This is a genomic window from Xanthobacter sp. NM-59 (assembly GCF_021401125.1).
Classification (GTDB): domain Bacteria; phylum Pseudomonadota; class Alphaproteobacteria; order Rhizobiales; family Xanthobacteraceae; genus Xanthobacter.
The window spans coordinates 1-112,371 of sequence record NZ_JACBFQ010000002.1; the positions used below are offsets into that span (position 1 = coordinate 1).

The 112,371-nt window shown below is 67.5% G+C and carries 106 protein-coding genes, 1 pseudogene and 1 riboswitch (1 of these 108 only partly in view); of the genes and pseudogenes, 57 read left to right on the forward strand and 50 right to left on the reverse strand.

Going from position 1 to position 112,371, the window contains the following annotated elements; genetic code table 11:
* The 6 genes from L0966_RS05365 to L0966_RS05390 all read left to right on the forward strand — a co-directional run.
* Positions 1 to 1,101, forward strand: a 1,101-nt coding sequence (locus L0966_RS05365; RefSeq protein WP_234050843.1) for a type VI secretion IcmF C-terminal domain-containing protein, incomplete at its 5' end; no start/stop codon positions are given.
* Positions 1,098 to 1,844 carry a type VI secretion system-associated protein TagF gene (tagF, locus tag L0966_RS05370; protein WP_234050844.1) on the forward strand — a complete coding sequence of 249 codons (747 nt, stop codon included), beginning with the start codon at positions 1,098 to 1,100 and terminating at the stop codon, positions 1,842 to 1,844. The genes L0966_RS05365 and tagF, both read left to right, overlap by 4 nt.
* Complete coding sequence (locus L0966_RS05375) at positions 1,841 to 2,593, forward strand: PP2C family serine/threonine-protein phosphatase (RefSeq protein ID WP_234050845.1); 753 nt, start codon at positions 1,841 to 1,843, stop codon at positions 2,591 to 2,593. Before tagF ends, L0966_RS05375 begins: the two co-directional genes overlap by 4 nt.
* Positions 2,577 to 3,560 (forward strand): serine/threonine-protein kinase, encoded by a 984-nt coding sequence (locus tag L0966_RS05380; RefSeq protein WP_234050846.1) that lies wholly within the window; start codon positions 2,577 to 2,579, stop codon positions 3,558 to 3,560. The genes L0966_RS05375 and L0966_RS05380 overlap by 17 nt, the downstream gene beginning before the upstream one ends.
* Positions 3,557 to 4,027 (forward strand): hypothetical protein, encoded by a 471-nt coding sequence (locus L0966_RS05385; protein WP_234050847.1) that lies wholly within the window; start codon positions 3,557 to 3,559, stop codon positions 4,025 to 4,027. Before L0966_RS05380 ends, L0966_RS05385 begins: the two co-directional genes overlap by 4 nt.
* Positions 4,024 to 4,788, forward strand: a complete 765-nt coding sequence (locus tag L0966_RS05390) for a MinD/ParA family protein (RefSeq protein ID WP_234050848.1) — start codon at positions 4,024 to 4,026, stop codon at positions 4,786 to 4,788. Before L0966_RS05385 ends, L0966_RS05390 begins: the two co-directional genes overlap by 4 nt.
* A 17-nt stretch (positions 4,789 to 4,805) precedes the next feature.
* On the opposite strand, the gene L0966_RS05395 is transcribed toward L0966_RS05390, so the two are convergent.
* The 19 genes from L0966_RS05395 to soxY all read right to left on the reverse strand — a co-directional run bounded on the left by L0966_RS05395 (position 4,806) and on the right by soxY (position 29,036).
* Entirely contained in the window at positions 4,806 to 6,107 is a 1,302-nt protein-coding gene (locus L0966_RS05395; protein WP_234050849.1) for a serine/threonine-protein kinase, read from the reverse strand.
* 30 nt (positions 6,108 to 6,137) lie between these two features.
* Positions 6,138 to 7,727: a sigma 54-interacting transcriptional regulator gene (locus L0966_RS05400; RefSeq protein ID WP_234050850.1), complete on the reverse strand. Its 1,590-nt coding sequence runs from the start codon at positions 7,725 to 7,727 to the stop codon at positions 6,138 to 6,140.
* Positions 7,728 to 7,784: 57 nt separating this feature from the next.
* On the reverse strand, positions 7,785 to 10,532 hold the full coding sequence (gene tssH / locus L0966_RS05405) for a type VI secretion system ATPase TssH (RefSeq protein ID WP_234050851.1): 2,748 nt from the start codon (positions 10,530 to 10,532) through the stop codon (positions 7,785 to 7,787).
* Positions 10,533 to 10,718: 186 nt separating this feature from the next.
* Positions 10,719 to 11,234, reverse strand: coding sequence for an Hcp family type VI secretion system effector (locus L0966_RS05410; RefSeq protein WP_234050852.1), 516 nt, complete (start codon positions 11,232 to 11,234; stop codon positions 10,719 to 10,721).
* Between the two features lie 238 nt (positions 11,235 to 11,472).
* Positions 11,473 to 11,817, reverse strand: coding sequence for a hypothetical protein (locus L0966_RS05415; protein ID WP_234050853.1), 345 nt, complete (start codon positions 11,815 to 11,817; stop codon positions 11,473 to 11,475).
* Positions 11,814 to 13,625, reverse strand: coding sequence for a tetratricopeptide repeat protein (locus tag L0966_RS05420; RefSeq protein ID WP_234050854.1), 1,812 nt, complete (start codon positions 13,623 to 13,625; stop codon positions 11,814 to 11,816). The genes L0966_RS05415 and L0966_RS05420 overlap by 4 nt, the downstream gene beginning before the upstream one ends.
* A gap of 1 nt (position 13,626) precedes the next feature.
* Entirely contained in the window at positions 13,627 to 14,295 is a 669-nt protein-coding gene (locus L0966_RS05425; RefSeq protein WP_234050855.1) for a DUF3540 domain-containing protein, read from the reverse strand.
* A gap of 55 nt (positions 14,296 to 14,350) precedes the next feature.
* Entirely contained in the window at positions 14,351 to 16,960 is a 2,610-nt protein-coding gene (locus L0966_RS05430; protein ID WP_234050856.1) for a type VI secretion system Vgr family protein, read from the reverse strand.
* Between the two features lie 28 nt (positions 16,961 to 16,988).
* Positions 16,989 to 17,393, reverse strand: coding sequence for a DUF4150 domain-containing protein (locus L0966_RS05435; RefSeq protein WP_234050857.1), 405 nt, complete (start codon positions 17,391 to 17,393; stop codon positions 16,989 to 16,991).
* Complete coding sequence (locus L0966_RS05440; RefSeq protein ID WP_234050858.1) at positions 17,394 to 18,509, reverse strand: pentapeptide repeat-containing protein; 1,116 nt, start codon at positions 18,507 to 18,509, stop codon at positions 17,394 to 17,396.
* Positions 18,510 to 18,533: 24 nt separating this feature from the next.
* Entirely contained in the window at positions 18,534 to 21,662 is a 3,129-nt protein-coding gene (locus tag L0966_RS05445) for a DUF2169 domain-containing protein (RefSeq protein WP_234050859.1), read from the reverse strand.
* 141 nt (positions 21,663 to 21,803) lie between these two features.
* Positions 21,804 to 23,033: an NAD(P)/FAD-dependent oxidoreductase gene (locus tag L0966_RS05450; protein ID WP_234050860.1), complete on the reverse strand. Its 1,230-nt coding sequence runs from the start codon at positions 23,031 to 23,033 to the stop codon at positions 21,804 to 21,806.
* 73 nt (positions 23,034 to 23,106) lie between these two features.
* The gene (locus L0966_RS05455; RefSeq protein WP_234050861.1) at positions 23,107 to 23,616 is read right to left on the reverse strand and encodes a DsrE family protein; all 510 of its coding nucleotides are present in this window, start codon (positions 23,614 to 23,616) and stop codon (positions 23,107 to 23,109) included.
* Positions 23,617 to 23,691: 75 nt separating this feature from the next.
* Positions 23,692 to 24,090, reverse strand: a complete 399-nt coding sequence (locus L0966_RS05460) for a cytochrome c family protein (protein WP_370640669.1) — start codon at positions 24,088 to 24,090, stop codon at positions 23,692 to 23,694.
* Positions 24,091 to 24,235: 145 nt separating this feature from the next.
* A complete protein-coding gene (locus tag L0966_RS05465; protein ID WP_234050863.1) occupies positions 24,236 to 24,934 on the reverse strand; it encodes a c-type cytochrome in 699 nt (232 codons plus the stop codon).
* Positions 24,918 to 26,201 (reverse strand): sulfite dehydrogenase, encoded by a 1,284-nt coding sequence (soxC, locus tag L0966_RS05470; protein ID WP_234051284.1) that lies wholly within the window; start codon positions 26,199 to 26,201, stop codon positions 24,918 to 24,920. Before soxC ends, L0966_RS05465 begins: the two co-directional genes overlap by 17 nt.
* 115 nt (positions 26,202 to 26,316) lie before the next feature.
* Entirely contained in the window at positions 26,317 to 28,011 is a 1,695-nt protein-coding gene (gene soxB / locus L0966_RS05475; protein ID WP_234050864.1) for a thiosulfohydrolase SoxB, read from the reverse strand.
* A gap of 150 nt (positions 28,012 to 28,161) precedes the next feature.
* Positions 28,162 to 28,491, reverse strand: a complete 330-nt coding sequence (soxZ, locus tag L0966_RS05480) for a thiosulfate oxidation carrier complex protein SoxZ (protein WP_234050865.1) — start codon at positions 28,489 to 28,491, stop codon at positions 28,162 to 28,164.
* Positions 28,492 to 28,562: 71 nt separating this feature from the next.
* A complete protein-coding gene (gene soxY, locus L0966_RS05485) occupies positions 28,563 to 29,036 on the reverse strand; it encodes a thiosulfate oxidation carrier protein SoxY (protein ID WP_234050866.1) in 474 nt (157 codons plus the stop codon).
* 248 nt (positions 29,037 to 29,284) lie between these two features.
* Between soxY and soxA the strand changes: the two genes are divergently transcribed.
* Positions 29,285 to 30,115 (forward strand): sulfur oxidation c-type cytochrome SoxA, encoded by an 831-nt coding sequence (soxA, locus tag L0966_RS05490; RefSeq protein WP_234050867.1) that lies wholly within the window; start codon positions 29,285 to 29,287, stop codon positions 30,113 to 30,115.
* A gap of 13 nt (positions 30,116 to 30,128) precedes the next feature.
* A complete protein-coding gene (gene soxX, locus L0966_RS05495) occupies positions 30,129 to 30,743 on the forward strand; it encodes a sulfur oxidation c-type cytochrome SoxX (RefSeq protein ID WP_234050868.1) in 615 nt (204 codons plus the stop codon).
* Between the two features lie 69 nt (positions 30,744 to 30,812).
* Here soxX and L0966_RS05500 read toward each other — a convergent pair whose 3' ends face one another.
* Both L0966_RS05500 and L0966_RS05505 read right to left on the reverse strand, forming a co-directional pair.
* Positions 30,813 to 31,379 (reverse strand): thioredoxin family protein, encoded by a 567-nt coding sequence (locus L0966_RS05500; RefSeq protein ID WP_234050869.1) that lies wholly within the window; start codon positions 31,377 to 31,379, stop codon positions 30,813 to 30,815.
* A 36-nt stretch (positions 31,380 to 31,415) separates the two neighbouring features.
* Positions 31,416 to 32,147 (reverse strand): cytochrome c biogenesis CcdA family protein, encoded by a 732-nt coding sequence (locus L0966_RS05505; RefSeq protein WP_234050870.1) that lies wholly within the window; start codon positions 32,145 to 32,147, stop codon positions 31,416 to 31,418.
* Positions 32,148 to 32,366: 219 nt separating this feature from the next.
* Between L0966_RS05505 and L0966_RS05510 the strand changes: the two genes are divergently transcribed.
* From L0966_RS05510 to L0966_RS05520, 3 genes are all read left to right on the forward strand, one after another.
* Positions 32,367 to 32,744, forward strand: coding sequence for a thioredoxin family protein (locus L0966_RS05510; RefSeq protein ID WP_234050871.1), 378 nt, complete (start codon positions 32,367 to 32,369; stop codon positions 32,742 to 32,744).
* A gap of 88 nt (positions 32,745 to 32,832) precedes the next feature.
* Positions 32,833 to 33,207: a metalloregulator ArsR/SmtB family transcription factor gene (locus L0966_RS05515; protein WP_234050872.1), complete on the forward strand. Its 375-nt coding sequence runs from the start codon at positions 32,833 to 32,835 to the stop codon at positions 33,205 to 33,207.
* Positions 33,208 to 33,314: 107 nt separating this feature from the next.
* Positions 33,315 to 34,421, forward strand: a complete 1,107-nt coding sequence (locus tag L0966_RS05520) for a YeeE/YedE family protein (protein ID WP_234050873.1) — start codon at positions 33,315 to 33,317, stop codon at positions 34,419 to 34,421.
* A 352-nt stretch (positions 34,422 to 34,773) separates the two neighbouring features.
* Here the strand turns inward: L0966_RS05520 and L0966_RS05525 are convergent, their stop codons facing one another.
* The 5 genes from L0966_RS05525 to L0966_RS05545 all read right to left on the reverse strand — a co-directional run bounded on the left by L0966_RS05525 (position 34,774) and on the right by L0966_RS05545 (position 39,922).
* The gene (locus L0966_RS05525) at positions 34,774 to 35,247 is read right to left on the reverse strand and encodes a J domain-containing protein (RefSeq protein WP_234050874.1); all 474 of its coding nucleotides are present in this window, start codon (positions 35,245 to 35,247) and stop codon (positions 34,774 to 34,776) included.
* Positions 35,248 to 35,503: 256 nt separating this feature from the next.
* Positions 35,504 to 36,772: a phosphoglycerate dehydrogenase gene (gene serA, locus L0966_RS05530; protein WP_234054506.1), complete on the reverse strand. Its 1,269-nt coding sequence runs from the start codon at positions 36,770 to 36,772 to the stop codon at positions 35,504 to 35,506.
* A gap of 344 nt (positions 36,773 to 37,116) precedes the next feature.
* Positions 37,117 to 38,505 carry an ATP-binding protein gene (locus L0966_RS05535; protein WP_370640663.1) on the reverse strand — a complete coding sequence of 463 codons (1,389 nt, stop codon included), beginning with the start codon at positions 38,503 to 38,505 and terminating at the stop codon, positions 37,117 to 37,119.
* Positions 38,502 to 39,236, reverse strand: coding sequence for a response regulator (locus L0966_RS05540; RefSeq protein ID WP_234050875.1), 735 nt, complete (start codon positions 39,234 to 39,236; stop codon positions 38,502 to 38,504). The genes L0966_RS05535 and L0966_RS05540 overlap by 4 nt, the downstream gene beginning before the upstream one ends.
* 134 nt (positions 39,237 to 39,370) lie before the next feature.
* Positions 39,371 to 39,922 carry a MarR family winged helix-turn-helix transcriptional regulator gene (locus L0966_RS05545; RefSeq protein WP_234050876.1) on the reverse strand — a complete coding sequence of 184 codons (552 nt, stop codon included), beginning with the start codon at positions 39,920 to 39,922 and terminating at the stop codon, positions 39,371 to 39,373.
* 242 nt (positions 39,923 to 40,164) lie between these two features.
* Between L0966_RS05545 and L0966_RS05550 the strand changes: the two genes are divergently transcribed.
* A complete protein-coding gene (locus L0966_RS05550) occupies positions 40,165 to 41,058 on the forward strand; it encodes a branched-chain amino acid aminotransferase (RefSeq protein WP_234050877.1) in 894 nt (297 codons plus the stop codon).
* Between the two features lie 348 nt (positions 41,059 to 41,406).
* Here L0966_RS05550 and L0966_RS05555 read toward each other — a convergent pair whose 3' ends face one another.
* From L0966_RS05555 to L0966_RS05565, 3 genes are all read right to left on the reverse strand, one after another.
* Positions 41,407 to 42,123: an SDR family NAD(P)-dependent oxidoreductase gene (locus L0966_RS05555; RefSeq protein ID WP_234051287.1), complete on the reverse strand. Its 717-nt coding sequence runs from the start codon at positions 42,121 to 42,123 to the stop codon at positions 41,407 to 41,409.
* 388 nt (positions 42,124 to 42,511) lie between these two features.
* Positions 42,512 to 42,976 carry a hypothetical protein gene (locus L0966_RS05560; protein WP_234050878.1) on the reverse strand — a complete coding sequence of 155 codons (465 nt, stop codon included), beginning with the start codon at positions 42,974 to 42,976 and terminating at the stop codon, positions 42,512 to 42,514.
* A complete protein-coding gene (locus tag L0966_RS05565) occupies positions 42,973 to 43,224 on the reverse strand; it encodes a hypothetical protein (RefSeq protein WP_234050879.1) in 252 nt (83 codons plus the stop codon). Before L0966_RS05565 ends, L0966_RS05560 begins: the two co-directional genes overlap by 4 nt.
* Positions 43,225 to 43,387: 163 nt before the next feature.
* Here L0966_RS05565 and L0966_RS05570 point away from each other — a divergent pair, with 163 nt between their 5' ends.
* Together L0966_RS05570 and L0966_RS05575 are read left to right on the forward strand one after the other, a co-directional pair.
* A complete protein-coding gene (locus L0966_RS05570) occupies positions 43,388 to 44,014 on the forward strand; it encodes a 2-hydroxychromene-2-carboxylate isomerase (protein WP_234050880.1) in 627 nt (208 codons plus the stop codon).
* Positions 44,015 to 44,225: 211 nt separating this feature from the next.
* Positions 44,226 to 44,678 (forward strand): hypothetical protein, encoded by a 453-nt coding sequence (locus tag L0966_RS05575; RefSeq protein WP_234050881.1) that lies wholly within the window; start codon positions 44,226 to 44,228, stop codon positions 44,676 to 44,678.
* Positions 44,679 to 44,708: 30 nt separating this feature from the next.
* Here the strand turns inward: L0966_RS05575 and L0966_RS05580 are convergent, their stop codons facing one another.
* Positions 44,709 to 45,665 carry an alpha/beta hydrolase gene (locus tag L0966_RS05580; protein ID WP_234050882.1) on the reverse strand — a complete coding sequence of 319 codons (957 nt, stop codon included), beginning with the start codon at positions 45,663 to 45,665 and terminating at the stop codon, positions 44,709 to 44,711.
* Between the two features lie 131 nt (positions 45,666 to 45,796).
* Here L0966_RS05580 and L0966_RS05585 point away from each other — a divergent pair, with 131 nt between their 5' ends.
* From L0966_RS05585 to L0966_RS05630, 10 genes are all read left to right on the forward strand, one after another.
* Positions 45,797 to 46,270, forward strand: coding sequence for a secondary thiamine-phosphate synthase enzyme YjbQ (locus L0966_RS05585; RefSeq protein WP_234050883.1), 474 nt, complete (start codon positions 45,797 to 45,799; stop codon positions 46,268 to 46,270).
* 124 nt (positions 46,271 to 46,394) lie between these two features.
* On the forward strand, positions 46,395 to 47,069 hold the full coding sequence (locus tag L0966_RS05590; protein WP_234050884.1) for a response regulator transcription factor: 675 nt from the start codon (positions 46,395 to 46,397) through the stop codon (positions 47,067 to 47,069).
* Between the two features lie 355 nt (positions 47,070 to 47,424).
* Positions 47,425 to 48,771 carry an MFS transporter gene (locus L0966_RS05595; protein WP_234050885.1) on the forward strand — a complete coding sequence of 449 codons (1,347 nt, stop codon included), beginning with the start codon at positions 47,425 to 47,427 and terminating at the stop codon, positions 48,769 to 48,771.
* 217 nt (positions 48,772 to 48,988) lie between these two features.
* Positions 48,989 to 49,987, forward strand: coding sequence for a sulfate ABC transporter substrate-binding protein (locus L0966_RS05600; protein ID WP_234051288.1), 999 nt, complete (start codon positions 48,989 to 48,991; stop codon positions 49,985 to 49,987).
* 250 nt (positions 49,988 to 50,237) lie between these two features.
* On the forward strand, positions 50,238 to 50,594 hold the full coding sequence (locus tag L0966_RS05605) for a ferredoxin (RefSeq protein WP_234050886.1): 357 nt from the start codon (positions 50,238 to 50,240) through the stop codon (positions 50,592 to 50,594).
* A 386-nt stretch (positions 50,595 to 50,980) separates the two neighbouring features.
* Positions 50,981 to 52,222 (forward strand): bifunctional glutamate N-acetyltransferase/amino-acid acetyltransferase ArgJ, encoded by a 1,242-nt coding sequence (gene argJ / locus L0966_RS05610; RefSeq protein WP_234050887.1) that lies wholly within the window; start codon positions 50,981 to 50,983, stop codon positions 52,220 to 52,222.
* Positions 52,219 to 52,623, forward strand: a complete 405-nt coding sequence (gene mutT / locus L0966_RS05615; protein ID WP_234050888.1) for an 8-oxo-dGTP diphosphatase MutT — start codon at positions 52,219 to 52,221, stop codon at positions 52,621 to 52,623. Before argJ ends, mutT begins: the two co-directional genes overlap by 4 nt.
* 454 nt (positions 52,624 to 53,077) lie before the next feature.
* The gene (locus tag L0966_RS05620; RefSeq protein ID WP_234050889.1) at positions 53,078 to 53,947 is read left to right on the forward strand and encodes a DMT family transporter; all 870 of its coding nucleotides are present in this window, start codon (positions 53,078 to 53,080) and stop codon (positions 53,945 to 53,947) included.
* 177 nt (positions 53,948 to 54,124) lie between these two features.
* Positions 54,125 to 55,237 carry a 3-isopropylmalate dehydrogenase gene (leuB, locus tag L0966_RS05625; protein WP_234050890.1) on the forward strand — a complete coding sequence of 371 codons (1,113 nt, stop codon included), beginning with the start codon at positions 54,125 to 54,127 and terminating at the stop codon, positions 55,235 to 55,237.
* A 131-nt stretch (positions 55,238 to 55,368) separates the two neighbouring features.
* Positions 55,369 to 55,788 (forward strand): hypothetical protein, encoded by a 420-nt coding sequence (locus L0966_RS05630; RefSeq protein WP_234050891.1) that lies wholly within the window; start codon positions 55,369 to 55,371, stop codon positions 55,786 to 55,788.
* Positions 55,789 to 55,918: 130 nt separating this feature from the next.
* Here the strand turns inward: L0966_RS05630 and L0966_RS05635 are convergent, their stop codons facing one another.
* Positions 55,919 to 56,839, reverse strand: a complete 921-nt coding sequence (locus tag L0966_RS05635) for a peptidylprolyl isomerase (RefSeq protein WP_234050892.1) — start codon at positions 56,837 to 56,839, stop codon at positions 55,919 to 55,921.
* 264 nt (positions 56,840 to 57,103) lie between these two features.
* Between L0966_RS05635 and rpmF the strand changes: the two genes are divergently transcribed.
* Positions 57,104 to 57,289: a 50S ribosomal protein L32 gene (rpmF, locus tag L0966_RS05640; protein WP_234050893.1), complete on the forward strand. Its 186-nt coding sequence runs from the start codon at positions 57,104 to 57,106 to the stop codon at positions 57,287 to 57,289.
* A 673-nt stretch (positions 57,290 to 57,962) separates the two neighbouring features.
* Positions 57,963 to 58,367: a hypothetical protein gene (locus L0966_RS05645; RefSeq protein WP_234050894.1), complete on the forward strand. Its 405-nt coding sequence runs from the start codon at positions 57,963 to 57,965 to the stop codon at positions 58,365 to 58,367.
* A gap of 386 nt (positions 58,368 to 58,753) precedes the next feature.
* On the opposite strand, the pseudogene phaR reads toward L0966_RS05645, so the two are convergent.
* A pseudogene (gene phaR, locus L0966_RS05650) lies at positions 58,754 to 59,365 on the reverse strand (polyhydroxyalkanoate synthesis repressor PhaR); the annotation flags it as partial.
* Positions 59,366 to 59,678: 313 nt separating this feature from the next.
* Between phaR and L0966_RS05655 the strand changes: the two are divergent.
* Positions 59,679 to 60,857, forward strand: a complete 1,179-nt coding sequence (locus L0966_RS05655; RefSeq protein ID WP_234050895.1) for an acetyl-CoA C-acetyltransferase — start codon at positions 59,679 to 59,681, stop codon at positions 60,855 to 60,857.
* 160 nt (positions 60,858 to 61,017) lie between these two features.
* Positions 61,018 to 61,740, forward strand: a complete 723-nt coding sequence (gene phbB, locus L0966_RS05660; protein ID WP_234050896.1) for an acetoacetyl-CoA reductase — start codon at positions 61,018 to 61,020, stop codon at positions 61,738 to 61,740.
* 80 nt (positions 61,741 to 61,820) lie between these two features.
* Here phbB and L0966_RS05665 read toward each other — a convergent pair whose 3' ends face one another.
* From L0966_RS05665 to L0966_RS05675, 3 genes are all read right to left on the reverse strand, one after another.
* Complete coding sequence (locus L0966_RS05665) at positions 61,821 to 62,282, reverse strand: thioesterase family protein (RefSeq protein WP_234050897.1); 462 nt, start codon at positions 62,280 to 62,282, stop codon at positions 61,821 to 61,823.
* Positions 62,283 to 62,407: 125 nt separating this feature from the next.
* Entirely contained in the window at positions 62,408 to 63,568 is a 1,161-nt protein-coding gene (locus L0966_RS05670) for an iron-containing alcohol dehydrogenase (RefSeq protein ID WP_234050898.1), read from the reverse strand.
* Between the two features lie 107 nt (positions 63,569 to 63,675).
* Complete coding sequence (locus tag L0966_RS05675) at positions 63,676 to 64,584, reverse strand: methyltransferase domain-containing protein (protein ID WP_234050899.1); 909 nt, start codon at positions 64,582 to 64,584, stop codon at positions 63,676 to 63,678.
* Positions 64,585 to 64,680: 96 nt separating this feature from the next.
* Here L0966_RS05675 and L0966_RS05680 point away from each other — a divergent pair, with 96 nt between their 5' ends.
* Positions 64,681 to 65,160 carry a MarR family winged helix-turn-helix transcriptional regulator gene (locus tag L0966_RS05680; protein ID WP_234050900.1) on the forward strand — a complete coding sequence of 160 codons (480 nt, stop codon included), beginning with the start codon at positions 64,681 to 64,683 and terminating at the stop codon, positions 65,158 to 65,160.
* Positions 65,157 to 65,600 (forward strand): hypothetical protein, encoded by a 444-nt coding sequence (locus L0966_RS05685; RefSeq protein WP_234050901.1) that lies wholly within the window; start codon positions 65,157 to 65,159, stop codon positions 65,598 to 65,600. Before L0966_RS05680 ends, L0966_RS05685 begins: the two co-directional genes overlap by 4 nt.
* A 464-nt stretch (positions 65,601 to 66,064) precedes the next feature.
* Here L0966_RS05685 and L0966_RS05690 read toward each other — a convergent pair whose 3' ends face one another.
* From L0966_RS05690 to L0966_RS05700, 3 genes are all read right to left on the reverse strand, one after another.
* Positions 66,065 to 67,819: an ABC transporter ATP-binding protein/permease gene (locus L0966_RS05690; protein ID WP_234050902.1), complete on the reverse strand. Its 1,755-nt coding sequence runs from the start codon at positions 67,817 to 67,819 to the stop codon at positions 66,065 to 66,067.
* A 273-nt stretch (positions 67,820 to 68,092) separates the two neighbouring features.
* Positions 68,093 to 68,305, reverse strand: coding sequence for an alkylphosphonate utilization protein (locus tag L0966_RS05695; protein ID WP_234050903.1), 213 nt, complete (start codon positions 68,303 to 68,305; stop codon positions 68,093 to 68,095).
* A 1-nt stretch (position 68,306) separates the two neighbouring features.
* Positions 68,307 to 69,935, reverse strand: coding sequence for an acyl-CoA synthetase (locus L0966_RS05700; RefSeq protein ID WP_234050904.1), 1,629 nt, complete (start codon positions 69,933 to 69,935; stop codon positions 68,307 to 68,309).
* Positions 69,936 to 70,192: 257 nt separating this feature from the next.
* Here L0966_RS05700 and L0966_RS05705 point away from each other — a divergent pair, with 257 nt between their 5' ends.
* Positions 70,193 to 72,109, forward strand: coding sequence for a propionyl-CoA synthetase (locus tag L0966_RS05705; protein WP_234050905.1), 1,917 nt, complete (start codon positions 70,193 to 70,195; stop codon positions 72,107 to 72,109).
* A 47-nt stretch (positions 72,110 to 72,156) separates the two neighbouring features.
* Here the strand turns inward: L0966_RS05705 and L0966_RS05710 are convergent, their stop codons facing one another.
* Positions 72,157 to 72,375, reverse strand: coding sequence for a hypothetical protein (locus L0966_RS05710; RefSeq protein ID WP_234050906.1), 219 nt, complete (start codon positions 72,373 to 72,375; stop codon positions 72,157 to 72,159).
* 281 nt (positions 72,376 to 72,656) lie between these two features.
* Positions 72,657 to 72,953, reverse strand: a complete 297-nt coding sequence (locus L0966_RS05715) for a hypothetical protein (RefSeq protein WP_234050907.1) — start codon at positions 72,951 to 72,953, stop codon at positions 72,657 to 72,659.
* Between the two features lie 893 nt (positions 72,954 to 73,846).
* Here L0966_RS05715 and L0966_RS05720 point away from each other — a divergent pair.
* From L0966_RS05720 to L0966_RS05735, 4 genes are all read left to right on the forward strand, one after another.
* On the forward strand, positions 73,847 to 74,557 hold the full coding sequence (locus tag L0966_RS05720; protein WP_234050908.1) for an outer membrane protein: 711 nt from the start codon (positions 73,847 to 73,849) through the stop codon (positions 74,555 to 74,557).
* A gap of 1,095 nt (positions 74,558 to 75,652) precedes the next feature.
* On the forward strand, positions 75,653 to 76,339 hold the full coding sequence (locus L0966_RS05725) for an outer membrane protein (RefSeq protein WP_234050909.1): 687 nt from the start codon (positions 75,653 to 75,655) through the stop codon (positions 76,337 to 76,339).
* Between the two features lie 292 nt (positions 76,340 to 76,631).
* Positions 76,632 to 77,546, forward strand: coding sequence for an MBL fold metallo-hydrolase (locus tag L0966_RS05730; protein ID WP_234050910.1), 915 nt, complete (start codon positions 76,632 to 76,634; stop codon positions 77,544 to 77,546).
* Positions 77,547 to 77,565: 19 nt separating this feature from the next.
* Positions 77,566 to 78,249 carry an SOS response-associated peptidase gene (locus L0966_RS05735; RefSeq protein WP_234050911.1) on the forward strand — a complete coding sequence of 228 codons (684 nt, stop codon included), beginning with the start codon at positions 77,566 to 77,568 and terminating at the stop codon, positions 78,247 to 78,249.
* A gap of 39 nt (positions 78,250 to 78,288) precedes the next feature.
* Here L0966_RS05735 and L0966_RS05740 read toward each other — a convergent pair whose 3' ends face one another.
* On the reverse strand, positions 78,289 to 79,497 hold the full coding sequence (locus L0966_RS05740; protein ID WP_234051289.1) for a ubiquinone biosynthesis hydroxylase: 1,209 nt from the start codon (positions 79,495 to 79,497) through the stop codon (positions 78,289 to 78,291).
* A 314-nt stretch (positions 79,498 to 79,811) separates the two neighbouring features.
* Between L0966_RS05740 and tesB the strand changes: the two genes are divergently transcribed.
* The 14 genes from tesB to gcvPB all read left to right on the forward strand — a co-directional run bounded on the left by tesB (position 79,812) and on the right by gcvPB (position 97,044).
* Positions 79,812 to 80,687: an acyl-CoA thioesterase II gene (tesB, locus tag L0966_RS05745; protein ID WP_234050912.1), complete on the forward strand. Its 876-nt coding sequence runs from the start codon at positions 79,812 to 79,814 to the stop codon at positions 80,685 to 80,687.
* 330 nt (positions 80,688 to 81,017) lie between these two features.
* Complete coding sequence (locus L0966_RS05750) at positions 81,018 to 81,356, forward strand: P-II family nitrogen regulator (RefSeq protein ID WP_234050913.1); 339 nt, start codon at positions 81,018 to 81,020, stop codon at positions 81,354 to 81,356.
* 29 nt (positions 81,357 to 81,385) lie between these two features.
* Entirely contained in the window at positions 81,386 to 82,747 is a 1,362-nt protein-coding gene (locus L0966_RS05755) for an ammonium transporter (protein ID WP_234050914.1), read from the forward strand.
* Between the two features lie 465 nt (positions 82,748 to 83,212).
* A complete protein-coding gene (gene ileS, locus L0966_RS05760) occupies positions 83,213 to 86,245 on the forward strand; it encodes an isoleucine--tRNA ligase (RefSeq protein ID WP_234050915.1) in 3,033 nt (1,010 codons plus the stop codon).
* Between the two features lie 16 nt (positions 86,246 to 86,261).
* Positions 86,262 to 86,786, forward strand: coding sequence for a signal peptidase II (lspA, locus tag L0966_RS05765; protein WP_234050916.1), 525 nt, complete (start codon positions 86,262 to 86,264; stop codon positions 86,784 to 86,786).
* Between the two features lie 61 nt (positions 86,787 to 86,847).
* Positions 86,848 to 87,516, forward strand: coding sequence for a hypothetical protein (locus tag L0966_RS05770; RefSeq protein ID WP_234050917.1), 669 nt, complete (start codon positions 86,848 to 86,850; stop codon positions 87,514 to 87,516).
* Positions 87,517 to 87,857: 341 nt separating this feature from the next.
* The gene (locus L0966_RS05775) at positions 87,858 to 89,219 is read left to right on the forward strand and encodes a pitrilysin family protein (RefSeq protein ID WP_234051290.1); all 1,362 of its coding nucleotides are present in this window, start codon (positions 87,858 to 87,860) and stop codon (positions 89,217 to 89,219) included.
* A gap of 71 nt (positions 89,220 to 89,290) precedes the next feature.
* Entirely contained in the window at positions 89,291 to 90,589 is a 1,299-nt protein-coding gene (locus L0966_RS05780; RefSeq protein WP_234050918.1) for a pitrilysin family protein, read from the forward strand.
* A 156-nt stretch (positions 90,590 to 90,745) separates the two neighbouring features.
* Positions 90,746 to 91,636, forward strand: a complete 891-nt coding sequence (locus L0966_RS05785; RefSeq protein ID WP_234050919.1) for a hypothetical protein — start codon at positions 90,746 to 90,748, stop codon at positions 91,634 to 91,636.
* A 151-nt stretch (positions 91,637 to 91,787) separates the two neighbouring features.
* A riboswitch (glycine riboswitch) is annotated at positions 91,788 to 91,892 on the forward strand.
* A 172-nt stretch (positions 91,893 to 92,064) separates the two neighbouring features.
* Entirely contained in the window at positions 92,065 to 93,228 is a 1,164-nt protein-coding gene (gene gcvT, locus L0966_RS05790; protein ID WP_234050920.1) for a glycine cleavage system aminomethyltransferase GcvT, read from the forward strand.
* A 3-nt stretch (positions 93,229 to 93,231) separates the two neighbouring features.
* A complete protein-coding gene (gene gcvH / locus L0966_RS05795; protein ID WP_234050921.1) occupies positions 93,232 to 93,609 on the forward strand; it encodes a glycine cleavage system protein GcvH in 378 nt (125 codons plus the stop codon).
* Between the two features lie 4 nt (positions 93,610 to 93,613).
* The gene (locus tag L0966_RS05800; protein ID WP_234050922.1) at positions 93,614 to 94,087 is read left to right on the forward strand and encodes an OsmC family protein; all 474 of its coding nucleotides are present in this window, start codon (positions 93,614 to 93,616) and stop codon (positions 94,085 to 94,087) included.
* Positions 94,088 to 94,096: 9 nt separating this feature from the next.
* A complete protein-coding gene (gcvPA, locus tag L0966_RS05805; protein WP_234050923.1) occupies positions 94,097 to 95,440 on the forward strand; it encodes an aminomethyl-transferring glycine dehydrogenase subunit GcvPA in 1,344 nt (447 codons plus the stop codon).
* Positions 95,441 to 95,478: 38 nt separating this feature from the next.
* Complete coding sequence (gene gcvPB / locus L0966_RS05810; protein ID WP_234050924.1) at positions 95,479 to 97,044, forward strand: aminomethyl-transferring glycine dehydrogenase subunit GcvPB; 1,566 nt, start codon at positions 95,479 to 95,481, stop codon at positions 97,042 to 97,044.
* A gap of 537 nt (positions 97,045 to 97,581) precedes the next feature.
* Here gcvPB and L0966_RS05815 read toward each other — a convergent pair.
* Entirely contained in the window at positions 97,582 to 97,788 is a 207-nt protein-coding gene (locus L0966_RS05815; RefSeq protein WP_234050925.1) for a hypothetical protein, read from the reverse strand.
* 161 nt (positions 97,789 to 97,949) lie between these two features.
* Between L0966_RS05815 and L0966_RS05820 the strand changes: the two genes are divergently transcribed.
* The gene (locus tag L0966_RS05820; RefSeq protein ID WP_234050926.1) at positions 97,950 to 98,558 is read left to right on the forward strand and encodes a cyclopropane-fatty-acyl-phospholipid synthase family protein; all 609 of its coding nucleotides are present in this window, start codon (positions 97,950 to 97,952) and stop codon (positions 98,556 to 98,558) included.
* A gap of 57 nt (positions 98,559 to 98,615) precedes the next feature.
* Here L0966_RS05820 and L0966_RS05825 read toward each other — a convergent pair whose 3' ends face one another.
* On the reverse strand, positions 98,616 to 99,074 hold the full coding sequence (locus L0966_RS05825) for a carboxymuconolactone decarboxylase family protein (RefSeq protein ID WP_234050927.1): 459 nt from the start codon (positions 99,072 to 99,074) through the stop codon (positions 98,616 to 98,618).
* Between the two features lie 63 nt (positions 99,075 to 99,137).
* Between L0966_RS05825 and L0966_RS05830 the strand changes: the two genes are divergently transcribed.
* Positions 99,138 to 99,626, forward strand: a complete 489-nt coding sequence (locus L0966_RS05830; RefSeq protein ID WP_234050928.1) for a MarR family winged helix-turn-helix transcriptional regulator — start codon at positions 99,138 to 99,140, stop codon at positions 99,624 to 99,626.
* Here the strand turns inward: L0966_RS05830 and L0966_RS05835 are convergent.
* The 3 genes from L0966_RS05835 to L0966_RS05845 all read right to left on the reverse strand — a co-directional run bounded on the left by L0966_RS05835 (position 99,608) and on the right by L0966_RS05845 (position 102,809).
* Entirely contained in the window at positions 99,608 to 100,369 is a 762-nt protein-coding gene (locus L0966_RS05835; protein WP_234050929.1) for an ABC transporter permease, read from the reverse strand. The two genes, L0966_RS05830 and L0966_RS05835, sit on opposite strands and share 19 nt — an antisense overlap.
* Positions 100,366 to 101,271 (reverse strand): ABC transporter ATP-binding protein, encoded by a 906-nt coding sequence (locus L0966_RS05840; RefSeq protein WP_370640662.1) that lies wholly within the window; start codon positions 101,269 to 101,271, stop codon positions 100,366 to 100,368. The genes L0966_RS05835 and L0966_RS05840 overlap by 4 nt, the downstream gene beginning before the upstream one ends.
* A 596-nt stretch (positions 101,272 to 101,867) precedes the next feature.
* A complete protein-coding gene (locus tag L0966_RS05845) occupies positions 101,868 to 102,809 on the reverse strand; it encodes a TIM44-like domain-containing protein (RefSeq protein WP_234051291.1) in 942 nt (313 codons plus the stop codon).
* Positions 102,810 to 103,032: 223 nt separating this feature from the next.
* Here L0966_RS05845 and L0966_RS05850 point away from each other — a divergent pair, with 223 nt between their 5' ends.
* A complete protein-coding gene (locus tag L0966_RS05850) occupies positions 103,033 to 104,049 on the forward strand; it encodes a hypothetical protein (RefSeq protein ID WP_234050931.1) in 1,017 nt (338 codons plus the stop codon).
* Between the two features lie 27 nt (positions 104,050 to 104,076).
* Here L0966_RS05850 and L0966_RS05855 read toward each other — a convergent pair whose 3' ends face one another.
* Positions 104,077 to 104,784 (reverse strand): DUF1013 domain-containing protein, encoded by a 708-nt coding sequence (locus L0966_RS05855; protein WP_234050932.1) that lies wholly within the window; start codon positions 104,782 to 104,784, stop codon positions 104,077 to 104,079.
* A 338-nt stretch (positions 104,785 to 105,122) separates the two neighbouring features.
* Here L0966_RS05855 and ispH point away from each other — a divergent pair, with 338 nt between their 5' ends.
* The 3 genes from ispH to rnhA are packed head-to-tail and all read left to right on the forward strand — an operon-like array spanning position 105,123 to position 107,536.
* The gene (gene ispH, locus L0966_RS05860) at positions 105,123 to 106,103 is read left to right on the forward strand and encodes a 4-hydroxy-3-methylbut-2-enyl diphosphate reductase (protein WP_234050933.1); all 981 of its coding nucleotides are present in this window, start codon (positions 105,123 to 105,125) and stop codon (positions 106,101 to 106,103) included.
* A gap of 3 nt (positions 106,104 to 106,106) precedes the next feature.
* Positions 106,107 to 107,069 (forward strand): homoserine kinase, encoded by a 963-nt coding sequence (locus tag L0966_RS05865; protein ID WP_234050934.1) that lies wholly within the window; start codon positions 106,107 to 106,109, stop codon positions 107,067 to 107,069.
* Positions 107,066 to 107,536 (forward strand): ribonuclease HI, encoded by a 471-nt coding sequence (gene rnhA, locus L0966_RS05870; protein WP_234050935.1) that lies wholly within the window; start codon positions 107,066 to 107,068, stop codon positions 107,534 to 107,536. Before L0966_RS05865 ends, rnhA begins: the two co-directional genes overlap by 4 nt.
* 215 nt (positions 107,537 to 107,751) lie before the next feature.
* On the opposite strand, the gene L0966_RS05875 is transcribed toward rnhA, so the two are convergent.
* From L0966_RS05875 to L0966_RS05885, 3 genes are all read right to left on the reverse strand, one after another.
* The gene (locus tag L0966_RS05875; protein WP_370640661.1) at positions 107,752 to 108,882 is read right to left on the reverse strand and encodes a polyamine ABC transporter substrate-binding protein; all 1,131 of its coding nucleotides are present in this window, start codon (positions 108,880 to 108,882) and stop codon (positions 107,752 to 107,754) included.
* Between the two features lie 197 nt (positions 108,883 to 109,079).
* On the reverse strand, positions 109,080 to 110,474 hold the full coding sequence (locus tag L0966_RS05880; RefSeq protein WP_234050936.1) for a glutamine synthetase family protein: 1,395 nt from the start codon (positions 110,472 to 110,474) through the stop codon (positions 109,080 to 109,082).
* Positions 110,475 to 110,682: 208 nt separating this feature from the next.
* The gene (locus L0966_RS05885; protein ID WP_234050937.1) at positions 110,683 to 111,024 is read right to left on the reverse strand and encodes a rhodanese-like domain-containing protein; all 342 of its coding nucleotides are present in this window, start codon (positions 111,022 to 111,024) and stop codon (positions 110,683 to 110,685) included.
* A 298-nt stretch (positions 111,025 to 111,322) separates the two neighbouring features.
* Between L0966_RS05885 and L0966_RS05890 the strand changes: the two genes are divergently transcribed.
* Together L0966_RS05890 and L0966_RS05895 are read left to right on the forward strand one after the other, a co-directional pair.
* On the forward strand, positions 111,323 to 111,697 hold the full coding sequence (locus L0966_RS05890) for a hypothetical protein (protein ID WP_234050938.1): 375 nt from the start codon (positions 111,323 to 111,325) through the stop codon (positions 111,695 to 111,697).
* A gap of 159 nt (positions 111,698 to 111,856) precedes the next feature.
* A protein-coding gene (locus L0966_RS05895) for an ArgK/MeaB family GTPase (protein ID WP_234050939.1) crosses the window boundary here: on the forward strand, positions 111,857 to 112,371 show its 5' portion. Its footprint extends 460 nt past the window's final position; only the first 515 of its 975 coding nucleotides appear in the window; its start codon is at positions 111,857 to 111,859; its stop codon lies off the right edge, out of view.

Here is a 112,371-nt window from a genome sequence, read left to right on the forward strand (position 1 = left end):
CCGGCGGCCTCGCCGGCCGGGCTCGCCCAGCGCGCGGCGGGCGCGGCCGGTGACGCGGCCATGGGCGCGGCCTTCGGAGAGGGGCCATGGCCGGGCAAGGCCATCACCCAGCCCTTCATTCCCCTCATCCAGCTCGGAACGCCGGGGGCCGCCGGACAGGCGCCGTCCCTGGTGCGTATTCGCGATCTGGTGAGCAACGTCTATGGCGTGCTCTCGGGGGTCGCCAATGCGCCGCAGCCGCCGGTCGCGGCATTCCAGATCATCTCGGCCCAGGGCCGCAACCAGGGCAATGACGCCTTCACCGCCCTGCGCACGGATTCCGCTTTGCGCCCGGATCCGGTGCGCGCCGTGCTGCAGAGCGTCGCCGACAATGCCTGGGCGACGCTGCTCGGCCTCGCCCGTGACAACGTCAACCAGGCCTGGAAGCAGGAGGTGCTGCCGGTGTGCGAGAGCGCCATCGCCCGCCGCTATCCGGTCTATGCGGATGCGCGCGACGACATCACACTGTCGGACTTCACGGATTTCTTCCGCCCCGGCGGCACAATGGACAGCTTCTTCCAGCAGTATCTCGCCCCCTTCGTCACCGAGCGGCGCGGCACCTATGTGCCCCTGTCGCCGGACGCCACGCGCGCGCTCATCGGCCAGGAGACGCTGGCGCAATTCAACCGCGCCCGGCAGATCCGGGAGGCGTTCTTCCCCAATAAGGGGCCGACCCTGCTGGTGAAATACGGGGTGCGGCCCACCTTCCTGTCGCCGAACGTGCTGCGCGCCACGCTCGACATCGACGGCAACGACATCGTCTATCGCCACGAAGCCCCGCGCACCTATGACATGGAGTGGCCGTCCAAGGGCGAGGCCAGTACCGTCACCGTCACACTGACCCCTGTGGAGGGGCGGCAGACCCAGGTGCAGCGCTCCGGCTCCTGGGCCCTGTTCCGCTTCGTCTCGGGCTTTGGCATGCGCAGCCGGGGCGACACCCAGGCCGTGCGCGTGCAGGGGCCCGACGGCCAGAGCGTGACCTATGAGCTGCGCGCCGCCAGCGTGAACAACGCCTTCGCCCTCGGCGCCCTGCACGCCTTCCGCTGCCCGGACGACCTATGAGCCAGCATGACACCCAGCGCGGCGGGCTGTTCGGCAAGATCCCGTCGAAGGACGACTTCGTGCGGCGCAACCTGCCCATGACCTTCGTGACGCCCTGGGACAACTGGCTGACGCGGGTGATGGCCCAGGGCACCCTGACGGATGCCCCCGCCTGGAAGGCCGCCTATCTCACCAGCCCGCCCTGGCGCTTCGCCCTCGACCCAGGTGTCGCCGGAGACGGGGGCTGGATCGGGGTGCTGGCCTCCTCGCTGGACCGGTTCGGCCGGGCCTTTCCGCTCACCCTCGCGGTGCCTTTCAGCCGCCCGCTTGGCATCCTCGATCTGCATGAGGACACCGGCCCCCTCACAGAGGCGCTGGAGGCGATGGTGCTGCAGGTGATCGAGGACGCGCTCGACCTGGAGGAGGCCGCCGCCGCCTTGCCCGATCTCGCCCGCCGCCTGCTGCCGCCGGCGGCGGAACCGGTGCTGCGCACGGCGCGGGAAGGCCGCCGCCGCACCGACCGCGCCTGGGTGCTCGCGGGCCGCAGCCTGCCGTCCGTGGGCTGGGCCGCGAGCGACCTGCTCACCTGGTCCCTGCGCGCGGGGGCCACCGGCCCGGTGGGCCTCACCTGCTGGTGGCATGAGGGCTGGGAGGCACAGCCGCCCATATGGCTGATGACCCGTGGCTTGCCGGACGCCGGCATGTTCGAGCGCATGATGAACGGCAACTGGGCGGACGACGCGCCGGAGACCGGTCAGCCATGACCCTTCGTGGCCGGCCGCCCTCTCCGCCCGCGCCGCCGGAGCTGGCCTTTCGCGCGTCCGCCGCCACCCGCATTGGCCCCCGCCACCCGCAGAACGAGGATGCGCACCTGGTGAGCGAAGGCGCCGGCCTGTTCGCCGTTTCCGACGGCATTGGCGGGCTCGCCGAGGGGGAAGTGGCGAGCCGCGCGGTGGTGGAGCTGCTGCACCGGGGCGTGACAGCGAATGCAAGCCTCGACGCCCGCGTGGCACAGGCGCACGACGCGCTCTATCGCGCCAATGCCGCCTTGTTCCAGGCGGGAGAGGAAAGCCAGCGCCCCATGGGGGCCACGGTGGTTGCCGCCCTTCTGGGGGAGGGCTGCGCGGTGTGCCTGTGGGCCGGGGATTCGCGCGCCTATCTCGCCCGCGCCGGCGCCCTGCATCCGGTGACGCACGACCACGCCATTCTCGGCCGCACCAGCCGGAATGGGCCGCCCCGCACCCTCGTCACCCGCGCCATCGGCCCGGACGAGGCCGTGGACATCGACTGCACCATCGTCGAGCTCCAGCCCGGCGACACCCTGCTTTTGTGCTCGGACGGCGTGTATGGCGCCATCGGCGATGCGCGCCTGGAAACGCTCCTCGGCGCCACGCCGCCGGCCGATGCGGAAGAGGTGGTGGCGGAGGCGGTGGCGCGCGGCACCCGCGACGATGCGACAGCCATCGTCATCGCGATCCGGCCCGCGGGGGCGGCCCATGTCTCGCCGCGATGAGCCCGCATCCACGCCGCTCGGTGGCAACGGCCGGCCGACGGTTCTGCCGCCCTATCTCGGCCTGCGCCTCAAGAACCGCTACGAGCTGATCCAGGTGGTGGGGCGCGGCGGCATGAGCACGGTGTTCCATGCGGTGGACCATGTCCGCCTGCGCGCCCGCGCGCCCCGCGCGGACGTGGCCATCAAGCTCGCCACCCTGGCCGCCCCCTATGACGGCGCCGCCCGCGAGCTGATTCACCGCGAGGCCCAGCGCATGCTGGAGCTGGTCCACCCCAACATCGTGCGCGTCTATGACAGCGATCATGACGGCGACCGTCACTTCCTGGTGATGGAGCTGCTGCGCGGGCGCACCCTTTCCGCCATCCTCAAGGAGCGCCGCGGCAAGGGGCTGGACTGGGCGCAGGCCTGCGGCTTCATCCGCGCGGTGGGGGCGGCGCTGGCGTGCGCCCATGCGCACGGCCTCATTCACGGCGACCTGAAGCCCGGCAACGTGTTCATCTGCCAGGACGGCAGCGTGAAGGTGCTGGATTTCGGCCTGTCCCAGCGCCCGGAGGCGGCCCGGACGGACGATGCCGATGCCACCGTGCACCTGCTCGGCCTGGTGGGCGCACTGACGCCCGCCTTCGCCTCCCCGGAGCGGCTGGAGGGGCGGGCGCCGACGGCGGCGTGCGACCTGTTCGCCTTCGGCCTCTTGACTTATGTGGTGCTGACCGGCACCCACCCCTTTCAGCGGCGCGATGTCCTGGCGGCACGCGCCCGGGGCAGCCTGCCGCGGCGCCCGGAGGGGCTTTCCGCCCATCGCTGGCGTGCGCTGAAGGCGCTGCTCGCCTTCGAGCCGTCCGAACGGCCGGACCGGGTGGAGGATTTCACGCGCCGCTTCCTCGCCCCGCTTTGGTCCCTGCCGGACCTTCGTTCGCGCTGGCGTGCCGGCGCCTCCCTCCTCGCCGCGCGCAGGTCTTCGCCATGACGGACGCACCGACCAACACGGACGCACCGGACGCGCCGAGCACCGAATTGCAGGCGCTCCAGAAGCTGGACCGGCTGTGCCGCCAGATCGCCCGTGGCAATTACGATTATACCGATGAGCTATTCGCCCTCACCTGCGCCCAGGAGGCCTCCTCCACCGTTCGCGAGCTGGCGGAATCCTTCGGCTTCATGCTGGTGCAGGTGGAGGCGCGCGAAACGCGGCTCACCTGGCTCATCGAGGAATTGCAGGAGCTGAAGGCCCAGCTCGAGGAGGCCAATGGCCGCCTGCGGAAGGAGAATGCCACCCTCACCACCGCGGTGGCACAGCTCACGGTGGAGATCGACCGCCAGCGCTTCAAGCGCGAGGTGGGCGCCATCACGGAATCCGATTATTTCCAGAATCTCCAGCGCCGCGCGCGGTCGCTGCGCGAGCGGCACAAGGCCGCCCAAACGAAGGATCGGGAATGACACGCATCATCTCCACCCATTCCTATCGGGGCGGCACCGGCAAATCGACCATCACCGCCAACATCGCCTATCTGCTCGCGGCGCAGGGCCAGCGCGTGGGCGTGGTGGACACCGACATTCTCTCCCCCGGCATCCATGTGCTGTTCGGCCTCGACGCGGACACCGCCCACTTCACCCTCAACGACTATCTGTGGGGCCGCTGCGCCGTCGAGCAGGCGGTGATCGACGTCACCGCCAACGCCTTCCCCGCTGGCGCGCCCAAGGGCGGCAGCATCCACCTTCTGCCCTCCAGCATGCAGGCCGGCGAGATTGCCCGCGTGCTGAAGGAAGGCTTCGAGGTGGACCTGCTCAATGAGGGCTTCCACACTTTGTGCGAGCGCCTCGACCTCGATTACCTGCTGATCGACACCCATCCGGGCGTGAACGAGGAGACCCTGCTCTCCATCGCCATCTCGGACACGCTGCTCCTGGTGCTGCGCCCCGACCACCAGGACTATCAGGGCACGGCGGTGACGCTGGAGCTGGCGCGACGGCTCGACGTGCCGCAGCTGCTGCTGGTGGTGAACAAGGCGCTGACCGCCTTCGACCCCAAGGAGCTGGCGGACCGCATCTTCAGCGCCTTCCGAACCCCGGTGGCAGCGGTGCTGCCGCTGAACGAGGACCTGGTGCGCCTGGGCAGCTCCGGCATCCTCGCCGCCCTGTCGCCGGACAGCGATTATGTGAGCGGCCTGCGCCCCGTGGCGGACATCGTGCAGCGCTGAAGCCGAAAGAAGCGCCCTCAGCCGCCCTGGAACGCTTTCAGGAAGGCGATGGCGTTTTCCGGACGCCGGGCGCGCTCAAAGGAGAGGGCCGCCGCAAGGGCCCGCTGCATGGCATCCGTCAGGCCGCTGATGGGCGGCGGGGCAAGGCCCTGCTCCAGCGCATCGATGGACGGCAGCCGGTTGAAGGGATGCCGGCGCGTCAGCAGCAGGTGGATGATGCAGCCGAAGGCATAAATGTCGTCCCGCGCGTCCCGCGGCTCACCGCGCAATTGCTCGGGGCTGGCATAGGTGGGCGACACGGCATCGAGCGACAGCGCGTCGAAATCCCCCGCTCGCGCCGCGTTGGCAATGCCGAAATCCAGGATCTTCAGCCGCCCATCCGTGCCCAGAAACAGGTTCGCCAGCTTGAGGTCGGCATGGGTGACGCCGCGCGCATGGGCATGGCCGAGCCCCGCGAACATGTCGCGAATGGCGTTCCAGGCGGCGGGGCTTCCCGCGAAGGCGGCGTCGTCGCGCAGCTTCACATCCAGGGAGCTGCCCTCCAGCAGCTCCATGACGATGAAGGGATGGGCTCCGTCGCGATCGAAATCATGCACGGCGACGATGTTGGGATGGGAGAGGTCCTGGGTACGGCGGGCCTCCGCCTCCATGGCGCGCAGGGCGTCGGGGTGGGCACCGAAATCGCCGTGAAGCAGCTTGATGGCCACGTAGGGCCGGCTGCCGGCGGCTTCCACCCGGCGACGATCCACGGCGCGATAGACCACGCCCATGCCGCCGCGCCCCAGCTCCGCATCCAGCACGAACCGGTCGCGCAGGATCTGCCCCACCCGGCTCTCGTCGCGCCCGCTGCGGCCCAGCACCAGCGGCCGGCCATGGCCGTCGGCGCTGCTGCGGGCGTCGCGCCTCAGCCGGGCGCTGCGGAACGAGGCCAGGGCATCGTCCAGCTGGCGCTGGTTCTGCCGCGCCCGCGCCTCGCCCCCCTTGCGCAGGTCCTTGAACTGGCCGAGCAGCGCGGAAAGCACCACCGCATCCACCCGGTCCTTCAGCCCCTCCCCGCTGCCTGTGGGCGCGGGGGCGACCGGCTCCACCGGATCGGGAGCGGCGGCATCGGGACGGCTCGCCTCCTGGAACAGCAGCATGGCGAGGTCGTAGGGCATGCGGCCGAGATTGATCTGCTCCTGAAGCGCGGCCGAAAGCTGCGTTGTGCCCGGCGCGCCATCCTCCTCCAGAGCCTCTTGCCGGCACAGGGCGCGCAGCTCCGTCACGAGCTGGTCGAACGATCGCCGGCCCTTGACGAAATCGGCGAACAGGCTGTCCAAATGGGGGTCGATGGCCGCTCTCCCTCGGTGTCACACCCGCCCCGGCTGGCGGATGTCGTAGCGTGAGAGCTTCTCCACCAGGCTGCGCCGGGAAATCTTCAACAGGTCGGCCGCGCGGCTCTGGTTCCACCCGGTCTCGCGCAGCTTCACCTCAATGATAGCAGCTTCGTAGTTCTGCACCATTGCCCGAAGGCCCGCATCGTCCTCGGCCGGCTGCACCACGGGCGCCGGCATGGCGCCGCCAGCGGCCAGCTCCGCCGGCAGGTGGCGGGGCTCCAGCCGGTCGCCATCACACAGCAGCACGGCCCGCTCGATGATGTTGCGCAGCTCGCGCACGTTGCCGGGAAAGCGCCATGTCATCAGGCTGTCGAGGGCCTGCGCCGTCAGCGCCGGTGGCCGCCGGCCGAGGGGCCGGCACGCCGCCGCCAGGAAGTGCTCGATAAGAGCCGGGATGTCGCCCGTGCGCTCCCGCAGCGGCGGCAGGCAGATGGGGAAGACCGAGAGGCGATAATAGAGGTCCTCGCGGAACTTCCCGTCCGCGATCTTGGCCGGCAAATCCGCATTGGTGGCGGCGACGATGCGCACATCCACCGTCTCAGTGCGGGTGTCGCCCACCCGGCGCACCTCGCTCTGGCCCAGCATGCGCAGGATTTTCGATTGCAGGCCCAGGGGCATGTCGCCCACTTCATCCAGGAACAGCGTGCCCCCCTGGGCCGCGTGCACCAGGCCCGGCCGGTCGGCGCTCGCGCCCGTGAAGGCGCCGCGGCGATAGCCAAACAGCTCGCTTTCCAGCAGATGCTCCGGGAGGGCCGCGCAGTTCTGCACCACGAACGGCCGGCCGCTGCGGGTGCTGGCGGCGTGCAGCATCTTTGCGAACACCTCCTTGCCGGTGCCTGTCTCGCCCAGCAGCAGCACCGGCACCGTGGCCGGCGCCGCCCGCCGCAGCAGGGCCAGCGCCACCTGGAACGACGCGCTTTCGCCGATGACGCCATTGCCGGGCCCGGCCTGCGCACCGCGCAAACGGGTATTCTCCTCCTCAAGATCACTCTTCGCCCGGTCGAGCTGGCGGATCAGCCGGCGGTTCTCATCGAACAGGCGCGCATTGGAAATGGCCACCGCCGCATGGGCCGCAAAGCAGCGCACCACCCGCTCGGATTCCGGGCTGAGGGCGTGGGCCGGCTCATCGGCATCCATGCGCACATTGACGAGCTGGAGCACGCCGAGGGTGAAGCCTTCCAGCGAGCGCAGAGGCGCCGCCACGAACGAGCGCGTGCGAAACCCGCTCGCCGCCTCCTGCGCGTGGAGGGGCGAGAAATCGAGGCCGCTATAAGCGCGCACGTCGGCGATGTTCACCACCCGGCCGGTGACCGCGGCATAGACGTTGGGATCATCGAGATTGAAGGAGTTGGCCGCCCGGTAGAGGGAGACGCTGCGCCCACCCTCCGCCACCTGCGGCGCCACCGCATTCTGCCCCACCAAAGCGTGCATCTCGCGCCCGGTATGGTCGAGCACCAGGATGCGCCCGCCCTCCGCCCCGGTCAGCCGGCGCGCCGCGCTTACCACGGCATTGAGGAGGGTGGCGAGATCGCGCTCGGTGGCCAGCGCGCTCGTCACCTCCATCAGCTCCTCCAGGGGGCTCAATGGATCGCTGCGGGTCCCATCCACGGTCGGGCGGCCCTATGCCATCGCCTCTTCGGGCTGCGGCGCCTTATCGGGCAGGCCGTCCCCTCTCCCCTCGCCGACCACCGGCGGAGTGAGACCGGGTGCATCGAGCCGGTAGAGAAAACGGCCATCGGGCGCCACGTCCACGAACACGCCATTGATGGGTCTTTCCTCGCTCATGCGGGCGAGCAGCTCGGTGGCGATCTCCGGCAGCAGGGTGCGCGAGACAATGTGATCAATGTTGCGCGCGCCGCTCTCCACTTCCGTGCAGCGGCGGGCGATCTGCTCCACCACCGCGTCGGAATAGGCAAAGGCCATCTTCTGGCTGTCGGCGAGCCGCCGCCCCACGCGATCGAGCTTCAGGCGCACGATATCGCCCAGCGTGTCGCCCAGGAGCGGATAGAAGGGCACGATCTGCATGCGGGCCAGCAGCGCCGGCTTGAAATAACGCGACAAAGTGGGCCGGATGGCTCCGACGAGATCCTCCATGGACGGCCGCTCGGCGCGCGTGCCCATGTCGGTGATGATGTCGGTGGCCAGGTTGCTGGTGAGGATGACGATGGTGTTCTTGAAATCGACCACCCGGCCCTCGCCGTCCGACAGCACGCCCTTGTCGAACACCTGGTAGAACAGGTTCAGCACTTCCGGATCGGCCTTTTCCACCTCGTCCAGCAGCACCACCGAATAGGGCCGCTGGCGCACCGCCTCGGTAAGGATGCCGCCTTCGCCAAAGCCCACATAGCCGGGCGGCGAGCCGACCAGCTTGGAAACCGTATGGCGTTCCTGGAACTCCGACATGTTGATGGAGACCAGGAAGCGCTCACCGCCGAACAGCAGGTCCGCCAGCGCGGTGGCGAGCTCGGTCTTGCCGACGCCCGAGGGCCCCACGAACAGGAACACGCCCATGGGCTGGGTGGGGCTGTTGAGGCCGGCCTTGGCCGCCCGCATGCCCTCGTCGATGGCCGCCACCGCCTGGGCCTGGCCCTTGATGCGGCGGGATAGATTTTCCGCCAGCGCGAGCACCGAGGCCGCCTCGTCGCGCACCATGTTGCCCACGGGGATGCCGGTCCAGTCGGCGATCACCTGGCCCACCGTCTCCGGCGTCACCTCGTAATGCAGCAGGCCGGCCCGGCCCTGATGGGCGCGCAGCTCGGCGAGGGTCGCCGCGAGGGCCGCGCGCAGCTCCGCCTCGCGCTCCGCCGCCATGGGCGGTTCCGCTTCGGCTTCAGCGGTTTCCGCGGCCAGGGCGTTGAGCTGCTGGCGGAGGTCGAGCACCCGGTCCACCAGCAGCTTCTCCGCCTGCCAGCGCGCCTCCAAAGCGGCGATGTCGGCGTGCAGCACGTCGATTTCGGTGCGGATTTCGGCGCAGCGCGGGTCGGGCGTGGTGCCCAGGGTGGCGTGGTCGCGCTCTAGGGCGGCCAGCTCGCGCTCCAGCATGGCGATGCGGCGCTCGTTCACCTCCAGCGCGCGCGGCCGGCTCGACAAGGAGAGCTTCACCCGCGCGCAGGCGGTGTCCAGCACGTCCACCGCCTTGTCTGGCAGCTGGCGGCCGGAAATGTAGCGGGCCGAGAGCTGGGCCGCGGCCATCACCGCATCGTCGCGCACATAAACATTGTGGCTGCGCTCATAGACGGGCCGCAGGCCGCGCAGGATGGTGGCCGCGTCCGCCGGGCTGGGCTCGTCCAGCTTCACCACCTGGAAGCGCCGCTCCAGCGCCGCGTCCTTCTCGAAGTATTTCTTGTATTCGCTCCAGGTGGTGGCGGCGATGGTGCGCAGCTCCCCGCGCGCCAGAGCCGGCTTCAGGAGGTTCGCCGCGTCGCTTCCGCCAGCGGGACCGCCGGCGCCCACCAGCATGTGGGCCTCATCGATGAACAGGATGATGGGCGTGGGAGAGGCCTTCACCTCATCCACGATGCCCTTGAGGCGGTTCTCGAACTCGCCCTTCACCCCGGCCCCCGCCTGGAGCATGCCGAGGTCGATGCCGATGAGCTCCACCTGCTTCAGGAAATCCGGCACGTCGCCCTGTGCGATCTTGAGGGCCAGGCCCTCCACCACCGCCGTTTTGCCCACGCCCGGCTCGCCGACGCAGATGGGATTGTTCTTCCGCCGCCGGCCGAGAATATCGATAATCTGCAAGATCTCGCGATCCCGACAGAAAACCGGATCGATTTTTCCGGCACGCGCCAGGGCCGTGAAATCGGTGGCGAAGCGGCCGAGCACGCTGTCCGCCGCGCGGCTTGAGGGGGTGCCTTCGACGCCGGCCGGACCGGGCACCATTGGTGCGCGCGTCTCCGACGACTTGGCGAACAGGTCTTGGAACTTCGCCTTCAACTCCGCCGCCGGCACCTGGCGCAGGGTGTCCCACCACTCCGCGAGGCCGAAGCGGTTGGAATTCTGCAACACCGCCAGCAGCATGGTGCCCGAGCGCACCGCCGTCAGCGACAGTTCCACCGACCCCACGAGCCACGCATCGGTAATCGCCTCGATGAGGCTGGGCGCGAACACGGGGCGGCCGGGATTGCCCGGCTTCATCTCCTCCACCGCCCGCTGCAGCCGGCGCTTGAGCAGAGGCACGTCCACCTCGAAATGGCGCAGGGCGAGCGGCAGGTCACGGTCCGCGTCGTCCACCATGGTGAGCAGGAGATGCTCCACCGTGACCTCATAATGCCCACGCCCCACCGCAAGTCCGGCCGCCGTCTCCAGCGAACGCTTCACATAGGGGCCGAGGCGATCCAGGAGGGACTTGAGGTCGAGCGACAGCATCTTCACAACCCTCACGGTGCTGATTTACCAGCGCCAGGACGCAGGCCGCCCCCGGCACATGCATTCCGGGCCACGGGAAAACCCCGGCCGGCCCGCGCTTGCGGCGGCAGAAGACTGGCAATACGTGACCCCGCAATGACAAGGCGCGCGCGGCCGGAGACAAAAGCCAGCCGCGCGCAAAAACCGTCAGGTATTGGGCTTGCGCCAGTCGTCGGAACCGGAGGTACCGGCCTTCTCGTGCGTCCAGGTCACCTTGCGATAGGTGAAGGACCAGTCCTCCATGTGCTGGAGCTTGCTGTTCTCTTCCATCAGGGCATTGGGGATCATGCCCTTGCCGTCCACCAGCACGGCGTCTTCCCACTTGATGGTGAAATACTTTTCCTGCTGGCCGGAGGTGGAGGTGCGCCAGAAGGAAAGGGTGATCTCGGTCAGCACCTCGCCGGTGGCAAGCGCCTGCCACAGCAGGGGAGAGGCCTTGTCCATGTATTTGGTGATCGTCGCGGGCTGATGCACGCGCGTACCCGTGGGCTGGCCCGACTGCGGGTCGCGGGGGATGATCACGTTGGAGGAGAAGGCCTGGACGATGCACTCGTCCTCATGCCCTTCCTGCCAGAGGTTGCCCACGCTGTCGTTCGTGAAGGCGCCCTTGGTGATCTCGCCCTGCTTCTCACCCTTGATGGAAATATAGGCGGGTTGCGGCATTTCATCCTCTATCGATCACGACCGGGATTCTCCCGGCAGCCCCTCTTACGCAACCCGCATGCCAGTATTGTCTCAGAAATACGTCAACACGGAAACAAGACGCGAGCCGTTGTCTATCAAGGCTGCAGTCTCCACAACCAACGACTGGGAACAACTTTATGCCTGCCGGAGCGATTGCGCGGAAATCTGCGCAGTTCCCGAAATTGCGCACGCTTCTGCTCAAGCCCCCGCGCGGTGGTCAGGCGCCGGGCCCCACGCGCCCCACGGGGATGAGCGCGCACTCCACATTCAGGAAGGCGCGGGTCTTCAAATCGAGGATGGCGTTGCCCTCGCAGCGATATCCACCCTCCCCTTCCACCGCCTCGCCGCCCACCGCGTACATCAGCGCCGCGCGTCCGGCATAGGTCACCGACTGGTGCGGCGCGTGGGTCAGGCTCAGCCGCAGCCGCACGCCGGCCAGGGTCAGGTCCTGCCACGAGGTGGCGCGGTGACCATCCGGATGGCGGCTGATGGCATCGCGCACCGCGGCGGAGAGGATCATTTCCCGCGGGTTCATGTCCCGCACCGGCGGCTGCCAGCTCATGCCACCTCCTCCTGCGCCGCCTCGGGCGCCATGGTCGACCGAAGGGCGGCGAGCGCATCATCCCAGCGGCCCGGCGTGCTCTGCCCGATCACGCGGAGGGTGGGGTACCACAGGGCGCGCTCCGCCCGCCGGGCCCATGCCCAGGGCTGGTGCGCGGGGCTGAGCACGATGCCCTCGCGCCCCAGTGCTCCCGCCACATGAAGCGCCAGCGCGCCCGGCCCCACCACGAGGTCGAGCTGGGCGATGGCCGCCGCCAGATCGCGGAAATCGCCGAAATGCGCACCGGCATCGACGATGGACGGGTGAGCCGCCAATTGCCGGCGGCTGGCGTCGAAGGCCAGGGACACCCATGTCCCGCGGCCTTCCGGCCGCTCGCCGAGCGCCGCCATCAGCGCGTCCAGCATGATGCCGGGCTCGTCCTCGTCCCAGACGAGCCCCACCAGCGGCCGTGGAAATTCAGAAAATGCGGCGCGCCAAGTCTCATCGCGGCGCGCTTCGACCGCGAGGTAGGGCGCCGTGGGAAGCTCCGCTCCGTCCTCCGCGATGCTCACGCCCACGAGGGCCGGCAGATCCGTCAGGGCCACCGCATCGGCTGGCGGCCGATCCGTGGTCGGGGCAAGGCCGACAAGGCCCGCCAGCACTGGCTGAAGCTCCGGCTCGGCATGACAGGTGAGACGGCTACCCGCCGGCGCCACCTGCCGCGCGAAGCGGCCGAGCAACACCACATCCGCCGCCGGCGTGCCCAGAGGCACCGCGAGCACCGGGGGAGACGGGGGCTCGGCGGCAGGGGGCCAGACCTCGCCGACGCGGCCCAGCGCCAGCCGCAGATCGTCACCCATGGCCTTCACCGCGGCCGCCGCGGGCGCCTGCCGCGCCGCGACCTCGACGAACGACAACGCCCGCTCCAGATCCCCACCAAGCCGCAGCAGCTGCGCCATGCGCAGCAGCTGGTCTACATTTTCCGGATCGCGCCGCACCAGCGCACCGAAGGTCGCCAGGGCGCGAGCGCCCTCGCCTTTGAGGATGAAGCGCGAGGCCAAAAGATGATTGGCCTCCACATGGTGGGGGGCGGTCGCGACGATGCGGCGCAAATGGCGCTCGGCCTCCTCCCACTGGCTCATGTCCACCAGCCGCCGCGCCAGCAGCAGCGCAGCGCCGTGGTCCGTGGGCGCCTGCAGATAGGCCTGCCGCGCGAGCTCCAGCGCTTCGGCCCGCCGCCCCGTCCGCGCCAGGACCTCCGACAGCAAAGCGAGATCCTCCCCCTCCCCCGGGCGCAGCTCCAGCGCCTTGCGCAGGGCCTGCTCCGCCGCGAACGGCCCATCGGCCATGAAGGCAATGCGCCCCGCCAGCGCGTGGGCCTGCGCCAGAAGCTCGAGGCCCTCCTGCGGCCGCCTGTCGAGCACCGCCGCCACCTGGTCCCGCGCGCGGCCGAGATCGCCGGCCGCCAGCAGGAAGGCGGCAAGGGTCAGGCGATGCGCGCCCGCCGCGGGCTCCAGCTCCACCGCCCGCTCGAAACAGAACAGCGCGTCGTCCTCGCGCCCCGCCAGGCGATGGACCATGCCGAGACTGGCCACGATGTCCGCCCGCCCCGGCTGGTGGCTGGCGAGCGCGCCGAGCAGCTCGAAAGCATGCTCCACCTGCCCCTGGGCGATGAGGAGAGAGGCCCGCAGCGCCAGCGCATCCACATGGGCGGGCTCGGCCGAAAGCACGTCCTCCACCAGCATGTCGGCCGCATCCATGCGCCCCGCCGCTATGAAGCGGCGCGCGGCCTCCAACGCTCCTTGCGGGTTGATCTCCATGCGCTCCATGCTAGCCCACCGTCACCCGCGTGCCGTCGAACCGAAGGTCTTCCTTCGCCCTGACAACGGCGCTGTGGGCGGTTTCGACGGAAACCTGATCCACGTTCCGCACCAGGGTTCCCACCTCGCTCACGTCGGCGCCGGTGATGCGTGTGGTGCGCTCGCCCGCCTGCACCGCCAGCGCGTCGGCCACCGTCTCGCTGCGGCGCGCCGTGGTGCGCAGCAGGTCCGCGATGAAAGCCGCCATGCGCCCGACCAGGCTGAACGAGGTGGCGAGCACCCGCACCGTCTCGCCATCCACAGTCGCTTCCCGGCCCTGCAGGGTGAGCCGCTCGCGCCCCTGAATGGCCACATCGGGCGCGGCCAGCACCACGCGGCGGGCACCGGGCACGGCAAGGGCCATGGCATCGGGCAACAGGCGATCGAGCACGGCCAGCACGAACACCTCGCCGTCCGCGCGCGCCACCAGCACGCGGTCGCCGGCCTCCGGAACGAGCAGGCAGCTCAGCGCTTGGCGCGCCCATAGCCGCTCGTCCCCAATGGCGACGCCGATCCGGCCATCTGCCTCCACCGCGAACACCCGGGCCGGCAGCAAGCCGGCGGCCGAGCTGGGGCGCGGCGCCTCCGCCGGCTGCGGGGCGCTGCCATCACGCGTGCCTTCTCCATCCGCAAGGACCATGTCACCCTCCACGATCACCGCGTGTTCAAGACAGAAACGCCCCATCCGCCGGGGCCTACATGTAATTGGCCATGCCATAGGTGGCAGCCATGATGCTGCCGGTCTGGGCCAGAGCCTGAACCGTGTAGGTGGCCGCGCTCGACACGCCGGAGGCCACGGCGGAGCTCACGGCCTTAATGCCCTTGGTCGCGTAAAAGGCGGCGGAATTTTCGTAATTCACGCTCCAGATCTTCTTGGCGACGGCGCCGAGATTGGTTTTCGTGATGGCAATCTTGTCATCCTTCACCGTTGCCTTGAAATCCGTCCACGCGATCTTCAGATCGGAGTTCGTGATCTTGGTGGCATTTCCGGTGATGAGATCCATCTTCAGGCCGACAATGGTCTCGAATTTCAGTCCCAGCTGGAAGTTCGTGGTCGTGGCCAGCTTCACCGATTCCTCTGTGCCCAGGAACATGGCGAAGGAATTGCCCTGCGTGTACTTGGTCGAGTTTCCGTAGATCCAGTCATAGGTGTCGCCATCGGACTTGGTCGTCACCGTGTTGGTGGCATGGATCAGAATGTCGGCCGGGCTTGCGGAGGTCCCCGCCTCGATGGTCACACCATTCTTCGTGTTCAGCGTATACTGGCCATTGTCCACCGTGTGGCGTGAATCACCATTGGCGGTCTTGGTGGTATGGCCGGCGCCATACTTCATGAGCCCCGCGCCCTTCACGTTGACATCGAGATCATCATCCGAATACAGCAGAACGCCCTTGCCGGAGGGCGTCTGCTCGCTGGAACTGACCTTCGACTTTTCCTTCGCCGTCTTGGAGGACGAGGCCTTGGCGCCGTAGGGATCGTCCTTGTTCTTGTTCCCCTGGTCGGTCTGCGTCACGCTGGATGTGGTGTATTTCAACCCCGACTGGGCGCTGGCATCGTCGGCATAGGCGCCGAGGCGCAGATAGGTGCCGGACGCTGTCGCCCCGCTGGCGCTCGACGGCGGCGCATCGGTCACCGCCTTGGGCACGTCGAGCCGCAGATAGCGCGCGGCGGAGCTGTCGGCGCCGTCCTCCATCTCCATCAGCAAGCCGCCGGTGGTGCGGATGACGTTCGCCGTCTGGTCCCGCGAGGTCGCGGGATCCACATTGCTCTCGTTGAACGCCGCGCCGAGGATCACCGGCCGGTCGGGATCGCCGTTCACATAGCCGACGAGGACCTCGGTATTGCGCACCAGCGGGAAGTGCAGGCCGCTCACCACGCTGTCCGCGCTGGAGCCGGCATAGGGCTGTGCCTGGCGGATGGGCGCCGAACCCTTGCCGGCCGTGTTGCGGCTCGAAGCCTCATTATAGCCCAGGCCCAGGCGATAGCGCCCGTAATCGTCCAGCGCCGCCCGCTTGGTGCCGGTGTCCTCGGCTTCCACCATGGCGTTGAACACGCCGGCCATCACCGGCCGCGGCGTCACCCTGCGCGGGCGGAAGACCTGGCTTTTCTTGATGGCCGTGAACGTATTTTGATAGGGCGTTGGCGCGACATCGAAGGCATAGCCCAAAGGCCCGCGCTTTCCGGCCTCGTGGCGCACCTCGAGCACCACATATTCCGTGTTGAAGCCGCCAATGTCGTGCTGTTGCAGCGTGAACACCTGCCCGGCGCCCAGGGGGCAGGCCGTGCTCCGGCACTCGAAGGTGCTGGTGGGCCAAGCGGCTTCCTCGGCGCGGATGTTGGCCAGCGCCTCGCCCTCGTCCCGGGTCAGGTAATGGTCGCCATATTCCACCACGCCGCCGACGCCGTCGGACTGGGTCTGGCTGGCGCTCACCAGCATGTCCGTATCCGGCTTCTGCTCGCTGAAATCGCGCAGCTTGAACTGGCGCACGGCCGGGCGCGCCAGCCATTCCAGCGAAGTGACGGCCGCCTCGCGCACCGCCACCGTGGTGGCCGCGGGCTTGAAGCGCAGCGGGCTCGCCGTGCTGGTGGGGAAGGCGGAATTGTTGGCCGCCAGCACCAGCTTCTCCTTCACCGCGCCGGCGGAGGTGAACGTCTCGAAGAAATAGAAGACGCCATAATGCTCGCAGACGCGCGAGAAAAACTGGAAGTCACTCTCGTTGAATTTGCTGATGTTCTTGCGCTTGTAATCATTGGCGACGGAATCGCGGATCTCGTAATCCAGCGTCACGCCACGGTCGGCCACGGTGGCGCCGTCATAGAGCGAGCCGGAGAGAACGCCGTCGAGCAGGTCCTTGAGCCCCAGCTCGCTATCGGGCGCGAACACCGCGCTCTGGCGGAAATGGTCCAGCAGCGTGAGCCGCGGGCCGATCACCACCGAATAGGTATAGCTGTTCACGTCGATCTTGTTGAGCAGGCGGAATTCCAGCACCACCCCGCCGAACACCCGCTCCTGCGCATCATGCTTAACCCGGAACCAGGCCGGCTTGCTCACCACGCTGGAGCCGGTGAGGTCCGACATGCCGATGAACACCGCCTCCAGACGGAACGGGCGCGAGACGCCCTCCTCCGCCGTGAAGGTCTCGCACTCATAGTCGGCAAGACCCAGATCCGGGACGGAAAGCTGGAGCTGCAGGCGCTTGAACGGCAACCCTCCGCCTCCATGGGCGGGCGCCTCGTGGCCTGGAGGCTTGTGGCCCGAAGGCTTATGGGCCGAGGCCTCCATCGGCGGCGCGGAATTGGACATGGCTTCGCCTCCCTCTGGCGGCCGCGCCTCAGCGCAGCGACATCACCTTCATCTGCGACGGCGAGATCGTGAGCCCGGCCGCATTGGGGCAGGCCCCATTCTGCTTCGTGGGCCCGCTCATCTTGATGGCGGGCATGCCGCCAATGAAAAGATTGGTGGATCCGGAGGCCGCCGACACCGGCCCCATCATCAGGTTCGACACCATGCCCAGGCCCACGCCCGCCGTATCGCCATTGGAAAGCGGCTTCTGGGTGAGCAGATTGTGGGCCGGCATGCAGGTCAGGCACACCTTCGTCTGCGTCGGCACCGCCGTGTTGGACAGGCCGATATTCGGATATGGCAGCGGCACGATGGCCGGCCCGACGGGCGTGCGGCAGGTGTCGGGAAAGGCGAAGTCCATGGCCGGCAGCGGCCCTTGCGAGGTTACGAACATCTAGGCCTCCTCCTGCCAGGGGCGGACCTTCTGCGGCGCATAGAGTTCCGCCACCGCCCGCGCTGGCTCCGTTCCCAGAACCCCGCCCGAAGCGCCCAGGGTCAGCAGCCCATCGGTGGAGCTGCGGTGAAAATTCGTTCTCAGGAACCGCGCGCCCGAGGCGTCCGCCCCATCGAGCCGCGCCCGCGCGAGCTGCGTATAGGCCATTCCGGCGCCCATGAAGCGCGCGCCCGGCGCCTGCGCCGCGTTCATCACCGCCATGCTCAGGTCCGCGTCCCGGAAATCGGCGCCGCCCAGGCGCGCGTCCTCGAAATTGGCATTGGCGAGCCGCGCCCCCGCAAAGCAAGCACCCGTCAGGTCCGCCTTCGAGAAATGCGCGCTGTCCGCGTGGACGCCGGAGAAGTCGGCGCCCGGCGCCACGCATTGCATGAAAAATCCGCCAGTCAGATCCATGCCCGCGAGGATCGTCTGGCTGAGGTTCGCGCCCATGAGATTGGCGCGGGCGAGGCGCACGGCGCGCAGGTCGCGCCCGGACAAGTCCGCGTCCACCAGCAGCACGCTGTCACACGACAAGCCATCGAGGTGGGCTTCACGCAGGTCCGCCCGGTTCATGAACATGCGCGTGGCGGTGGCGCCCGAAAGGTCAATGCGTGCGATGTCGCATTCCAGGGCCGAAATGCCATCAAGCTTCGCGCCGGCGAAGGCCGCGTCGCCCAAATCGCACTTCAGCAGCGCGCAATCACTGAGCCCCGCGCGGGAGAAGCGCACGCCCGCCATGGTGCACTCGACGAAATTCACCTTCTCCAGGGCAGCGCCGATGAAGCTTGCGCCGGTGAGGTCGCAGCGCGTGAAGGCGGTGTCCTTGAGCTGCGCCCCGGTGAAGACCGCCCCCGCCAGATCGCACGCCATGAAGCGCGCCGCACCGAGCCGTGCGCGATCGAAACGGGCACTGCGAAACGCCGTTTGGTGGAGCACACCGGCGGTCAGCTCCGTGCTCTCCGTCCAATCGGTCAGGGAGAAATCCCCGCCTTCATGGAGCAGGTTGAAGCGCACGAAGGTGAGAAGCTCCTCACGAGCGGCGGCCATGGCGGCGGGATCGCGCGCGGCTTCGCTCATGCCACCCCTCCCTCTTGCGCCCGCTCAGCCATGGACCGTCTCCAGTGCCAGCGGGGAATTGAGCAGGTTGGCGCCGGTGAGGTCGGCGGCGGTGAGATCGGTGTCGGTCAGATCGGCCCCGAACAGATTGGCGCGGCGCAGGCTCGCCCGCGTGAGGCTGGCACGGTGAAGCTGCGCCTCCATCAGCTGCGCCCCCGCGCAATCGGCATCGGCAAGGTCGGCACCGTCGAACAGCGCGGAGCGCAGGCCCGCGAGGCGGAAATCGGCCCCCGCGAGACGCGCCGCGTTGAACACCGCGCGTTCGCAGGTGGCGCGCCGGAACACGGCCCCCGTCAGATCCGCGCCGAAGAAGCTAGTGCCGTTGCAGAGCCCTTCCGCGCAATCGAGCCCTGAAAGCCGCGCCTCGCCGATGAAGGCACTGCCGCGCAGGTCCGCGCGCACCGCGGACAGGTTCGGCGCCGTCAGCTTCATGAAGGAGCAGCGGTCAATGAGGGCCCCGTCGAGGCTCGCACTCGTAAAATCAGTCTCGAGCACCTGGCAGCGGCGCATCTGCGCCCGGTCGAAGCGCGCGCCCGGCGCGCTCACGCGCAGGAACAGGCCATCCTCGATCCGTGCCTCCGTCAGGTCCGCGCCCGCGAGGTCGCTGGAGATGAAGCGCAGGCCGGCCAGCATCGCGCGCCGCACACTGGCGCCCGCGAGGCACGCCTCCATGACCAGCCCACCTGAGAGCCGCGCCCCATCCAGCCGCATGGCGCGGCCGCTCACCCCACTGAGGTTCGCCTCGGTCAGGTCGGCGCCGCTGAAATCCGCATGGTCGAGCCGCGCCTCGGTCAGCGCCGCGCTGGCGAGGTTGGCGCCGCACAGGCGTGCATTGCGCAGATTGGCTCGCTCCAGAAAGGCGCCGCTGAGATCGAGACCCGACAGATCCGCCCCCGCCAGGTCCACCCCCGCCAGATCGCGCCCCGCCAGCGACAGCCCCGCCCGCACCTGCTCCAGCACCGCATCCCCGAAGCGCCGGGCCGCGCGGGCGGTGAGCGGGCGCTCGGGATAGGACGCCTTGGCCGCCATCCGGCGCATGGCGGCGGTACCCTCGATAAGGCGCGCCTCCGCCTCGTCGAGGCGTTGCAAAGCATCGGCCAGGGCCGCGTCCTTGGCTTCCACCGCGCGCTGCGGCCCAGGCGTGTCGGCGCCGACCGGGAACGCCAGCCCGGACAGCAGCGCATCGATCGCATCGGCCGGATCCGACACGGGCAGCCGGGGCAGGAGGGGCGCGATCTCCCGTCCCGCCCGCGCGAGTTCGCCCCGCGCGCCCTCCACCATGTCCGCCGACACCTCGGAATGGGACAGCATCTCGTCGAGAAGGCTCGTCACCGAGGGCGCGCCGACCTTGGGGGGCAGCCCCGCGGGAAGCTCCGGCAGGGCGGGTAGCTCTTGGGCGGCCGCTTCGTGAAGCTGCGCCCTGGCATCGGCCAGCGGGCTCCCCTCCGGCAATTGGAGGAAGCGGGCCATGGCTTGGGCGAAGAGGGTGTCGTCGTCGCCCCCGTTCTTCAACCCATCGATGAACAGGCCGCGCCAGTCCTGCGCCGCGGCCGCTTGCCCCAAGACGTCGTCGAGCAGGCTTAAAGCCTGCGGATTCCCTGCCCCTCCCGCCGGCGCCGCGCCAATTCCGGCGAGGCTCTTATCGATCTGCGCGGCGATGTCCTGGCCGGTCAGCGGCTCCAGCGTGCCGAGCAGCGCGTTTACCTGGGCCGGACCCGCGCCCGGCTGCTGAAGCGCCTGCATGGCGTCGAGAACCGGCTGTCCACGATCCTTCAGCGCCTTGAGATCGGCTTCGGCGCGCAGCTTCAGCTCGTCCAGCAGATCGAGAATGTCGCCCAGGTCGAAGTCGCCTTCGGCCAGCTCCTCCGGGGTGGGCAGCGGCAGCGGTTCTGGCTCGGGCAGCGGCGCCGGGCGGAGCATGGGGGGCACGCCGGCCTCGTCCATGGTGCGATTGGCCATGAAGTCCATGGCCTGCGCGCGAAGGGCCGCCTGCTGCCGTGCGCGAGCCATGCGCGCCGCCTTGCGGCGTTCGATCTCGGCCGGGTCGCGGGGCGGCGTGAGCTGCCATTCGGAGAAGGCGAAGCGCGCCATGGTGGCGGGATCGCACCGCACCCGCCGCACCTGGGCATAATGGGACACGGGGCGGGGCGGCGCACCCAGGTGCTCATAGGCCGCCATCACGTCGCTCACGTCCTTGCCCTCGAAATCGGCCACCGGCACAACGCCATGCCACACGAGAACACCGCGCCGCGCGCCGGCCAGGAACCATACCGTGTCCAGCGCCAGCGCCACCTCGCTCCAGACTTCCCCGCGCCCGACGAACACGCGCGGCACGATGCCGGGCAGCCGGCCCTCCATGAGCGGCGCCTGGGCGGAGAAATTGTGGAGCCGGTAGGGCTCGTCACCGCGCAGATAGGCGGAAAGCCACTGGCTGCGCGGGGCGGTCATGAAGAAATCGGGATGGATATCGTCCGGCAGGCCCGGGGCGACATCCCGCATCCAGGCCGCGTCATAGGTGCCCGCCAGCTCCTGCCGCGCCGGGTCCAGCAGGTCCACCGGCCCGAAGACGGCTGGCGGCGGCTGATCGAGGATGGACTGGATGAGACTGCCTGGGTCCTCGACATTGGGCAGCGCGACCGCCTCGCCCCCACCCACGCGATCCACCGCGTTGAAGCCGAGCCCCTCGCCATTGCTCCCATGCCCTGGCCCGCCGAACGCGCGTGCGCGGGACAGCAGGAGATCCGCGATGGGGCGCGGCGCGGAGGGCGCGTAACGCCCGCTTTGATCCGTGGTCCACCAGCGATCGCCGAAGACGGCGAGGCGCTTGTGCAGGCCGCCGATCTGCGCTTCCAGCAGCAGCGCCCCGGCCTCGGGCGCATGGACCCGGCCGCCGATGAGCACTTCCGCGCGCGGCTTGGGCATGCCCATGTCGAGCGCGCCACCCGGAGGCAGGGCCTGGGCCGCCATCGGCCAGAGATTCTGCTCACTATCCAGGCGCGTGGCATCCGCCAGGTCGAAGGCCGCCAGCACGGAGACGATGAAGCGCCCACCGTCCCGCCGACGCTCCACCTTGTGGAGCAGCCCGAGCGTGCGCGGTTTGATGATCTGGGGCATGGAAGCTTCTGCACAGGCTTGAACGCGCGGGAGCCAGCTTCCTTAAGGCGGTATCTTTACAGCCATGCGACGCAACGCAACCGTGCACCGCCCCGCGCTTCATCCGCCCCGATTGCCACGATGCCTTCGGGCGACGCCGTCCTAGCCAAAAATCTCGGCGGTGAGGCCCGCATACCAGCGATCGGCCTCCACCGCCGCCTGCGCCCGCACATCACTCGGCTCGCCGGTCTGCGAGATGAAATGATCCTCCTCGCGGATGCGCCCGTCGGCCGGCGCATAGGTGCCGCCCACCTTCACTGCGTCATCTGTGTCGATGAGGCTCCAGCAGATATTGGCATAGCGCGCCTCGGCGGCCGGCGCCCCCAGGAGCGCCGCGCGGATGGCGGCGGCCGCGACCTGGGCCTGGCTGTTGGCGGCGAAGGCGGATTTGGGCATGTCCCCGGCAATGGCCGCGTCGCCCAGGACGAAAATGCGCGGATCCATGCTCGAGGCCATGGTCTGCGGCTCGATCGGGCACCAGCCGGAGGGATCCGCAAGCCCCGCCTCGCGCGCGGTGGCGCCCGCCATCTGCGCGGGAATGACGTTGACCAAGGCCGCGTTGGCATAGGTCTCGAAGCCCGTGACCACGGTCCCCGTCTTCGGATCGACGGATTTCAGCCCGTCGCTGATGTCCGGCGCCATCCATTCGATCATGCCGGGATAGCGGGCCTCCCACCCTTCCTGGAACAGCCCCTGCTTGGAGAACTTCTCCTTCGGATCGATGATGAAGATCTTGGTGCGCCCGCGCCCCGTGCTCTTCAGCCGGTGCGCCATCATGGAGGCGCGCTCATAGGGCGCCGGCGGGCAGCGATAGGGATTGGGCGGAGCAATGATGACGATGACGCCGCCATCGGGCACCGCATCCAGCTTCTGCCGCAGCAAGGTGGTCTGCGGCCCGGCCATCCAGGCGTGGGGCATCTGCTCTTCCGCCTCCCGGCTCCAGCCGGGCACGGAATCATATCTCAGCGCGATGCCGGGGGAGACGACCAGCCGCTCATAGCCGAGGCGCGAACCATCCGCGAGGTGCACCTCGCCGCGATCCCGATCGATGGCGCGCGCCGCCTGGGGAATGACAGTGACGCCGGCCCGCGCCAGCCCGTCATAGGCGTGCACGAGGCTCTCGAACGGCACGAGGCCACCCAGATAATGGTTCGAGCGGAAGCAGGTGACATAGCGCGCTTTCGGCTCCACCAGGGTGACCGACAGGCCCTCCGTCTGCGCCAGATAGCGCGCCAGGGAGGCGCCTCCCGCCCCGCCACCGATCACCACCACGCGCGGCCGCCCTTGCCCGAGCACCGCCGGCGCGGGAACGAGCGCGGCAGCGGCAGCCATCAGCGAGCCGCCCAAGAAAGAGCGGCGAGTGTGAGAGCGGCGTGTGAGGGAGCGGGGCGCGGGCGTCATGGCCTCAGCCCACCTTGAGATAGGCGAAGCCCTTGCTCTGCAAGGCGCCCACCGTGGCCACGCCGGACGGAACGAAGGCGATGTAGGGCTCGTTGCGAGCCTTGGCCCGATCGATCCCGTTCCGCTCGAAGGTGAAGGCGCACAGATAGATTTTCAGGCCGTTCTTGGAGAGGGATTGCACCTTCTCCGCCAGTTGAGGATCAAGGTTTTCCTTGGCCCACTGCGTGTCTTCGAGATTGTCGAGGAAGAATTTCACGCCGCCCGCATGGGCCACCAGGGCGATCTGGATGGCGAACGGGTCCGCCCCATAGGCCGCATAATGGTTCGAGATATTGTTCAGGGTCTGGGCGAAGCGGGCATGGTCGCCATAATCGCAGTGATACAGGCAGGCGACATCCGCCTCCTTGTTGATGTCCTTCATCTGAAGCATGCTCTGCGCGGCCTCCGCTGCCACCGGAAGGGCTCCGGCGAGCGCCATGGTGCCGAGGAACGCCCTGCGATCAAGATGCGGCATCCTCTCCTCCCTGCTCCGGCGCCTTGATGCGCCTGTGGTTTGAACGTGTTCGTCACGGCGCCACCGGGCCAGCACCTATTTCTTCTGTCCCTCAGCGTCGAACTGCGCCAGGAAGGCGATGAGGTTCGCGCGCTCGGTGTCGTTCTTCACGCCCGCAAAGGCCATCTTGCCCTTCGGAGCCAACACCTTAGGATTGGTGAGATAATTGTCGAGCGTCGCGAGGTCCCACATCTTGCCGGCGGCGGCGCCGTCCTTGATGTCGGCGGAATAGGGATAGCCCTCGAAATGCGCCCAGTGGGCGCCCACGATGCCGTTCAGCGGCGGGCCCACCTTGGTCTTGGCGCCGGGGCCGATGGCGTGGCAGGCCATGCACTTCTTGAAGACGACCTCGCCCTTGGCCGGATCCCCGGTGATGGCCTCAGCGGCCGTGGTCGCGTCCGCGGCAGGTCCTTCCGCGCGGGCGGCCGCGGTCATAGGCAGCAGGCCGGCCAGAAGGCCAGCGAGAAGTGTGATCTTGCGCATCTTGTCGGTCCTCCCTGGCTGGCATCGCTAAGCGGCAGCCTTTTTGTTGATTGTACTCCTCATTGCGCTCCCGCGCCCCGGATCATTCCAGGTTCCCCTATTCCAGATTTCCCTTGGGCGCGTCCTCGTCAGGGGTCACATTGAGGATCTGGGCCCGGGCGGTCACATGAACAGGGCCGGAACAGTCCTTCATGCAGGGATTGCTTTTCCAGAAGGCTTTTTCGGTCGTCTCGCGGTCATCTTCATAGAAATTCGGCTGATTGGGCAGCTGCACCTTGGGGAAGTTTTCCTTCGAGAGCACGAAGTCTTCCGGCACCAGATCGTTCAGGTTGAGAAGATAGGCGACGATGGCATAGGTCTCGTCAGCGGACAAAGACTGGTTGTTGCCGAAGGGCATGGCCCGGCGCACATAGTCGAAGGCGGTGGAGGCATAAGGCCAGAACGAGCCGATGGTCTTTTCCGGCCGGTCCGATTTCAGCGTGCCCTGTCCGCCCGCCAGCACCGGCCAGCGCCCCGCGCCCTCGCCGAACTCGCCATGGCAGGTGGCGCAGTTCTGCAGGAACACTGCCTCGCCCTGCTTCACCGATCCGTGGCCTTCAGGCAGCCCCTCGCCATCGGGCCGCACATCGATGTTCCAGGCGGCGATCTCCTCCGGCAGCGCGGGGCGGCCGAGGGCGGGCGCCGAGGCGGACGCCTTTTGATGGGGCGCGGCGGATTGCGCCCAGGCTGGCAAAGCCGTCACGCCGATGAGCGTGGCCATGCCGGCCGCGAGCAACGCCTCAGCCGACTTCCACATTTTCCGTCTCCCCGTTGGAGCGCACCAGCCAGGTCTGGATGCCGTTATTGTGGTAGATGGAATTGGTGCCGCGCACGGCCCGAAGCTCGTTCTTGGTGGGCTGCACATAGCCGGTGTCGTCCATGGCGCGGGACTGCACCATGAGCTCGTCGCCCGCCCAGTCGAAGTCCAGGTAGAAACGCGTCATGGCCATCGGCATGGCCGGACCCTCGATACGCGCGGTGGTCCAGTTGCGCCCGCCGTCGAGGGAGACATCCACCCGCTTGATGGTGCCACGCCCGGACCAGGCGATGCCCGAAATCACGTTCGGTCCCTTGTGCTTCAGAGGGGCCTGGGGGCTCGGGCTCGTCACCACCGATTTCGCATCCATCACGAAGGTAAAACGGCGCGAGCGGCCATCGGCCAGGAGGTCCGTATATTTGGAGGTTTCCTCGCGCTGCTGCCACGGCTCGTCGCCCACCTTGAGACGGCGCAGCCACTTCACCCACATATTGCCTTCCCAGCCCGGCACCACGAGGCGCACCGGATAGCCCTGCTCGGGCCGCAGCGCCTCGCCATTCATGGCGAAGGCCACCAGGCAGTCCTTCATGGCCTTTTCCAAGGGGATGGAGCGGGTCATCACCGCCGCGTCGGCGCCTTCCGCCAGCACCCATTTGCCCTTGGCCTGCACCCCCGCCATGTCCAGCAGGGTTTTCAGGGGAATGCCGGTGTAGAAGACATTGTGGATCATGCCATGGGTGAACTGGCAGCCATTGAGCTGCGCGCCGCGCCACTCCATGCCGGAATTGGCCGCGCATTCCAGGAAATAGGCCCGGTTCACCCGGCCCGGCATGCGCTTGATGTCCTCCAGCGTGAACACCAAAGGCTTGTCCACCAGACCGTGGATCATCAGCCGGTACTTGTCCGGATCAATCTCCGCCTCGCCACCATGATGGCGCACGAAGCACAGGCCGTTGGGGGTGATGACGCCGTCGAGGGCATAAAGCGGCGTGAAGCTCACCGAGCTTTCGCGGCTGGCCGTCAGCCACTCCACCTCGCGCCGCACCACATCCTTCTCGAACATGGAAGGCTTGCCATAGGGGTTCACATTCACCCCCGCACCCAGCATCTTCGACCATTCGGGCACCGGCACGATGTTGGGATCCGGCCCTGCCGCGAGAGCCCGCCCGGCCAAGGCCGAGCCCCCCGCCGCAGCACCCGCCCCCATCCCCAAAGCGGAAAGGAAGCCGCGCCGGGAGAGGCTGGCGGCGCGCGTTCCGGAAGGCATTTTTTCGGGGCCCTGCTGGCCGGGCCCGCTATGTTGGGACATGACGTCCTCCCTAATATTCTAACATTCGCAGGTTTGAATATTTTTGGCGCGCCACCGCAGCGGCGCGCGGGGATCACGCGCCGATGACTTTCACCGAGCTGTTGGGGGCGATGGTCACGGGGCCGGCGGACGCCACATAGCGCTCCACCACCTCCCAGATGGGCGGGCCTTCCACATTCTGGGCGACCGAGGCCCAGCCGGCGACCGTATAGGCCTTGTCCGCCTCCAGCGGCTTGCCGGTCTTCAGGAAGGTGAGGTCGGAAATGCGCTCGCCCACCCCCTTCGACACGTCGATGGAATAGCCCACGCCCCCCACCCGCACCATGTCGCCGCCACCCTGGAAATACGGGTCCGGGTGGAAGATGTTGTCGGCCACGTCTTCCAGGACATCCTTCAACTGCTTGCCGGTCATGGTATTGCGATAGCAGGCGGGATAGGTGATGGCGGTGGCGTTGGCGATGGCCTCGAAGGTGATGGGGTCGCCCGGCAGCAGGGTTCCGCCCCAGCGGAAGCCCGGAGACAGGGCGATTTCCGCATCCCGCTCCTTCAGGAGCGCGTCGCAGATCATGTCGTCGAAGGTGCCGTTGAAGTTGCCGCGCCGGTAAAGCAGGCTGTCGGTGCGCCCCACCTCGCGGGCAAGTTCCGCCGCAAAGGGCGCGCGCAGCTCCCTCACCAGCTTTTCCATCTCCGGATCGGGGGTGATGGCATCGGAAAACACCGGGATGAGCTGGAACCTGTAGCCGGTGACCTTCTTGTCCTTCACATCGAGGTCGAGGCGCGAGATAAACTTGCCGTGGGAGCCGGTGGCCACCAGCAAAGTCTGGCCCACTTCCACCACCGCCGGCATGGCATCATGGGTGTGGGCGGTGAGGATGACGTCGATGCCCTTCACCCGCGAGGCCATCTTGCGGTCCACATCGAAGCCGTTGTGGGAGAGCACCACCACCGCGTCGGCGCCATCGGCGCGGGCGGCGTCCACCTGCTTCTGCATATCCTCCTCGCGAATGCCGAATTCCCAATCCGGGATCATCCAGCGCGGGTTGGAAATGGGCGTGCGCGGGAAGGCCTGGCCGATCACCGCCACCTTGGCCCCGCCCTTCTCGAAGGTCTTCGCCGCATCGAACACCGGCTCCTGCCATTCCAGCGAGCGGATGTTCTGGGCCAGGAAGGCGAAGGGCGCCTTCTCCTTGATCTCCATCACCCGGTCGGCGCCATAGGTGAACTCCCAGTGGCCCACCATGGCGTCGAGGCCCAGAGCGGAGAACACCTTCACCATGTCCTCGCCCTTGGTTTGGAGCGAAGACCAGGAGCCCTGCAGGCCGTCGCCCCCATCCAGCACCAGCACCTTGTCGGCGCCCCGCTCGTCGCGGATGGCCTTGATGAGGCGCGCCATGCGGTCGGCCCCGCCCATGCGGCCATAGGCGCGGGCCAGGGCCGTGAAATCGAGGGAGGTGAGCGCATAGGCGTCGCGCGTCTCCGGCTTCAACTTGAAGTAATCGAGGAAGGCCTCGTCGGTGAGGTGCGGCGGCTGCCCGCGCGCCTCACCGACGCCGATATTGGTGGACGGCTCACGGAAATAGAGCGGCACCAATTGGGCGTGGATGTCGGTGAGATGGAGGATGGTGAAGGTGCCGGGCTTGCCAAAGCGCAGCAGGTCCGCCTCGCTCAGGGTGCCCTTCTCCACGGCCTGGGCCAGCCCCGGCCCGCCGGCGGCGATGAGGGCGGCGAGCGCCGTTCCGGCGGCAAGAAAATCGCGTCTCGAGATCATGGCATCGCGCTTCCCGCGTTGAGGGCCGCCGCGTTCACTCCACTTGCGGCCGGGCGAGGACATGGACCCGCCGCTCACCGGATCAATCATGCGATCCGGCGCGGCTCAGCCCCGATGATGCGGACGGCCGGGGATGCTCCCCGGCCAAGGTCAGGCAACGGTGAGCTTGGCCGTAGCCTTCTGCTCGGCGCCGTGATCGTCCGTCCAGGTGAAGGTCAGCTCTCCGCTTTCCTTCGCCTTGTAGAAAAAGGACTGGTACGGATTCGCGGAAATGGAGGGAAACCATTCCGCCGTGAAGAAAGGCTTGCCGTTGAACGCAGCCTGGAAGGTGTGGATGATGTCGCGCGGCACGGTCTTGCCCGACGAATCCTTGCGCTGACCGCTCTCCATGTCGTGGGAAATCAGCGTCTTGATCTCGATGATCTCGCCGGCCTTCGCCTGGGCGGGCACACGCACGCGGGGCGTGGACTTGATGGCCATGGTGGGTTTCCTCCAGATTTTTGTTTCGCGGTGATGGGTCTCACGCGCGCTTTTTCGAGGCGGGCCGGCGGTCAGCCGCCGCAGCCGCCAATGGTGACCTTCACCTGCGCCTTGGCCGAATAAAGGGCCCCGTTGGACATCTCCGCCACCGCGATCACGTTCTGCGTCTGGGCGAGGCGCATGCGGGTGGAGGCGGCCGCCTTCCCGCTCTGCGGCGTGAACTGGTAGGTGACCACCTGAGGCAACGGGTTGCCGTCCGCGAAGACGTGGACCGACTTGACGAAATCAGAATCGGTCATAGGACTTTCCACATCGATATTGATGGGAACCACCAGACCATTTTCGGCGATCTCCGGCAGATCAAGCTTGATCTTGCCTTCACCCATGCTCTTACCGCCGAACAGCTTCTTCATCTCGTCCGCCACCTGGGCCTCGGTGGCCAGGCTCATGCGCGGGGCCAGCACGGCGGCAAGCGCCGCTGCCCCGACCAATTGAAGCGCCCGGCGGCGACTGGGCGCACGGGTGGCGTCTTGGTGAAAGGTCATCCGTTTCCTCCCCAACAGCCCCGAGAATGGGCCATAAGCTATTGTTTTGATTTTTGATTCGTCCGACGCGAATTTCGTCGTCGCCGATCAATTTCACATATTGTGATATCGATTTTTTTGAATGTAAAGTAGCTCCTATCCGCCGATTGAAGCTTTCTATGAAGGCCGATCGGGCGGATCGGAAGGGCGCCTTCATAAGGGCTTCAGCAGAGGGCCCGCGGGCGTCCCGCCAGATTTCGGGAGGATATATGCGACCCAAAATCCGGTTTTTCACAACCGTGTGCGCACTCGCGCTCGCCCTCATCCCCTTCGTCCCGGCGCGCGCCCAGGACGATGCCAGCGAGAAGGAGATCGAGCGGTATCGCGCCATGATCAACGACCCCATGGCCAATCCCGGCTACCTTGCGGTGGACCGGGGCGAGGCCTTGTGGGCCGAAAAGAGGGGCAAGAACAACGTTTCTCTGGAAACGTGCGACCTCGGCCAGGGCCCCGGCAAGCTGGAGGGCGCCTATGCCGCCCTCCCGCGCTATTTCGCCGACGCCAACCAGGTGATGGACCTGGAGCAGCGCCTGTTGTGGTGCATGGAGAAGATCCAGGCCTTCGACACCAAGCCCCTGGTCTCCAAGCCCTTTTCCGGGCCCGGACGGGGCTCTGACATGGAGGATCTCGTCGCCTACATCGCCAACAAGTCCAATGGCATGAAGATCGCGACACCGCTCGATCATCCCAAGGAAAAGGAGGCTTATGCCCTAGGCGAGGCGCTGTTCTTCCGCCGCTCGTCCATCAACGACTTCTCCTGCTCCACCTGCCATGCGGACGCAGGCAAGCGCATCCGCCTGCAGGCTCTGCCGCAACTCGACAAGCCCGGGAAGGATGCGCAGGACACCATGGGCTCCTGGCCCACTTACCGTGTCTCGCAAAGCGCGCTGCGCACCATGCAGCACCGCTTGTGGGACTGCTATCGGCAGATGCGGATGCCTCCCCCCGATTATGGCTCGGAGGTCATCACCGCCCTCACCGTGTTCCTGAACACCCAGGCGGCGGGCGGTGAGATCAACGTGCCCTCCATCAAGCGCTGAGAGGAGAAGAGCCATGAAGACGCTGTTGATCGCCGCCGCTCTTCTCGCGCCCGGCGCGGCATGGGCCCAGCAGATTCCCCCCGCCCCGCCGGCCGTGGTGGAGGCCGCCGTGAAGGCGAGCTTCACCAAGCTGCCGGACGGCTGGGCCGCGCGCCTTGTGCCCGACGAAACCATGCTGGTCTGCTCGCAAACCCGCAACCAGCCTTCCCAGCAGCAGGGCGAAGCCATCATGGCGCGCGAGGCCAAGACGGTGAAATATCCGCAAGGCAGCGTGCTGGGCGACTGGAAGGCGGGCGAGAAGGTGGCCCAGAACGGACGCGGCGGGCAATTCTCCGATCCGCCGGGAACCGTGAGCGGCGGCAATTGTTATGCCTGCCATCAGATGGACCCGCGCGAGGTGAGCTATGGCACGCTCGGCCCCAGCCTCGCCCATTATGGCGCCGATCGGAAATATGCGCCGGAGGACGCCAAGGCCGCCTTTGCCAAGGTCTACAACCCGCAGGCTGTCTTCGCCTGCTCGTCCATGCCGCGCTTCGGACATAACGGCGTGCTCAGCGAGCAGCAGATCAAGGACGTGGTGGCCTATCTGTTCGATCCGGATTCGCCGGTGAACAAGCCGGCGAAGTAGAGCCTCGTTTTCCTCTGAGCGAGGTTCCCCCTCAAGCCCCGCCACCGTGCGGGGCCTTTTCTTTGCGCCTCAGCCGCGCCGGTCCTCCCCGCGCGCCAGGAAATCGTCGAACGAGCCGGCCCGATACGCCCCCTGCGCCACATAGCGGAAGAAGGCCGAGAATTCCGCGCGCGAGAGCAGGCCCGGCATGCGCGCCACCTCCTTCGCCTGCCCCTGCTCCAGGGCGAAGAACTGGAAAGTGGGGGTGACGCGGATGCGCTGCTGTTGGCCCAGCGCCTTTTCCGTCAGGCGGTTGCCATCGAAGAACGTCACCTCCCGCGCGCCAAACAGGTCCAGATGGACGATGTCAAAAGCAGCCCGGATGGGGTCGGCAATGGCGGGGTCGGCGAAATAGACGGTGTGCAGCGTCTTGCAATAGATGCAGCCGCGCTGGCTCCATTGCAGCGCGAAATGCCGGCCGGTGGAGGTTGCCGCCGCAAGATCCTCCTTCAGGTCCAGGAAGCTCTCCACATACCAGTCCTGGGTGTAGAGCCCGTCGTCTCCCAGGCGGGCGTCCGCGACGGCCGGAATCGGGAGCAAGGCGAGGCCGGCGGCCTGCAGCACGGCCCGGCGGGAAATGAGCTTGTCAGAGGCCATGATCTTTCTCCGCTAGGCTTCCTGGTCGGGGCCGCATCAGCCGATGGTGCCCAGGCCGGGGGCATGCTCCAGCAGCCATTGGGCCACCTCGGGCATGAAGCCGGTCATGAAGGCGATGCCGGTGAGGATGAGCAGCCCCCCGGCCACCTTCTCCACCAGCCCCAGGCCCCGGCCTGCCGCCCGTGCCCATGACAGGAACGGGCCGGTAAAGGCAGCGGCCACAAGGAAGGGAAGGCCGATGCCCGCCGCATACACCGCCAGCAGCAGCATGCCCTTGCCCACGGAGGCTTCCGCCCCCGCCACCATCAGGATGGCGGCCAACACCGGCCCCACGCAGGGCGACCAGCCGAAGCCGAAGGCCAGCCCCACCACCAGCGGCGTCAGCACGCCCACCGGCGCCGCCCCCACATCGATCCGCGCCTGACGATAAAGGAAGGGAATGCGCACAAGCCCCGTCATGTGCAGCCCGAACAGCACCAGCAGCACGCCGGACGCCAGCGTGAGCAGCTCCACATGGTCCATCAGCAGGCGGCCGAGGCTGGATGCGGTGGCGCCCAGCAGTACGAACACGATGGAGAAGCCCAGCACAAACAGGCCCGCCGCGCGCAGCACGCGCCCGCGCGAGGCCGCCGCGCCCACCCCGCCGGCCGGCGCCGCCGCGCCCGTCAGGAAGCCCAGATAGGCGGGCACCAGCGGCAGCACGCAAGGAGAGGCGAACGACAACAGCCCCGCCACAAAGGCGCCGGGCAGGCTGATTTCCAGCGACATGGTCTTCCCCGCGAACGTTCCTCCGGCCCTCCGCACAGCCCATGATGTGCCGCGCGTGACGAGCCCTGTGGCCGCGCTTTGGCGGCCGCGCCGCGTGCGTTGACCCGCCGCGGCTTCTTGTCTTGCTGAAGATATATGCGAATGCGATTATATGAGAAGAGAAATCGCACATTGCCCGTTCACACCCACTCGCCTCCCCACCGCAGTCCGAGCCCAGGAATGACGCGCATCCCACCTCCCGCTCTTTCGGCTTTCGCCCTCGCTATGTGGAGCCTGGCCAGCGCCTCGCCGGCCCGGGCGAGCGAGCTCGTCATGTTCGAGCGCAGGGGCTGCTCCTATTGCCAAAAGTTCGAACAGGACGTGGCGCCGGTCTATGCCAAGACCGAGGAGGGCCGTCGCGCGCCGCTGCGGCGCATCGATCTTTCCCAGGGCGTTCCGCCGGAAGTGGCGCTGGCCGCGCCGGTGCGGTTCACGCCCACCTTCGTTCTGGTGGACGAGGGGCGCGAAGTGGGGCGCATTACGGGTTATGCTTCCGATGAAGCTTTCTGGGGCCTGATGGCGGCGCTGACGGCACGCCTGAACGCCGGCCAACCTTAGGGCCGCTCAGGCGGGTGGGGCGGCACCCATCTTGCTTGAAAGCGTCCCGGGCGTGGCCCGCCATTGATGGATCAAGGGGTTCAAGACCATGTCGCCGATCGTGTCCAGGCGGATCGAGGACGAACTGCGCGAGGGCCCGGAGATTTCGCCGGAGCTGGACCAGTTGATGCGCAATGCCCGCGCGGCAAGCGACTTCCTCAAGGCCCTCTCCCACGAGAATCGCCTGCTGCTGCTGTGCCTGCTGGCCGAGCGCGAACTGTCCGTGACGGAGCTTGAAAACATCCTGTCCCTGCGCCAGCCCACCGTTTCCCAGCAACTGGCGCGGCTGCGCCTGGACGGTCTCGTCACCACGCGGCGCGAAGGCAAGGCCATCTATTACAGCCTCGCCAACGATGATGTGCGGCGCGTCATCGCCGTCATTTACGACATCTATTGCACAAGCGCGCGCTGTAGAGAAGAATAGCAAGAAAATCGCGCCGTGCCGGCGAAGGGACGCTGAAAAGACGCCCGGGAACATCCCGGAAAGCGCAAGACAAGTCCCCGCCGGCATCTATGGGAGGAGGCGGCGCCATGGAGATTTCAAGCCCCTGGTGGGCCGCTCTCGCAGGCCTCCTGGTCGGGGGAATTGCGGGTTTCTGCGTCTTTCGCGCACGCCTGTGCACCTTCGGCGCCCTTGAGGACGCCATGGTGGGCCATGACTGGCGGCGCATGAAGGTCTTCGGCCTGGCCTTGGGCCTCGCCATCGGCGGCACCCAGCTGCTCACGCTCACCGGCCTGCTCGCACCCGAACGCACCCATTATGTGCCGGCGCTGCTGCCCTGGTTCGGCATTCTGCTGGGTGGCCTGCTGTTCGGGCTCGGCATGGCGCTGGTGGGCACCTGCGCCTTCGGCTCCCTGGTCCGGCTCGGATCGGGTGATCTGCGCAGCCTCGTCGTGCTGCTGGTCTTCGGCGCGGTGGCCTATGCCACCCTGCGCGGCGTCTTCGCCGGCTTCCGCGTGGATGGGCTGGAGCGCATCGCCATCGCGGTGCCCGCGGGCACGGCTTCCGACCTGCCGTCCCTGCTCGGCCGCGCGGCGGGGCACGACCTGCGGCCCTGGCTCGCGGGCCTTGCCAGCATCGCCCTGGTGGGGATTGCCGCCCTGGATCGCAGGCTGTGGCGCGCGCCGCGCCTGATGACGGCGGGGGTCGTGCTCGGCCTCGGCGTGGTGGCCGGCTGGCTCGCGACCACGCTGCTGGTGGACGAGTTCGCGCGGCCCACCGCGCCCCAAAGCCTCACTTTCGTCTCGCCCGTTGCGCGTGCGCTGTTCGGCCTGCTGCTCGACCGTGACGGGCTTGCGGAATTCGGGGCCGGCAGCGTGTTCGGCGTTGCACTCGGCGCCTATGTGGCGGCCCGGCGCGCCGATCTGTTCCGCTGGGAAGCCTTCGATGACCCCCGTGAGATGAAGCGCCACCTGCTGGGCGCGGTGCTGATGGGTTCGGGCGGCATCCTCTGCGGCGGCTGCACCATCGGCCAGGGTCTCACTGCCGGCTCGCTCCTGGCCCTCTCCTGGCCGCTGGCCATGGTGGGCATGGCCGCCGGGGCGCGGCTGGGTATCGCCTTGCTGATGGAAGGCTCGGTGACCCAGTTCCTGCGCGCCACCCTCTTCGGTCGCCTCAACTGGCGCAACGATCCGTGAGGACCATGCCCCGGGGCCGCTGATCGCTGCCCGGCGGCCGCGCGCGTGCCACGCAGGCCTTCGGCATGACGGCCCCTTGGGAGGAACGCAGGACGCGGGCATGCCGCCCCCCGTCCACGCCTCCCCCCAGTCCGGCGGCGGCGAAGCGGGCCAGCAGGGCATCGCGCGCGGGCGGCGATGCGGCGCTGGTGCTTGTCAACGATGCTTGAAGACCATTCCCGGTGCCGATGCTCGTGGCCAAGCAGCGCTCGTGTGCAACGCTGGTGCACGGCGCTGGTGCTTGGCATGACGGTCTCTCGGAGGAATAGAGGACGCGGGCGCCGGCCGCCTCCGTCCGCCTCCGTCCGCCCCCTCAGGCGGCGGCGAAGCGGGCCAGCAGGGCGTCACGCGCCTCGGCGATGCGGCGATAATGCTCGTCGCTACCGCCGGCATCGGGGTGGGCCTGCTTGGCGCGGCGTCGAAAGGCCGCGTTGATCTGGGCAACCTCCAGCTCCCCTTCCAGGGGCAAATCGAGGGCCTCGCGATGGGTGCGGCCATCGTCCCCCGGTTCGGCGCGGAACAGGAAGGCCCGGCGCGCCTGCTGCGCTTCCAGGCGCAGTTCCACCTGGTCGATCTGCCAGCGCGCGCGTGACATCACCAAGCAGGCGCCGAAGGAGATGCGCCCCTGCCCTTCCAGCTCATCGAAGCTGAACGGGCCCACCATGTGATACGGCTCCGCCAGAAAGGCCGAGCGGCCGGTTTTCCCCGCTTCGACGCGGCCGATGGCCACCATGTCGAGGATGCCCAGCGAGCCGTTCCAGATGACCCATTGCTCGTTGTCCGCCATGGCGCACGCTTCCGTACATGAATCGGAGCCGCGCGCCCTCGCTTTGTCGCAAAGGGGCCGCGGCGGCAGGATCGCCGGTGCCCCCATGCAGGTTCGGCGCCAAGCCAGCGCCTCGCGCGCGCAAAGCCAGCGCTTCGCCGCCCCCTCCCCCGCTTCACGGGACGCCGCGCGACGAGGGCGCAAACGAAAACGGCCGGGCACCGCTTCCGCTGCCCGGCCGTCCAAAACCACTTCAGCGCCGCGCGGCGCCTTGGCATCAGACCTTGTATTCGTAGAGCAGGCGGGCGCGGATGGTGCCTTCCAGGGCGCGGATGTCTTCCAGCACGCGCTGGCTATCGGCCGCCGAGGCATCGGCGTCGAGCACCACATAGCCGACGTCGGCATAGGTCTCGTAATACTGGGCGGCGATGTTCACCGCGTGCTTGGCCAGCACCTCGTTCAGCCGGCCGAGCATGCCCGGCAGGTTGCGCTGCACCTGGATGAAGCGGGTGCCCAGGGGGCGCGCCGGCAGCTGCACCTGCGGGAAGTTCACCGCGCCGACGGTAGAGCCGGTGTCGCTGTAGTCCAGCAGCTTGCGCGCCACCTCGGAGCCGATGCGCTCCTGTGCCTCCAGGGTGGAACCGCCGATATGCGGGGTGAGGATGACGTTGTCGAGCCCCTGGAGCGGCGAGTTGAAGCGCTCTCCATTGGCCCGCGGTTCCACCGGGAACACGTCCACGGCGGCGCCCAGCAGGCGGCCTTCGCGCAGCGCCTCGGCGAGGGCGTCGAGGTCCACCACGGTACCACGGCTGTTGTTGATGAAGTAGGAGCCCTGCTTCATCATCGCGAACTCGGCGCGGCCGATCATGTTGTGAGTGGCCGGCGTCTCGGGCACGTGCAGGCTCACCACATCGCTCTGGCCCAAAAGCTCCGCCAAGGTGGCGGTGGGCTCGGTGTTGCCCAGGCGCAGCTTGTCCATGATGTCGTAGAAGATGACCCGCATGCCCATGGCCTCGGCCAAGTTGGACAGCTGCGAGCCGATATTGCCATAGCCGATGATGCCGAGGGTCTTGCCGCGCACCTCGTAGCTGTTGGTGGCCGACTTGTCCCAATCGCCCTGGTGGGCGGCCGCCGAGCGCGAGGGAATGCGGCGCAGCAGCATGACGATTTCGCCGATCACCAGCTCCGCCACCGAACGGGTATTGGAGAAGGGCGCGTTGAACACCGGCACACCCTGCATGCGGCAGGCGTCGAGATCCACCTGGTTGGTACCGACGCTGAAGCAGCCCACCGCGATCAGGCGATCCGCGGCATCCAGCACCTTCTGGGTGATGTGGGTGCGCGAGCGGATGCCCAGCAGGTGCACGCCCTTCACCGCCTCCAGCAGCGCGTCGCCCTCCAGCGCCTTGGTGAGGCGGGTCAGGTTGGTGTAGCCGGCGGCGGTCATCATCTCCACAGCGCTGTCGTTCACGCCTTCGAGCAGCAGCACCTTGATCTTGTCCTTGGACAGCGACAGGTGCGGCGAATGGGTATGGCTGTCGTTCACGATCTCAGCGTCCTTCAGCGATGAATGAGCGAATGGCGGAAAACCGGGTGGGAAGCTCGGCTGGGCTCGACACGGCGGATTCGTCGCCCGCGGCGCGCTGATCCGCGGGCGGGCGAGAACTTAGCGCTTTTGCCGCCCGCGTCTAGGCTCCGGGTGGCCTTCACCCCCTCCGAAAGTCGCGCAAGCGTGCTTTTGTGGCGTCCCGCGGCGCCCGCGACAAAATGCGCGCGCCGCGCGAGCCCCAACCTGCCGCTACGCAACATCCCGAATGGGCGGCGCAAAGCGGCGCGGCGACGCATTAGCCCCTTTTTGGCGGACCCTGGCCACCCTTTGGCCGCCTCGCCTCAAACCGGGATCCGCACCGTGGCGCGCAGGCCCCCAAGCGGGCTGTCGGCCAGGGTGATGTCGCCGCCATGGACGCGCGCCACGTCACGGGCGATGGCAAGACCGAGGCCGGAGCCGCCCTCGTCCTGGTTGCGCGCATCATCGAGCCGCAGGAAGGGACGGAACACGTCCTCGCGCTTTTCCTCCGGAATGCCGGGGCCGTCATCGTCCACGTTCACGATGAGCCAACGGGCGTCGCGGGCGCCGGAAATCTCCACCGTATCGGCGTGGCGCACGGCATTGTTCACGAGATTGCCGATGCAGCGCTTGAGCTGCTCGCCCTTCACCTCCACCAGAGGCGGGCCCATGAAGCTGGCGCGGGCGGTGGCGCCGTCGCGCTCGGCATTCTGCCGCAGCTCCTCGATGACGGCGCCCATGTCGGTGAGGCTGGAGGCCTCGCCCGTATCCCCGCGGGCGAAGGCCAGGTAAGCCTCCAGCATGCCCTGCAGCTCGTCCACATCCTTCTTCAGCGCGGCCGTATCGGCATTGTCCGGCAGGAAGGCCAATTCCAGCTTGAAGCGGGTGAGGATGGTGCGCATGTCGTGGGAGACGCCGGCCAACATGGCCGTGCGCTGCTCAATCTGCCGCTCGATACGCCGCTTCATCTCCAGGAACGCCACCGAGGCGCGCCGCACCTCCCGCGCGCCGCGGGGGCGGAAATTCTCCACATCGCGCCCCTTGCCGAAGGCCTCGGCCGCGTCCGCCAGGTTTTCGATGGGCCGGATCTGGTTGCGCAGGAACAGGATGGCGACGGCGAGCAGAACCAGCGAGGTGCCCACCATCCACAAGAGGAAGATGTGGGAATTGGAGGCATAGGCCGTATTGCGCGAAGCAAAGATGCGCAGCACCGCATCCTTCATCTTCACCCGCACCTCGATGAGGTTGGAGCGCCCCACGGTGTCGATCCAGAACGGCAGTGTCAGCCGCCGGCCGATCTCCCGCGAGAGCGCGCTGTCGAGCACCGAGAAGAAGGGCTTCGGCCCCGGCGGCGGCAGCGGGTCCGGCGGCAGCACGGAAACGTTGAGCTGGAGATCCCGCCATGCGATGCGCCGCAGGGCCGCGTGGTCGTCCATGGGCGGCAACTCCCCATAGAGATCCACCACCGCCGCGATGTCCTGGCTGACGGCGGCGGAGAGCCGCCGCGTCACCGTATTGTAGTGCCGCTCCATGAACACGAACGCCACCACGGACTGCAGCAGCACCATGGGCGTGACGATGATGAGCAGCGAGCGCGGATAAAGCCCCTTCGGCGTCACCCGGTTGAACCAGTGGCCGAAGCGGTGGTTCGCTTCCCGCAGCAGGCCGATGACGCGGCCGAGGCCCGACAGGCCGCTTTCCACGAGGCTCAAGGCGTAACCACCAGCCGATAGCCGATGCCGCGCACGGTCTGGAGATAGACCGGATTGGCCGGGTCCCGCTCCAGCTTGCGCCGCAGGCGATTCACCTGCACGTCCACGGCCCGTTCGCTGGTCGCGCCGCCGCCGGCCAGCGCCAGGCGCGGCACCGTCTCGCCGGGCTCTTCCGCCAGGGTGCGGAGCATGTCGCGCTCACGCTCGGTGAGGCGCACGATCTCGCCGTCACGTGTCAGCTCGCCGCGCTCCAGATGGAAGGTGAAATCCCCAAAACGCACGCTCTCGATGGCCTTTTGCGCCGGCGGCAGGGCCCGCTTGAGGATGGAGCCGATGCGCAGCAGCAGCTCGCGCGGCTCGAACGGCTTGGCCAGATAGTCGTCCACCCCCGCCTCGAGGCCGGTGATGCGGTCCTCCGTCTCAGCGCGGGCGGTGAGCATGAGGATGGGCACGGCGGACGTCTTCCGCAGCGAGCGGGCGAGATCCACCCCGCTCTCGCCCGGCATCATCACGTCCAGCACCAGCAGGTCGAAGGTGAGGCCCTCCAGCCGGCTGCGGGCCTCGGCGGCGGACGCGGCGGTGGTGACACGGTAGCCGTTCTCCACCAGCAGGCGCGACAAAAGGGTGCGGATGCGGTTGTCGTCGTCCACCACCAGGAGATGGGGCACGTCATCCGGCAATTGCGGGACCGAACGGGTCTCGGGGCTCGCCTCGGCGGTCGGGTCGGACATCACGGAGCTCCCTCGTGCACCGGCCCCTGCGAGCCGGCGGTTCGGCGCGGCACGGCGCCGGCCACGCGCTGCCTCGGCTGTGCACGGCGCGCGCGCCCCGCGTCAAGCCCGCAGCACCGCCCGTGGCCTGGCCCTCACCCCCCGCGTGCGCGGCGCATGCGGTCGGCGCGCTGAATCAGCCGCTCCACGGAGGCCCGATCCTCCGGATCAATCATGGCGAGAAGGAAGCGGTGCACGACCTCTTCCGAGCCAGGGCCGGCGGCATCGAGCGCGCGGGCGATGCGGCGACTCTGGATACCGACGAAATCCCGCGCCAGCTGCTGCGCCTTCTCGGTTGGATAAAGAAGGCGCTGGCGCCGGTCGGCGGCTCCCGCCCGGCTCTCCACGAAGCCCTCGTCCACCAGCTCCCGCAGCACGCGGCCCAGGCTCTGCTTGGTGATCTGGAGAATGTCCAACAGGTCCGTGACGCGCATACCGGGGTTGCGATTCACGAAATGGATCACGCGATGGTGAGCCCGGCCAAACCCGATGGGCGCCAGGATCTCGTCCGGATCACCAACGAAGTCCCTGTAGGCGAAGAATAAAAGCTCGATCAGATCAACCAGCGGCACGCCATCCCGGATCTCCTCGGGACCGGTGCGCGCGCGGGGATCGGCCGGCGCGAGTGCGATGTTTATGTCAGCCATATTGACTTTTTCGATGCGATCGTTACGTAGGAAACCAGTTTCGCGAAACGATCGGTCGCCAGTGAGCATTGGAGTGATCGAACATTACGCGATCGATCCGCCGGTTGCCACCCTCGGAAGCCGGCGTAATGATATTTCCACGGATGACCGCCGCCAAGCCTCCGCAAGGAGCGGCAGGCTCTTCGGCGATCAATGTGGGAGGAAGCCGCGCGGACGACGCGGCCTGAACAGGAGCAAGGACAATGAGCGCACCCGGTATCCCCATGGATCAGCACGAAGGCTGGATCTGGTTCGACGGCGCGATGGTGCCCTGGGCGGATGCCAAGATTCACGTGCTCACCCATGGCCTGCACTATGCCAGCACGGTGTTTGAGGGCGAACGCGCCTATGGCGGCGAGATCTTCAAATCCATCGAGCATGCCGAGCGCCTGCGCCATTCCGCCGAGCTCCTGGACTTCACCATTCCCTATTCCATGACCGAGATCGTCGCCGCCAAGAAGGAGACGCTCGACAAGAACGGCCTGGTCAACGCCTATGTGCGCCCGGTGGCTTGGCGCGGCAGCGAGACGCTGGGCGTCGCCGCGCAGCACAACAAGGTGCACATGGCCATCGCCGTGTGGGAGTGGCCGAGCTATTTCGATCCCGAGCAGCGCATCAAGGGCCTGCACATCGACCTTGCGGAGTTCCGTCGTCCCGATCCGGCGACCATTCCGTGCAAGGCCAAGGCGGCCGGCCTGTACATGATCTGCACCATCTCCAAGCACCGGGCCGAGCGCCGCGGCTTCGCCGACGCCATGATGCTGGACTATCGCGGCTATGTGGCCGAGTGCACCGGCGCCAACATCTTCTTCGTGAAGGATGGCGTGCTGCACACCCCCATCGCCGACTGCTTCCTGGACGGCATCACCCGCAAGACGGTGATCGAGCTGGCCCGTCGCCACGGCATCGAGGTCGTCGAGCGCCACATCAAGCCGGAAGAGCTTGCCACCTTCACCGAGTGCTTCGTCACCGGCACGGCGGCCGAGGTGACCCCGGTGGGCGGCATCGCCGACTGGCGCTTCACCCCGTCGGGCATCACCCACCAGCTCATGGACGCCTACACGGCCGAAGTGCAGCCCAAGAAGCAGGCCGCCTGAGCAGGCGACCTCCGGAAGGGGCCCTGGCGGGCCTCTCCTGCCTCGTTCCTGTCGTTCCGGACGGCGCCTTCGGGCGCCGGACGGTGCGTATTTGCCCCCGCCCGCCCGGGCCGGGGGCTTTTCGCGTTTTGCGATCCGGATAGCGCTTCCGAGCGAAGTGGGAATCGGTTCGCGTAAAGGAAGCGCGTAAGACCACGAAGACAGGCCAGCCGGCGGAGGCTCATGCCGGCAGCCCGGCGCTCCGATCCGCCAATGTGCTCGTGCCCCTTGGGCCAAGGGCTCACGGCCGGGGCCCGGAGGCAGCCGCACCCCTCTCATGGCGCGGAGGGGCGATCACACCGGCCGGCGTCAGACGTGCTGGCCGCCATTGATGTGGATCTCGGCCCCGTTCAGGTAGGACGAGATGTCCGTGCACAGCACATAGATGATCTTCGCCACTTCCTCCGGCGTGCCGAGCCGCTGCATGGGGATCTGCGCCACGATCTTTTCGGTGCCCGGAGAGAGGATGGAGGTGTCGATTTCGCCAGGGGCGATGGCGTTCACCCGGATGCCCCGCCGGCCGAAGTCGGAGGCCATCTCGCGCGTCAGCGCCGCCAGGGCCGCCTTGGAAGTGGCATAGGCCGCCCCCGCGAAGGGGTGCACCCGCGAGCCGGCGATGGAGGTGACGTTCACCACCGAGCCCTTCGCCTTCTCCAGCTGCGCCGCCAGCCCCCGCGCCAGGATGATGGGCGCGAAGAAGTTCACCTGGAACACGTCCACCCAGGTTTCCAGGTCCGTGTCGAGGGTGCCGAGGCGCGATCCGCCCTCCCCCTTGGGCGAGATGGCGGCATTGTTCACCAGCGCGTGGAGCATGCCGTCGGGCAGGCGGCGCTTCACCTCATCTATGGCGGCGAGGGTGCTGGCCGGGCTCGACAGGTCCACCTGGAGATGGTCCTCCGGCCCCGCGCCCCAGGGACATTTCTCCGGAAACGCCTGGCGCGAGCAGGTGATGACGCGCCAGCCGGCGGCCGAGAACAGCTTCACCGTCGCATGGCCGATCCCGCGTGAGGCGCCCGTCAACAGCATCACCGGCTGCTTGCCGTCCCCGTCCGTGAGCGGCGGCATCGCGGCGCCCGGAGTCATGCTCGCGCCCGGAGTCATGGCCGCGCCCGGATTGATGGCCGCGCCATGGTCCACGGGGCAGCGCAGCGCCGGCCCATCAGCGGACGCGGGCGCCGATGCGTGCTCAACCGGGCGAGCCGGCTCGGCGCCGGGCCCGGCTTCCGACGGCTGCTGCGCATGGGGGCATTGGGGCGCATCACTCATGTCCGCATCCTCGCGAATTGGTCGGGCCTCGCGCAGGCGCCACCTTCGACGCCCGCAGCCATGCCAGGAAAGCCGCGCTCTCAGGCCGGAAAGAAGGAGCCGGCGCGCTGAACGCCCGGCACCGCGCGGCGCTGGGAGCTTGCCGCCCTCAGTCTTTCTTGCGCAGACCCTTGAGCACGGTGTTGAGCACGGTCAGGGCCACCGCCGGCAAGGCTGTGTCGAGCGGGTTGCGCACGAAGGCCGCGAGCCGCGACACCCCCGCCCCGGCCACCTGAAGATCGTTGTTCACCGCCGCCAGCGCCGCAGCATGCACCTCATTGGCAAGCTGGAGCTCGCGGCCCGGCTTCACCTGCGCCGCCAACAGCGCCAGCAGAGCCGCCAGCACCAGCGCTCCACCGCCCATGATGGCGGCTGCGATGATGGCGCCGTAGAGCGTTTCGAGGGCGAGAAAGCCGGCAATCCCCAGCATCACGAGCCCGAACCCCGCGACCACGCCCGCCACCGCGTAAAAGCCGGACTTCGCCGCCACGCGACGCAGATGAATTTCCGCGATGATGAGATCCGCGCGCAGCAGCACGCGCACATTCCGCACCAGGCTGTCCAGATCGCTCATCGTCCCCTGCCCCTTTTCAAAAGCCCGCCGACAACGGCGCCGGCCACAAGGCACAGCGCCACCGCCGTGATCGGATGCGCCCTCACCCAGCCGTCGGCGGCGGCAGGGTCCAGCCCGGTGGCAGCCTCCGGTGGCGGCTCGCACACAGGCCGCTCGGCGGCCTGCGCCGGCTCGGCCACCTCCGGCCGGCCCTTCGCAAGGTCGGCCCGCAGCGCCGAAAGGCGTGCGGCCATGCTGCTGTCGGTCATGCCATTCCCCATCGAGACGCGGCACGCGCCTGCACGCAGCATGGAGGACCACGACGACGCCCTGTCAAGCGTGCGGGCGCTGCCGCCGCCTTCCGCACCAGCGAACAAGCGGGCGATCCAAGACGCTCGAGCGCTGCTATAAGAGGCGCCAAGGGAGGGCCCCATGTCACGGCGCATCGACTATTATTTCTCCATCATCAGTCCCTGGAGCTTCATCGGCCACGCCCCATTCATGGCGGTGGCGGCGCGCCACGGCGCCGAGGTTGATGTGCGGCCGGTCTCGCTGGGGCCGGTCTTTGCCGAAACCGGGGGGCTGCCGCTGGCCCAGCGCCCGCCGCAGCGCCAGCGCTACCGCATCCTTGAGCTTCAGCGCTGGCGCGTGAAGCGGGGAATCGATTTTCACGTGCACCCGGCCTTCTGGCCGTTCGACCCCACCCTGGCGGACCGCACCGTCATCGCCGCCGGCCAGGCGGGCCACGCGGTAAACGATCTGCTGGCCGGCCTGTTCTCCGCCGTGTGGCAGCAGCAGCGCGACCTCAGCGACCCGCAGGTCATCGCCAGCGTCGCCGACGCCGCCGGCCTGCCCGGGGCCGAGCTGGTGAGCGCGGCAGGCGGCGAGGCCGCCGGCACCGCCTATCTCGCCAATCGCGATCGAGCCCTTGCCGCCGATGTGTTCGGCGCGCCGGCCTATGTGCTCGACGGAGAGGTGTTCTGGGGCCAGGATCGAATCGAGCTGCTGGACGACGCCCTCGCCAGCGGCCGCGCTCCCTTCCGCCCCGACCTGAGCTGAGAGACGGGACAGCGGCGGGAATCCGCGCCCATGGGGCACGCCCCGCTTCGGCCCCGATCCGGAGGGAGGATCAACAGTAGAGCCGCGGCCCGCAAGCCGTGGTTCTCATCGCAGAATGCTCCGGCGCTTCACCTTGCGGCAGGCGCCGGCGTCTGCATGATTTCACGCAAACCGGCATCCAGCGCCGGCAAGATGGGCCCGAGGAGACCTGATGACGATGCTCGCCCGTTCCGTCGCGCTCACCGTCCTTGCGCTCACCGCGTCCGGCCTTTCGGCGGCGGCCCAGACAACCGCCCAGGAGCCGGCGCCCGCCGCGCCCCAGGCGCGGTTCGCCCTCGTGCCGGTGGACGGCGGCGCCCTCAAGATCGACACCCAGACCGGCAAGGTTTCCCGCTGCGCCAAGGACGCCACCGGCTTCACCTGCACTGCCGTGCCGGACACCCGCGACGCCTATGAAGCGGAGATCGCCCGTCTCCAGGCGGAAATCGCCGCCCTGAAGCAGGGTGCCCCGACGCAAGGCGGCGCCCCGAAGGCCAATCCCCCGCAGGCGGGAGCCGAGCCCTCTGATCTCGACAAGGCGTTCGACTACGCCACCCATTTCTACCGCCGCCTGCGGCAGATGATCGACGAGCTGACCGGCCCCGACAAAGGCGAGACGCTCTGACGCGCCCCCCGGCGGCCGGCTTGCGGCGCGTCAGAAATCGCTGAGGAAGGCATCCGCCTTCTTCAGTGCCTGGTCGGTGAGCGTGCCGGGAAAGCCGATGAAGACATGGCAGCCGCCGGGATAGACATCGAGCGCGGCGCCATTGCCGGCGGCGAGCCAGGCATTGGCCATGAACAGCGTGTCATCCAGCAGCGGGTCTCGCGTGCCCACGGTGAACAGCGCCTTGGGCAAGCCCTTCAGGTTGGCGAGCAGCGGCGAGACATCGGGATCACCGGCCCGCCCCTCCAGGCGCAGGTAATTCTCAACGAAGCGCTCCACATCGCTGCGGTTGATGACCAGCGGCAGGTCGCCCCAATTGCGCACGGAGGGCGTGAGCCGCAGGTCATAGCAGCCGGCGGTGAGGTTAGCCGCCGAGAAGGGCGTGAGGCCGTGGCGATCACGCAGGCGCACCAAAGTGGTGACGGCCAGCGTCGCTCCGCCCGATTCGCCGCCGATGGCGAGCCGCGTGGTGCCGAACCGATTCTGCGCCTCGTTCACCAGCCACAGGGCCGCGGCCTCGCAGTCGTCAGGACCGGCGGGATAGGGCTCCTCTGGCGCCAGGCGATAATCCACGGAGATCACCGCAAGGCCACAGCGGGCGGCGATGCGGTCGGTCAGGTTCTCGTTCTCGCGCGCCGAACCCAGGGTCCAGCCGCCGCCATGAATGTGGAGGTAGACGCCGCGCGGCGCCCCATCGGGCATCAGCACCCGCACGGGAATGGGCCCGCGCGGCCCGGGCAGGACTTCCACATGGGCGCGCTTGCTCTCCGGCGGCAGGGGAAACGCCCCCTTGCCCGCCAGCCGGGCCGCCCGCACCTGGGGCAGAGGCACATTCCAGCGCTCCGGCATCGCCAACATCGTCTTGACGATGGCGTCATTCACCATGCGCGTGTCGGGGGCAACGGCGGTATTGGAGAACACCGCTGAATCGAGAACAAGCTTCGACATCGGGGGAGGTCCTGGCTCGGGCGTCACGTTCGTTTGATTCCGCCGTCGGGCGGCGGTGCGCGGCCAAGGTTGCAGGCTGGACGCCGGGAGGCAATACAGACCCGCATCCGCCGCAGTACAGGCATGTGCCAATGTCCCGTCTCAACCGTTCTCCGGCTCGCATCAGCCCCCTCGATACCCACGCCGAATGCCGCCTCGCCGTCACCACCAGCGGTGAAGGCTTCACCGACATCACCCGCGAGGCGGCCGCGTTCCTGACCGAGATCGGCGCCCGCGACGGGGTGCTCATGGCCTTCTGCCGGCATACCTCTGCATCCCTGACAATCCAGGAAAATGCTGACTCCGACGTGCAGCGCGACCTGCTCACCGCCCTCGACCGGCTGGCCCCGCAGAATGGGGGCTGGGTGCATGACATGGAGGGGCCGGACGACATGCCCGCCCACATCCGCACCCTGCTCAGCGGGGTCAGCCTCGCCATCCCGGTGAGCCGCGGCAGCCTGGCGCTGGGCACCTGGCAGGGCCTCTACCTGATCGAGCACCGCCATACCCAACACCGACGCGAAGTGGTATTGGCGTTCTCGGGATGTACAATGGCGCTAGGCTGACGCTTGCCACAGCATCGCCATGGATTGATGATCGTAAACGACGATTCGTTGCGTGGGCGGCGGGCGAGCGGGAATAATGTGTCCAGGACCGGGCGAGAACGCATCAGCTTCCAGGGAGGATGAATTGGGAGAAGCCGCCGGAAGTGAATTGCGTCTCGTCATCGCCGACGACCATCCGCTGTTCCGCGGCGCCCTCAAGGAAGCGGTGCTGAACCACCACCCCCGCGCCACCATTCTGGAGGTGGGCACGTTCGACGAGCTCACCGCATTACTGGAACGCGACGCCGATTTCGACCTCGTGCTGCTGGACCTGACCATGCCGGGCGCGCGGGGCTTTTCCGGCCTCATCTATCTGCGCGCGCAATATGCGGCGCTGCCGGTGGTGGTGGTTTCCGGCAATGAGGAGCCGGCGGTCATCCGGCGCTGCCTCGATCTTGGCGCCTCCGGCTTCATTCCGAAAACCATGGACACCCGGCAGATGCGCGAGGCCATCTCCGAGGTGCTGAAGGGCGAGGCCTTCGTGCCGCCGGACATCACCCTGGGCGCGGGCAGCGACGGGGAAACGGACGTCATCATTGCCCGCCTTGCCACCCTCACCCCGCAGCAGGTGCGGGTGCTGATGATGCTGGCCGAAGGGCGGCTCAACAAACAGATCGCCTACGAGCTCTCGGTGTCCGAGGCCACCGTGAAGGCCCATGTCTCCGCCATTCTGCAGAAGCTTGGAGTGGAAAGCCGCACTCAGGCCGTGATCGCCGTCTCCAAGGTCGAGACCGGCCTGTGGACGCAGCCCCAAACCTGAGACACTTTCTCTGCGGCGCATGTGGCTGCCTGCCGGATCAGGCCTCCGGCGCCTTGCGCCCATGAGAAGGGGCGCGGCCCCAGGGCTTCGCGCTCACGCCGCCGCCGGACACGAACCGGCAATGAGTGCATGAAGACGCCATCGACGCGCGCCTCTGACCGGCTTAATGCCACTTGCCTCGTTGATCCGCTCGCCTTGCTGCTCCACTTGCCTTGCCGAGCTCCTGCCGGCACAGACACCGCGCGTAAGCGGGGACATTTTCTTAACGGGCCGCGGTGTTCACTCCCCTCCCGACAGCGTGGATGGCGACGCCATCGCGGCGTGAGCAACCGAACCGAACTTCGCGTGGACCCCCATGAGCGACGACACCGCCTCCTCGACGCCCGGCGCGCGGCGCTCCATCCTCGACGCCATCACCGTCTATGCGCGCCCGAGCGTGCTGGTGGTGATCCTGCTCGGCTTCTCCTCCGGCCTGCCGCTGGCCCTCACCGGCACCACTCTCTCGGTGTGGATGACGGAATCGGGTGTCAGCCTGGGCAGCATCGGCCTGTTCTCCCTGGTGGGCCTGCCCTACACGCTGAAATTCCTCTGGGCGCCCCTGGTGGATGCGCTCGACGTGCCGGTGCTCTCGCGCCTTCTGGGCCGGCGGCGCGGCTGGCTGTTCGCCACCCAGCTCGCCCTCATGGCCGGCATCCTCTTCCTCGGCGCGCAGGATCCCTTGGCCTCGCCGTTCATGGTGGCCCTGGGTGCCCTGCTGGTGGCCACCATCTCCGCCACCCAGGACATCGTGGTGGATGCCTTCCGCGTGGAGCGGCTCGACACCTCCGAGCAGGCCGCCGGCATGGCCGGCTATGTGGCCGCCTATCGTATCGGCATGCTGGTGTCGGGGGCCGGCGTCATCGCCCTGGTGGCTTACCTCGAGTCGCGCGGCGCGGTGCGGGCCGACGTGTGGTTTTGGGGCTATGTGGCGGCCGCGGCCTTCGTGGTGGTGGGCATGATCGCCACCTTCATGGCCCGCGAGCCCGCCGCCCCCCTGCGCGAGGAGGGCGTGGGGGCGATGGCCCGCGTGGCCAGCACCGCGGTCGGGGCGTTCAGCGAGTTCATGGCCCGCGATCAGGCGCTGGTGATCCTGCTGTTCGTGCTGCTCTATAAATTCTGCGATGCCTTTGCCGGCGTGCTGAGCGCCCCGTTCGTCATCTCCATCGGCTTCGACAAGGCGACCTATGCGGGCATCGTGAAGGGCGTGGGCCTCATCGCCGCGCTGCTGGGCGGGTTCGCCGGCGGCTTCATCGCGCGCGCTCTGCCGCTCGCCACCTGCCTGTGGGTGGGCGGTATTCTCCAGATGGTGTCCAACCTCGCCTTCACCGCCCAGGCGCTGATCGGCGTGAACGTGGCGGCGCTCACGGGCACCATCGTGGTGGAAAATTTCACCGGCGCCATCGGCACGGTGATCTTCGTGGCCTACCTCTCCGCCCTTTGCGGGGCGCGCAGCCACACCGCCACCCAATATGCGCTGCTCACCGCCCTGACCGCCGTCGGCCGCACCTTCCTCGCCTCGGGCGGGGGCTTCATCGCCGAGGCGACGGGGTGGCCCCTCTTCTTCATCATCACCACCCTTGCCGGCCTGCCGGGCCTGGCATTGCTCGCCTACCTTCAGGTCAAAGGGCACTTCCGCAACCTGGCCCACGAAGACCGGGACTGAAGCGGCGCGCAGCGCCCCTTCCCCGCTCTCGGCGGGGAATGCAGCACCCACGCACCTATTTAACGTCTATTATTTGTATATATTTTCAGTTCACATGCATTTTCTGACATGATATCGATTGAAAAAGTGGAATGTGATTTCGGACGTATTTTTGAGTGAAAAGGAGCCCCAGATGATCCACCGCCGCACCTTCCTCGCCTCGGTGCTGTCCGGCGCCATGGGAGCGGCCATCGCGGGCAGCGTGGGTCCGGGTTTTGCCCAGTCGGCACAGCCGGCCAGTGGCCCGGACTCCATCCTCAACGTCTCGTACGACATCGCGCGGGAGCTCTTCGCCGCCGAGAACGCCTTGTTCGTGCCCCTGTGGAAGGACAAGACCGGCCAGCAGCTGACCGTGAACCAGAGCCACGCCGGCTCCTCCCGCCAGGCCCGCGCGATTCTCGAAGGTCTTGAAGCGGATGTGGTGACCTTTAACCAGGTGACCGACGTGGAGGTGCTGGCCAAGGCCGGCTTCGTCGCCAAGGACTGGCAGAAGAAGTTCCCCAACAACGCCTCGCCCTATTATTCCTTCCCCTCTTTCCTGGTGCGCGACGGCAACCCCAAGGGCATCAAGGACTGGTCCGATCTGGTCCGCGAGGATGTGAAGGTCATTTTCCCGAACCCGAAGACCTCCGGCAACGCGCGCTATACCTATCTTGCGGCCTATGCCTATGCGCTGGAGAAGAATAACGGCGATACGGCCAAGGCCGATGCCTTCGTGAAGGCCCTGCTGGCCAATGTTCCGGTGTTCGACACCGGCGGCCGTGGCGCAACCACCACCTTCGTGGAGCGGGAAACCGGCGATGTGCTGGTGACCTTCGAGGCGGAGACCCGCGCCATCCAGAACCTCTACCCGGACCGCAAGCTGGTGACCGTCACCCCCTCGGTGAGCCTGCTCGCGGAATTCCCGGTGGCCGTGGTCGACAAGGTGGTGGACAAGCGCGGCTCGCGCCCCGCCGCCACCGCCTATCTGGAGTTCCTCTACTCCCCCGCCGGCCAGGAGGTGGCCGCCAAGGCTTTCCACCGCGTGGTGAATCCCGAGGTCGCCGCCAAGTACAAGGACCAGTTCCCGCCGGTGCGGCTGGTGAAGGTGGAGGACGTGTTCGGCGGCTGGAGCAAGGCCCAGGCCGATCACTTCGCCTCAGGCGGCAAGCTGGATGAGGTGTTCGTCGGGCGCTGACCCCCGCGGCAGCTCGCGACACGTGACGGCCGGGCCAACGCCCGGCCGTTCGCGTCTTAGGGGGTGGGATCTGGCACAACGCGACAACCAGCCTGTCGCACTTCCTCCAGCCCCTGTTCCGCAAGGCCAGAAAGCGCAAGCGGAAGCATTGAGCAAAGCGTTGGGAAATTTGATGTATCTCAAATTTTAGATCCAGCGGCACGGATTTTGAATGGCTCCAGGCTCCGCGTCCTCAATCCAAAGAGCCGCCATGTCCGATGTTGCCGAAAGCGTTGAAGCCCTGGAGATTCCCCAGGTCTACACGCACCATGTCTTCTGCTGCTTCACCCAGCGCCCGCCGCAGCATCCGCGCGGCTCCTGCGGCGCCAATGGCGCCCAGCCGCTGTGGGACCGCCTGGGCAAGAAGCTGGAGGCCTCCGGCCGGCGCGACATCGCCATGACCGCCTCGGGCTGCCTGAGCTTCTGCTCGGCGGGGCCCATCATGGTCGTCTATCCCCAGGGGATCTGGTACACGCCCAAGACCCCCGAGGACATCGACGAGATCGTCGAATCCCACCTGCTGGGCGGCAAGCCCGTGGAGCGGCTCATCATCGTCCCGCGCATCTAGAACGCTTCCGAGCGAAGGGGGCGCCGGTACGCGTGAATGAAACGCGTACAAACAAAAACAGACGGCTTCAGTGCCACCCGGAAAAGCTGAAGCCGTCCGGCCGCCAAGCCCGCCACGGCCGCTCAGCAGGCCCCCGGCCCGGCGCTGCAGAGCCGACGAAAAACCGCGCCGCGACAACCCGCGCGCGTGTCGACGCATATCATACCCCCGCCCATCCCCCTTGCCAGCACCCGCCGCCTGCGGCACACGAAGAGCGCCGCGGGTGCCGGCCGGCCGAAAGGCGCAAAGCCGCATCCCGGTTCCAGGGCTCAGGCCCAAACTGATCTGAGGAGACCGCCCCGATCCGCCGGCTCGGCGGGGGACGGGCCTCTTGCGGGGATCGCTCCATGTCGTCGTCCATCTCGCCTCTCGCGCCCCAGTTCGTGCCCCAGCTTCTGCCCGTGCCCGGCGTGGTCTTCACCACGGCGGCAGCGGGCATCCGCTATCAGGGGCGCACCGACGTGCTGCTCATGTCGTTCGTGCCGGGCACCACGGTGGCCGGCGTCACCACCCGTTCCCTGTGCCCCTCGGCGCCGGTGGAGTGGTGCCGCGACCTGCTGAAGAAGGGCAAGGCGCGCGCGCTGGTGGTGAATTCGGGCAATGCCAACGCCTTCACCGGCAAGCTGGGCCGCGAGGCCACCAAGCTCACCGCGGAAATCGCGGCGGTGAAGCTGGGCTGCAAGACCAATGAGGTGTTCCTGGCGTCCACCGGCGTCATCGGCGAGCCGCTGGACGCCACCAAGTTCGAGCCCGCCTTGACCGAGGCCGCCGGCCGGCTGGTGGACTTCCCCTGGATGGACGCCGCCCGCGCCATCATGACCACCGACACCTTCCCCAAGCTGGCCACCGCCGAGGTGCTGCTGGATGACGTGCCGGTGCGCATCAACGGCATCGCCAAGGGCGCCGGCATGATCGCGCCGGACATGGCCACCATGCTCTCTTTCGTCTTCACCGACGCGCCCATCGCCGCCGACGTGCTGCAGAAGCTGCTGTCCAAGGGCGTGAAGGACAGCTTCAACGCGGTCACGGTGGATGGCGACACCTCCACCTCCGACACCCTGCTTCTGTTCGCCACCGGCATGGCGGAGGAGCGCGGTGCGCCGCGCATCAAGGATATCGACGATCCGCGCCTGAAGGCCTTCCGCCGCGCCTTGTTCGACCTCTTGGGCGACTTGGCCGAGCAGGTGGCCCGCGATGGCGAAGGCGCCCGCAAGCTGCTGCGGGTGCAGGTGAATGGCGCCGTCTCCAAGAAGTCGGCGCGGCGCATCGCCATGTCCATCGCCAATTCGCCTTTGGTGAAGACCGCGGTGGCCGGCGAGGACGCCAATTGGGGCCGCGTGGTGATGGCCGTGGGCAAGGCCGGCGAGCCCGCCGAGCGCGACCTGCTCACCATCTCCTTCGGCGACAACCGTGTTGCCCATGAGGGCGCGCGCGACCCCGATTATGACGAGGCCGTGGTCTCGCAATACATGAAGAATCCGGTGATCGACCTCACCGTGGACATCGGCCTCGGCCGTGGCTCCGACCGGGTTCTCACTTGCGACCTCACCAAGGAATATGTCGCCATCAACGGGGACTATCGCTCGTGAAGATCACCCTGGTGGTGGCCTGCGCCCTCATCGACGCCGACAACCGGGTGCTGGTGGCCCAGCGCCCGGAGGGCAAGTCGCTGGCGGGCCTGTGGGAGTTTCCCGGCGGCAAGATCGAACCCGGCGAGCGGCCCGAGCAGACGCTCATCCGCGAGCTGGACGAAGAGCTCGGCATCACGGTGAAGGAGGCCTGCCTTGCCCCTCTCACCTTCGCCAGCCACTCCTATCCGGATTTCCACCTGCTGATGCCCCTGTGGATCTGCCGGCGCTGGGAAGGCCCGGTGCTGCGCAAGGAGCACCAGGACCTCAAATGGGTGCGCCCCGGCAAGCTGCGCGAGCTGGCCATGCCCCCGGCCGACGAGCCGCTGATTCCGCCGCTCATCGATCTGCTGGGGCCCTGAAGCGTCTCCTTCGCCGGAGGCAGATCCCGCAGGACGGAAACGGGGAAGCGCAGCCTCCGGGCATGGAGCCCGCGCTGCCGCCCCGACACCGCCGCCCCCTCCGGCAGGCGGGATTGGCGACCGGCGAGGAAGAGGTATCATACGCAAGAGTGCGCTCCTCTCCGACGCGCGCCCTTCCCCGCTTGCGGAGGAGGGTTGGGGGCAAGGATGCGGGAAGTCCGAAATGCTGCACCGGGGCGAAAGGCACAGCCTCAAACGGCCATCGCTCCTCTGGGGCCCCCCTTCGACCCAGCTCGCACCGCCCCATCCCTCACCTACACGCGGGAGATGAAGGGCACCGGCCGCCGCGCCGTTGCCGCGTGAATGTCGGTTGATCCGGGCATTCGAGCATCCCACACCATGAAGACGCCCCCGCCGCGGGCGAGCCGCCCGCCACGAACCTGCCGAGCCTGACATGCCGCCCGCCACCGCCACCCGCATCGGTCTTGTCGCTATCGCACTGTGGGCGACGCTGGCGCTGTTCACGGCCGCCACCGGGCAGGTGCCCGCCTTCCTGCTTACCGCCCTCACCTTCGGCATTGGCGGGCTGGTGGGGCTGGGGGCGGCCATCGCCGGGCCAGGGCTGAAGGTGCTGGCGCAGCGGCCCATGGCCTATGTGCACGGGGTGGGCGGGCTGTTCGGCTACCACTTCCTGTACTTCGCGGCGCTGAAGCTGGCGCCGCCGGCGGAAGCGGGCCTCATCAATTATCTCTGGCCGCTGCTCATCGTGCTGCTCTCGGCTACCCTGCCCGGGGGCGGCCTCACCCGAGCCCATGTGCTGGGAGCCGTCATGGGCTTCGCCGGAACGGTGGTGCTGCTGGTGGGCAAAGGCGGCTTCTCCGGCATCGAGGCGCGCTTTGTGCCGGGCTATCTGGCGGCGTTCGCCTGCGCCTTCATCTGGGCCATCTATTCGGTGGCCTCCCGCCGGTTCGCCGACGTACCTACCCACGCGGTGGCGGGCTTCTGCCTGGTCACTGCGCTGCTGGCCGGCCTGTGCCACCTGGCGTGGGAGGAAACCATCTGGCCGGCCGACGCGCTGCAATGGGGCGCGGTGATCGCCCTCGGCGTGGGGCCGGTGGGCCTTGCCTTCTATGCCTGGGACATCGGCATGAAGAAGGGGGATGTGCAGCTTCTCGGGGTCGCCTCCTATGCGGCGCCGGTGCTCTCCACCCTGCTGCTGGTGGCGGGCGGCTTTGCCGCGCCCACCGCCTCGCTCGCGCTCGCCTGCGCGCTCATCGTGGGGGGCGCGGTGGTGGCGACGCGCCGGCGCCGGAAGGCAAGCTGATTGTCCGCGCGCCATCGCCCGCCCCATGGGGAGCCGCCCGGCCCGGCGACGCCTTGCGCTCCCACCGCTAAAGTCCTAGCACTCCGGCCGGTTCTCCCCGGGCGAAGAGCCGCCGCGGCGCCCTGGCGCGTCCGGTTTCCGGCGTCTCTCGCCTGCAACAGCTGAAGGAAACATCCCATGGCCACCCACAAGCTTCTCCTTCTCGCCGGCGACGGCATCGGCCCCGAGGTGATGGCCGAGGTGAAGCGCGTCATCGCCTGGCTGGAGCGCGAAGGCCTCGCCTCGTTCGCCATCGAGGAAGACTTGGTGGGCGGCAGCGCCTATGACGCCCACAAGGTGGCCATCACCGACGCCGCCATGGATCGCGCCAAGGCGGCGGACGCGGTGCTGCTCGCGGCCGTGGGCGGCCCCAAGTGGGCCAATGTTCCCTATGAGGCGCGCCCTGAAGCCGGCCTGCTGCGCCTGCGCAAGGATCTCGGCCTGTTCGCCAATCTGCGCCCGGCCATCTGCTATCCGGCGCTCGCCGACGCCTCCTCGCTGAAGCGCGACGTGGTCGAAGGCCTCGACATCCTGATTGTGCGCGAGCTGACCGGCGGCGTCTATTTCGGCGAGCCCAAGACCATCACCGATCTCGGTAACGGCCAGAAGCGCGCCATCGACACCCAGGTCTATGACACCTACGAAATCGACCGCATCGCCCGCGTCGCCTTCGACCTCGCCCGCACCCGCCGCAACAAGGTGACTTCCTCGGAGAAGCACAATGTGATGCGCACCGGCGTGCTGTGGAAGGAAGTGGTCACAAAGGTGCACGACGCCGATTACAAGGACGTGGAGCTGGAGCACAACCTGGCCGATTCGCTCGCCATGCAGCTGGTGCGCTGGCCCAAGCAGTTCGACGTGATCGTCACCGACAACCTGTTCGGCGACGTGCTGTCGGACATCGCCGCCATGCTCACCGGTTCGCTGGGCATGCTGCCCTCCGCCTCCCTGGGCGCGGTGGACGCCGCCACCGGCAAGCGCTCGGCCATGTATGAGCCGGTGCATGGCTCGGCCCCCGACATCGCCGGCAAGGGTATCGCCAACCCCATCGCCATGATCGGCTCGCTGGCCATGGCGATGCGCTACTCCTTCAACCAGGGCGATGTGGCCGACCGGATCGAGGCCGCCATTTCCGGCGTGCTCGACGCCGGCAAGCGCACCGCCGATATCCGCACCCCGGGCGCCGACGTGATCTCCACCCAGGGCATGGGCGAAGCCATCATCGCCGAGCTGGACGCCGCCCGCGCCTGATCGCCGCTTCGCGTGGCGGGCCGCCTGCGTGCCCGCCACGCCCTTTCCCGCCCATGGCGCGCGCCTTACACTGACCGGGTTTCAGATGCGGTTCGCCGCTTATGTTTCTGGTCTTTGTCGAAGGAGCCGTCATGGCCCGTTCCCTTACCGCGTTTCTGCGCCGCGCCGATGTGCCCGCGCGCGATGCCCTGCAGCCGGCGCTCGACGCGCTGAAGCTCAAGCTTACCCTTGATGACGGCTATGTGCCGCTGAAGTCCTCCGGCTACCTGCCCTGCACCCTGGACGGGGAGGATGCCGGCTTCACCATCCGCTTCCATGATGTGGATGCCGACCTTGAGGCCCTGCCGAACCTGAAAGCCGCCTTGGACGGCCGGGACGTGGCCGTGGACTTCAAATGGAGCGGCGACGTCCGGGAAAAGGTCAGTGCCCTGGGCGTATGCGCCGCCCTGGCGAAAAGCTTCAACGCGCTGGTGCATGATTCTTCGGAAGACAAGCTACTCACCGCCACCGCCCTCGTCTCCCAGGCCCGCGAGGAACTGGAAGCCATGTGACGCATGCGGAAGGCGGGAGCAGTCCCGCTTTCCCAAACCCCGGCGCGTGAGCGAACCAAGCCCCAACTTCGCGGGGCGCGACCCCAAACAAAAAGAGGCGCCGAAGCGCCTCTTTCCGGTGAGCGGGAGCTCAGTTCTTCGCCGGAGCGGCGGGCGCCGGGGTAGCCGCCGGAGCGGGCGTGCCGGCGGCGGGGGCCGCCTTGTCCACCTTGGCCTCGCTGCGCAGCTTGGTGACGAGATCGGCCTGGGCCTTGCGGGTCAGATACTGCTCAAGCTGCGGCTCCACCTGCTCATAGGTGGGCACCGGCTTGGTGCGCTTGTCCTCGATCTTGATGACGTGCCAGCCAAACTGGCTCTTCACCGGATCGGAAACCTGCCCCTTGTCGAGCTTGAAGGCGGCGTCGGCGAACTCCGGCACCATCTGGTCCTTCGTGAAATAGCCGAGGTCGCCGCCATCGTCGGCGCCATCCTTGGAATATTCCTTGGCGAGCTTGGCGAAGTCCTCGCCGGCCTTGGCCTTCTTGGCGATTTCCTTGGCCTTGGCCTCGTCATCCACAAGAATATGGCGGGCGTGGACCTCCTCCTCGGCGGAAGAAGACTTCACGAACTCGTCATAGGTCTTGTGCTTCAGCTCGTCGGACAGCGCCTTCTTGGCCTCCTGGGTCATCAGCGCTTCCATGAGGGCCTTGGCGCGCAGATAATCCAGGCGCTCCTTGAAGGCCGGGGTCTGGTCCAGCTTCTGCGCCTCGGCGGCCTGGGCCAGCAGCGTCATGTCCGTCAGGAAGGAGAGCACATAGTCCTGGCGCGCCGGGCCCTGGATCTGGGGCGGCAGGCCGGGGCCAATATCCTCAGCGGCGATCGCCACTTCGCTGGCGCGGATAGGCGTGCCATTGACAGTCACCAGGACCGGGTCGGCATCCGCCTTCGCGGCCGGAGCCGGGGCAGCCGCCGGAGCCGCCGACTGGGCGAAAACCGGACCGGAAAGGGAAACGAAAGCGACGGACGAGGCAAGGGCAGCCGCAAGGGCCGCGGTGTGGACGGAACGCTTCATGGGTCCGGTTTCCTCGGGGATTGGGGTGCACCCCATAACGGCGCGCACCCTTGCTCAGCTCTCCTTGACTGGCAAGTGGGCATTGTTGAGGCGCCTCCTTGAAGGATGCGTGACCACAAAGCCTCTCGCCGGGGGCTTCCGCTCCGGCTCAAGAGCCTGTATAAGGCGCGCCTTCAGATAAGAAGAGGTTTCGCAGAGGCTCGCGCGAACCGCCGCAGTGGGCGAGACCTGTCTTAGGATGTCTCGTCTTCAGGAGTTTGGACAATGGCCGTCCCCAAGAGAAAAACCTCGCCGTCCCGCCGCGGCATGCGCCGCTCGGCCGACGCGCTGAAGCAGCCCACGTATGTGGAAGACAAGGATTCCGGCGAGCTGCGCCGTCCCCACCACATCGACCTCAAGACCGGCATGTACAAGGGCCGGCAGATCCTGAAGCCCAAGGCGGAAGCCTGAGCTTAAGAGGTCTGATACCGCAGGTCCGGCGGCCGCCTGAACAGAGCCGCCGCCGAACCTTCCTGCGGTCTTGAGCCCGGCATGCCCGCGGACCTTCCGTGGGCATGCGAAAAATTCCCTATGTGGCGCCCCGGCGCCGTCAGAAGGCGCCGACAGCGCAGCGCACCACACCATCGCAGAGAATCGGCTTCCGAGCTCGCATGGTTGGACATGGTGCCCCCTGTCGCCCATCGCCCCCCTAAATTCCGCTCCGCACACCGGCCTGCTCCGTCGGGCGGCGCCATTGCTCATTCCGCGGCCACGCTGCAGCCAACGCGCACGGGATCGGCTGGGTTAAGGCGTGAGTGCGACCGCATCCGCCCCACCCGAGCGGCATCGACCGCGGGCCATGGCGTGCCGCCGGCCTCCCAAGACATCTTGCCCCCAGCCCAGGGGCTCTCCTGCCGCCCGCCCAACGCGGCTGGCCAAACGCCTCGCAAGCGGACCGGAGCATGCGCGGCCGGGCGGAACACGGCCTTCCCTTCCGGTGAAGACGTCCCATCGACGAAAGAAGAATTCCCGAGCGTCCCGCGGCAACCGAACGGTGACATTCGGCGGGGCAATGTGCCTGTCGATTCAAGCCTCGCGCGATGCGTGCGCACACGCATCGCCGCTCCTGCCCAAAGGAAGTCCCATGCTGACGCCGGTGCCGCTGCTGATCATCCCTTTGGCGCTGTTCAACATCGTCGCGTTTCTCACGCCCAGCCTCGACTGGAGCTCGCCCCTTGCCCTCATCTCCATGCTCTCGGGCGCACAGTGGAAGATCACGCTGGCGGAAGCCTTCATCGCCGTGTGCCTGCTCTTCCTCTTTTTCGAAATCCTGAAGTCCACCCGCATCAGCTCCCGCTCGCTCGTGGACCACATGCTTTCAATCCTGCTGTTCGTGGTGAGCTTGGCGGAATTCCTGCTGGTGCCGCAGGCGGGCAAGTCCGTCTTCGCCTTGCTGCTGTGCGTGATGCTGCTGGACGTGGTGGCCGGCTTCTCGGTGTCCATCCGCGTGGCACAGCGCGACTTCGCCGTGCGCCCCGACGCGAGCTGACGCGAATCGCCGAAGCCTGCCCAGCGGCACGGCGCACGCCGGAGCTGCTCTGCAGCCTTTCAGCGGATGCGGGGGAACACCAAACGGCGGCCGGAGCCCACGCCCAGCCGCAGCGTTTCCTGCAGGCGTTCCCGGGCCAAAAACACAAACGGCCCATTCCGCGACAGACGGAATGGGCCGTGAGGAAAAGAATCAGGCGAAGGCCAGAAGCCCCCGCTGCCGCGCGGCAGAATGCGCCCTCAGTTATTGCCGCCGAAGCCACCATTGGAGTCGCTGTCGTCCGGCCCAGGCTGCGACGGAGTGACATCCGGCGAAGGCTGCGGCGCCGAATACGGCTCGCTGGGAACCGGCGGGACCACCGGCGGCGCCGGAGGCTCGGCCGGGCGCTGGGAGAGCTGCGCCAGCTTCGCCTGCATTTCCGCCATCTGCTGCTTCAGCGCGTCAAGCTCGCCCGGCCCGCCGGGAGCGGCGGCCGGCATGCCCGGCGCCGGAGGCGCGCCCGCGGGCGATTCGACAGCCCCGCCCTCACCCTCTTCCCCCTCTTCGGTCTTGGGGAAGGGCAAGAACATGTGGAAAGCGCGCTCGAACATTTCCATGTTGCGCCGCACATGATCGTCGAGGCCGGAGAAGCCGCCGCCGGTCAACGTCTTGGTGACGTGATCGCGAAACTTCTCCTGATCCTTGGTGAAGCTGTCGATGGAAGCTTCGAGATAGCGCGGCACCAGCATCTGCATGCTGTCGCCGTAGAAACGGATGATCTGGCGCAGGAAGGCGATGGGGAGAAGGTTCTGCCCCTTATTCTCCTGCTCGAAGATGATCTGCGTCAGGACCGAATGAGTAATATCGTCGCCGTTCTTGGCGTCATAGACGATGAAATCCTCGCCGTCCTTCACCATGTTGGCGAGGTCTTCAAGCGTCACATAGGTGCTCGTGCCCGTGTTATACAGGCGACGGTTGGCGTATTTCTTGATGGTGACTGGCTCTTGTGATTTTGCCATTGTCCGGTCATCCAATCTCCTTGGGGGTGTTGCCACGTTAGGGCGTTTCGACCCACATAGCTACCAAATTATGTGCACCGCGCGCACCAACCGTGCAATGCAACCGCCCCGTCGCCGGCCGGGCAAAATGGAGACGGCTCAAAGGTGGATCATCAGCCGGAGGTCGCACTTGTCAGCCTCCCGCCGGCCATGACATGGATTCGCAATATGACATGGGTCATTGACACAAAGTCGTGGCCGATCTCGATATAATGCCGGCATTCAAAAGCGGCGCAAAGCCGCCCCCGCCTGTTCCAAGTCCCAGGAGAAGATCATGAAGGACGAGGTCGTCATCGTCGCTGCGGCGCGTACCCCCGTAGGCTCGTTCAACGGCGGTCTGGCTCCGCTGCCCGCGCATGAGCTCGGCGCCATCGTCGTCAAGGCGGCGCTGGAGCGGGCGGGTGTTCCGGCCACTGCCGTCAGCGAAGTCATCCTCGGGCAGGTGCTCACCGCCGCCCAGGGCCAGAACCCGGCCCGCCAGGCCTCCATCAAGGCTGGCCTGCCGATCGAGAGCCCGGCCTGGACCGTGAATCAGGTGTGCGGTTCCGGCCTGCGCACGGTCGCGCTCGGCGCCCAGGCCATCGCCAATGGCGACAGCGACGTGGTGGTGGCCGGCGGCCACGAATCCATGAGCCAGTCGGTGCACGCCGCGCACCTGCGCAACGGCCAGCGCATGGGCAACCTGGAATTCGTCGACACCATGATCAAGGACGGCCTGTGGGATGCCTTCAACGGCTACCACATGGGCATGACCGCCGAGAACGTGGCCCGGCAGTTCCAGATCACCCGCGCCGAGCAGGACGAGTTTGCCGTCGCCTCCCAGAACAAGGCGGAAGCTGCCCAGAAGGCCGGCAAGTTCAAGGATGAAATCGTCCCCGTCACCATTTCCACCCGCAAGGGCGACGTGGTGGTCTCCGAGGACGAATACATTCGCCACGGCGCCACCATCGACGCCATGACGAAGCTGAAGCCCGCCTTCGCCAAGGATGGCACCGTCACCGCCGGCAACGCCTCCGGCATCAATGACGGCGCCGCCGCCGTGGTGCTCATGAGCGCCGCCAAGGCCAAGGCCGAGGGCAAGACCCCGCTGGCGCGCATCGTGTCCTGGGCCCAGGCCGGCGTTGACCCGTCGATCATGGGCACCGGCCCCATCCCGGCTTCCAAGCTGGCGCTGGAGAAGGCCGGCTGGACCCCCGCTGACCTCGACTTGATCGAGGCCAATGAGGCGTTCGCCGCCCAGGCCATCGCGGTCAACAAGGGCCTCGGCTGGGACACCTCCAAGGTGAACGTGAACGGCGGTGCCATCGCCATCGGCCACCCCATCGGCGCCTCGGGCACCCGCATTCTGGTGACCCTCCTGCATGAAATGCAGAAGCGCGATGCGAAAAAGGGTCTTGCCACCCTGTGCATCGGCGGCGGCATGGGCATTGCCATGTGCGTCGAGCGGGATTGATTCGTCACCGCCCTGTCAAAATACGGGCCGCGACTTTTGATCGCGGCCCGAGACACTCGCAACCTTTCCCACAAATACCTAGACACAAACGGAGCGTGGCTCGATCCGCTTCGGAATGTTTGATTTAGTCTTGGTCGAGCCAACATGTATGGAGGGAACTATGGCGCGCGTCGCATTGGTTACGGGTGGCACTCGCGGAATTGGCGAGGCTATTTCGGTCGCGCTCAAGGCTGCCGGCTTCACGGTTGCCGCCAACTACGCCGGCAATGACGAGGCCGCCAAGGCCTTCACGGAGAAGACCGGCATCCCCAACTTCAAGTGGGACGTCTCCAATTTCGACGCCTGCAAGGACGGCATCGCCAAGGTCGAGGCCGAGGTCGGCCCGGTCGACGTGCTGGTCAACAATGCCGGCATCACCCGCGACGCGCCCCTGCACAAGATGTCGCTGGAGCAGTGGAACGCGGTGATCAACACCAACCTGTCCAGCTCCTTCAACATGTCCCGCAACGTGATCGAGGGCATGCGCGCGCGCGGCTTCGGCCGCATCGTCTGCATCTCGTCCATCAACGGGCAGAAGGGCCAGTTCGGTCAGACCAACTATTCCGCCGCCAAGGCCGGCGAGATCGGCTTCGTGAAGGCCCTGGCCCAGGAGAGCGCGAAGCACGGCATCACCGTCAACGCCATCGCGCCCGGCTATATCGGCACGGAGATGGTCCGCGCGGTGCCGGCCGAGATCCTCGCCAAGATCGTGGCCACCATCCCGGTGGGCCGCCTGGGCGAGCCGGAAGACATCGCCCGCGGCGTGGTGTTCCTGGCCTCCGATGACGCCTCGTTCATCACCGGCTCGACCCTCACCATCAACGGCGCCCAGTACATCTGCTGATCGCGCGCCATCGCGCTCGAAGCCGGCCCGTGCGCGCGGGCCGGCTTTTTTGTGCCGAATCGCAGCCTGCGGCCGATCCCTCAAGCGAGCGGCTGGAGCACCCGCCGCACGGCGTCGGGAATCGCCACCGGCCGCTGGCTGGCCCGGTCCACATAGACGTGGACGAAATGGCCCTGGGCGGCAGCCTGCTCGTCCTCGCCCTGAAACAGCGCGATCTGGTAGCGCACCGAGGAGGAGCCGAGCTTGGCCACCCGCATGGCCGCCTGCACGGGCGCCGGGAAGGTCAGCGAGCGGAAATAGGTGCAGCGGGTCTCCACCACCAGACCGATGATGGGGCTCGACTGCGGATCCAGCACCCCGTGGGTGATCAGGTGCTCGTTCACCACAGTATCGAAGTAGGAATAATAGACCACGTTGTTCACGTGGCCGTAGACATCCACATCCGCCCATCGGGTCGAGAGGGTAAGAACGTGGGGAAAATCCTTCAGCAAGACGGGCTCTTCCCGTCCTGAAGGTTTCGCCGTCGCGTCGGTGCCACTCATCTGTGTCCTTCCCCCGTTCCAGGGCCCCTGCCAGGCGCCCGTACAGAGCGCATCTTGCGAAAATCCATCGCCCGATGCGGCCTGACCTTTCATTTTGCGGGCTTCAGCGCCGCTGGCCGGCGCGTCTATCCCCAGGCGGCCTTGTAGATCGCAATAATATCCTGCGCCAACAGGGGGCGCGGATTGTTGGCGAGAAGGCGCGTCTGGCGCTGCGCCGCCGCCGCGAGGCCCGCGAGATCCGTTTGCGGAATGCCCGCCTCCTTCAGGCTTTCCGGCAGCCCGATCAAAGAGAGAAAGCGCCCCAGCCGGGCGGCGAACGCATCCGCCCGCACCGCCGAATCGCCCACATCCGGCGCTTCGGGAAACAGCCGATCGAGCAGCCCGGCATAGGCATGGCCCGCCACCGGCGTGTTGAAGCGCACCACATGGGGCAGAAGCAGCGCTGTGGCGAGGCCCGAGGGCAGGCCGTGGCGCACGCAGAGGGGATAGGCCAGCGCGTGGGCGGCGCCCACGGGGGCGTTAGCGAACGCCTGCCCCACCATCAGCGAGGCGGACAGCAGGGCTTGGCGCGCCCGCCGATCCGTTCCGTCCTGAACCGTCAGCGGCAGCGACCACGCCAGCAGGCCCAGCCCGCCTTCCGCCAGGGACTGGGAAAGGGGATTGGCATTGGCGTTGGCGGAGGTGAAGGCCTCCACCGCCAGCGCCACGGCGCCGGCACCCGCCGCCGCGGTCTCGGCCAGCGGCGCGGTAAGGGTGAGATCCACGTCCAGCAAGGCCGAATCGGCGATGAGGCAGGAGGCGATGACAGACTTTTTCTCCCCGCCGGCCACCACCACCGCCAGCGGCGTCACCTCCGCGCCGCTGCCGGCAAGGGTGGGGATGAGGATGAGCGGCAGCCGCGGGCCCGTGGCCAGGCCGGTGCCATAGATCTCCGGAAGAGCATCGTGGCCGGTGGCGAGCAACGCGGCAAGCTTGGCCACGTCCAGGGCCGAACCTCCGCCAAGCCCCAGCACGCCCTGCGCCCCCATCTCCACGGCGGCGGCGGCGGCGGCCATGACGGTTTCTTCCGATGGGTCGCGCGGCACCTCCTGGAACACGCGATGCGCGACGCCCGCGGCCCGCAGCGCCTCAAGCACGATGGCAAGACCACCCGCCCGCGCCACACCGGCATCGGTCACCACCAGCACGCGCTCCACGCCCGCAGCGCGGAACTGCTCGCCCACCTGGCCCGAGGCACCGGCGGCGCAGACGATGCGCGCGGGCGTGTTGAAGACGAATCCGGCCATGCGCTTCCCCGCCATCGCTTCCAGCACAGGCCGGTGATGCTGCCGGTTTACCGCCGGGCGTCAAGGCTGCAGCGCCGCCGTGCCGATCAGAACCTCGGCACCGGCGGTCAGGGCGCGCCGTCTTCCGGGGTGGGAATCGGCCCGTGGCTGGCCCCAAGGGCGGCAGCAAGGCTCATCTTGGCAGAGCCGGGGGCGAGCGGCTTCTGCTGGCTTTCGTGGGGCGCCCAGCCGGAAAGCCACACAATGTCGAACGTTACCCGCAGCCGCCCGTCCGGATCGGCGAAACGCTCGGCATAGACCTCCGCGGCCCGCAACAGCGTGTCGCGCCGCAGGGGCACGCGCCGGCGCTCCGCCAGCGCATTGGCCGCGCCCATGCGGCGCAGCTCCGAGAACAGGGTGAAAGGCGAGCCATAGCGCACCACGATGCGGTCCGTGTCCGCCACCGGCAAGGCGAATCCCGCCCGCTGCAGCAGGCCGCCCAGGTCGCGCACATCCACGAACGGCGCGACGCGGGGCGAAATACCCCCGGTGGTCTCGCTTTCGGCAATGGTGAAGGCCTGCCGCAACTCCGTCAGGCTGGAGCCGCCCACGAAACCGGCAAGAAACAGCCCATCGGGCTTGAGAGCCCGCCGCACCTGGGCGAGCACGCCCGGCAGATCATTCACCCCCTGCAAGGCCAGCGCAGACACCACTAGGTCGAGCGAGCCGGGCGCGAATGGCAACGCCTCCTCGTCAGCCACCACCGCATCGCGGCGCTGCCCCAGTCCCTCGGCCAGGGGCGCGGCGGTGAACAGCCGGCCGATGGCCGGATGCCCCGCCAGCGCACGGGCCACGGCATCGGTGGGGGTGCCGAGATCCAGGGCGGTGGCGAAATGGCGCTTCACCGCTCCCAGCCTGTCGGCCAGATCCTCCGCCACGCGATCGAGCAGAAAGGTCTCCGCACCGAGCCGGCCGGCGCGGGCGAGGCGGCGGCGCTGAAGGGCACGATCGAACACGAGGGGCGGGGTCTGGCTCATGGCCCGGATATAGGCCCTTCCCCGGCCGGATGCACGCTGGCGATATCCCGCGGCACATTTGACAGTCAGCTGTCGTTTTGACACTATGCTGTCGTTATGAATGCCGATTTCGATCCCTTCCTGCACCCCACGAGCCGCCTGGCCCTGGAGGTGTTCCGCCTCAACGGGGCGCTGATCGCGGCGGGCGACATGCTGGTGGAGCCGCTGGGTCTCACCAGCGCCCGCTGGCAGGTGCTGGGCGCGATCACCCAGGCCGAGGGCGGGCTGCCCACCGCCGGCATCGCCCGGGCGATGGGTCTCACCCGCCAATCCGTGCAGCGGGTGGTGGATGATCTCGCCCGGCTCGGCCTGGTGCGGTTCGCCCCCAATCCCCATCACAAGCGGGCCAAGCTGGTTCAGCTCACGCCCGAGGGGCGCATGGCCTCCGCCGCCGCCAGCGCCCGCTGGGCACCCCTGGCCGAGGCCCTTGCCACCGCCGTCACTGTCCCGGCGCTGGACGAGGCGGCGCAGGTGCTTCACCGGCTCGCCACCGCCCTCGCCGCGCTGACCGCTCCGTCATCGGGGGACACGCCATGATCCGCCGCCTGCACCCCCTGGCCGGGGGCATCGCCTTTCTGACCATCCTGCTGTTCTGGAGCTCCACCATAGCGGCTGAGGCCTTCGGGGATGGGGCGCTGGTGGCGTGGGTGAAGACGGCCATCCTGTGGGGAATGGCGGTGCTGGTGCCGGCCATGGTGCTGGTGGGCGCCACCGGCTTTCGGCTGGGCGGACACTCGCGCGAGCCACGCATCGCCGCCAAGCGGCGGCGGATGCCCGTCATCGCCCTCAATGGGCTGTGCGTGCTGGTACCCTGCGCCGTGTTCCTCCAGGCCCGCGCGGCGGCCGGCGCATTCGACACCATCTTCATGGCCGTCCAGGCGCTGGAGCTCGCCGCCGGCGCGCTCAACATCACCCTGATGGCCCTCTCCGTGCGCGACGGACTGGCCCTGGCCCACCGCCATCCGGCCAAGGCCTGAGAGGGCGCAGCGAGCGCCCAACCGGGGCATGACCGAGCGACGCGGAACAGGTTAGCGTGACGCAACCGCGTAAGGGCGGTCGCGGATCGATCGACACGCGGGAGACACGGGCTGGCCTGGCGCCCACCCCCGCAGTCGTTCAGGGGGCGCAAGCGGCGGGACCGCCTCTGAGGCGCCACAGCTGACGGTTCACCGCAGAGAAGCTTCCGACGCGCTACCCCTTACCTCATTGCCGGCCGCGCATTCTGGATGTCTTGCCCCCTCCCCCGCCCTCCCCCGCAAGCGGGAGAGCGAAGAGCACCATGAGGAACACATTGCGGGTGGGGCTTGGCTCCGCCACGCGCGAAAACCCTTCCGAGCGACGTGGGCCCCGGTTCGCGCGGACAGGAAACACCCGAAAACGAAAGAATGGACTGTTTCAGTGTTTCCGCGAAAAACTGGAACAGTCCAAAAGCCGATGGGTCCTAGACCGGCTGCAGGCGGGGCGCGGTCGCCGGCTTCAGGGTGCGCGGGGCCGTCTCGCCATCGAGGTGCAACACGCGGTCGTGCAGGTCCACCAGGGTGGAGCGATGGCCGATGGAAATGAAGGTGGCCTTGGGCAGAGCCGTCCGCAGCAGGCGATAGAGCATCGCCTCGGAGGCCTCGTCGAGGGCGGACGTGGCCTCGTCCAGCAGCAGCACGTCCGGCTTTTCCACCAGCGCGCGGGCGATGGAAAGCCGCTGCTGTTCGCCCAGCGAGAGCATGTGCGGCCACAGCCCCTCCTCATCCAAGCGCTCCACGAGGCCGGCGAGCCCCACCGCCTGCAGCACCTCCACCGCCTTTTCGCGCGGCAAGCTGTCGGCGGAAGCGGGATAGGCCAAGGCGGCATCGAGCCGGCCCACCGGCACATAGGGCTTCTGGGGCAGAACCATCACCTTCTGCCCGGCGGTGCGGGCGATGCGGCCGGCCCCGTGGGGCCAGATGCCGGCGATGGCACGCAGCAGCGTGCTCTTGCCCGAGCCGGACGGCCCGGTGATCAGCACGCATTCCCCATGATCGATGGTGAGCTCGTCGGTGGCCACCAGCGGCGCGCCGCCGGGCAGCCGCACCTCAACCCCCGACAAGCCGAGCGCGGGGCCCTGCCCATGGGTCGGCGCCTCGAAGGCGGGACGTTCCGCCTGGGCCCGCGCCCGGGCGATGGAGGCCTCGAAACCGGTGAGGCGCTGCACCACCGAAACCCATTCGGCCAGCGACACATAGCTCGACACGAAGAAGGAAAAGGAGCCCTGCACGGAGCCGAAGGCGGAGGCCGTCTGCATCAATTGGCCGAGCTGGATCTGGCCGGTAAAATAAGCCGGCGCCACCACCACATAGGGCACGATGTTGGAGATCTGGCTGTAGCCGGCGGTGAACCAGGTGAGCCGCTTCTGCGCCTTCATCAGATCGAAGAAATTGCCCCACACGCGGGAGAAGCGGCCTTCCAGCCTGCGGTCCTCGGCCTTCTCGCCATGCAGGAGGGCGATCTGCTCGCCATGCTCGCGCACGCGCACCAGGTCCACGCGGAAGTCGGCCTCGTAGCGCTGCTGGTCATAGTTCAGGCGCACCAGGGGCCGGCCGATGAGATGGGCGAGCCACGTGCCCGCCGCCGCATAGATGAGCGCCGCCCAGAACAGATAGCCCGGCACCGACAGAGCGTGGCCGAACAGGCTGAAGGCCAGCGGCCCCGAGAGGTTCCAAAGGATCACCGAGAACGAGACCAGCGACACCACCGTTCCCAGGAGCCCGATGCCGACCCCGATGGTGCGCCCCACGAACAGCTGCACGTCCTCGGCAATGCGCTGGTCCGGATTGTCCGCCGCGTCGCCCGACAGGCGCAGGCGGTAATGCACATCGTCGGTCAGCCAAGCGTCGAGATAGCGCTTCGTGAGCCAGCGGCGCCAGCGGATCTCCAGCCATTGCTTGAGATAGAGCTGATACACCGCCACGACGATGGCGCCCGCCGCGATGAGGCAGAAAATCAGAAGCTGCTTCTGGAATTCGGCGAAGTTCTTGTCCTGGATGGCGTTGTAGAAGGCGACGTTCCACTCGTTGAGGATCACGGTGGCGCCCACCCAGGCCAGCTCCAGCGCGATCACCGCCGCCAAAAGGCCGATGGCCACCCAGCGTTCCTCGCTTCGGAAATAGGGCACCGCAAGGCGGCGGATGTCGCCGAGAAGGGACAGAAGGGCGCGCACCGGCATCGTCTCCGCAAAAGATCCGTCCGCCCTTGTGGCGCCAGGAACCTGACCGCACCATGGCGGCCACATGAACGATTGGAAAGGTGGCGCAGGGGAAGCGGGAATGCGCCCGGGCGTCGCCACGCGGGCGGGCGACATGAAAATGCCCGGGACCAGCCCGGGCATGATCTTGGAACCATCGGATCAAGCATGCGCCCCGCAGGGCGCTCTCGCCAACGCCGGCGCGGCGCCTGGGCGAACCCCGTCGGCCCTGGTCACAGACCGGGGCCGAGGGTCTCACGCCTTCTTCACGAACTCCGTGCGCAGCACCAGGCCCTTCACCTTCTCGACCTTGCAGTCGATCTCGTCCGGGTCACCGGTAAGGCGGATGCCCTTCACCAGGGTGCCGCGCTTCAAGGTGACGGAGGTGCCCTTCACCTTGAGATCCTTGATGAGGGTAACGTTGTCGCCGTCCTTCAGGATGGCGCCGTTGGCGTCCTTGACTTCCACGTCACACCTCCTTGGCCAGCTCGCGCAGGCGGAACTTCTGAATCTTGCCGGTCGAGGTCTTGGGGATCGGCTCGAACACAATGTGGCGCGGGCACTTGTAGCTGGCGAGATGGGTCTTGCAGTGGGCCATCAGCTCCTCGGCGGTGGCGCTCATGCCATCGCGCAGCTCCACGAACGCCACCGGGGTCTCGCCCCATTTCTCGTCCGGCCGGGCCACCACGGCGGCGGCGCTCACCGCCGGGTGCTTGTAAAGGGCGTCCTCCACCTCGATGGACGAGATGTTCTCGCCGCCGGAAATGATGATGTCCTTCGAGCGGTCCTTGAGCTGGATATAGCCATCGGGATGCTTCACCCCGAGATCGCCCGAATGGAACCAGCCGCCGGCGAAGGCATTGTCGGTGGCGGTGGGGTTCTTGAGATAGCCCTTCATCACCGTGTTGCCGCGGAACATCACCTCGCCCATGGTCTCGCCGTCGGCGGGCACGGACTCCATGGTCTCCGGATTCTTCACGTCCAAGGCTTCGAGCGCCGCATAGCGCACGCCCTGGCGGGCCTTCTTCACGGCACGCTCGGCGGCCGGCAAGCTGTCCCACTCCGAATGCCAGTCATTGACCACCGAGGGACCATAGACCTCGGTGAGGCCGTAGACGTGCACCACGTTGAAGCCAGCTTCCTGCATGGCGGCCAGCACCGCTTCCGGCGGCGGGGCGGCGGCGGTGATGAACTCCACCTTGCCGGGCAGGGGCCGCTTGTCGGCCTCGGGAGCGCCGAGCAGGGTCGACATGACGATGGGCGCGCCGCACATGTGCGTGACCCCATAATCGGCGATGGCGTCGAACATGGCCTTGGCGCGCACCTGGCGCAGGCACACATGGGTGCCGGACACCAGAGTGATGGACCAGGGGAAGCACCAGCCGTTGCAGTGGAACATGGGCAGGGTCCACAGATAGACGGGATGCTTGCCCAGGGAACAGGTCACCGCATTGCCCACCGCCAGCAGATGCGCACCGCGATGGTGATAGACGACGCCCTTGGGGTCGCCCGTGGTGCCGGAGGTATAATTGAGGGCAATGGCGTCCCACTCGTCGTCCGGGCCCTTCCAGGCGAATTCCGGATCGCCGGTCTCAAGGAACGCCTCATATTCCATGCTGCCGATGCGGTCGCCCTTGCCGGCATATTCCGGGTCGTCATAGTCGATGACGATGGGCTTGCGCACGGCCATGGCGAGGGCCGCCTTCATCACCGGCGAGAATTCGCGATCGGTGATGAGCACCTTGGCCTCGCCATGGTCGATGGTGAAGGCGAGGATGGCCGCGTCGAGGCGAGTGTTGAGGGAGTTCAGCACGGCGCCGGTCATGGGCACGCCGTAGTGGGCCTCCAGCATGGCGGGAGTGTTGGTGAGCATCACCGCCACGGTGTCGTTCTTGCCCACGCCCAGCTTCGTCAGGGCCGAGGCGAGGCGCCGGCTGCGGGCGTAGAAATCACGATAGTTCCGGCGCAGCGCGCCATGGATGATGGCGGTATGATCCGGAAACACCTTGGCGGCGCGTTCCAGGAAGCCGATCGGGGTCAGAGGCTGGTAATTGGCCTGATTGCGGTCAAGATGCAGGTCATAGATGCTACCCGCCATGGTATCCCCCTTGAAATCCTTGTCCGCCTCCGGCCGCCTTTCCACTTCCGGTCAAGCGGCAGGCGCGGAGGAGCATCGAATGGCGCGCGTCGCGCGGCGCGCAACCTAGCCAGCGCCTTGAATCAGCGCAATCGACGGCACAATAGAACAAGGCCTTTATCCATCCAACCAAGGTCGTACGCAGTTCTGCGTACTTGCTCCTTTGAAGGGGCATCGGCACTAACCAGAGCAAAGAAATGCCGAAAAGGGAGACGTCCATGGACAGCATGAAGAGCAGCCGGTACGCTGAAACCTATGCCCGCTGGCGCGACGATCCGTCCGCCTTCTGGGGCGAGGCCGCGAAAAAGATCGACTGGACCACCCCGGCCACCAAGGTTTTCGATCCCGACGCCGGTGTTTATGGCCGCTGGTTCGAGGGCGCCGTCGGCAATACCTGCTTCAATGCGGTGGACCGGCATGTGGCCAACGGCCGCGGCGAGCAGGCCGCCATCATCTATGACAGCCCTGTCACCGCCTCCAAGCGCACCATCACCTATGGCGAGCTGAAGCACGACATCGAGACCCTGGCGGCCGTGCTGCTGGACCTGGGCGTAACCAAGGGCGACCGCGTGCTGGTCTACATGCCCATGGTGCCCGAGGCGCTGGTGGGCATGCTGGCCTGCGCGCGCATCGGCGCCATTCACTCCGTCGTGTTCGGTGGCTTCGCCGCCAAGGAGCTCGCCACCCGCATCGAGGATGCCGAGCCCAAGGTGATCCTGGCCGCCTCCTGCGGCATCGAGCCGAACCGGGTGGTGCCCTACAAGCCGCTGCTCGACCTTGCCATTTCCATGTCGGCCGTGAAGCCCGAGCACTGTGTGGTGCTGCAGCGCACCCAGGGCCCCGCCACCCTCACCGAGGGACGCGACGTGGACTGGGGCGAGGCCTGCGCCGCGGCCTCCGCCGCCGGCAAGGCCGCGCCATGCGTGGATGTGGCCGCCACCGACCCGCTCTACATCCTCTATACCTCCGGCACCACCGGCAAGCCGAAGGGCGTGGTACGCGACACCGGCGGCCACATGGTCGCGCTCACCTGGACCATGGAAAACCTCTACGGCATCAAGCCGGGCGAGGTGTTCTGGGCCGCCTCCGACATCGGCTGGGTGGTGGGGCATTCCTACATCGTCTATGCGCCGTTGCTGGCCGGCTGCACCACCCTCGTCTATGAGGGCAAGCCGGTGGGCACGCCCGATCCCGGCGCCTTCTGGCGGGTGGTGGAGGAGCACAAGGTGGTGGCCCTGTTCACCGCCCCCACCGCGCTGCGGGCCATCAAGAAGGAAGACCCGGACTGCACCTTCAAGACCGGACGCGACATGGGCCACTTCCGCACCCTGTTCCTGGCCGGCGAGCGCGCCGATCCGGACACCGTGAAGTGGGCCGAGGACAAGCTCGGCGTGCCGGTGGTGGACCACTGGTGGCAGACCGAAACCGGCTGGGCCATCGCCGCCAATCCGGTGGGGCTCGGCCTTCTGCCCATCAAGCTCGGCTCGCCCACCGTGCCCATGCCCGGCTTCGACGTGCAGATCGTGGACGAGGCGGCCAAGCCCGTTCCCGCCGGCACCATGGGCTCCATCGTGGTGAAGCTGCCGCTGCCTCCCGGCTGTCTGCCCACCTTGTGGCAGCAGGATGAGCGCTTCAGGGAAAGCTACCTCGCCGACTATCCCGGCTTCTACAAAACCGCCGATGCCGGCTTCATGGATGATGACGGCTATGTGTTCGTCATGGGCCGCACCGACGACATCATCAATGTCGCCGGCCACCGCCTCTCCACCGGCGGCATGGAGGAGGTGATCGCCTCCCATCCGGACGTGGCCGAGTGCGCCGTGATCGGCGTCAAGGATTCGCTGAAAGGCGAGGTGCCGTGCGGCTTTGTGGTGCTGAAGGCGGGCGAGCGCCGCGCACCGGAAGTCATCGAGAAGGAACTGGTGGGCCTGGTGCGCGACCGCATTGGCCCGGTGGCAGCGTTCAAGCTTGCGGTCACCGTGAACCGCCTGCCCAAGACCCGCTCCGGCAAGATCCTGCGCGGCACCATGAAGAAGATCGCCGACCACGACGCCTGGTCCATCCCCGCCACCATCGACGACCCGGTGGTGCTGGAGGAAATCGAGGGCGTCCTTAAGGATCGCGGCATCGGCTGAAGAAAAAAGGCGCCCGCGAGGGCGCCTTTTTGCTGTGCCGGAGCGCCTCAGTCGCCGGAGCGCCCGCCCCCGCGCGACGGCTCGAAACACGTGTAGCCGATGAAGCACTGGGCCTTGTCACGCGTCGGCACCCACTCCGGCTTCAGCTGCATGTCGTATTCGCAAAAGCTGAGATCGCGCACGTAGCGATCATAGAGGGTGGGCGAGGTGGCGATCACCACCGCCCCCTTCTGCTCCACCAGCCGCGCGACCTGTGCGCAGGTCATGTCCGTGCTTCGCGGCATGCTCTGGGCCGCTGCGGCTGATGCCACCATAACCAGCGCGCCCGTTACAACCATCGCCTTGATCATTCTGGTCCTCCGGACCTCCCGCTGACCCGGCTGGACCGCCGGCCAGCGCCTGCTGCCTCTCTGCCATCATAAGCGTACGGCAGCGGCTCTGGAATTGCGCCGCGACAATGCCAGGCAATGCCGACCGAGCGGGTGATGCCGCCTCCGCGCTTCGGGGGCGCGCCCCCGAAGCTTGGCCGGCACGGCCCCCGTTCCCGCTACTGTCCCGACAGCCCGCCATAGGAGGGTTCGAAGCAGGTGTAGCCAACGAAACACTGCTGTGTATCCCGCGTCGGCACCCACTCGGGCTGCAACTGCGTAGCCACCGGACAGAAGCCCAGATCGCGCACATAGCGGTCAAATTGGTTGGGATAGGTGGTCATCAGCACTGCACCCTCCTCCCATACCAGCATGGAGGCCTCCGCACAGTCCATGTCCAGGGTACGTGGCCGCGCGTCCACCGGCACCGAGGCAAGCACCAGGAATACACCCGTAAGCAGAAGCGTTTTTCTCATTTTACCGTCCTCCGGGCTTGCGCCGGACGGCCCCACCCCCAGCGTCCTGCGCTGGTGCCATCCGGCCTCCCGGGCGGCGCGGACGCACCCGCCCGCCACACGGAGGCGCGATCGGCCGCTTCACCCAAACCAAGAGGTAAAGCACACTTGCCGACACCGATTCGGATAGCCGCTTGTAGGTGGGAAACCCCGATCGCCGTACAATCCACCCGAAGCGGTATGGCTAAAACCTAAGTCTTAAGACGTATAGATGCCGCACAAGACACGCCAACACTTCTAGTCGGCTACATTATACCCCCGTGTGGCGTGGAATATTTATCGCCACGCGCATGCGGGCCGAGCGACGCCCGCCCTAGCCACGCGCGCCTGGCTTCACGGAAGGCAATCGATCGGCCGCGTCGGGCCCTGACAATCCCTTATGGAGTAATGGCCCAGCGTCGCCCGCGCACCCCAAGCCTGCCCGCCGGACCTTTCCAGATGTTCCACGCGCCTGCCCCCGGTGGGCCACACCCGCGCGAACCGCATTATCAACTACAGATTGCCTCAGCGGACGAGATCCGCAGGCCTTTCCACGGCATCCGCAACGCCCCGCCGCACGCCCCGGCATCGCGGTGCGATCACGCACAAGTGCTTAGTTTACAGATATTTTACCATGCCGCCCCATAACTGCCCCAGGGTCGACGCTCGCATTACAGCATTCCACACGCATTTAGGTATCTGGGTGCGAGTTCGATGGGTTGCAGAGCGTGGTTTTCGGTGTGGTGTGGCATGAAAGCTACGGAATCTTCCTGCGACCTCTGCTACACCAATCTCACTGGGCGGAGCGAGACGGCTGCGAATGCACTCGGCCTCTTCGGCTCACCGGTTGTAACCCAAAAATGGGGGATTAAGTGATGAAGCGGTTCCTTCTCGCCACTGTCGCGCTGGCGGCGCTCTCGGCTCCGGCCGCGGCTGCTGACCTGGCGACGAAGTACCCGGTCAAGGCCATTGCGGCTCCGGTGTTCTCCTGGACCGGTTTCTACATCGGCGCCAACTTCGGTTACGGCGGCGACAAGTACTCCTACGACTACTACACCGGTGGTCCGCTGGTGTATGGCTACGCCGGTTCGGCTGATGCCAACTCCTCCGGTTGGTTCGTCGGCGGTCAGCTCGGCTACAACTATCAGTTCGCCAATAACGTGGTCGTCGGTCTCGAGACCGATCTGCAGTGGGCGAACATCTCCGGCCAGGTGGCTGGCGTGAGCCTCGGCGGCTCCAACTGGATCGCCGGCTCCAACACCGACTACTTCGGCACGATCCGCGCTCGCCTCGGCTACGCCTTCGACCGGTTCCTGCCCTACATCACCGGTGGTGCCGCCTACGGCAACGTGCAGAACACCCTGACCCAGGGCGCCTACTTCCCGCAGGTCAGCAACTCCTCCACCAACTGGGGCTGGACCATCGGCGCTGGCGTCGAGTATGCCATCACCAACAACTGGACGCTCAAGACCGAATACCTGTATGTCGACCTCGGCAGCAGCGACTTCGGCCCGCTCAACGGCGTGATGGTGAGCGGCGACACCAAGTTCAACACCATGAAGGCTGGTGTGAACTACAAGTTCTGATCCTTTTGGAAGCGGCGCGCTCGGACGGGCGCGCCGTTTTCCATGATCAGAGCGGGCATAGAGGTATATGGCGCACGCCATTTCGCCTTGCCTTGGAGCGCTGGACATTGTCCGGCGCTTTTTCTTTGGTACGTGTCTGGCACGTGAGGGGCCCTGCGCGGGCCTGGATAGCTGCAGCCCCCGCTCGCTTCAGCTTGCCGCCTCTCGAGTCCCCGAATCGCCCCGAACTTCGGAGCTCCGCGCTAAGTGCGCGAACTCGGACGCTCCGATGCCAACCACCGGCTCAGCCTGACGCCCCGAATCTGGAAGCCGTAGACCGCCGGCAGCATTGGCTGAGTTGATCGCGTGCAGAGCCACGACGTCAGCGCGCGACCAGAATTCGAGAAGGCCGGAGAAGCACTACCTTCTTCTTTGACCCGACGGGGGCGGCCGCTCCCCGCAGCTTCATCAAGCGCTACGGCCATCGCCGCGACGCGCCTGCCCACACACGCTGCCGCACGATTCGCGCAATGCCGCGCGACCACCACCCAAAAGTGCATCCCACACCCGCGAACCCGGCAGCCCATTCTGCCGCGCCCGGCGCCAGCCGAAATTCGGGAATCTGGCAAAAAGAGCAATGCATTGCTGCATCGCCCTCCCCCCCCCCCCCACCCCAATTATGCCGTCATCGGCACCTTTCCCCTCACCTGAATTACGGCCGCTCCCCACTCCGGAAGAGCCTCAGCTTCAATCAGACATCAGGCCGCATCACATCCGACCGACTTATGTATTCGGCGCGTTTTTATGAAGCGCATTACATGTATATCCGCGCGCATCGCGATCACCCACATGCGTTGAACCGCCGGCGACGCGACACGCTGCTACCGAGCCGCCGGAAATGACGGAACGGCATCTGGCAGCATGCCCCGAAAGAGGTATTATCGCCTGCACCACCCAAATTTCGCCATGTTGTTTCAAGCGCACTGTGGCAGGAAAGATACGCCATTTCTCAGCAACCGCTGCTAGAACGAAGAAGATGAGTGGAACAGGTTCGACCTCTTCGCGCCGAACCTGTTCCACTCAATAAACGACGAAACCCGTCCCAAGGGGGCTCAAATGAAGCGGTTCCTTCTCGCCACTGTCGCTCTGGCCGCGCTCGCTGCTCCGGCCGCTGCTGCCGATCTCGCCACCAAGTATCCGGTGAAGGCCGTGGCCGTCCCGGTGTTCTCCTGGACCGGCTTCTACATCGGCGCCAACGCCGGTTACGGCGGAGACAAGTTCAATTACGACCTGAGCTATCTCGCGGTCCCGGTGACCAGCGCCTCGATCACGTCGTCCGGCTGGTTCGTCGGCGGTCAGCTCGGCTACAATTACCAGTTCGCGAACAATGTGGTCGTCGGCCTCGAGACCGATATCCAGTGGGCGGACATCTCCGGCACGGTCGCCATCGGCCCGTACTCGGCTGGCTCCAGCGTTGACTACTTCGGCACCATCCGGGCCCGCCTCGGTTATGCTTTCGATCGGTTCCTGCCCTACATCACGGGCGGCGCGGCCTATGGTCGGACCTCGACTGACGTCACCTGCATCACCTGCGTCGGTGTGACGGGCAATGCCACCACCAGCTGGGGCTGGACCCTCGGCGGCGGCGTGGAATACGCCATCACCAACAACTGGACCCTCAAGGCCGAATATCTGTATGTCGACCTCGGCAATGCGAACAACATCGCCTCTTTCGCCGGCTACAGCATCGACAACGACACCAAGTTCAACTCCATCAAGGTGGGTGTGAACTACAAGTTCTGATCTTCACCGAGAGATCAGGAAAAGCCCGCCGCTCGCCGGCGGGCTTTTTTATTTGTGCGGGACGTCACATCGGCGCGTTCCCCCGCGCATGCGATCGCCCGGTTGGCGACAGGGCAGCGCGCGACGAATTTCGGGCATGCTGAGATCCGCACTGTCTGGAAACAGATGCCGAAGCCACCTTACGGCTCTGCCCCGGAGAAAATTCCATCCCCCACGAGGCGGTGCATCAGCGGCCCTGCGGAGCTCGCTTTTCCCATTTCAACGGATCGGGAAAATGCACTAGCCTCCGTCCATGAGCGCCGACATCCCTTTCGATCGTAACTTCGATTCTCCCGCAGGCGTGCTGATGCCGGTGACGCCACAGGTGCGCCGCATCGTGGCCCCCAACCCATCGGCCTTCACCTTCACGGGTACCTGCACCTACATCATCGGCCATGGCGACGTGGCCATCCTCGATCCCGGACCGGACAAGCCGGAGCACATCGACGCCTTGCTCAAAGCCGTGGCGGGTGAGAGCGTCTCGCACATCGTCGTCACCCATACGCACCGCGATCATTCCCCGGCGGCCGCCGCCATCAAGGCCGCGACGGGTGCCAAGATCGTGGGCTGCGGCCCGCACCACGCGGCCCGCCCCCTGCACATCGGGGAGGTCAACCCGCTCGACGCCAGCGCCGACACCGATTACGTGCCGGACCACGCGATGGCGGATGGAGAAACCGTGTCCGGGCGCGGCTGGACACTCACCGCCGTCGCCACACCGGGGCACACCGCAAATCACCTCGCCTTCGCTTTGCGTGAGGACGAGCTGCTGTTCTCCGGCGACCATGTGATGGCATGGGCCACCTCCATCGTCGCGCCGCCGGACGGCGCCATGGGCGACTATATCGAATCCCTGGAACGTCTCGGGCACCGCGAGGAAAAGACCTATTTGCCAGGGCATGGCGGGCCGGTGCGCGATGCGCACTCCTTCGTGCGTGACTATCTCGACCATCGCATGGCGCGCGAGGCCGCCATCCTGCGGGGCCTCGACCGGTCCGCTGAGACCATTCCGGACTTGGTGCGCGGAATTTATATCGGCCTCGATTCGAAGCTGGTGGGCGCCGCCTCGCTCACGGTGCTAGCGCATCTTGAGCATCTGGTTGCGAGCGGGCGCGTGGAGACCGAAGGGCCGCCCGCCATTGACGGCCGCTTCCGCCTCGCGTCCTGAGCCTCGGAGGCCAGCGGGCATGTGCGGCCGCTTCGTTCAACATCGCGCGCCGCTGGCCTATGCAGAGCATTTCGGGCTCGACCTGGCGCTGGTTCAGTTGCCCAATTGCCCGCCACGCTACAATGCCGCCCCGACCCAGGACCTGATGGTGGTGCGGCTCAATCCGCACACGGGGACCCTCGACCTTTCGCTCTTGCGATGGGGTCTGGTGCCGGTCTGGGCGAAGGATCCCAGCGGTGGGGCGCGGCTTATCAACGCCCGCGCGGAAAGCGTGGCGGACAAGCCCACCTTTCGCGAGGCATGGCGCAAGAAGCGGCGCTGCATCATCCCCGCCGATGGATTTTTCGAGTGGCAGCAGCGCGATGGCGCGAAGCAGCCATTTTACATTACCCCTGCCGATGGCGCGCCCCTGGCGTTCGCAGGCCTTTGGGAGGGCTGGAAGGACCCCTCCACCGGCCAGTGGCTGCGCACCTTCACCATCATCACCTGCCCAGCGAATGAGAGGCTTCGCCCGCTGCACGAGCGCATGCCCCTCATGTTGGCCCTGGCGGACATTGCCCACTTCCTGGCGGATGACGACCCGCGGCCCCTACTGCAAGGTCGCGCGGCCCCGCAGGTAACCTATTGGCCGGTCTCCACCGCCGTGAATGCCGTGCGCAACGATGAGCCGGACCTCATCACGCCCATCGGGCCCGCAGCGTGAGCGACGCGCCCGTCGCAGCGCCCCGAGCGCGCCGTCAACTCAGAGCGCCTCGCCGCGCAGCAGCTTCGGGATGGAGCCGGTGAGGCCGGCGGCATCGCGGATGAACAGGCCCTTGAGTCGCGGCAGGCGGTCCACCAGCCCCAGCCCCACGTCGCGCACCGCCCGCAGGGCATCGGAGTGGTTGGAGAACAGGCGATTGAGCCCGTCCGTCGCCACCCCCATGGCCAGCGTATCGAAACGCCGCCAGCGCTGGTAGCGCTCCAGCACCTGGGCGGAGCCGAAATCCAGCCCCACCCGCGCGGCATCGGTCACCGCCTCGGCCAAGGCGGCCACGTCGCGCAGGCCCATGTTGAGGCCCTGGCCGGCGATGGGGTGGATAAGGTGGGCGGCATCGCCCACAAGCGCCAGCCGTTCACCGATGAAGCTGCGGGCCATGGCGAAGCCCAGCGGATAGGGGCGCGGGCGCGTCACCGGCTTCACCCACCCCAGGCGATGGCCGAAACGCTGCTCCAGCTCCTCCTGAAACAAAATGGAGGGAAGGCCGGCCAGGCGCTCCGCATCGGCCGTGCGCTCGGTCCAGACGATGGAGCTGCGGTTGCCCGGCAGCGGCAGCAGGGCGAACGGGCCGGCGGGCAGGAAATGCTCCTCCGCCCGCCCCTCGTGGGGGCGCTCATGCTCCACCGTGAAGGTGAGCGCGCTCTGGCCATAGCTCCAGGAGACGGTGTCGATGCCGGCCATGGAGCGCAGCCGCGAGCGCGCACCATCGCAGGCCACCAGCAGGCGGGTGGAAACCGAGCCGGCACCGGTGGTCAAGGCTACGCCCACCCCTTCGCGCGTGAAGGCGGAGACGCTGTCCGCCTTCAGCTCGATGCCGGCGGCCTCGGCGGCGGAGATAAGCGCGCGCTGCAGCACCGCATTGGGCACCATGTGGGCGAAGGCCTCGCCGGGGGCGACATCGCCGTCGAAGGTGAGGAAGGTGGGGCGCGCCACATCCTTGGTGCGGCTATCGGTGACCACCATGGAGAGAATCGGCTGGGCCTCGGCCTCGATGCGCGACCAGGCCCCCAGCACGGTCAGCATGCGCCGGCCGCAGGCGGCGATGGCCGAGCAGCGCTCGTCGTCGATCACCGGATTGGCGAGCATAGGGTCGAATAGGGTGATGCGGGCATCGGCCCCGAGCCCCTGGCGCAGCGCCAGAGCGAGGCTGAGCCCCGCGAGCCCGCCGCCGACAATCGCCACATCGCTCATCGCGGCCGGCGCGGAGAAAAGGCCCGGCCCGGTATAAGGCGACGGCGCGAGGGGGCTCTCGAACTGGCCATTCATGAATGGATCTCCTCACGCGATCTCGTCTATCCCGCATCGCCGCGGCTCATTCGCGGCGATGCGGGCATTGCACCAAAGGCCCTGCAGCCGCCCGGCGGAGATGACCACCGCCGCAAACGGCATCTGCCTCACCTATACGCACTTGACGCGCCACGCGGGGGCGTGGCGTGTTCGTGACTCGTCATTCCCCGTCCCGCGCGTCAGTTTTCCGCGTCGCGGGCTTCCGCAAGGCTGATCTCATGACCGACACGCCGTCTAGCGACGTTGAAGCGCTTCTGTCCATCCTCGACCTGGAGCAATTGGAGATCAATCTGTTCCGCGGTCGCAGCGGCAATCCGGGTGGCGGGCGCGTGTTCGGCGGCCAGGTGGTGGCCCAGGCCCTGGTGGCGGCGCGCCGCACGGTGGATGCCCCGCGCGTCACCCACTCGCTCCACGGCTATTTCCTGCTCGGCGGTGACCCCACCGTTCCCATCATCTACGAGGTGGACCGCATCCGCGACGGGCGCTCCTTCACCACCCGCCGCGTGGTGGCCATCCAGCATGGCAAGGCCATCTTTTCCATGGCGGTGTCGTTCGAGCTGGAAGAGGACGGACTGGAGCACCAGAGCACCATGCCGGACGTGCCGATGCCCGAGAACCTGCCGCCCGACGAAGTCTGGCGCGCGCGACTGGTGGAGCGCTTCCCCGAAGCCGCGCGGCGGGACTGGATGGCCATCAAGCCGCTGGAGATCCGCCCCATCTCCACCGACCCGGCATATATCGGCAGCCTCGGCGTGCGGCCCAGCCTCTGGGTGCGCGCCCGCACCGCGCTACCGGACGACCTGCCCACGCATCAGGCAGTTTTGGCCTTCGCTTCGGACTTCTCGCTGCTGCAGGCGGCGTTATTGCCGCATGGCAAGTCGGTGTTTGATCGCGACCTGCAGGTGGCCAGCCTCGATCACGCGCTGTGGTTCCATCGTCCGTTCCGGGCGGACGAATGGCTGCTCTACAGCCAGGAAAGCCCGGCCGCGTTCGGCTCGCGCGGATTCTGCCGGGGCGAGTTCTTCACCCGCGATGGCATTCTCGTGGCTTCCGCAACGCAGGAAGGATTGATGCGGCGCGTCACGCCCAAGTGACGCCATCGGCACCGTGATGGGGCGGGCGAACGGGGCAGCGCCCGCCCATTGATGATGTTTAAGGCTCATTGATTAAAAAGTAGGCCAAAAAGCGGCAACCTTCGGGCGCCGCCACTCCCTTGCCTTCCATGGCGATAAAATAAGCAGCGGGAGTCGGGCCTTTGTCGCATTTGGCACGGTCCTTGATTCCGTCTTGCGCAGGCTTGCCAGCCGCGGCGCGGAAATCCCCGTCCCGCTCGGCGAAGCCATGAGAAAACATCGGCTGGGCGGTTCGCGAGGGTGGGCTTCGCGGCGCCGTATCCAAGCCCATCAGGGGACAGGGACCGATCCATGAAGATCGTCATGGCCATCATCAAGCCATTCAAGCTGGAGGAGGTGCGCGACGCCCTCACCGGTATCGGCGTCCACGGACTGACCGTGACCGAGGTGAAGGGCTACGGGCGGCAGAAGGGCCACACCGAGATCTATCGCGGCGCTGAATATGCCGTGAGCTTCCTGCCGAAGCTGAAGATCGAGGTGGCGGTGGCTGCCGACCAGGTTTCCAAGGTCGTGGAGGCCATCACCGCCTCGGCCAAGACCGGCCAGATCGGCGACGGCAAGATCTTCGTTCTCGCCATCGACCACGCCGTGCGCATCCGCACCGGCGAGACCGACGCCGACGCGCTTTGAGCCTTCCTCATTTCACGGAGCCATATTCCATGACGTTCAAGACGTGGACCCGCGTGGGTGTGCCCGCGCTCCTGGCTGGGGCGGCTTTCGCCCTGCCGGCCCTTGCACAGCCCGACATGGCGCCGGCGGCCGCTTCTCCCGCCGCGGCTGCCGCCGTATCCACCGTGAACAAGGGTGACGTGTCCTGGATGATGACCTCCACGGTCCTCGTCCTGCTGATGACGGTTCCCGGCCTCGCTCTGTTCTACGGCGGCCTGGTGCGCGCCAAGAACATGCTCTCCATCCTCATGCAGGTGCTCACCATCACCGCGGTGATGATGCTGGTGTGGGCGATCTACGGCTACTCGCTGGCCTTCACCTCGGGCAATGCCTTCATCGGCGGCTTTGAGAAGGCGTTCCTGGCCGGCGTCACCGCCGACAGCCTCGCGGATACGTTCACCAAGGGCGTGCAGATCCCCGAGTTCGTGTTCATCGCCTTCCAGATGACCTTCGCGGCCATCACTCCGGCCCTGGCCATCGGCGCCTTCGCCGAGCGCATGAAGTTCCCGGCGGTGGTTCTGTTCGCCGTGCTGTGGGGCACCTTCGTCTACTTCCCGATCGCCCACATGGTGTGGTTCTCGGAAGGCTACCTGTTCACCCTGGGCGCCCTCGACTTCGCCGGCGGCACCGTGGTGCACATCAATGCCGGTATCGCCGGCCTCGTCGGCTGCATCATCGTCGGCAAGCGCATCGGCTACGGCAAGGAACAGCTTCCGCCCCACTCGCTGGCCTTCACCATGGTCGGCGCCTCCCTGCTGTGGGTCGGCTGGTTCGGCTTCAACGTGGGCTCGAACCTGGAAGCCAACGGCCTCGCCACCCTGGTGATGATCAACACCTTCCTCGCCACCGCCGGCGCCATCGTGGGCTGGCTCGTGGTCGAGTGGCTGGTGCGCGGCAAGCCCTCCATGCTCGGCGGCGCGTCGGGCGCGGTGGCCGGCCTCGTGGCCATCACCCCTGCCTGCGGCGCCTCGGGCCCCATGGGCGCGATCGTGCTCGGCATCGTCGCGGCGCTGGTCTGCTTCTTCTTCTGCACCGCGGTGAAGAACGCCCTCGGCTATGACGACAGCCTGGACGTGTTCGGCGTGCACGGTGTCGGCGGCATCGTCGGCGCCATCGCCACGGGCATCCTGGTGTCGCCCGCTCTCGGCGGCGGCGGCGTGGCCGACTACTCCATGGGCCACCAGGTGTGGGTGCAGACCCAGGCCACCCTCGTGACCATCGTGTGGTCGGGTGTGGTTTCGGCCATCATCTTCTTCGTGCTCAACATCATCATCGGCCTGCGGCCGTCGGTGGACGTGGAGCGCGAGGGCCTGGACCTCAACGAGCACGGCGAGCGCGCCTACCACTCGTGAGCTCGGCGTCCTGAGTTCCCCGGGGGCGCAGCCCGCCCCCGGTTTTTTTCCGGCCCTGTCCGGTCCCAAATAATAAGAGGGGAACCAACGGACCCCGGCACCATCTGGCGCCGGGGTCTTTTTGCGTGCGCGGGCCTGGCTCCCGGCCATGACCCCGCCGCCGCGCCCATCTGCGGGCTTTCCCCCGCCCCGGCCGCCTGCTAGAAGCCCAGCTTCGGATTTGCTTCACACGGCCCGAGGATGACCCACGCCGACAAGGCTCCATTTTGGTGGGGCGGCACGCCATTGCCGAGCGCCACGCCGCAGCGCGCCATTCCGCCGAGCGCGCCCGCAGCGCGTGTTCGCGATGCGCGAATTATCGGCCCGGTCCCCCGCCGGCGCGGCTGACGCGCGCGGGGGCAGCCGGGACCTTTCGCCGTGTTCGCCCCATCGGCCGCCCTGCGGCCCTTTTTTCCGAGCTTTTCCATGACCGACAAGACGTCTTCCGAGCCCGCCGCGCCGGATTATTCCAAGACCCTGCTGCTGCCGGAAACCCAGTTCCCCATGCGCGGCGGCCTGCCCAAGAAGGAGCCGGAGCTGCTGGAGCGCTGGAAGCGCCTCGACCTCTACTCCCGCCTGCGTGAGGTGGGCCGAGGCCGGCCGCGCTTCGTGCTCCATGACGGCCCGCCTTACGCCAACGGCAACATCCATATCGGCCATGCGCTCAACAAGATCCTCAAGGACGTGGTGACGCGCTCCCAGCAGATGCTGGGCCACGATTCCAACTATGTGCCCGGCTGGGACTGCCACGGCCTGCCCATCGAGTGGAAGATCGAGGAAGAGAACTACCGCAAGAAGGGCAAGGCCAAGCCCGACTTCTCGGACGCCGAGGCCATGGTGGCCTTCCGCCAGGAATGCCGCGCCTTCGCCCAGCACTGGCTGGACATCCAGCGCGAGGAGTTCAAGCGCCTGGGCGTGGAAGGCGACTGGGACCACCCCTACACCACCATGGCGTTCGCCGCCGAGGCGCAGATCGCCCGCGAGATCATGAAATTCGCGGAAAACGGCCTGCTCTATCGCGGCTCCAAGCCGGTGATGTGGTCAGTGGTGGAAAAGACCGCTCTTGCGGAAGCCGAGGTGGAGTATCACGACTTCACCTCCGACACGGTGTGGGTGAAGTTCCCGGTGGTGTCCGGGGTGAAGGACGACCTGGGTGGCGCCTGTGTGGTCATCTGGACCACCACCCCCTGGACCATGCCCGGCAACCGCGCCATCTCCTTCTCTTCCAAGATCGCCTATGGCCTTTACGAGGTCACCGACGCCCCGGCCGACAACTGGGCCAAGGCCGGCGACCGGCTGATCCTGTCCGACAATCTCGCGACCGACGTCTTCAAGCAGGCCCGTGTCACCGCCTTCGCGCGGGTGCGGGACGTGACGGCGGCAGAGCTGGGGTCCCTCAGGTGCGCCCACCCGCTGGCGAAGCTCTTTCCCGACACCGTTGCGTCGGCTCACGGCTACAGCTTTGCGGTTCCGCTCCTGGACGGCGACCACGTGACCGACGACGCCGGCACGGGCTTCGTCCACACCGCCCCCGGCCATGGCCGCGAAGACTTCGAGATCTGGACCCAGCACCGTCGCTGGCTGGAGGAGCGCGGTATCGGCTCCGCCATCCCCTACACGGTGGACGGCGACGGCTTCTACACCGCCCAGGCCCCTGGCTTCGAGGGCAAGCGCGTCATCACCGACAAGGGCGAGAAGGGTGACGCCAACCAGGCGGTCATCGACGCTCTCGTCGCCGCCGGCAACCTCTTGGCGCGCGGGCGGGTAAAGCACCAGTATCCCCACTCCTGGCGCTCCAAGAAGCCGGTCATCTTCCGCAACACGCCGCAATGGTTCATCGCCATGGACCAGGATATCCGCAATGGCGACGGCAGGGCGGCGAACCGCCCTGCCACCCTCAACGGCAACGTGCCCGACACCCTGCGCGAGCGCGCGCTGGCGGGCATCAAGACCGTGGAATGGGTGCCGGCGGCGGGCGAGAACCGCATCACCGGCATGATCGCCAACCGGCCGGACTGGGTGGTCTCGCGCCAGCGCGCCTGGGGCGTGCCCATCGCCGTGTTCGTGAAAGAAAACGCCTACGGCGAGGCGGAAATCCTGCGGGATCCGGAAGTGAACGCCCGCATCGCCACCGCCTTCGAGGAAGAAGGGGCCGACGCCTGGTTCAAGGAAGGCGCCCGCGAACGCTTCCTCGGAGAGCTCGCCGCTGAGCCCTGGGTCAAGGTGAACGACGTCCTCGACGTGTGGTTCGATTCCGGCTCCACCCACACCTTCACCTTGGAGGTGCGCCCCGATTTGAAGGCGGTCCGCGCGCCCGAGGGCAAGGACAAGGTGATGTATCTGGAAGGCTCGGACCAGCATCGCGGCTGGTTCCACTCCTCCCTGCTGGAGAGCTGCGGCACCCGCGGCCGCCCGCCTTATGATGCCGTGCTCACCCACGGCTTCGTGCTGGACGAGGACGGGCGCAAGATGTCCAAGTCGCTGGGCAACGTCACCTCGCCGCAGGACGTCATCAAGGCATCCGGCGCCGACATCCTGCGCCTGTGGGTGTGCGCCTCCGATTATTCGGACGATCTGCGCATCGGCCCGGAGATCCTGAAGACCACCTCCGACACCTATCGCAAGCTGCGCAACACCATCCGCTGGCTTTTGGGCTCGCTGCACCATTACCGGCCGGAAGAGCGGGTGGCCTTCGCCGACATGCCGTCGCTGGAGCGCTTCATTCTCAACCGGTTGAGCGAGCTCGACGGGGAGATCCGCGCCGCCTATCGCGCCTTCGACTATAAGAAGGTGCACGCGCTGCTGACCTCCTTCATGAACATCGAGCTGTCGGCCTTCTATTTCGACGTGCGCAAGGACGCGCTTTATTGCGACCCCCTCTCCTCCCTCACCCGCAAGGCCTGCCTGACGGTGCTGGACGAGACCTTCAACCGGGTGGTCGCCTGGCTCGCGCCCATCATGCCCTTCACCACGGAAGAGGCCTATCTCGCCCGCACCGGGGACGAGGAAGGCTCCCTGCACCTCACCACCTTCCCCGAAACGCCCGAGAGCTGGCGTGATCCGGCCCTTGCGGAACAGTGGCGCAAGGTGCGGCAGGTGCGGCGCGTGGTGCTCGGCGCGCTGGAGGTGGAGCGGGCGCAGAAGCGGATGGGCTCCTCGCTGGAGGCCGCGCCTGTCGTCCATGTCACCGATGCCGCCCTGGCCGATGCCTTCGAGGGGCTCGACCTTGCCGAGATCTGCATCACCAGCGCCGCCAGCCTGGTGCGCGGCGATGGCCCGGCGGATGCCTTCCGCCTGCCCGACGTGCCCGGTGTCGCCGTGGTGCCCGCCCGGGCGGAGGGCCGCAAGTGCGCCCGGTCCTGGAAGATCTCGCCGCAGGTGGGCACCGATCCTGAGTTCCCGGACGTGACGCCGCGCGACGCGGCCGCGCTGCGGGAATTCTACGCCGCGGCGAAATGAGCAGGGGAGAGGCGCGATGACCCGAGTCCGCCTGGGGCTTCTCACCGCCCTTCTGGTGCTGGTGGCCGATCAGGTCACCAAGACCTGGGCCATCGCCTTCATGGCGACTCAGGGGCCGGGTCTGGTCCCGGTCGCGCCTTTCCTCGATCTCGTCGCCCTGTGGAATGCCGGCATCAGCTATGGCCTGTTTCCCCAGGGGGAGACGGGCCGCTGGGTTCTGGTGGGCATCAAGGTGGTGGCGGCGCTGGCCTTCACCGTGTGGCTCACCCGCTCCCACCGGCTGGTTGAAAGCGTGGGGCTCGGCCTGCTCATCGGCGGCGCGCTGGGCAATGCGGTGGACCGGGTGGTGTATGGCGCGGTGTTCGATTTCATTTCGCTCCACGCCTTCGGTTACCGCTGGTACGTGTTCAACGTGGCCGATATTGCGGTGGTTGGCGGTGTCGGCCTGCTGCTTTATGATGCCTTTTTCGGGCGTGCCTCAAAAACGCCGCCCTCTCCGACACCTATGTCATCCAAACCTGAAGCAGAGCGCGAGCCTTAAGGGGAGCACCATGCGCGTGAGCCCAATGACCCGGCCCGATGCAGCGACGCAGGCGAGGCCTATGCACCGTTTGACGACCGCCCCCAAGGCCCTGAAGCCCATTCTTGGCGCCTGCGCGCTGAGCCTGATGCTGGCCGGCGCCTTCGCCCGGCCCGCCGCGGCACAGGACCAGTTCAATTCCAATCCTCTCGACAGCATGATGGAGCTGTTCGGCCTGAAGGACGAGGCGCCCAAGCCCGAGATCGATTATCGCGAGCGCGCGCCTTTGGTGGTGCCGCCCGTCACCGCGACCGAGGCCCTGCCTTCGCCCGAAAGCGCCGCGCACCAGCAGAATCCCAACTGGCCCAAGGATCCGGACATTGCGCGCCGCCAGCGCGAGGCGGCCGCGGCCAATGCACCCGTGGTCCGCGACGATCCCGGCCGCCCGCTGCTGCCGTCGGAGCTGAACAAGGGCCGCAAAAAAATTCTCGGCGTCATCCCCACCGAGCCCGTCGCCACCGGCACCACGCGCGATGAGCTGATGCCGAGCGAGCTGGGCTCCAAGGGCTGGCTGCCCTCGCTGACCGGTGAGAAGGACAAGCCCATGGTCTTCACCGGCGAGCCGGAGCGCGAGACCCTGCTCCAGCCCCCGGCGGGCTACCAGACCCCTGCCCCCAACGCGCCCTATGGCGTGGTGGAAAAGAAGCAGGAGCCCTGGAAGGTGCCCAACCTTTTCGACCGGACGAACTGAGTGCGTTCCCCGCCCCCGCTGGCACCCCAGCGGGGGCGTTTCGTTTCTCCTAAAGGTCCTTGCCTTGGCCGGCGTCCGGCGCCGAACAGGCGCTCAAGCCGATCATCGCCGCGCGCGGCGCCCGAGGCCGCCCATGGCCCCGTCACCGCGCGGATCACTCCGCCCGCGAGGTCCGGTGTCTGGCGCCCCGTCGCCTTTTGGCCGACATCGCTCTCCTACTCGCGGCGTGGAATCGCTCAATTCGCGGCGCCGCCTCTGGCCTTCGTCGGCAAAGATCCTATCTTTCAAGAAACGTGCGTGCCGTCCGGCGCGTGCATTGCCGGAAGATCCGCCACGTGAAGATGAGCCGTTTTGCCATGGTTGCCATCCTCGCCGCGAGCGCCGCTGCGCTCGCCCCGCGCGCCGCGTCGGCCGCGGGACCCGATATTTCCCAGTTCACCCTCGATAACGGCCTTCAGGTCATGGTCATCCCCGATCACCGCACGCCGGTGGTCACCCACATGGTGTGGTACAAGGTGGGATCGGCCGATGAGCAGCCCGGAAAGTCGGGCATCGCCCATTTCCTCGAACACCTGATGTTCAAGGGCACCGAGGCCCATCCCCAGGGCGAGTTCTCGGCCGAGGTCGCGCGCCTGGGCGGACAGGAGAACGCCTTCACCTCCCAGGACTACACCTCCTATTTCCAGCGCGTGGCCAAGGAGCACCTGGAAAAGGTGATGGGCTTCGAGGCTGACCGCATGACCGGCCTCAAGCTGTCCGATGAAGTGGTGCTGCCCGAGCGCGACGTGGTGCTGGAAGAGCGCCGCATGCGCACCGACAACGAGCCTGGCGCGCGGCTGGGCGAGATCATGCAGGCCACCACTTACGTCAACCACCCCTATCAGCATCCGATCATCGGCTGGGAGCACGAGATCAAGCAGCTGAACCGGGAAGACGCGCTCGCCTTCTATCGCCGCTATTACGCGCCCAACAACGCGCTGCTGGTGGTCGCCGGCGACGTGACCCCCGACGAGGTGCGCGCCCTGGCCGAGAAGACCTATGGCAAGGTGGCGCGCGCCGACACCCCGCCCCGCAACCGCCCGCAGGAACCGGAGCCGCAGGCCCACCGCCGGGTTTCCCTTGCCGATGCCCGGGTGGCGCAGCCGAGCGTGCAGCGCTCCTATCTGGTGCCCTCCGACCGCACCGCCGCCCCGCGCGAGGCGGAGGCGCTGGAAGTGCTTTCCCAGATCCTCGGCGGCGGCCAGACCGGCCGGCTCTATCGCCAGCTGGTGGCCGAAAAGGGCCTCGCGGCGGGTGCCGGCTCCTGGTACCAGGGCACGGCTTACGACGCCACGCGCTTCGTGGTCTATGCGAGCCCGCGCCCCGATGTGAGCCTGGACGACCTTGAGGCGGCCCTCGACGCCATCGTGGCCGAGGTGGCGGACAAGGGGGTGGACGAATTGGAGCTGCAGCGGGCCAAGACCCGGCTGACGGCCGACATGATCTACGCCCAGGACAACCAGGCGACGCTGGCCCGCATCTATGGGGCGGCCTGGGCCACCGGCACCAGCGCCGAGGACGTGCGCTCCTGGCCCGAGCGGGTGAAGGCGGTGAGCGCCGCCGACGTGCAGGCCGCCGCCAAGCGCTACCTCACCGCCGACCGCGCGGTGACCGGCTACCTGAAGACGGCGCCGGCCGCCGCCAAGAAGGACGATCGCTCGTGAGGGCGTGGTCCCCCGCTTCCGCCGGGCGATCCTTCGGGATCGCCGGCTGGTTCTTTTTCGTGATGGTGACGATGGCTCTCTCCCTCATTTCCAACACCGAGGCCCAGGCCCAGCAATCGAGCCGCATCACCGAGGTGACGAGCCCCGGCGGCATCAAGGCCTGGCTGGTGCATGACACCACGCTGCCCCTCATCGCCATGGAATTCGCCTTCCTCGGCGGTGCCGCCCAGGACGGGCCGACCAAAGCGGGGCTGGCGCATCTCACCGCCTCCGTGCTCGACGAAGGCGCCGGCGATCTCGACGCCCAGGCCTTCCAGCAGAAGCTGGCCGACCACGCCGTGGAGCTGCATTTCGACGCCGGGCGTGACGAGATGCGCGGTTCGCTGCGCACCCTGTCGGAAAATCGCGACGTGGCGTTCGACCTGCTGCGCCTCTCCGTCAACGCGCCGCGTTTCGACAACGAGGCGGTGGAGCGCATCCGCGCCGCCATCATGGCGGGCCTGCGTCGCCGTTCCACCGAGCCCAATTCCATCGCCGGCGAGCGCTGGTATGCCCTCGCCTTCCCCGATCATCCCTATGGCCGCCCGGTGGACGGCACGCTGAAGAGCGTGCCCGAGCTAACGCGGGAGGACATTGTCGGCTTCGCCAAGCGCACCCTGGCGCGCTCCAACCTGCGGGTGGCGGTGGTGGGCGATATCACCCCCGAGGAGCTGGGCCAACGGCTCGACGCAGTGTTCGGCAGCCTGCCCGAAAAGGCGGAGCTGACGCCGGTTGAGAACGTGACGCCCCAGCATATCGGCACGGTGGACGTCATCCCCCTGGATGTGCCCCAGTCGGTGGTGGTGATGGGCACGGTGGGCCTGGAGCGGCGTGATCCCGACTTCATGGCCGCCTACGTGCTCAACCACATCCTGGGCGGCAGCGCCTTCTCCTCCCGCCTGTTCAAGGAGGTGCGAGAGGCGCGCGGGCTCGCTTACTCGGTCTATTCCTATCAGGTGGCCCTCGCCCATGTGGGGCTGTGGTTCGCCGGCACCGCCACCAAGAACGAGCGGGCGGCGGAATCCATCTCGCTCATCACCTCCGAGTTCCAGCGCATCCTCGATGACGGCCCCACGCCGGAGGAGCTGAAGGAGGCGAAGAGCTATCTCACCGGCAGCTATGCGCTGCGGTTCGACACCTCGTCCAAGGTGGCGGGGCAGCTGCTGCAGATCCAGCTCGACGCGCTTGGCATCGATTACATCGATCGCCGCAACGCGCTGGTGGAAGCGGTGACGCTGGACGACATCAAGCGCGTGGCCGCGCGCCTCGCCACCGCGCGCAAGGCGCTGGTGGTGGTGGTGGGCAAGCCGGTGGGCCTGTCCGGCGGCTGATCTTGATGCACCGGAAGGCAACGGGCGCGCGGCGCCCGTTCACCATGTTTCCGGCTTTTGGTCACCAAACCGTAAATGGGGGGCCTTCGCACGGTGCGTTCATCGTACCGTTTGGTATAACCACGCCATATGGATAAGCCTATGGAGATGAGCGACATGGGACGCCAACTGGCAAGCGACACGGCCCCTGCGCCGGCAGGAACCTCCGCACGCGGCCTCGTCGGCTTGGCCCTGGCGCTGGCCCTGGCCGGATGCGCCTCGGGCGAGAACCTCGACGGCAGCTTCGGCGCCCAGGATACGGGCGTCGCCACGGGTAATGCGGCGGGCGTGAACAGCGCCGCCACGCCGGCCCTCACAGTGGGCACCGGCGCCAATGCCGTCACCTATGCCTGCCCGAGCGTGACCGTGCGCACCGGGGCCGGCACCTGGCAGGTCACGGAAGGTGGCGCGCTGCGCTACCAGGGCAATGTGGGCCAGCTGGCCCGCGAATGCGCCATCGCCGGGCAGACCATGACCGTGAAGGTCGGCATCGAAGGCCGCGTGCTGCTGGGCGAGAAGGGCACGCCGGGCACCGTGCGCGTGCCGATCCGCGTCGCCGTGGTGGAGGAAGGTCCCAACCCCAAGACCGTCACCACCAAGTTCTTCACGGTGCCGGTTGAAATTCCCGCCGGCCAGCAGCAGTCCGCCTTCACCGTGATCGAGGACCAGCTCAGCTTCCCGCTGCCCAAGCCCGACGAGGTCGAGCGCTACGTGGTCTATGTGGGCTACGATCCGCAGGGCGAAAAGCCGAAGCCCGCCGCCTCCTCCAGGCCGCGCAAGCCCAAGCCGAAGCCCGCCGCCGAGACGGCCGCGCCGGCCGCGCCGGCCGCTCCGGCCGCGGCCGCGCCCAAGCAGGATCCGGGCGCGCCCAGCAGCGACGTGTTCGGGCCGCCGCCCTCCGGCCCCTCCAGCAGCGGGTCGAGCCATAGCGGAAGCAGCAGCGGCTCCAGCAGTGGCGGCTTTGCCCCGCCGCCCTCCTCGGGTGGCTTCGAGCCCCCGCCGAACTGATGACGCGGGGCGAAAGCCCTCCGCATCGCTGCGACCAAGGTCGGCGTCCGCCCCCGGTTGACGCCGCCACGGTTTTTCTTATTGTGCGATTGACGTTGTCTATGAAGCGGAATCGGAGCCTTGGTTTCCGCCGCTTCTGGCATCGTCTCGGATGATCCCTGCGGGAGAGACCGGCTGCGCGCGACGAGCGGGCAGAACCGGCGCCGAAGGCGCAACCGCCCCGGAACCGCTCAGGCCAAAGGACCGCAGGGGGACGACGCTCTGGAAAGCAGCCGCGGCACGCGCCGGCGGCTCACCGAAGGAGTAAGCCGCGCCAGTCCAAACGGCGCGGTGAAATCTCTCAGGTTCCGCAGACAGAGGGGGCGCCCGAAGGACTCAAGGTTTCCGAACCCGGTCCCCCAACCTGGCGCTATCCCCCCGGAGCTGCGATGACGCACGCCGTCGACCCTCTCCTCAAGACCCTGTTGCACACCACCCCTTTGTTCGCCGCCCATGTGGCGCTCGGGGCGCGCATCGTGCCGTTCGCCGGCTATGAGATGCCTGTCCAATATCCTGAAGGTATCCTGGCCGAGCACGCCTGGACCCGCGCTCATGCGGGCCTGTTCGACGTCTCCCACATGGGACAGGCGATCCTGGAAGGGCCGGACCACGCAACCTGCGCCCGGGCCCTCGAAGCCTTGGTGCCGGCGGACATCTCGAACCTGGCGCCCGGCCGCCAGCGCTATTCCCAGCTCCTTGACGCGAGCGGCGGTATCCTCGATGACCTGATGGTCACCCGCCCGGCTGACCCGAAGGAGGATGGCCGCCTGCTGCTGGTGGTGAACGCCGCCTGCAAGGCCGCCGATTTCGAGCACATCTCCGCCCATCTGCCAGCCAATGTGCGCCTGGCCCCCCTGCTCGACCGCGCCTTGATTGCCCTTCAGGGCCCCGAGGCGGCGGCCGCCATGGCGCGCCATTCCCCGGAGGCCCTGGCGCTCGACTTCATGGCGGCCGGCCCCGCCAGCTTCGACGGCATTCCCGTCCACGTCTCCCGCTCTGGCTATACGGGCGAGGACGGCTTCGAGATCTCGCTTCGCGCCGCCGATGCCGAGAAGGTGTGGAGCGCGCTGACGGCCGAGCCGGAAGTGAAGCCCATCGGCCTCGGCGCGCGCGACAGCCTGCGCCTGGAAGCCGGGCTCAGCCTTTACGGCCACGAGATCGATCCCACCACCTCGCCGGTGGAAGGGGGCCTTTCCTGGTCCATCCAGAAGCGGCGGCGCGCCGAGGGCGGCTTTCCCGGCGCCGCGCGCATCCAGCGCGAGCTTGCGGAGGGCCCCGCGCGCCTGCGCGTTGGGCTAAGGCTGGATGGGCGCGCCCCGGCCCGCGAGGGCGCCGAAATCCTCCATGACGGCGTCCAGGTGGGCGTGGTGACCTCCGGCGGCTTCGCGCCGACGCTGGGGACGCCCATCGCCATGGGTTATGTGCCACCGGCGCTCGCCGCGCCGGGCACGAAGCTCGAGCTTCTGGTGCGCGGCAAGCCGCTGGCCGCCACCGTCACCCCCCTTCCCTTCGTGCCGACGCGCTATGCGCGCAAATCGTCGAAAGAGGCCTGAAGCATGACCATCGTGCGCTACAGCAAGGACCACGAATATGTGCACGTCGACGGCGACGTGGCCGTGGTCGGCATCACCTCTTATGCCCAGGGCCAGCTCGGCGACATCGTGTTCGTGGAGCTGCCCGAGCTCGGCAAGGTGGTGGAGCAGGGCAAGGAAGTGGCCGTGGTGGAGAGCGTGAAGGCCGCCAGCGAGGTCTATGCCCCCGTCTCCGGCGAGGTGATCGAGGTGAATGCGGAGCTGGAAGGCAATCCCGGCCTCGTGAACCAGCAGCCCGAAGTGGACGGCTGGTTCCTGAAGCTGAAGATCTCCAACCCCGCCGAGCTGGACGGCCTGATGGACGAAGGCGCCTACCAGGCCCTCGTCGAGAGCCTCGGCTGAGGCCATGGCCGGCGACTTTCGCGCCACCATCCGCTGGAGCCGGGAGGCCGAGGTGTTCACCGACGGCCTCTATTCCCGGGCCCATCTGTGGGTCTTCGACGGGTTGGAGGTGCCCGGCTCGTCGGCCCCCTCCTCCGTGCGCCTGCCTTATTCCCGCGCGGATGCGGTGGACCCGGAGGAAGCCCTGGTGGCGGCCACCTCCAGCTGCCACATGCTGTTCGCCCTGGATTTCGCCCGCCGGGCCGGCTTCCGGGTGGACAGCTATGAGGACGCCGCCCAGGGCGTGATGAGCCCCAATGATGCGGGCAAATTCTACCTCTCCCGCATCACCCTGTCGCCCATGATGGTGTTCTCCGGCGACAGGCGGCCCACCGACGCGGACGTGGCCGCCATTCATCATCAGGCGCACGCGGAATGCTACGTGGCGAACTCCCTGCGCGCCGAGATCATCATCGATTTTCGCTATCTGACGGTGTGAGACCTTCTCATGCGTTACCTTCCCTTGACCGCCGAGGACCGCGCCGAGATGCTGGCGCGCGTCGGCGTGCCCTCCATCGACGCTCTGTTCGCGGACATTCCGGCGGACAAGCGCACCGCCGCGCTGCCGGACCTTCCTCCCGCCCAGGGAGAGATGGAGGTGGAGCGCGCTTTGTCCCGCCTCTCCGCCCGCAACGTGGTGGCGGGCGCGGTGCCCTTCTTCCTGGGCGCGGGGGCCTATCGGCATCATGTGCCGGCGACCGTGGATCACCTGATCCAGCGCTCGGAATTCCTCACCTCCTACACGCCCTACCAGCCCGAAATCGCCCAGGGCACGCTGCAATATCTGTTCGAGTTCCAGACCCAGGTGGCGGAGCTCACCGGCATGGAGGTGGCCAACGCCTCCATGTATGACGGCTCCACCGCCGCCGCCGAGGCGGTGCTGATGGCCCACCGCATCACCAAGCGGCGCAAGGCGGTGCTGGCGGGCAACCTCCACCCCCATTACCGCGCCACCATCGAGACCATCTCCCATTATGCGGACGATGCGGTGGAAGCCTTGCCGCCCAGCCCGGAAGGCGGGGAGGACCTGATTTCCGCCATCGATGGAGCGACCTCCTGCGTGGTGGTGCAGAGCCCCGACGTGTTCGGCAATCTGGTGGACCTGAAGCCCATCGCGGAGGCCGCCCACGCGGTCGGCGCGCTGCTGGTGGCCGTGTTCACCGAGACGGTGTCGCTCGGCCTTGTGGAACCGCCGGGGGCGCAGGGCGCCGACATCGTGGTGGGCGAGGGCCAGTCCTTGGGCAATGCGCTGAATTTCGGCGGGCCCTATGTGGGCCTGTTCGCCACCCGGCAGAAATATGTGCGCCAGATGCCCGGCCGCCTTGCCGGCGAAACCGTGGACGCGGAAGGCCGGCGCGGCTTTGTGCTGACCCTCTCCACCCGCGAGCAGCACATCCGCCGCGAGAAGGCGACCTCCAACATCTGCACCAATTCGGGCCTGTGCGCGCTCGCCTTCACCATCCACCTGACGCTGCTGGGCCAGCAGGGCTTCACCCGCCTCGCCACCCTCAACCACGAGGCCGCCTGTGATCTGGCGGACCGGCTTCAGGCTGTGAAGGGGGTGAGTGTGCTCAACGCCACCTTCTTCAACGAATTCACCGTGCGCCTGCCAGTGCCCGCCGCCGAGGTGGTGGAGAAGCTGGCGGCCCGCGGCATCCTGGCCGGCGTGCCCTATTCGCGCCTCGCGCCCGGCGCGGGGCTCAATGACCTGCTGCTGGTGGCCGCCACCGAGGTGACCACGCCCGAGGACCGCGCCGCTTATGCCGCCGCCCTCGCAGAGGCGCTGGCGTGACCCGCGCCCGCCGCACATCCCCCTTTCGGAGCTGAGCCATGAATCGCGAAGGCCGCGGCGCCACCGCCCCCGTCACCCCCCTCACCCCTGCACCGGAAACCTTCACCGGCAACCGGGCGCTGGATCTGGAAGAGGGCCTCATCTTCGAGGTCGGCCGCCCGGAAGTCTCCGGCGTGGACCTGCCCGAGCCCAAGGGCACCGCCCACCGCCTCGGCGGGCTGAAACGGGCGGCGGCGCCCGAGCTGCCCGGCCTCTCCGAGCCGGAGGCCATGCGCCATTATGTGCGCCTGTCCCGCATGAATTACGGCATCGACAGCGGGCTGTTTCCGCTGGGCTCGTGCACCATGAAGCACAATCCGCGTCTCAACGAGAAGATGGCGCGCCTTGAGGGCTTCGCGGACGTGCATCCGCTGCAGCCCCTCTCCACCGTCCAGGGGGCGCTGGAGCTGATGGGCGAGCTGTCGCGCTATCTGCTGGCGCTCACGGGCATGGCGGCGGTGGCGCTGCCGCCCAAGGCCGGCGCCCATGGCGAGCTCACTGGCATGATGGCCATCAAGGCCGCCCATCTCGCGAAAGGCTCGACCCGCCACATCGTGCTGGTGCCCGAAAGCGCCCACGGCACCAACCCGGCCACCGCCGCCCTCATCGGCTATCAGGTGAAGGCCATTCCGGCGCGCCCGGACGGCACGGTGGATGCGCAGACCGTGCGCGACGCGCTGACCCCCGAGGTGGCGGCGCTGATGCTCACCAATCCCAACACCTGCGGCCTGTTCGAGCGCGATATCGTGGAGATCGCCGCCGCGGTGCACGAGGCGGGCGCCTATTTCTACTGTGATGGCGCCAATTTCAACGCCATCCTGGGCAAGGTGAGGGTGGCCGATCTCGGCGTCGACGCCATGCACATCAACCTGCACAAGACCTTCTCCACGCCCCATGGCGGCGGCGGTCCTGGCGCCGGTCCGGTGGTGCTCTCGCCGGCTCTCGCCCCTTTCGCCCCGGTTCCGGCGCTGGTGGCGCGGGACGGCACCCTCACCCTGGTCGAAGAGAAGGGCGCGGCGGGGGCCGAACAGGCGCTGGGGCGCATGAGCGCGTTCCACGGCCAGATGGGCATGTTCGTGCGGGCTCTCGCCTGGATGCTGTCCCATGGCGCCGACGGCATGCGCCAGGCCTCCGAAGACGCGGTGCTCTCCGCCAATTATGTGCGCGCGAGCCTCATGGACCTGATGACCGCCCCGTTCGCGGAGCGGCCGGCCATGCATGAGGCCCTGTTCGACGATACGTGGCTCGCCGGCACGGGCATCAGCACCCTGGACGTGGCCAAGGCCCTGATTGACGAGGGCTACCACCCCATGACGGTCTATTTTCCGCTGGTGGTGCACGGGGCCATGCTCATCGAGCCCACGGAGAGCGAATCGAAAGCCTCCCTCGATTTGTTCATCGGCGCCTTGCGGGACCTCGCCATGGCGGCGAAGGCGGGGGACAAGGAGCGCTTCCTGGGCGCCCCCCATTACGCGCCGCGCCGCCGCCTGGACGAAACCCGCGCGGCCCGCACCCCGGTGCTGCGCTGGGTGAAGCCCGCGCCACTGTCCGAAGCGGCGGAATGAACGGCAGCGGGGAGTGGCGCCGCGGCCATGTGACCGCCTGCCATCCTCCGCGCCGACGCGGACGGAAGGTCGCGCGCCTTCCGCTCAGCGTGAGCGTCATCGAGCGAAATGGAAACCTGCTCGCTCGAAAATGACGTCAAGATTCGGCACGGGGGTCTTCTGCCTCGGTCCGCGCCCCCCTGAAGGATGGGCCCCGCCCTCCCGAAAGCCGCAGCTTCCCCGCTTTACGGGGAAAGGGATCGGCCATGGCCGATCGGCCCCGCCGGCCACCACGTCCCCACACGACAGGCCGGACCGGCGCCGCGGACCGCACGCCACGCCGCTTAAAAGCGACTTCCCGAACCTGCGGCCCGAGGCACCCCGCCGATCAGCAACAGAAAAGGCCGGTGAGCGATGCTCATCGGCCCTCCTGGCATTTCCAAATCATTGAACCGGCGCAACTCCCCCGCTTCGCCGCGGCGCGGTGGTTCGCGGCGGCGTTCAACGGCGGGAGCGCGCTTTCAGCGCTGCGGGCTGGTGGTCACCCCCGCTTGGTGGTTACCCCCGCTTGGTGGTCATGGCGATGATTCGCTTCGCCACGAACAGAGAAGCGGGAATAGCGAGCAGCGCACCGACCGCGGCGGCAATGGGAATCGCGCGCATGTCCGTCTGCGCCGGGCTCGGCACGGCAAGCACGAGAATGACCAGGCTGCCGGCGAAAGCGACGGACAGGATCACCCAGATGAGACTCGCAATCTTCAGCATGGCACCACCTCGTTTTTAGAGGCCCTCAATATATTGCCAAAAGAGCATGGTTTCTTGACCTTGATCAATAAGGGGGCACCCCTGCGTCACCTCGCCCTATGGGCTTATGCCCGCTGGGGCACTCCCTTGCGTGAGGGGGCGCATGGACGATCGGAGTGGATATGACCGCCTTCTGGGACCAGCGATACGCGCGTGAGGACTATCTCTTCGGCGTTGCGCCCAATGCCTTTTTGGCGCGCCAGGCCCCGCGCCTGAAGGCGGGATGGCATGCCCTCGCCATCGCCGATGGAGAGGGCCGCAACGGCGTGTGGCTGGCTGAGCAGGGGCTCAGCGTGCATTCTGTGGATTCTTCCGCCGTGGCCCAGGACAAGGCCCGCCGCCTCGCCGCTGAGCGGGGCGTGGAGCTGCAGCTGGAGCTGGTGGACCTTTCCAGTTGGGCCTGGCCCCTCGCCGCTTATGACGTGGTGGTGGGCATCTTCATCCAGTTCCTTCCGCCCGAGCAGCGCGACCAGATGTTCGAGCATGTGCGCAAGGCGCTGAAGCCCGGCGGCATGGTGCTTTTGGAGGGCTACCGGCCCAAGCAGGTGGAATACCGCACGGGCGGCCCCTCCACCCCCGAGAATCTCTACACGGAAGAGCTGCTGCGCGCGGCTTTCGCCGGATTCGAGATCTTCGAGCTTTCAAGCTATGACGCGGAGATCGCGGAAGGCAGCGCCCATTGCGGCATGTCGGCGCTGATCGATCTGGTGGCGGTGAAGCCCGGCGCCTGATGCCGGCCTGTCGGCCCCGGAGCCAAAGGCCCTCTTCCGCGAAGAGGGCCTTTTTCATCACACCGGCGGGGCGAACTTGAAGGCCATGCCGATGCGGTTCCACGCATTGATGCCGGCAATGGTCACCGTGAGATAGAGCGCCTCGCTCTCCGAAAACTCCTCCCGCAGGCGCGCCCAGGCCTCGTCCGAGGCCGGCTCGCCGTCCAGCAGAGTGAGGGCTTCGGCAAAGTCGAGCGCGGCCTTTTCCCGTGCCGAGAACAGCTCGGCATCGCGCCAGGCGGCCAGAAGGTCCAGCTTGGCTTCCGACACGCCGGCCTTGCGCGCCACGCCCAGATGGAATTTCAGGCAGAAGGCGCAGCCATTGAGCTGGGAGGCGCGCAGCTTCACCAGCTCGGTCAGCCCCTTGTCGAGCCCGGCGGCATCCACCGCCTTGGTGAGGGCGCCAAGGCCGGCATAGACGTCCGGCGCCTTGGCGGTGAAATCCTTGTAGGTGGGGCGGGAAAGGGGATTGGCCACGACTGGTCCTCACACTGCGGACGGGATAATATCAAAGCTCGAATATTATATCAGAGCTTTGATATGGGTGACAATCCATCTCCGCCGGCCGCCGGCGAGGGCAAGCGTGGCACCGAGGGCCACCTGGGCTACCTGTTGCGGCAGGCCGCCACGGCCTATCGACAGCGCATGGAAAAGGCGCTGGCAGACCTGGGCGTGACCGCCCCGCAATTCACCCTGCTGACCATGCTGAACGCCTATCCCGGCCTCTCGGGCGCGGACCTTGCCCGCATCGCGCTGGTGACACCCCAGACGGTGAGCGTGATCCTGGCGAATCTCGAACGCGCCAACCTCATCCGCCGCACTCCCCACGGCCGGCACGGACGCATCCTGCAAGCCGCGCTCACGCCAGCCGGCCAGCAATTGCTGATTGAGGCACGCGAGCGGGTCCACGCCCTCGATCCCGGTTTGAGGGCGGGTCTCACCCCGCGGGACGAAGCCGTGGTGCGCCAGTGGCTGGCGACGGTGGCGCAGATATCCCCGGATGAGGACTTTCAGCTCTTCAGCCGGTAGCCGGTGCGGAACATCCAGCTCACGATGAGCAGGCAGATGGCCAGGAACCCCAGCGTCATGCCGAAGCTCACCTCCACCGCCACGTCGGACAGGCCGAAGAAGCTCCAGCGGAAGCCGGAGATGAGATAGACGACCGGGTTGAACAAGGTCAGCGTGCGCCACACCGGCGGCAGCATGTCCAGCGAATAGAAGGTGCCGCCCAGGAAGGTGAGCGGCGTCACGATCAGCATGGGGATGAGCTGCAGGCGCTCGAACCCGTCGGCCCAGATGCCGATGATGAAGCCGAACAGCGAGAAGGTGACCGCCGTGAGCACCAGGAAGCCCAGCATCCAGAACGGGTGCCGCACCTCCATGGGCACGAACAGCGCCGCCGTGGCGAGGATGATGAGGCCGAGCAGCACCGATTTCGTGGCCGCCGCCCCCACATAGCCGCACACGATCTCGAACGGCGACACCGGCGCCGACAGGACCTCATAAATGGTGCCGGTGAAGCGCGGGAAATAGATGGCGAACGAGGCGTTGGCAATGGACTGCGTGAGCAGGGTCAGCATCATCAGGCCGGGCACGATGAAGGCACCATAGGCCACATGCTCCACCTGCGCCATGCGCGCGCCGATGGCGGAGCCAAACACCACGAAATAAAGGGAAGTGGAGATCACCGGCGACACCACGCTCTGCAGCAGGGTGCGCTTGGTACGCGCCATTTCGAAGCCGTAGATGGCGCGGATGGCTTGCAAATTCACGGGTGCGGCCTCACGAGGCTGACGAAAATATCTTCAAGCGAGCTTTGCGCGGTGCGCAGGTCGTCGAAGCCGATGCCGGCGGCGGCGAGATCGGAGAGCAGCCGGCCGATGGGCGGCTCGTCCTCCGCCCCCTCGGCGCCATAGCTGTAGGTGAGCTTGCGGCCGTCCGCCGAGCGGACAAGGCCATAGGATGCGATCGCTTCAGGCACCTGCTCCAGCGGAGCGGACAGCTCAATGGTGAGCTGCTTCTGCCCCAGCTTGCGCATGAGCGTCGCCTTGTCCTCCACCAGGATGATCTCGCCCCGGTTGATGACACCCACCCGGTCGGCCATCTCCTCGGCCTCCTCGATATAGTGGGTGGTGAGGATGATGGTGGTGCCCTTGTCCTTCAGGGCGCGCACCAGGCGCCACATGTCGCGCCGCAGCTCCACGTCCACGCCGGCGGTGGGCTCGTCGAGGAACAGCACTTCCGGCTCGTGGGAGAGCGCCTTGGCGATGAGCAGGCGCCGCTTCATGCCGCCCGAGAGGGTCATGATCTTGGCGTCGCGCTTCTCCCACAAAGAGAGGCTCTTCAGCACCTGCTCGATGTAAGCGGGGTTCGCCGCCTTGCCGAACAGCCCGCGCGAAAAGCTCACCGAGGCCCATACCGTCTCGAACGAATCGGTGGCCAGCTCCTGCGGCACCAGGCCGATGCGGGAGCGGGCGGCGCGATAATCGTCCACGATGTGATGGCCCGCCACCCGCACCTCGCCGGACGTGGCGTTCACCAGCCCGCAGATGATGGAAATGAGCGTGGTCTTGCCCGCGCCATTGGGCCCGAGCAGAGCGAAGATCTCGCCGGGCGCGATCTCCAGGTTGATGTTCTTCAGCGCGCTGTGACCGGTGGCATAGGTCTTCGACACAGCACGCACACTGACGACGCCGCGCCCCGGCGAGGCGGCCGGAGGAGCGGAGGGCGTTGCGGAAGGCAAGGACGCGGCTTGAAGCATGGCTGGGGCATGACCTGAAGCACGGCACCGCGAGCAGCAGGGCTCACGGCACACGGAACGGGGCGAAATCCGAAGCGCTTTCGAGCGAGCGGGATCTCGGCTCGCGTGAAGAAAACGCATCAACTCAAGGATTTGGAGCATGCCCTTGCTTACGTGAAACACGGGAATGCTCGGAACGGCACGAAACGCGGCGGGGATATGGCTCAGGCCGGTCGCGGCCCTCGCTCTGGCCCCGCCGGCCGGAAGGAAGCCCGCCATGGCCCCCTTGCATGCCTGGGGTTAGATCACGCCCCGCCCTTCGGGAAAAGCCCCCTCAGGGAAAAGCCCCACCGGCAGGAACGGCTCCCCGGCGCCGCCCCGCGGCCGGCCCGAAAGAAATGGCGCGAAGGCACGGCTCAGGAAACGCAAAAAGAAAAAGGCCAGGGCGACGCCCTGACCTTTTGCACCTGCGCCTTCCTCCTCCGACCAAGGCTGGCCGGAGAACGGCTTGCCCGCGGGCCGGCGCCCGATCACACCGGCTGCATGGCCGACAGCCGCCAGGGGCCGCCGGCCTCACGCACGAAGGTCCACAGCTCGGTGCTCTGGCCCGGCCGGTCGCGGTCGCCGGAGAGGAAGCGACCGGTGGCGCGATCCACCACCACGTCCCGGCTCTCATAACGCATGGCCACGGTGGCGTATTCCTGCATGCCCTCGCGCCAGGCTTCGGCAATGTCGCCCTGCAGCAGCTTCACATCCGAAACCTCGTTGCGCACGCCGCGCGCGGCATTGGCCTTCATCTCGTCCGCCATGAAGGCGAACACGTCCGGCGTGGTGCGGGCCTTCAGGACCTCCTCGTCCTCGCGGCCGAACGCGGTCTCGATCTCGCCGAGCAGGCGCTCGAAGGTGTCGAGATCGGCGCCGGTCACGCCGATCTCATCCACCGGCCCGCGCCGGGGCTGAGCCGGTGCAGCAGTGGCGGATGAAGTGTGAGAAGAGCCCATGGCGCCCGGCCAGCCACCGCTGCCGCCCGGCGCCGCGGCGCGGCCATAGGTCCCGGCGGGAACCGGCTGCTGCTGGCGGCGGAAGAAACGGATGGCGAGCATCACCACCAGCGCCAGTAGCGCGCCCTGGAGCAGCAGGCCCAGGAAGCCGGCGAAGCCACCCAGCCCATGGCCCAGCAGCATGCCGATGAGGCCGCCGATCAGCAGGCCGCGCATCAGCCCGCCCGCAAGCCCGGAGCCGAAGAAGGACGAACGCGGCTGCGGCCGGGCGGCGCTGGCCGCCGGATTGGTGCTCGGCGTGGTCGAGCGCTGCAGCGGCGCCGTATTGGGCGCCGTCGTGGTGGGCGGCGGGGCGGAATAGGTGCGCGTGCCACGGCTGCCGGCGGACATTCCGCGCTTGGCCTCCGCCGTATCCGTCACCATCACGCTCAAGGCGGCGATCATCGCCACCACAGCCAGAATCGGCCTCATACCCACGAACAGCCCTCCCTTCGGCCTTGCCAGGTTCCTCGGCATCACGCCGAACGCCCCTCCGGAAAGGACATTTCCGGCGCGCACCTCCACGCCCCGCGCATCATTCCGCAGGGGAATGGCGTTCATATGGGGTGTCCCGGGCAGGATTGCGAGGGGTATGGGTTCTGAACGGGTGGATTTGGTCTATGAAGGGTCACCCGTCGTCCAAAGCGGATCGCCCATGTCGTTCCGGAACCCCATTTTGTCACGGCGCGGCGCCCTGCGCGCTGCCCTCTCGGCCACCACCTGCGCCCTCGGCCCGGCGGCTGCCCTTCGTGCCCTGACCGGCCCCGCCCGCGCGGCGGAGGACAAGGCAGCGCCCCTGGGCGTCACCGTGCGCAACCAGAGCACGGCGCCAAGCTGCAACGGCCCCGAGAATGTGGCCCTGACCCTGGTTTCTCCGCAGGTGCGCCGGTTCCGGGTCGAGGCGCGGCACCCGGCCTATGTGCACACGCTGGTGACCGACCACAGCGTGCCGGCCTATCTCGCCTGCCCGCCCGCCCCCGCCGCGGCGACGGCTTCCAGCCCCAAACCGGCCACCGCGCGCCGGGTCACCCTGCACGAGACACCCGAGCTGACGGTGGTGGGCTATGTCCTGCCCGATGCCGGGCGGCGTGCCGAGGTGCCCTTCCGGGTGGCGGAGGCCGCAACCCCCGGGCTCGACAAGGTGGAACTGTGGCTGAAGCCAGCCGAGCGCGGCGCCACGGTGATCGAGCTGTTCCTGGCGGACGGCTCCTGGCGCCTGCGGCCGCTGCCGCCGCCTCCCTTGGCCACCAGCGCTTTCAGCGCCTCGGTGCTGGTGGGCCCGGTGGCACAGGAGGAACGCCTGCTGGTGAAGCTGAAGGAAGTGGGCTTCGCGCCGCAGGCCCGGGCTTTCACCCTGCATTTCGCCGATGGCGGATCCGCCCGCGTGCATTTGGCGGGGCTCGATACGGAATCCCTCGCCCTTGAGGCGGAATTCAGCGACGGGCTGACGGCGCCGTTCGCGGCCGTGCGCGCCCATTATGCGGTGGAGAGCGAGGCGGACATCACCCGCGTGGCGTGGCGCACCGCCTCCAGCGCCCCATTTGGCGAAGCTCCGGTGATGAGCTTCGACGACGCCTCGGATGTGACCCTGCTGTGGGCCGGCCGGCTGGCCCCGGCCCGTCCGGCGCTCACCGCGCCGGACCTGGTCTTCACTGGCTTTACCGGCGCCTGAGGACGCCGGTTGCGGCCGAGGCGGGGATCACTCCTCGTCTTCGTCCTGCTCCTCGGTCTTCTTGGAGCCGCCGAGCTTGGCGAACACGGTTTCCAGATCGAGGGATTCCCGGCCACGGCCGGTGGGCTCCTCCTGCTCCTCGGCGGTGGTGATGTCCACCGGCAGCAGGGTGGCGCCACGTCCCTCGGCCGCGAGGGCAGCGGGCCGGTCCTTGGCGGCGCGCTGCACTTCCAGGTCGAGGTCGATCTGGCTGCACAGGCCCAGCGTCACCGGGTCCATGGGCGAGAGCTGGGCCGCGTTCCAGTGGGTCCGGTCCTTGATGGACTGGATGGTGGACTTGGTGGTGCCCACTAGGCGGATGATCTGCGCGTCCTTCAGCTCGGGGTGGTTGCGCAGCAGCCACAAGATGGCGTTCGGCCGGTCGTGGCGGCGGGAAACGGGCGTGTAGCGCGGGCCGCGGCGCTTCTTCTGCTCCGGCAGGCGCACCTTGGATTCCAGCAGCTTCAGGCGACGGTTGGGGTCCTTCTCCGCCAGGGTGATCTCATCACGGGAGAGCTGGCCGGAGGAGATGGGATCAAGCCCCTTGATGCCCTGCGCCACCTCGCCGTCCGCGATGCCCTTCACCTCCAGCGGGTGGAGCTTGCAGAAATCGCCGATCTGCTCGAACGACAGTGCCGTATTGTCCACTAGCCAGACAGCGGTGGCCTTGGGCATCAATGGGGTATTCGTCGACATGGCGGCCTCTGAGGCTTGGGTTCGTGCTCGTCAGGTTCGTCTCGCGCGCCATCGGGGCGCGCGGTGCGGCGCGTGGAGCGCTGCGGATGGGCATATGCGGGCTCGCTTGCGCGCCCCCTTCCCCAGGGGCTGACCGCGAAACACATCGCAATGTCCAGGATCGCATCAACATACTCATCCCGGCCGCGACTTGCAAATGCCGCCGCGCGGCACCTGCCCGCAAAACAGGCGCCACCCCGCGCGCCCAAAGGACGGGCAAGCCCGCCCGCCACGCGGCGCTTGACAGTTGGCCCGGCGCGTTCCCTTCTGCCAGAATGCCGCAAACGGACCCCTCGGCCATGGACGCCGCCTCGACGCCCCTCAGCAAGCCCCCCCTTCAGATCCTGCTGTGCGCCCCGCGCGGTTTCTGCGCCGGCGTGGTGCGGGCCATCGAGGCCGTGGAGGAGGCCCTGAGGCGCCATGGCGCGCCGGTCTATGTGCGTCACGAGATCGTGCACAACAAATATGTGGTGGAAGCCCTGCGCCGGAAGGGCGCGGTGTTCGTGGAGGAGCTTTCCGACGTGCCGGACACCACCGCGCCCGTCATCTTCTCCGCCCATGGCGTGCCCAAGAGCGTGCCGGTGGAAGCCGCCGGCCGCAAGCTGTTCGCCATCGACGCCACCTGCCCCCTCGTCACCAAGGTCCACCGCGAGGCGGAGGTGCACCACCGCAAGGGCCGCCACATCCTGCTGATCGGCCACCGGGGCCATCCCGAGGTGGTGGGCACCATGGGCCAGCTTCCCGAGGGCGCCATCACCCTGGTGGAAACGCCGGACGATGCCCGCACCGTGGCGCCGCCCGTCGGCGCGACCCTGGCCTATGTCACCCAGACCACCCTTTCGGTCGACGACACGGCCGGCATGGTGAAAATCCTGCGCTCGCGCTTCCCCGACCTTGTCGAGCCCCACAAGGAAGACATCTGCTACGCCACCACCAACCGCCAGGAGGCGGTGAAGCAGGTGGCGCCCAAGGTGGATGCGCTGATTGTGGTGGGGGCGCCCAATTCGTCCAACTCCCAGCGCCTGCGCGAGGCGGCCGAGCGCGCCGGATGCCCGCGCGCCTTGCTCGTGCAGCGCGCCGGCGACATCGACTGGGCCAGCCTCGGCCCCATTTCCCGGCTCGGGCTCACCGCCGGCGCCTCCGCTCCCGAGGTGCTGGTGGAGGAGATCATCGACGCTTTTTCCGAACGCTTCTCGGTGACGGTGGACACGGTGACCGCCACCGAGGAGGACGTGTTCTTTCCCCTGCCGCGCGCCCTGCGGCCGGATGCGGCGGAGTAAGTCGTGGCCGTCTATACTGACGTTTCTGCCGCCGAGATGGCGGATTTCATCGCCCGTTACGACATCGGCACCCTCACCTCCTTCCACGGCATCGCGGAGGGGGTGGAGAACTCCAATTTCCTGGTGCAGACCACGGGCGGCACCTTCATCCTCACCCTCTATGAGAAGCGGGTGGCGCGGGGTGACCTGCCCTTCTTCGTCGGCCTCATGCAGCATCTGGCGGCGCGCGGCCTCTCCTGCCCGCAGCCGGTGGCGCGGCGCGACGGAACCGTTCTGGGCGAGCTCGCCGGGCGACCGGCGGCCATGGTCACCTTCTTGCCGGGCGTCTCGGTGCGGCGCCCCACCGCCCATCATTGCGCCGAGCTGGGCGCGGGCCTCGCGCGGCTGCACCTCGCGGGCGCGGACTTCACCATGGAGCGGGCCAACGCCCTCTCAGTCGCCGGCTGGCGCCCGCTGTTCCAGGCCGCCCACGGCGCCGACAGCCTCGCGCCCGGCCTCACCGACACCATCGCGGAAGAACTCAAGGCGCTGGAGGGGGATTGGCCGAAGGGCCTACCCTCCGGCATCATCCATGCCGATTTGTTCCCCGACAACGCCTTCTTCCTGGACGAGCGGCTGTCCGGCATCATCGACTTCTATTTCGCCTGCACCGATGCGTTCGCCTATGACGTGGCCATCTGCCTCAATGCCTGGTGCTTCGAGACGGATGGTTCCTACAATGTCACCAAGGGCCGCGCCCTGCTGTCCGGCTATGCCGCCTTGCGCCCGCTGAGCGAGATCGAGGTGACCGCCTTGCCGCGCCTGGCCCGCGGCGCGGCGCTGCGCTTTCTGCTCACCCGGCTGGTGGACTGGCTGAACGTGCCCGAAGGGGCGCTGGTGAAGCCCAAGGACCCGCTGGAATATCTCAAGAAGCTGCGCTTCCACCAGCAGGTGGCCGGCGCCGAGGATTACGGCCTCATTCCATGAAAAAGTCAGTCGAGATCTTCACCGACGGGGCCTGCTCCGGCAATCCGGGCCCCGGCGGATGGGGCGCCCTTTTGCGTTTCGGCGCAAATGAGAAGACGCTCAATGGCGGCGAGCAGCTCACCACCAACAACCGCATGGAGATGACAGCCGCCATCAGCGCCCTGGAGGCGCTGAAGGAATCCTGCGCGGTGGAGCTGCACACCGACAGCCAGTACCTGAAGGACGGCATCACCAAATGGGTGCACGGCTGGAAGCGTAACGGCTGGCGCACCGCCGACAAGAAGCCGGTGAAGAACCAGGATCTGTGGGAGCGCCTGGACGAGGCGCTGAAGCGCCACGAGGTGCACTGGCACTGGGTAAAGGGCCATGCCGGCCACCCCGAGAACGAGCGCGCCGACGAACTGGCCCGCGAGGGCATGGCGCCGTTCAAGATGAGACGGGCAATCGGCGGATCGCAGGGCGCCTGAACGCCCGGACCTGCGGCACCGGCGCGTGTGCGCGTTTTTCGCGGATGCAGAAACGTTCCGAGGGCATGGCATTGCGTTCTTTCTCAACGCCGGCGCCATCCCCTGTCCTCAAAAAGCGCCAATGAGCTGAATGCAAAGAAAAACCCTTCCGGCCTGAGCCGGAAGGGTCGTTGAAACGTCTCGACGCGGATCGAAGCGCGGCGCCGCAGCGCGGCTCACTTGCCGCGCTTGAAGTCGTTCCAGGTCTTGGTGATCACGCGCTGCAGCTTCGGATCGTTGGTGGTCACGATGAAGAGCCGCGAGAACACCTCCTTGTCCGGATAGATATTCGGATTGTCGAGGATGTCCTTGCTGATCAGCTTCTGCGACGCCAGGTTGCCGTTGGCGTAGGAGATGTAATCGGTGTTCTTCGCCGCCACTTCCGGACGCATCATGTAGTTGATGAAGGTCAGCGCCTCATCCACATGCTTGGCATCCTTCGGAATGGCGAAGTTGTCGAACCACATGAGCGCGCCCTGCTTGGGGATCACATAGGCGACGTTCACCGGCGTGGTCTTGGTCTTCTCGGCGGCTTCCTGGGCGCGGGTCTTGGCCTGGAACACGTCGCCCGACCAGCCCACGGCCAGACAGATGTCGCCGCGCGCCAAGGCATTGATGTAGCCCGAGGAGTCGAACTTCTTGATAAACGGCCGGATCTTCGCGAGCATCTCGCCGGCCTTCTTGATGTCATCCGGGTTCTTGGAATCCGGATTGAGGCCGAGATAGTTCATGGCGGAGGGAATGACCTCCTCCGGCCCGTCCAGCATGTAGACGCCGCAATCCTTCAGCTTGGAGAGGTTCTCCGGCTTGAAGACGATGTCCCAGGTGTTCATGGGTACGTCGCCAAGACGCTCCTTCACCTTGTCGACATTGTAGCCGATGCCGGTGGTGCCCCACATATAGTTGACCGCGTGGGCATTGTCGGGATCGTAAGCGGCAAGGCGCTTCTCGATCTCGGGCCATGCATATTGCAGGTTCGGGATCTTGGACTTGTCGAGCGGCATGAAGATGCCGGCCTTGATCTGCCGCTGCAGGAACGTGTTGGAGGGCACCACCACGTCATAGCCGGTCTTGCCGGCGAGCAGCTTGGTCTCCAGCACCTCGTTGCTGTCGAACACGTCGTAGCGGACCTTGATGCCGGTCTCCTTGGTGAACTCCTCGATCACCGTCGGGTCGATATAGTCCGACCAGTTGAAGACGTTGACCACCTTCTCCTGGGCGAAGGCCGGACCGCCAAGGACCATACCGGCCCCGAGCGCGACGCCCAGCCCCACTCCGAAGACAGCCGCTTTGATAGCGCTGCTCATCCGCTCTTCTCCTCTGAGAGACGGCGGGATTGTCCCTCCCGCCCGCATGAAAGAGGCTATTGCGTCCCGCTGGGGCTCTCAACCGGAAAAGTCAAAAGCCCTCAGCAAAAGCATTAGCTCGGCCGACGCCCGGGTGACCGGGGCCCGGAAAAGGAAAGAGAAGGCGAATGCGGGTGCATGTTCGACTTCTCCTGACATCATAGATAGGTTTCGTATTCCAGCGGCAGGATGACGCGCGTGAAGGCCGCCAATTCTTCCTCCTTCATCACCGCATACACCCTGCGGTATTCCTCGCCGAACGCCTTGGCGATGAAGGGGGAGGCGCGAAAGCGGGCGACCGCGTCGGCCATGGAAGGGCTCAGCTGCGGCGCCTCGTGGTCATAGGCGTTGCCGGCCAGAGGCGGCGGCGGCTCGATCTTCTGTTCAAGTCCCTCCAGCATGCCGGCCAGGATGGCGGCAAGCACGAGGTGCGGATGCGCCTCCGCGCCGGCGATGCGATGTTCCAGCCGCCGGGCCTGGGGCGGGCCATTGGGCACGCGCACCGCCACCGAGCGATTGTCATAACCCCATGTCACCGAAACCGGCGCATAGCTGCCCGGCACCAGGCGGCGATAGCCGTTGAAGCTGGGCACGAACAGCAGGGTCGAATCGAGCATGGTGGCCAGAAGGCCGCCGGCGGCGTGGCGCAGCGCGTCGTCCCCCCCGTCCGGCCGGGCGAAGAAATTGCCGCCGTCCTTGTCCACCAGGCTCACATGCACATGCATGCCATTGCCGGCGAAATCTACCAGCGGCTTGGCCATGAAGGTGGCGCGCAGGCCATTGCGCCGCGCCACGCCCTCAATGAGGCGGCGGAGCAGAATGGCATCATCGGCGGCCGCCATGGGGTCGGCGCGATGATAGAGATTGACCTCGAACTGGCCGGGCGCGGCTTCCGAAATCACGGTGTCGGCGGGCAGCCCCTGGGCCACGCAGGCCTCGCGCACTTCGTGCAGCACCGGCGCGAAGGCATCGAGGTCGGACATGGAATACATGTTCTGCCGCGGCTGCCCCGTGGCGCGGAACACGGGCTCCGGCGCCTCACCGGCCTCACCGGGCTTCATCAGGTAGAATTCAAGCTCGAACGCGACGCAGGGGGTGAGGCCCAGCGCGTCAAAACGGGAAACGATCTTCGCGAGCTGCTGGCGCGGATCGAGCCGCCAGGGGCGCCCGCGCGGCGAGCCATCGGGCTCGAACATGGTGATGAGCACCTGGGCGGTGGGGCGCGAGGCCCAGGGCACCGGCTTCAGCGTGCCGGCCACCGGCCAGCATAGGCCGTCCTTGTCGCCGGTTTCCAGATGGATCTCGGTCGCCTCCACCTCGCAGCCCCACACGTCGAGACCGAAGATGGACAGCGGAATGGCGACCCCATCCTTCCACACCTTGCCGATGGAGGTGCCGGGCAGCCATTTGCCCCTGAGGACACCGGACGTATCCGGTAGCAGGACCTCCACCACGTCGGGGGTGCCGAAGGTGTTCAAATAGGCCGCGGCCTCATCCTTCGGCGCGCCTTGCGCCGCAGGTTCGAGAGGCTGGCCGGACGCAGATGCCGGCATGATGCTCCAGGCGACTGGTTGCAGGACCTCCATCCAAGCGCGAAGCCGCGAAAGCTTCAAGCGTCACGATGGCCTTCCGTGCGATCCGCGTTCACCGGAGCGCGCCGGACGGGCGCGCGAACCGGGCCCCCGTTCGGGATCCGGGAGCGCGGGCCCGTCAATGCCGGGGCCGGGGCGGGCTTCGCGCGCCGCCCCGCGGGCAAACGCCTCAGCCGCGCTCGATGTCGAAGCCGGCGGCCTTCCAGGCCATGATTCCACCCTGCATGTGCTCCTCGAACGGCAGGCCGGCGCGCTGCGCCGCCGCCAGCGCCTGCTGCGAGCGCTGGCCCGAGCGGCAGGAGAACACCAGGCGCTTGCCCGCCGGATCCGGCAGCGGCTCCACGCCGAGCCGGCTGAGCGGCACGTTCACGGCGCCGGGAATGCGCTCGGCCGCGACTTCGTTCAGCTCGCGCACGTCCACCAGGAGAATGGTGCCATTGGCCATTCCGGTCTTCACGTCGGCGGGGGTCAGATGGGTCACGACCCCACCGAAGGGATTTCTTTCGCTCATGAATGCGACGTCCTCGAAAAGAAGCGCGAACCCTGCACCCGTCTTATGCTGCAACGCAAGTCCAATGACGCCGCGCATGCCCCATGCACAACCTTTGATAGGCATACGCCTCCAATAAACCCCATGGGCCCGCATGTGGAAAAATCGGGCCGCCGCGCCAAGGCCACAGCCAAGCCTGATCTTCGTCAGACTCTTTGCTCATGTGCCGTTCATGTTGGCCTTGGTAAACCGCCCTTCGTCATCAGATCTGTGCCCCTCGCACACGGGCCTGACGGGAAGGGGATGACAGGAAAAAATCATGCTGATCCGCGCCGGGCTGGTCGCCCTCATCCTTGCGGGCGCTCTCGCGGGCTTCGCCCCGACAGCGCAGGCGCAGAACAATTCCGCCTCGGGAGGGCTCATGGGCGGCCCCACGGGCTCCAGGATCGACCTGCCGTCCAACCACCAGCCCCCGCCGGCGGATTATGTGCCCGGCGCGGACAATGTGCCGCCGGCCGATTACGTGCCCGGCGCCGATGGCGCGCCTCCGGCGGACGCCGCGCCCGGCCCCGGTTCCACGCCGCTGCCGGCCTATGCGCCGCAGGTCTACTATATGTGGGGCCCGGATGGGCAGTGCTACATGCAGGGGGCGAATTGGGAAACGGTGCCCGTTTACCGTCGCTACTGCGAGTGATCCAACAGGACTGTTGATCGGTTCCGTTCCCCCGCACGGTTCCGATCAATGGGAAGGCGCCGGCTCTTCGCCGGCGCCTTTTCCATTCCAAGGGCCCGCCATCCTCGCCGCCGCCCCCTTGCCGCTGCCCCCTGGTCCCGCGGCGGCAAAGCTGCTCAGATGGCGGATAAATCCTTCGTCCGATTCTTCTGGGTGCTGCGCTTCGTGTTGAACCTGCCCGATCTCGATGCTCTGCGGAGCGGCGGCAAGCGGACCGTCGCCTTGGCCCTCGCCGCGGTGGAGACCCGGCGCGGCCAGCCGGACCTCGTGACCCTGCTCGATGCCGCGGCCAAGGCCGGCAAGGCCCACGTTTTGGGCCTGACGGGTCCGCCCGGCGTGGGCAAGTCCACCCTCACCAACGCCCTCGTGCATCGCGCCCGCGCGGCGGGGCAGACGGTGGCGGTGCTCGCGGTCGACCCCTCCTCCCGCCGCACCAAGGGCGCCCTCCTCGGCGATCGCGCCCGCATCCAGACCGACCCGGAGGACCGGGGCGTGTTCGTGCGCTCCATGGCGGCGCGCGACCGGCTCGGCGGCCTCTCCGACGATGCCATTGCGGCGGTGGCGCTGCTGCGGGCCGTCTATGACCTCGTGATCGTGGAAACCGTGGGCGTCGGCCAGTCGGAGGCGGACATCTC

Bases quoted from the DNA above. Each gene is read 5' to 3' on its own strand.
- tagF (WP_234050844.1), top strand. From the start codon at position 1,098: ATGAGCCAGCATGACACCCAGCGCGGCGGGCTGTTCGGCAAGATCCCG.
- L0966_RS05375 (WP_234050845.1), top strand. From the start codon at position 1,841: ATGACCCTTCGTGGCCGGCCGCCCTCTCCGCCCGCGCCGCCGGAGCTG.
- L0966_RS05380 (WP_234050846.1), top strand. From the start codon at position 2,577: ATGTCTCGCCGCGATGAGCCCGCATCCACGCCGCTCGGTGGCAACGGC.
- L0966_RS05385 (WP_234050847.1), top strand. From the start codon at position 3,557: ATGACGGACGCACCGACCAACACGGACGCACCGGACGCGCCGAGCACC.
- L0966_RS05390 (WP_234050848.1), top strand. From the start codon at position 4,024: ATGACACGCATCATCTCCACCCATTCCTATCGGGGCGGCACCGGCAAA.
- L0966_RS05400 (WP_234050850.1), bottom strand. From the start codon at position 7,727: ATGGAGGTGACGAGCGCGCTGGCCACCGAGCGCGATCTCGCCACCCTC.
- tssH (WP_234050851.1), bottom strand. From the start codon at position 10,532: ATGCTGTCGCTCGACCTCAAGTCCCTCCTGGATCGCCTCGGCCCCTAT.
- L0966_RS05410 (WP_234050852.1), bottom strand. From the start codon at position 11,234: ATGCCGCAACCCGCCTATATTTCCATCAAGGGTGAGAAGCAGGGCGAG.
- L0966_RS05415 (WP_234050853.1), bottom strand. From the start codon at position 11,817: ATGAGCTGGCAGCCGCCGGTGCGGGACATGAACCCGCGGGAAATGATC.
- L0966_RS05420 (WP_234050854.1), bottom strand. From the start codon at position 13,625: ATGGAGCGCATGGAGATCAACCCGCAAGGAGCGTTGGAGGCCGCGCGC.
- L0966_RS05425 (WP_234050855.1), bottom strand. From the start codon at position 14,295: ATGGTCCTTGCGGATGGAGAAGGCACGCGTGATGGCAGCGCCCCGCAG.
- L0966_RS05430 (WP_234050856.1), bottom strand. From the start codon at position 16,960: ATGTCCAATTCCGCGCCGCCGATGGAGGCCTCGGCCCATAAGCCTTCG.
- L0966_RS05435 (WP_234050857.1), bottom strand. From the start codon at position 17,393: ATGTTCGTAACCTCGCAAGGGCCGCTGCCGGCCATGGACTTCGCCTTT.
- L0966_RS05440 (WP_234050858.1), bottom strand. From the start codon at position 18,509: ATGAGCGAAGCCGCGCGCGATCCCGCCGCCATGGCCGCCGCTCGTGAG.
- L0966_RS05445 (WP_234050859.1), bottom strand. From the start codon at position 21,662: ATGCCCCAGATCATCAAACCGCGCACGCTCGGGCTGCTCCACAAGGTG.
- L0966_RS05450 (WP_234050860.1), bottom strand. From the start codon at position 23,033: ATGGCTGCCGCTGCCGCGCTCGTTCCCGCGCCGGCGGTGCTCGGGCAA.
- L0966_RS05455 (WP_234050861.1), bottom strand. From the start codon at position 23,616: ATGCCGCATCTTGATCGCAGGGCGTTCCTCGGCACCATGGCGCTCGCC.
- L0966_RS05460 (WP_370640669.1), bottom strand. From the start codon at position 24,090: ATGACCGCGGCCGCCCGCGCGGAAGGACCTGCCGCGGACGCGACCACG.
- L0966_RS05465 (WP_234050863.1), bottom strand. From the start codon at position 24,934: ATGTGGAAGTCGGCTGAGGCGTTGCTCGCGGCCGGCATGGCCACGCTC.
- soxC (WP_234051284.1), bottom strand. From the start codon at position 26,201: ATGCCTTCCGGAACGCGCGCCGCCAGCCTCTCCCGGCGCGGCTTCCTT.
- soxB (WP_234050864.1), bottom strand. From the start codon at position 28,011: ATGATCTCGAGACGCGATTTTCTTGCCGCCGGAACGGCGCTCGCCGCC.
- soxZ (WP_234050865.1), bottom strand. From the start codon at position 28,491: ATGGCCATCAAGTCCACGCCCCGCGTGCGTGTGCCCGCCCAGGCGAAG.
- soxY (WP_234050866.1), bottom strand. From the start codon at position 29,036: ATGACCTTTCACCAAGACGCCACCCGTGCGCCCAGTCGCCGCCGGGCG.
- soxA (WP_234050867.1), top strand. From the start codon at position 29,285: ATGCGACCCAAAATCCGGTTTTTCACAACCGTGTGCGCACTCGCGCTC.
- soxX (WP_234050868.1), top strand. From the start codon at position 30,129: ATGAAGACGCTGTTGATCGCCGCCGCTCTTCTCGCGCCCGGCGCGGCA.
- L0966_RS05500 (WP_234050869.1), bottom strand. From the start codon at position 31,379: ATGGCCTCTGACAAGCTCATTTCCCGCCGGGCCGTGCTGCAGGCCGCC.
- L0966_RS05505 (WP_234050870.1), bottom strand. From the start codon at position 32,147: ATGTCGCTGGAAATCAGCCTGCCCGGCGCCTTTGTGGCGGGGCTGTTG.
- L0966_RS05510 (WP_234050871.1), top strand. From the start codon at position 32,367: ATGACGCGCATCCCACCTCCCGCTCTTTCGGCTTTCGCCCTCGCTATG.
- L0966_RS05515 (WP_234050872.1), top strand. From the start codon at position 32,833: ATGTCGCCGATCGTGTCCAGGCGGATCGAGGACGAACTGCGCGAGGGC.
- L0966_RS05520 (WP_234050873.1), top strand. From the start codon at position 33,315: ATGGAGATTTCAAGCCCCTGGTGGGCCGCTCTCGCAGGCCTCCTGGTC.
- L0966_RS05525 (WP_234050874.1), bottom strand. From the start codon at position 35,247: ATGGCGGACAACGAGCAATGGGTCATCTGGAACGGCTCGCTGGGCATC.
- L0966_RS05540 (WP_234050875.1), bottom strand. From the start codon at position 39,236: ATGTCCGACCCGACCGCCGAGGCGAGCCCCGAGACCCGTTCGGTCCCG.
- L0966_RS05545 (WP_234050876.1), bottom strand. From the start codon at position 39,922: ATGGCTGACATAAACATCGCACTCGCGCCGGCCGATCCCCGCGCGCGC.
- L0966_RS05550 (WP_234050877.1), top strand. From the start codon at position 40,165: ATGAGCGCACCCGGTATCCCCATGGATCAGCACGAAGGCTGGATCTGG.
- L0966_RS05555 (WP_234051287.1), bottom strand. From the start codon at position 42,123: ATGCTGTTGACGGGCGCCTCACGCGGGATCGGCCATGCGACGGTGAAG.
- L0966_RS05560 (WP_234050878.1), bottom strand. From the start codon at position 42,976: ATGAGCGATCTGGACAGCCTGGTGCGGAATGTGCGCGTGCTGCTGCGC.
- L0966_RS05565 (WP_234050879.1), bottom strand. From the start codon at position 43,224: ATGACCGACAGCAGCATGGCCGCACGCCTTTCGGCGCTGCGGGCCGAC.
- L0966_RS05570 (WP_234050880.1), top strand. From the start codon at position 43,388: ATGTCACGGCGCATCGACTATTATTTCTCCATCATCAGTCCCTGGAGC.
- L0966_RS05575 (WP_234050881.1), top strand. From the start codon at position 44,226: ATGACGATGCTCGCCCGTTCCGTCGCGCTCACCGTCCTTGCGCTCACC.
- L0966_RS05580 (WP_234050882.1), bottom strand. From the start codon at position 45,665: ATGTCGAAGCTTGTTCTCGATTCAGCGGTGTTCTCCAATACCGCCGTT.
- L0966_RS05585 (WP_234050883.1), top strand. From the start codon at position 45,797: ATGTCCCGTCTCAACCGTTCTCCGGCTCGCATCAGCCCCCTCGATACC.
- L0966_RS05595 (WP_234050885.1), top strand. From the start codon at position 47,425: ATGAGCGACGACACCGCCTCCTCGACGCCCGGCGCGCGGCGCTCCATC.
- L0966_RS05600 (WP_234051288.1), top strand. From the start codon at position 48,989: ATGGGAGCGGCCATCGCGGGCAGCGTGGGTCCGGGTTTTGCCCAGTCG.
- L0966_RS05605 (WP_234050886.1), top strand. From the start codon at position 50,238: ATGTCCGATGTTGCCGAAAGCGTTGAAGCCCTGGAGATTCCCCAGGTC.
- argJ (WP_234050887.1), top strand. From the start codon at position 50,981: ATGTCGTCGTCCATCTCGCCTCTCGCGCCCCAGTTCGTGCCCCAGCTT.
- L0966_RS05620 (WP_234050889.1), top strand. From the start codon at position 53,078: ATGCCGCCCGCCACCGCCACCCGCATCGGTCTTGTCGCTATCGCACTG.
- leuB (WP_234050890.1), top strand. From the start codon at position 54,125: ATGGCCACCCACAAGCTTCTCCTTCTCGCCGGCGACGGCATCGGCCCC.
- L0966_RS05630 (WP_234050891.1), top strand. From the start codon at position 55,369: ATGGCCCGTTCCCTTACCGCGTTTCTGCGCCGCGCCGATGTGCCCGCG.
- L0966_RS05635 (WP_234050892.1), bottom strand. From the start codon at position 56,839: ATGAAGCGTTCCGTCCACACCGCGGCCCTTGCGGCTGCCCTTGCCTCG.
- rpmF (WP_234050893.1), top strand. From the start codon at position 57,104: ATGGCCGTCCCCAAGAGAAAAACCTCGCCGTCCCGCCGCGGCATGCGC.
- L0966_RS05645 (WP_234050894.1), top strand. From the start codon at position 57,963: ATGCTGACGCCGGTGCCGCTGCTGATCATCCCTTTGGCGCTGTTCAAC.
- L0966_RS05655 (WP_234050895.1), top strand. From the start codon at position 59,679: ATGAAGGACGAGGTCGTCATCGTCGCTGCGGCGCGTACCCCCGTAGGC.
- phbB (WP_234050896.1), top strand. From the start codon at position 61,018: ATGGCGCGCGTCGCATTGGTTACGGGTGGCACTCGCGGAATTGGCGAG.
- L0966_RS05665 (WP_234050897.1), bottom strand. From the start codon at position 62,282: ATGAGTGGCACCGACGCGACGGCGAAACCTTCAGGACGGGAAGAGCCC.
- L0966_RS05670 (WP_234050898.1), bottom strand. From the start codon at position 63,568: ATGGCCGGATTCGTCTTCAACACGCCCGCGCGCATCGTCTGCGCCGCC.
- L0966_RS05675 (WP_234050899.1), bottom strand. From the start codon at position 64,584: ATGAGCCAGACCCCGCCCCTCGTGTTCGATCGTGCCCTTCAGCGCCGC.
- L0966_RS05680 (WP_234050900.1), top strand. From the start codon at position 64,681: ATGAATGCCGATTTCGATCCCTTCCTGCACCCCACGAGCCGCCTGGCC.
- L0966_RS05685 (WP_234050901.1), top strand. From the start codon at position 65,157: ATGATCCGCCGCCTGCACCCCCTGGCCGGGGGCATCGCCTTTCTGACC.
- L0966_RS05690 (WP_234050902.1), bottom strand. From the start codon at position 67,819: ATGCCGGTGCGCGCCCTTCTGTCCCTTCTCGGCGACATCCGCCGCCTT.
- L0966_RS05700 (WP_234050904.1), bottom strand. From the start codon at position 69,935: ATGGCGGGTAGCATCTATGACCTGCATCTTGACCGCAATCAGGCCAAT.
- L0966_RS05705 (WP_234050905.1), top strand. From the start codon at position 70,193: ATGGACAGCATGAAGAGCAGCCGGTACGCTGAAACCTATGCCCGCTGG.
- L0966_RS05710 (WP_234050906.1), bottom strand. From the start codon at position 72,375: ATGACCTGCGCACAGGTCGCGCGGCTGGTGGAGCAGAAGGGGGCGGTG.
- L0966_RS05715 (WP_234050907.1), bottom strand. From the start codon at position 72,953: ATGAGAAAAACGCTTCTGCTTACGGGTGTATTCCTGGTGCTTGCCTCG.
- L0966_RS05720 (WP_234050908.1), top strand. From the start codon at position 73,847: ATGAAGCGGTTCCTTCTCGCCACTGTCGCGCTGGCGGCGCTCTCGGCT.
- L0966_RS05725 (WP_234050909.1), top strand. From the start codon at position 75,653: ATGAAGCGGTTCCTTCTCGCCACTGTCGCTCTGGCCGCGCTCGCTGCT.
- L0966_RS05730 (WP_234050910.1), top strand. From the start codon at position 76,632: ATGAGCGCCGACATCCCTTTCGATCGTAACTTCGATTCTCCCGCAGGC.
- L0966_RS05735 (WP_234050911.1), top strand. From the start codon at position 77,566: ATGTGCGGCCGCTTCGTTCAACATCGCGCGCCGCTGGCCTATGCAGAG.
- L0966_RS05740 (WP_234051289.1), bottom strand. From the start codon at position 79,497: ATGAGCGATGTGGCGATTGTCGGCGGCGGGCTCGCGGGGCTCAGCCTC.
- tesB (WP_234050912.1), top strand. From the start codon at position 79,812: ATGACCGACACGCCGTCTAGCGACGTTGAAGCGCTTCTGTCCATCCTC.
- L0966_RS05750 (WP_234050913.1), top strand. From the start codon at position 81,018: ATGAAGATCGTCATGGCCATCATCAAGCCATTCAAGCTGGAGGAGGTG.
- L0966_RS05755 (WP_234050914.1), top strand. From the start codon at position 81,386: ATGACGTTCAAGACGTGGACCCGCGTGGGTGTGCCCGCGCTCCTGGCT.
- ileS (WP_234050915.1), top strand. From the start codon at position 83,213: ATGACCGACAAGACGTCTTCCGAGCCCGCCGCGCCGGATTATTCCAAG.
- lspA (WP_234050916.1), top strand. From the start codon at position 86,262: ATGACCCGAGTCCGCCTGGGGCTTCTCACCGCCCTTCTGGTGCTGGTG.
- L0966_RS05770 (WP_234050917.1), top strand. From the start codon at position 86,848: ATGCACCGTTTGACGACCGCCCCCAAGGCCCTGAAGCCCATTCTTGGC.
- L0966_RS05775 (WP_234051290.1), top strand. From the start codon at position 87,858: ATGAGCCGTTTTGCCATGGTTGCCATCCTCGCCGCGAGCGCCGCTGCG.
- L0966_RS05780 (WP_234050918.1), top strand. From the start codon at position 89,291: ATGGCTCTCTCCCTCATTTCCAACACCGAGGCCCAGGCCCAGCAATCG.
- L0966_RS05785 (WP_234050919.1), top strand. From the start codon at position 90,746: ATGGGACGCCAACTGGCAAGCGACACGGCCCCTGCGCCGGCAGGAACC.
- gcvT (WP_234050920.1), top strand. From the start codon at position 92,065: ATGACGCACGCCGTCGACCCTCTCCTCAAGACCCTGTTGCACACCACC.
- gcvH (WP_234050921.1), top strand. From the start codon at position 93,232: ATGACCATCGTGCGCTACAGCAAGGACCACGAATATGTGCACGTCGAC.
- L0966_RS05800 (WP_234050922.1), top strand. From the start codon at position 93,614: ATGGCCGGCGACTTTCGCGCCACCATCCGCTGGAGCCGGGAGGCCGAG.
- gcvPA (WP_234050923.1), top strand. From the start codon at position 94,097: ATGCGTTACCTTCCCTTGACCGCCGAGGACCGCGCCGAGATGCTGGCG.
- gcvPB (WP_234050924.1), top strand. From the start codon at position 95,479: ATGAATCGCGAAGGCCGCGGCGCCACCGCCCCCGTCACCCCCCTCACC.
- L0966_RS05815 (WP_234050925.1), bottom strand. From the start codon at position 97,788: ATGCTGAAGATTGCGAGTCTCATCTGGGTGATCCTGTCCGTCGCTTTC.
- L0966_RS05820 (WP_234050926.1), top strand. From the start codon at position 97,950: ATGACCGCCTTCTGGGACCAGCGATACGCGCGTGAGGACTATCTCTTC.
- L0966_RS05830 (WP_234050928.1), top strand. From the start codon at position 99,138: ATGGGTGACAATCCATCTCCGCCGGCCGCCGGCGAGGGCAAGCGTGGC.
- L0966_RS05845 (WP_234051291.1), bottom strand. From the start codon at position 102,809: ATGAGGCCGATTCTGGCTGTGGTGGCGATGATCGCCGCCTTGAGCGTG.
- L0966_RS05850 (WP_234050931.1), top strand. From the start codon at position 103,033: ATGTCGTTCCGGAACCCCATTTTGTCACGGCGCGGCGCCCTGCGCGCT.
- L0966_RS05855 (WP_234050932.1), bottom strand. From the start codon at position 104,784: ATGTCGACGAATACCCCATTGATGCCCAAGGCCACCGCTGTCTGGCTA.
- ispH (WP_234050933.1), top strand. From the start codon at position 105,123: ATGGACGCCGCCTCGACGCCCCTCAGCAAGCCCCCCCTTCAGATCCTG.
- rnhA (WP_234050935.1), top strand. From the start codon at position 107,066: ATGAAAAAGTCAGTCGAGATCTTCACCGACGGGGCCTGCTCCGGCAAT.
- L0966_RS05875 (WP_370640661.1), bottom strand. From the start codon at position 108,882: ATGAGCAGCGCTATCAAAGCGGCTGTCTTCGGAGTGGGGCTGGGCGTC.
- L0966_RS05880 (WP_234050936.1), bottom strand. From the start codon at position 110,474: ATGCCGGCATCTGCGTCCGGCCAGCCTCTCGAACCTGCGGCGCAAGGC.
- L0966_RS05885 (WP_234050937.1), bottom strand. From the start codon at position 111,024: ATGAGCGAAAGAAATCCCTTCGGTGGGGTCGTGACCCATCTGACCCCC.
- L0966_RS05890 (WP_234050938.1), top strand. From the start codon at position 111,323: ATGCTGATCCGCGCCGGGCTGGTCGCCCTCATCCTTGCGGGCGCTCTC.